Genomic DNA, 114,723 nt, shown 5'->3' with positions numbered 1-114,723 from the left:
ATCCTCGCCGCCGCGGCGGGTCAGCGTGGCGCCGATGCCGTAGAGCGCTTCGGCGGCGCCGGCCTGGGCGGAATCGACGAGCGGCGGCATTTTCTTGCCGGCTTTGGTCTCGCGCAGGCCTTCCTGGATCAGCGGATGACGCGCGAGCTTCTTGTCGAAGGCCTGATAGACGGTGGTCGCGGCGGCGGAATCCTTGTTGCGCGACAGCCAGCGCGCATAGGCCTCGCTCACGCGCAGCATGGAATCGTCGAGCTTGTAAGCGCGCTCGAAGCGGGTGCCGGCGTCCTTCTCCTTGCCGGAAAGCTCGAGGATCATGCCGGCGTGAAGGTCCTTGAACAGCGGATACCATTCGGGACCTGCCAGCTTGTCGATGGTGGCGACACCGCCCTTGGCATCGCCCGCACCGTAGGCGGCCCAACCCGACAGCAGCGTGGCGACGAGATCGGTGATCGGACCGCGGATCGACTGGTTGATATTAGTCTGCGCGGCCGCGTACTTTTTCACCTTGAGATCATGCACGCCGACGACGAGACGCGCGACGCGGTTGGTCTTGTCGATGGTGAGGACGCGCTCGGCGAGCTTGACCGCCTCCTCGATGTCGCCGTCGGCGACCGACGAGATGAAGGCGCGGTCGAGCAGCTCGTTGTTCTTGGGATCGGTGCGGAGGGCCGAGCGGTAGAACGCGGCGGCAGAGGCCGCGTCGCGCTCGACGCTGGCATGGCGGGCGGCGAGATAGCTGCCGGCTCCGGTGAGCGACTTCAGATCGTTTCGGGTCGGAAACTGCGCCGCCGTGTTCTCCGGGTGATCCGGCGTCTGCGCCAGGACCCCGCCGGGGACGGTCGCGATCGCTGTGCCCATGAGGGCGATGGCGGCAACAGTCCAGCGGTTGAAACGATTTGAAAACATCAGGGCTCGCCTTGAGTTGGTAGTGCCTGGGTTTGCAGCAGAGGGCCGTATCGCATGCGAACGCGGCCGGTGGCATCGGGACCCGGAACCGTCGGGCCGACAATGCCGCTTTTGGCGCTTCGCCGCAAGGATTCGGGCCGGACGATCCCCCTCCGCACGCCCCAAATCGGCCAAGTAACCGGTCCGGAGCAGCCCCAAGACGCCGCTACTATGGCCTTATCGTGGCCGCGACCGGTGGTCGCGGCCTCCTCCTCACGCGAACGTGCGCCGGATCACCTTCGGGATCACGCCTCTTGCTTGGCCCCGCTCTACATCGCCTCGTAGTTCGGACCGCCGCCGCCCTCCGGGGGAACCCAGGTGATGTTACCGTTGGGATCCTTCACGTCGCAGGTTTTGCAGTGAACGCAGTTCTGGGCGTTGATCTGGAAACGCGGGCTCGATCCCTCCTCGACCCACTCATAGACGCCGGCGGGGCAATAGCGATTCGAGGGACCGGCGAACACGTCATGCTCGGAGGTCTTCTGCAGGTTCATGTCCGTGACCTTGAGATGGACCGGCTGGTCCTCCTCGTGATTGGTGTTGGACAGGAACACCGAGGACAGCTTGTCGAACGAGATCTTGCCGTCCGGCTTCGGGTAGTTCTTCGGCGCGTGGCTCTTGGCCGGATCGAGCGTGGCGCGATCGGGCTTGGCATGCGACAGCGTGCCGAACAGCGAGATGCCGAACAGCTGATTGGTCCACATGTCGATTGCGCCGAGTGGCACGCCGAGGAAGGTGCCGAACTTCGACCACAGCGGCTTGACGTTGCGGATCCTGAAGAGGTCCTTGCCGACCGCGGAATCGCGCCAGGCGTTCTCGTAGGCGAGGACCTCGTCGTTGGCGCGGCCTTCGGCGAGCGCGGCGGCGAGATGTTCGGCCGCGAGCATGCCGGTGCCCATCGCGTTGTGGACGCCCTTGATGCGGGGGACGTTGACGAAGCCAGCCGCGCAGCCGACCAACGCGCCGCCCGGGAAGGTCAGCCGCGGCACCGATTGGTAGCCGCCTTCGGTGATGGCGCGCGCGCCATAGGCGAGACGCTTGCCGCCCTCGAACACGTCGCGGATCGAGGGATGGGTCTTGAAGCGCTGGAATTCATCGAACGGCGACAGATACGGATCGTCGTAGTTCAGATGCACGACGAAGCCGACCGCGACGCGGTTGTCGTCGTAGTGATAGAGGAAGGAGCCGCCGCCGGTGGAGTTGTTGAGCGGCCAGCCGAAGGAGTGCTGGATCAGGCCTTTCTTGTGCTTGGCCGGATCGATCTGCCAGACTTCCTTGAGGCCGATTCCGAACTTCGGCGGCTCGCTCTTGGCGTCCAGTGCGAACTTCGCGATCAACTGTTTCGACAGCGAGCCGCGCGCGCCTTCGGCGAACAGCGTGTACTTGCCGAGCAGCTCCATGCCGCGGGTGTAGGAATCCTTGTGGGTGCCGTCCTTGGCGATCCCCATGTCGCCGGTCGCGATGCCCCGCACCGCGCCCTTGTCGTCATAGAGCACCTCGGTCGCGGCAAAGCCCGGATAGATCTCGACGCCGAGCGCTTCCGCCTTCGGCGCCAGCCAGCGGCAGACATTGCCGAGCGAGCCGATGTAGCAGTGATGATTGTGCATCAGCGGCGGCATCGCGAAGTTCGGCAGCTTGATGCGGTTGTCGCCGAACATCCAGTAGAAGTGGTCGTCCTTGACCTGGGTCTTCAGCGGACAGTCGGCATCCTCGCGCCAATCGGGGATCAGCTTGTCGAGCGAGATCGGATCAATCACCGCGCCGGAGAGAATATGCGCGCCGACTTCGGAGCCCTTCTCGACGACGACGACGTTGAGATCGGCGTTGAGCTGCTTCAGCCGGATCGCCGCGGCCAGGCCCGAGGGGCCGGCGCCGACGATGACGACGTCGAATTCCATGGATTCGCGCGGGGGAAGTTCTTCGGTGCTCATCTGATCTCAGCCCTTGAGACGGTCCTTGGTCGATTGCGCCCTCTTGTTTCCGATTTTTCCGGATAGGACAACCTCGGAAATGCGTTTCGCTGGGATACAAGGCGGCCTAAACTGATATAAAGTCTGACTTTCCAAATGATCCCCGAACCCGCACCCACCGTCCGCGAGCTTCTCGCCTTCTATCTGGAGGCCGGGGTCGATTGCGCGCTCGCGGAGGAACCGATCGACCGCCTGGCGGAATTGGACGCTCCGCCGCCGGCCCCGCGCGCGGCACCTCCGGTCGAGGCACCGCGGCCGGTCTCCGCGCCGACGGTGATGCGTGGCGAGGCCGCCCCTGCCCCCGACGTCGCCATCGCCTCGGCGCGCGAGGCCGCGCGCACCGCGCCGACGCTGGAGGCGCTGCGCGAGCTGATGCAGAGCTTCGAGGGCTGCGCGCTGAAGCACACCGCGACGCGGCTGGTGTTCGCCGACGGCAATCCGCAGGCGCGCATCATGTTCGTCGGCGAGGCGCCGGGCCGCGACGAGGACATCGAGGGCCTGCCCTTCGTCGGGCGCAGCGGCAAGCTGCTCGATCTGATGATCGGCGCGATCGGGCTCAACCGCACCACCGCCTATATCGCCAACGTGATTCCCTGGCGGCCGCCCGGCAACCGCACACCGACGCCGCAAGAGACGCAGATCTGCCTCCCCTTCATCCAGCGCCAGATCGAGCTGGTGAATCCCGACGTGCTGGTGACGCTCGGCAACCCCTCGACGCAGACGCTGCTGGGGACGCGCGAGGGCATCATGCGCACCCGCGGGCGCTGGTTCGACTACGAAACAGGTGGGCGCACCATCCGCGCGCTGCCGACCTTTCACCCCGCGTATCTCTTGCGCTCGCCGTCCTACAAGCGACTGGCCTGGCAGGACCTGCGGGCGATCGCCAAGGTGCTGGCGGGGTAGCGAGCTCTCGTAGGGTGGGCAAAGCGACTTGTCCGCCGTAGCTCGAAGAGCGAAGGCGGAAGCGTGCCCACCACTTGATCTCGACGACGGATAGACTTGACGGTGGGCACGGCGCCTTGCGCCTTTGCCTACCCTACGATTTCTGCGTTTGTCGCTACGTCCCCTTCGGCCGCACAATGGCCCAGCCGATCCGCAGCAATTGCTGCCGACCCGTCACCAGCCATTCGAAAGCGCGTGGCACTTCCGGCACGATGCCGGGAAAGCGTTTGAGGATCTCCGGCGGCGGCGTGCCGGCGGTATCGGAGGCGCGCCAGACCACGACGCCGCCGGTCTCGCTGAATTTGGCCTGATTGATCCACGGCGTGCGCGCGGGGTCGGCGTCGATGAACAGATGCGGCCGGCCGGAATGCAGTGTGATCAGGCTCGCAAGCGGGGTCTCGCCGGCAACGGCGCGCAGGCGATGGTTGGTGCGGCGGGCAAAGCTATCGTCGAAGAAATCCGAGATCGCGCGCGCTGGCATCGAGGTCGCGATCTCGTTTGTCCCGGTCCAGGGCAGAAGCAGGACGGCGAGCACGACGCCCACGGCCGGCGCCACGACGGCGGCGGCCCACACCATGCGCAGCATCCGCGCGCGGCGCATTGCAATGAGATTCCCGGCGGCGACAACCACGGCAAGCCCGGACATGACCAACACGACGCCGGCGCCACCGACGACGGAGTCGAGCCCGAGCAGGCCGGAGATCAGCGCTGCGCCCAGCACTGGGGCGAGCGCGAAGAAATAGACGAAATTGCGCGCGAGCGCCGCGACCGGCGGCCGGAAGATGATCGGCGGCTCCTCGCCCTTGGTGGCGAACAGCCCGGTGTTGAGGAAGGTCAGCGCCGGGATCGCAGCAGCCCCGAGCACGAGGCCGCCGAGCAGCCAGGCCGCATGCAGGGCGCGAGCACCCAGCTCCGCAACTTGCGGCAGGGCCGGCATCGCAAGCGTCTCGGCCCGCGTCAGCCAGACCGCATAAGGCAGCGCCAGAACCGCCACGACGATCAGCGCAAACAGCGGATCGAGCGCGCGCAGCGTCCGGCGGCCGCCTGCGGTCGACACTGCGAACACGACGAGCAGCAACAGGAGAAAGATCGCCGCAGGCGTCGTCAGCAACAAGAGGCCGGCCTCGATGGACCAGGCGAACCAGGCATTGCCGCGGCGCTGGCCAATGATCTGCCAGGAGTGCAGCAGCAGCAGCGCCCAGAGCGGCCGGGCCAGGATGAGGGGGCCGAAGTCGAGCGCCGACGAGGAGAAGGCGAGCACCGTCATGGTCAGCAGCACGGCGAGCACCGCCTGCTGCGAGCCGACCACGGCGCGGGACAGATGATAGAGCGCGATGAAGGTCGCGATCTCGCAGAGTTCGGCGAGCACATAGACGCCGAACATGTGGCCACCTGCGGCGCGATAAGCGATGTCGGCGAGCCAAACCGGCAAGGGCGGACCGAGGTCGGTGCCGACCTGGTATTCGCGTCCGAAAGCCAGCAGCGTCGCGAGGGTGCCGGGCGGGCTGCGGTAGAACACCAGCGCCACGAACAGCCACATCGCGGCCTGGAGCAGCACGACGATCCAGACGATCAGCCGCGGCCGGGCGCGAATGAGCTCGATGACCAGGGAGGTAAACCGCATGCAACGCCTGAAAGATGCAGCCAACCCGTCCAGCCGGCCCTATTCGCTCACATCTGTTTTGATAATGGGCACCGCGCGTCGTGGCAACCGCCACAAGCCGTCATGCCCGGGCTTGTCCCGCCTGCGCGGCCGAAGCCGCTCCGGCGCGGCGAAGGCCCGGGCATCCACGTTCTTCTGAGCAAGCGGCCAAGACGTGGACGTCGGGTCAGGCCCGGCCATGACGATGCGGAAGCTACCGGGCGAGGCTTTAGAGATTTGCCGACGCGTCGACTTCCACGCTGGCTTCCACCTGCACCTCGGTGACGGAGAACAGGTCCTGCGCCGGCTCGACCGTCCAGGGCATATGCTTGGCGCGGGCGGCGGCGACGGGGGCGAAGAAGCTGCGGTGATGGACGGTGGGACCGAGGCGGTCAAGCGCGTCAAGGTGCTCGGGAACGGCGTAGCCCTTGTGCTGCTCGAAGCCATAGCCGGGGCAGTCCTGCGCCAGCGCGCACATCAGGCGGTCGCGCGTCACCTTGGCGACGATCGAGGCCGCGGCGATCGACAGGACGATGCCGTCGCCGCCGATCACGGCCTCGCAGTCGCAAGTCGTGTCGAGCCGATCGCGGCCGTCGACGAACACATGGCGCGGCGAGTCGGGCAGCGCGACCACGGCGCGCTTCAAGGCCCACAGCGAGGCACGCAGGATGTTGTCGCGGTCGATCCGGGAGCGCGAGGCGACGGCGACCGAGACCTGCGCAGTGGCGCAGATCTTGTCGAACAGCCTTTCCCGCTCCTCGGCCGTCAGTCGCTTGGAATCGTCGATGCCGCGGGGAATGCGGTCGGGATCGAGAATCACGGCGGCCGCGACCACGGGTCCGGCGAGCGGCCCGCGGCCGGCCTCGTCGCACCCCGCGACCGGCCAGACGCCGCGCTTGATCAGCGCGCGCTCGCGGCGGAAGCTCGGCGGCGCGATCGCGATGATGCCTTTCCCGCCGGCCGGAAGCTTGACGGCCGACGCCTTGGCCGCCTTCGCAGGCGCAGCCTTCCTGGCCGCGTCCTTCTTTGGCGCGTCTTTGGCCGGCGTCTTGGCGGACTTGTTCCGAATCATGGCCGGGATCGTGCGCAAGCGGCCCGGCCTGCGCAACCGGGAACCTCGGACAATTCCCGTTATTCAGGTGGCCGCCCTATTCCGCCAGATGCACCCGCCGGTCCTCGCCGACCTCGATGCCGGGCGCGACCACGACCTCCCAGGGATGGCCGTCGGGGTCGGCGAAATAGCCGGAATAACCGCCGTAGTCGGTCTCATGCGCCGCCTTCAGCAGCGCAGCGCCCTTGTCGACGGCGAAAGCCAAGACCGCGTCCACCTCCTCGCGCGCGACAGTTCCAGGCGAGCGTCATGCCCCGAAAGGTCGATGGCCTCGGATGGTCCGGCAACGCGGCGTCTGCCGCGAGCTTATCCCACGGAAACAGCGCGAGCACCGGGCCACCGGTATCGTAGAAAGCGACGGCTTCTCCGGTCGCCTTCAGCCGGCGCGAGAAGCCGAGCGCATCGTAAAAGGCGATGCTGGCACGGATGTCGCTGACGCCGAGCGTGATGACAGTGAGCCGCGGCACCGGCACGGTGAGTTCCCTGGGCATGCGAGCCTCTTCCATTCCCGGTCAGAACAGGCTGAGCTGATCGCCGTTCCGCTTCGGCCGCGCAAAGTGATCCGTCGTCAGCTTGGAGCGCCGCTTGTTGAGGCCGAGCCTGTCGCAGGCGATCTCGAAGCGGCGGCCGATGGTCCAGGCCATCGGTCCCGTACCCTTCATCCGCTCGCCCCATTTCGCATCGTAGTCGCGGCCGCCGCGCATGTCGCGGATCAGGGTGAAGACGTGACGGTAGCGGTCCGGATAGTTCGCCATCAGCCATTCGCGGAAGAGATCGCGTACCTCCAGCGGCAGCCGCAGCAGCACATAGGAGGCTTCCTTGACGCCGGCATGGGCGCCGGCATCGAGAATGCGCTCGATCTCGGAATCGTTCAGCGCGGGGATCACGGGCGCGACCATCACGGTGGTGGGAATGCCGGCGTCCGAGAGCTGCTTCAGCGCCTCCAGCCGCTTCGGCGGCGTCGAGGCCCTCGGCTCCATGGTGCGCGCGAGCTTCGGATCGAGTGAGGTGACCGAGATCGCGACCTTGGCGAGGTTGCGCTTGGCCATCCGCGCGAGAATGTCGATGTCGCGCACCACCAGCGCGGACTTGGTGACGATGCCGACGGGATGCCCGGCGCGTTCCAACACCTCGAGGATGCCGCGCATGATCTTCCGCTCGCGCTCGATGGGCTGGTAGGGATCGGTGTTGGTGCCGATCGCGATCATCCGCGGCTCATAGCCGGTCGCGGCGAGCTCTTTCTCCAGCAGCGCCGGCGCCTCAGGTTTCACAAACAGCTTCGATTCGAAATCGAGCCCCGGCGACAGGCCGAGATAGGCATGGGTCGGCCGGGCGAAACAGTAGACACAACCGTGCTCGCAGCCGCGATAGGGATTGATCGAGCGGTCGAAGCCGATATCGGGGGAATCGTTTCGGGTGATCACCTTGCGCGAGGTGTCGACCCCCACACTGGTCTTGAACGGCGGCAGCTCTTCCAGGCTCTGCCAGCCGTCGTCGAAGGCGACGCGCGCCTCGGCCTCAAAGCGGCCGCTGGCATTCGACTGTGCACCCCGCCCTCGCCGGCGCGCGCGGTCGATGGCGACGCCGAGCTCTGGAAAATCGGCGGGAAAGTCAGAGTCCGCACCCGCCGGCTCGGAGGGCGCCGTGACCGGCGGGTGCTTGAGAGCATGAGAGGATGCTGCTGGACTCATGAAGCCAAGATAGCACGCCAAAGGAACAAATCAAGAACACAAACGAAAAACTGAAAAACAACCCCATGCAAAGGTGCCGCCCAAATTTCGGGCGCGGTCCTTTGACCTCACGCAACATGCCCGTCATGCCGATTTCGTTTGATGCCGGTCAGGGATCAATCACCGCGGAACAATGTTGGTGACGATCGCCGGGTGAAGGTCAGCAGGAACATGGCAAATCAACAACAATCGGCGTCCTTGGGCAGCGACCTCGATCTCCTTGATCGCTACTGGCGCGCCGCGAACTACCTCTCCGTCGGGCAGATCTACCTGCTCGACAATCCGCTGCTGCACGAGCCCTTGCGCCCCGAGCACATCAAGCCGCGTTTGCTCGGCCATTGGGGCACGACGCCCGGCCTGAACTTCATCTACGCCCACCTCAACCGCGTCATCCGCGCGCTTGATGTCAGCGTGCTCCATGTCTGTGGCCCCGGCCATGGCGGGCCGGGCGTGGTCGCCAACACCTATCTGGAAGGCAGCTACAGCGAGATCTATCCCGACATCGCGCGCGACACGGACGGATTGCGCAAGCTGTTCAGGCAGTTCTCCTTCCCCGGCGGCATTCCGAGCCACGCGGCGCCGGAAACGCCGGGCTCGATCCACGAAGGCGGCGAGCTCGGCTACGCGCTGGTGCATGCCTATGGCGCGGCGCTGGACAATCCTGGTTTGATCGTTGCCTGCGTGGTCGGCGACGGCGAAGCCGAGACCGGTCCTCTCGCTGCGTCCTGGCACTCCAACAAATTCCTGAACCCCGCTCATGACGGCGCGGTGCTGCCGATTCTGCATCTGAACGGCTACAAGATCGCCAACCCGACCGTGCTCGGACGGATGGGAGATGCAGAAATCCGCGATCTCTTCCGCGGGTTCGGCCACGAGCCGCTATTCGTCGAAGGTGATGATCCCAAATTGATGCACCAGGCCATGGCGGACGCGCTCGACGTCGCACTCGCCAGCATCCGCTCGATCCAGCAGCACGCACGGGACGGGCGCGGAAGCGTCGAGCGGCCGCGCTGGCCGATGATCGTGCTGCGCAGCCCGAAGGGTTGGACCGGTCCGAAAGAGGTCGACGGCAAGAAGGTCGAGGGCTTTTGGCGCGCGCATCAGGTCCCCGTCGCAGGCTGCCGTGAAAATCCGGCGCATCTCAAAGTGCTCGAAGACTGGATGCGCAGCTACGAGCCGGAAAAACTGTTCGACGCGAGCGGGACCCTCATCCCCGAGCTTCAGGCGCTCGCGCCCGCAGGCCTCCGCCGCATGGGCGCCAATCCGCATGCCAATGGCGGCCTCCTGAAGAAAGAGCTGAAGCTGCCGGACTTCCGCAACTTCGCAATCGAGGTGCCGCAGCCCGGCGGCGTCATGGCCGAAGCGACGCGCGAACTCGGCAGATTCTTGCGCGATGTCATCCGCCTCAACGCGAAGGAACGCAACTTCCGCATCATGGGCCCGGACGAGACCGCGTCAAACCGCCTGGACGCGGTGTTCGAGGCGACCGAACGCGTCTGGATGGAGCCGATCGAACCCTACGACGTGCATCTCGCGCAGGACGGCCGCGTGATGGAGGTGCTGAGCGAGCATCTCTGCCAGGGCTGGCTCGAGGGCTATCTGCTCACGGGCCGGCACGGCTTCTTCTCCTGCTACGAGGCCTTCATCCACATCGTCGATTCCATGTTCAACCAGCACGCCAAATGGTTGAAGGTCACGCGCGAGCTGCCTTGGCGGCGCCCGATCGCCTCGCTCAATTACCTCTTGACCTCGCATGTCTGGCGTCAGGACCATAACGGCTTCAGCCATCAGGACCCCGGCTTCGTCGATCTCGTCGCCAACAAGAAGGCCGATATCGTCCGCATCTACTTCCCGCCTGATGCCAACACGCTGCTGTGGATCGCCGACCACTGCCTGCGCACTTACAACCGCGTCAACGTGATCGTCGCCGGCAAGCAGCCGGCGCCGCAATGGCTTTCGATCCAGGAAGCGGCCACGCATTGCGATGCCGGCATCGGCATCTGGACCTGGGCGGGGACGGAAGATGCAGGCCGGGAGCCCGACGTGGTCATGGCCTGCGCCGGCGACGTGCCGACGCTGGAGACGCTCGCCGCCGTCGACCTGCTGCGCAAGGCGCTGCCGGACCTGAAGATCCGCGTCGTCAACGTCGTCGACCTCATGACCCTGCAGCCGAAGGAGCAGCATCCGCACGGCCTGTCCGACCGCGACTTCGACAGCCTGTTCACATCGGACAAGCCTGTCATCTTCGCCTATCACGGTTATCCCTACCTGATCCACCGGCTGACCTATAGCCGCACCAACCATGCCGGCATGCATGTACGCGGCTTTGCCGAGGAAGGCACCACGACGACACCGTTCGACATGGTCGTGCTCAACGAGCTCGACCGCTACCACCTCGCGATCGAGGCGATCGAACGCGTGCCCGGGCTGGCGGCCAAGGCCGCGCAGGCGAAGCAGCAATTCCGCGACAAGCTGATCGAGCATTCGCGTTATGTGCGCGAGCACGGCGAGGACATGCCCGAGGTCCAGGATTGGGTCTGGCCCAACAGCTCTGGCGGCAACACCCCGACTGAGGCCGGCGACTAGCCATGTCGGACACGGTTCTCGTCCTCAACGCGGGATCGTCGAGCATCAAGTTCGGCCTGTTCGAGATCTCGGCGACTGACCCCAGCCTGCTTTGCAAGGGCCTGCTCGACGAGCACGAGGCAAAACCTCGGCTCGTGGTGAGGAACCCCGCGGGCGAAGACCTGTTCGAGACGCGAACAGAAGCGGCGGATGCCGACGGCGGCCATCTGTTCGCCGACGTGCTCGCCTTCATCGAAGAGCGGTTCGGCGAACGCAGCCTGCGCGCCGTCGGCCACCGCATCGTTCACGGTGGACCCGATTATTCAGGCCCGGTCGCACTGACCGACGACGTCATCGCGAAGCTGGAGGCATTGACGCCGCTGGCACCGCTGCACCAGCCGCGATGCCTCGCGCCGGTTCGCACGTTCACGGCGATCCGGCCTGCGCTGCCGCAGATCGCGTGTTTCGACACGGCCTTCCACCACGGCCTCGCGCCGCCCGTGCGCCGCTTCGCGATTCCGAGGCGTTATGAGGCGCGCGGCGTCCGGCGCTACGGATTTCACGGCCTGTCGTTCGAGTACGTCGCGGGACGGCTCGCGGAAATCGCGCCGGACGTCGTGGCCAAGCGCACCGTCATCGCGCATCTCGGCAATGGCGCCAGCCTGTGTGCGCTGCGCGACGGCCGCAGCATCGACACCACAATGGGGCTGACGCCGCTCGACGGCCTCGTGATGGGCACACGCTCAGGCACGATCGATCCCGGCGTCCTGCTCTATCTGCAACAGCACGAGAACATGTCGGTCGAGGATGTCCAGCACCTGCTCTATCACGAGTCCGGCCTCTTCGGCGTCTCCGGCCTCTCCGCGGATATGCGCACGCTGCTCGCGAGTAGCGAGGTTGCTGCGCGAGAGGCGGTCGATCTGTTCGTCTTCCGGGCGGCGCAGCAGGTCGCGATGATGGCGACCACGCTTGGCGGGCTCGACTGCCTGGTCTTCACCGGCGGCATCGGCGAGCATGCGAAGGAGATCCGCGGCGCGATCGGCGAGCGCCTGGCGTGGCTCGGCGTGCGGATCGATGCGGCTGCGAATGATGAAGCGCGCGAGCGGATCGGCGGAAGAGGCAGTGCCGTCGAAGTGTTCATCATTCCGACGAATGAGGAACAGGTGATAGCACGGCATTGCGTCGCGATGCTGCGGACGAAAACCCAGGTATCATAGGGTGGGCAAAGCGAAGCGTGCCCACCACCTCTGTCTGGTGGGCACGGCGCAAGTGCGCCTTTGCCCACCCTACGATATCAGACTCGCGGAGAGATAGCCCTCCCGCCGCCCTAATGCGTCCCCGACCAGATCTGAAAACACCCGATCGCGACCTCGATCACGATCAACACCACCACCGCGATCTCGAGGCGGAGCGAGCGCTGGGTGTCGATGATGTCGGTGAGCGCGTTGGCGGTCTCCGACACCGCGGTGAGCTTGCGTTCGAGCGTGTCGAGGCGCTCCTTCAGTTCGTATTCGTCCTCGAGGCGGGAATAGAGCCGGTCGAGCTCGGGCTTCTCCCAGAGCACGTCGGGCTTCTCGGCAATCGCGACGCGACCGGCGACGCGCTGCTGCACCAGCAGCGCGTTGCCGATCAGTTGCAGAATGCCCCTGCGCCGGCGCGGCGTGCGGCCGCGTTCGGCGAGCTCCCGCGCAAAGGGCTCGATCACATCGAAGACCGCGGCGACGCGGCGCTCGTCGCGCGCCAGCGACGTGCTCTTGGCGAGCGCATCCGCAACCAGCAGCAGCCGGTCGTCGGAGAACTTGGCGAGGCAGATCGGCCCGCCCGGCTGGATCGCCTCGGCGGCCTCATCGTTGCAGAGCTGCGCCTGCGCGATCTCCTCCTCAAAGGGGCTGAGCTCTCCGGTCACGCGTGACTTCAGGTTGTCGACGAGGACCTTCTCCTCCGAAGGGAGGAGGCCGATCAGCACCACGACGCCGTAGCGGAAGATCACGGCAAGGCCGGCATGGACGCGGAAGGCGGCCGGCGTCGAGGACACCAGCGTGCCGATCTCCAGGCCGGAGGCATTGATGCGGTCGCCCAGCATCAGCGCCCGGATCCGCAAGGTCGGCGCAGCCTCCTGCTTGGGCGACGTTGACACCGTACCAATGGCGAGTTGATCGGCGTTCATATGAAACCTCCGCCGGCACCAAAGTCACACATTTCCCGAACCTTTCTTGCAAGGCGCATCCTCCTTGCGGGAGCCAACTGCCTGCGCGATCCCGCCGCAAAACCACGGGTTAACACCCTCGGGATGGGCTTGTGCCGAAACATTCGGCAACATTGCCAGCCTGCCCATGACACATTTGGCTGCGATGGCTGTCTGCAGTTTACCATCGGACGCCGATGCACCGCGAGAAAGTTGCGCTCGGCAGCGCCACGTGTTTATGACAACATCATAACAAGCTACGCTTCTCCCGAAGTGCAGACATTGAAGCCTTAATCATGCTGAGCGTCATCATTCCGACCGAAGGCGTCGAGCAGACTGCGGTGGCGACTCTGGCCGCGCTGGTCCCCGGCGCCGCCGCCGGCATCATCAAGGAAGTGCTCCTGGTCGACGGCACCCGCAACGGCGTCATCGAGCGCGTTGCCGACGTCGCAGGCTGCCGTTTCGTCGGTTTCGAGGGATCCTCGCAAGGCGCCGCGCTCGCTGCCGGCGCACTCCAGGCCCGCTCGCCATGGCTGATGTTCCTGCCTGCGGGCGCCGTGCTGGAAACCGGCTGGATCGAGGAAACCACCCAGTTCATTCAGGCCGTCGCGGCCAGTGGACGGGACCGTGCTGCGGTATTCCGCTATGCGCGCTCGCCTTACGCCGATAGCGGATTACGCGACATCGTCCGCGCCGTGGCGCGCAAGCTTTTCGGCCCGCTTAGCGATCAGGGACTTTTGATCGCACGAGACCATTATGACCGGATCGGGGGCTACCCGCCGCAGGCCCGCCGTTCCGAGGCGCGGCTGCTGCGGCGGCTCGGCCGCTCGTCCCGGACCATGCTGCGCAGCCGGATCGTCATGACCGGCTGAAGCCACCTGATACTTGCCAAAGTCAAATAATTAATTGACAGTGGCAAGTATCGAGGTGTCCCATGCCATCCAGATCTTCGCCATCAATCCCGGCAGCCGAACCGGTCGCCGACGATCAAATCGCAGCGGTCCGCGCCTTCAACCGCTTCTACACCCGCAAGCTCGGCGTGCTCGACCAGCACCTTGGAAAGACCCCGTTTTCGCTCAGCGAGGCCCGGGTGCTCTATGAACTCGCGCATCGCGACGACCTGGCGGCAAAAGAGATCGGAATCGAGCTTGGCCTCGACCCCGGCTATCTCAGCCGCATCGTCCAAAGCTTCGACGAAAAGGGGCTGATCACGCGACGGCCCCTGCCGGCGGATCGCAGGCAATACCAGCTCAGCCTCACCGCCAAGGGCCGCCAAACCTACGCCAAGCTGAACCTGAGCTCGCAAAACGAGGTCGCCGCCATGCTGGCTCAGCTTTCGGCCGGCGATGCAACACGACTCACGCAGGCCATGGCGACCATCGAGGCCGTGCTGGAGCAACGGCGAAGCCAGCCTGCGGCTTTCATGCTGCGCAGCCATCGCGTCGGCGACATGGGCTGGGTCACCTCCCGCCAGGCCGCCGCCTATGCCGCGGACTACAACTGGGACATCAGCTACGAGGCGCTGGTCGCCGAGATCTGCGCACAGTTCATCAAGAACTACGACCCCGCCCGCGAGCACTGCTGGATCGCGGAAGTGGGTGGCGAGCCGGTCGGCTCGATCTTTCTGGTCAAGGCCACGGACGAGATCGCCAAGCTGCGCCTGTTGCAGGTGGAGAAGAAAGCGCGGGGGCTCGGCGTCGGCCGCGCGCTGGTCGAGCAATGCATCCAGGGCGCCCGCGAGAGGGGTTACAGCAAGATGACGCTGTGGACGCAGAGCATCCTGGTGGCCGCGCGCGGCATCTATCAAAGTGCCGGCTTCAAGCTCGTGAAGGAAGAGAAGCACCACAGCTTCGGTGCCGATCTGATCGGCGAGACGTGGGAGCGGGATCTGTAGCTGCACGAAGCGAGATGCGCATGAATGCGCCCTCGCCCCTTGCGGGAGAGGGCAGCGATGCTGGTAGACGCACATTCGGTTGGGTAAGGGGCCTTCTCTCCGCGAGTCCGGAATCGTAGGGTGGGCAAAGGCGCGTTAGCGCCGTGCCCACCGTTCCGGTATCGCGACAGGAGTGGTGGCACGCTTCGCTTTGCCCACCCTACGATACTGATGGTGTGGAGAGACGCCGGAGAGCTATCCGCGCTTACACCGTCGCGCCCTGCGCCTTCGGCCTTCGCAGATGCTCGTCCAGGCGTGGCATGATCTCGACGAAGTTGCAGGGCCGCGTGCGGTAGTCGAGCTGCGCTGCAAGGATGCCGTCCCAGCCGTCGCGGCAGGCGCCGGGGGAGCCTGGCAGGCAGAAGATATAGGTCGCACCCGCGACCCCCGCTGTGGCGCGACTCTGGATCGCCGACGTCCCGATCTTGGCGTGGCTCAACATGTGGAACGCGATCGAGAATCCGTCCATGCGCTTCTCGAACAGCGGCTCGATCGCCTCCGGCGTGACGTCGCGTCCCGTAAAACCGGTGCCGCCGGTGGTGATGACGACGTCGACACCGGCATCCGCGATCCAGCGGCGGATCACGGTGCGGATCGCTTCAACGTCGTCGGTGACGATCTCGCGCGCTGCGAGATGATGGCCGGCGGCCAGGAGGCGGTCGGTCAGCGTCTGGCCCGACTTGTCGTCAGCGAGGACGCGCGTGTCGGACACGGTGAGCACCGCGATGTTGAGCGGGATGAACTGTTTTGCTTCGTCGATGGAGGCCACGACTTCACTCCTGTTTCCCCAACCACCGCCGTCATCCTGAGGTGCTCGCTCTGCGGTGCGAGCGCGCCGCAGGGCGAGCCTCGAAGGATGGGCCGGGAGCTCCGCCATCCTTCGAGGCGCGCAAGGGCGCGCACCTCAGGATGACGCCACTACTCCTGGATTCCCAGATACGCAATTGCGCATCATAGTTCACGCTACGCGCATCCCGGAGCGACAGGCTACATCGCCCCGCCGCCGAACGTGTTGCAGGCCTGGACCGTACCCTGCTGGTAGCCGGTCATGAACCACTGCTTGCGTTGCGCGGCCGAGCCATGGGTGAAGGAGTCAGGCACGACGCGTCCCGTGGACTGACGCTGCAGCGTGTCGTCGCCGATCGCACTGGCCGTGGTCAGCGCGGCGTCGATGTCGCCGGGCTCAAGGAAGTTCGGACGCTTCTTCGCCTCGCGATTGACCCAGACGCCGGACAGGCAGTCGGCCTGCAACTCGACCTTCACCTGGAGCGCATTCGCTTCCGCCTTCGAGCCGGCCTGCTGCTGCAGCCGCGTCACGCGCGGAATGATGCCGAGCAGGTTCTGGATGTGATGGCCGGCTTCATGCGCGATGATGTAGGCGGTGGTGAAATTGCACGCCGACTTGCCGGAGCAGCCGCGGAAGCGCGTCTCGACCTCGCGGAAGAAGCTGGTATCGAGGAAGATGGTGCGATCCGGCGGACAATAGAACGGCCCCATCGCCGACTCCGCCCGGCCGCAGCGGCCGCCATTGGTGGCGTTGCGGAACAGCACGACCTTCGGACCGGTGTAGGACTGGCCCGAGGCCTGGAAGATTTCGCTCCAGCGATCGTCGATCTCGCCGAGGATGCCGGAGATCATGCTGCCCATCTCGTCGGTCGGCGCGCCGCGCTTGGCGGAGGTGGACTGACGATCGGTCTGGTAGCTCGGCGCCTGGCCGCCGCCGGTGAGGATCTCGGCGCCGCCGATCAGGATGCGCGGATCGATGCCGAAGGCGTAGCCGACCAGGCCCAGCACGATGATGGTGCCGATGCCGAGCCCGCCGCCGCCCATGGGCAGGCCGAACCCGCCTCCTCCTCCGCCGCCGCCACCATCATCGCGACGATCCTCGATGTCGTCGCTGCGGCGGAAGTCATCGTAACGCATGGCGGCTTTCCCTTTGGAGTCCCCAACTTCCGGGGTCCCTGATGCAGTCTCGTCGGGCGCAAGAGCGCTAAGGCTCAACGCGCCACACAGGTAAAATTTCCGTTGCCTTTATCAATATCGTGGCCGGCAAAAATTGCCTAGTGCGGCAACATGCCGATGCCAGCAATTTTTTCCGAGGGTCGAGCAATTTTTTCCGAGAGAAATTTGAGCTTTTTTGGAGCCGGAGCTTCTCCCGCGACGCAGGGAATTGCGAAACACACTGTAATTCGCGGCGAATGCGCACGACAACGCACGTGCAAACCGCGATGCGAGGCCTGCTCACGAAAGCGGCGGGTTAAGTCGATTTTTACTTTGCCGCTTCAATGTAACGGTCAGTCGGTTGTTTGGTCCCGCGTCGCCGACAGCGTCGCCTGAGTCAGAGTTCTTGAGTCATGGTAGAGTCGCGTCGCGGGGCGTCTGCAAGGGCGCCCCGCACAAATTTCGAGTCTCCTTCGCATCGCATCATTCTCGGCGATTGCGTCGCCGAGATGTCGAAGCTTCAGGCTGGTTCGGTCGACTTGGTGTTCGCCGATCCGCCCTACAATCTTCAGCTCAAGGGCGATCTCAAGCGCCCCGACGAATCCCATGTCGACGCCGTCGACGACGATTGGGACAAGTTCGATTCGTTCTCCGCCTATGACGATTTCACCCGCGCATGGCTGCTTGCGGCCCGCCGCGCGATGAAGCCGTCGGCGACGATCTGGGTGATCGGCTCCTATCACAACATCTTCCGCGTCGGCGCGATCATGCAGGACCTCGGCTTTTGGCTCCTGAACGACATCGTCTGGCGCAAGTCGAACCCGATGCCGAATTTCCGCGGCCGCCGCTTCACCAACGCGCATGAGACCATGATCTGGGCCGCGCGCGACGAAAAGGCCAAGGGCTACACGTTCAATTACGAGGCGCTGAAGGCCGCCAATGAGGACGTGCAGGCGCGTTCCGACTGGCTGATCCCGCTCTGCACCGGCGAGGAGCGCCTCAAGGGCGCCGACGGCAAAAAAGTGCATCCGACGCAGAAGCCGGAAGGCCTGCTCGCGCGCGTGCTGCTGTCGTCGTCGAAGCCCGGCGATCTCGTGATCGATCCGTTCAACGGCACCGGTACCACCGGCGCGGTCGCAAAACGTCTCGGCCGCTCGTATATCGGCTTCGAACGCGACAAGACCTACGCCAAGGCCGCCGAAGCGCGCATCGCCGCGGTCGAGCCGCTGCCGGCGGCAAGCCTCGCCCCGTTCATGACCGCGCGCGAAGCGCCGCGGGTCGCGTTCTCCGAACTGATCGAGCGCGGCATGATCATGCCCGGCACGAAGCTGTTCGACGCCAAGAAGAAGCTCGGCGCATTGGTGCGCGCCGACGGCGCCATCATGTTCGGCGACAAGGTCGGCTCGATCCACCGCATCGGCGCGGTGGCGCAAGGCGCGCAAGCCTGCAACGGCTGGACGTTCTGGCACATCGAGACCAAAAAGGGGCTCAAGCTGATCGACGAGCTGCGCGCCGAAATCCGCGCCGGCATGGCGGCGGAGTAGCCGCTTCCGACCTCGTAGGGTGGGCAAAGGCGCCCTTGCGCCGTGCCCACCGAACCTTTCCGACAAAATGCGATTGGTGGGCACGGCGCTTCACGCCTTTGCCCACCCTACGGCACCTTGAATGCCGCCGCCGTCAGGACTAGATTCGCCCATCAGCCCCGTCCTAACCGGCCGGCTCCCATGCGACGACAGTCCGAGACATTGCTGTTGGTGCCGCTGCTGCCGATCTTCCTGGTCGGCATGTTTCCGATGTTCCTGATCGCCCTGCTCGGATTCTTCGGCCTCGCGCTGTTCGGCGTGCTCGTGATCTGCGTCGGGCTCGCCAGCAGCAACGAGGCTCACGACAATTTCAATCACGACGTCATCGTTCATGGCTATTCGCGCGGATCGGAGCGCAAGGCGCGGGCCGGCGACATGCATCTCGCCGCACGGCTCGGACTGCGCCTGGAGGCGGTCGGCGCGGCGATGGTCATTACGGCGGCGATCGGCCTTTGTTACGCCGGCTGATCTGCGCAGGGCGCAGATACCGCCCGGCAAACTCGCCGGTTGCTCTCCCTAAGGAGGTTCGGGCAAGAGAAGACGACCCCGCGGCGATGACGCCGCATTCGCTCTCGGCAAGAAACACTGGGGAGATGTGTGATGCTCAAATTCTATTTCAACGGTTCGCCGAACCCGACCAAGGTCGCGCTCTATCTCGAAGAGTCCGGCCTGCCCTACGACCCGGTGAAGATCGACACCCGCAAGGGCGAGCAATTCACGCCGGACTATCTGAAGGTCAATCCAAACGCCAAGGTGCCGGCGATCGACGACAATGGAACGATCGTGTTCGACTCGAACGCCATCCTGCTCTACCTCGCCGAGAAGACCGGCAAGTTCCTGCCCTCAGCCGCTGTGCGCGGCGAGATGCTGTCATGGCTGATGTTCATCGCCACCGGCGTCGGGCCGTATTCGGGCCAGGCGGTGCACTTCAAGCATTTTGCGCCGAAGGACCAGAACCACGACTACGCCCATAACCGCTATCAGTACGAGACCGATCGCCACTACAAGATTCTCGACGGTCACCTCGAAGGCCGCCGCACCATGGTCGGCGACAGCTATTCGATCGTCGACATGGCGCTGTGGGGCTGGGCGCGGATGCTGCCGTTCAAGCTCGGCGACGACGCCTTTGCACGATACCCGAACGTGAAGCGGCTGGTGGACGAGATCTCGGCGCGCCCGGCAGGGGCGCGCGCGATTGCTTTGAAGGACAAGTTCGCCTTCAAGGCCGAGATGGACGATGAGGCGCGCGCCAACATGTTCAAGCACATGACGACCAAGGTCGCCTGATCGCGCCACGCCGCAATGAAGGGCCACGCGCCTGCGCGTGGCCCTTTGCTTTTCAGCTCAGGCGGCGTGGACCGAGTTCAGGAACTTCCTGACCTCGAGCTTGAGGCGATTGCTGTCGGCCGACAACAAGCGCGCCGCCGAGAGCACCTGCGAGGAGGCTGAACCGGTCTCGGACGCCCCGCGCTGCACGTCGCCAATATTGATCGAGACGCGCTGGGTGCCCTGAGCGGCCTGCAGCACGTTACGCGAGATTTCCTGCGTGGCCGCGCCCTGCTGCTCCACCGCGGCGGCGACCGCAGAGGAGATCTCGGACAGCCGCTCGATGGTGCCGCTGATCTCCCTGATGGCGCCGACCGACTGCTCGGTGGCGGCCTGGATGTTCGCGATCTGCTGGCCGATCTCGCCGGTCGCCTTCGCGGTCTGCTCGGCGAGCGCCTTGACCTCGGTGGCGACGACGGCAAAGCCGCGGCCGGCATCGCCCGCACGCGCCGCCTCGATGGTGGCGTTGAGCGCGAGGAGATTGGTCTGGCCTGCAATGGTGCTGATCAGCTCGACCACGTCGCCGATCCGGGCCGCCGCCTTGGAGAGCTCGCCGACGCGGTCGTTGGTCCTGCTCGCCTGGCCAACGGCCTCACCCGCGATGCGGGCGGATTCCTGCACCTGGCGGGCGATCTCGCCGACCGAGGACGACAGCTCCTCGGTCGCGGTGGCGACCGCCTGGACATTCGCGGTGGCTTCCAGCGATGCCGAGGCCACCTCGGTCGACAGGTCCTGGGCCCGCGAAGCTGTCGTGGTCAAGGTGCCGGCGGAGGCTTCGAGCTCGCTCGATGCCGACGACACGGTGTCGACGATCTCGCCGACCGCCTGCTCGAACTGGTCGGCGAGCCTGACCATGTCGTTCTTGCGGCTTTCCGCCTGCCGCGCCTCGATTTCGGTCTGCTCGGCCCGCAGGCGCTCGGTGTCGATCATATTGTCCTTGAACACCTCGATCGCCTTGGCCATGTCACCGATCTCGTCGGACTTGCCGCGGCCGGGGATCGCGACCTCGAGATTGCCGCCGGCCAGCTGCCCCATCGCGCGTGTCATCGAGGCCAGAGGGCCGACGATGTTGCGGGCGATCAGGAAGGCGACGATGCCGCCGAACAGGATGGCGAGGAGGCCTGCGATCTGCTGAACGGTCGTCGTGCTGGCAATCACGCCTTCGGCATGGCTGCGCGATTCCTGATAATCCTTCTTCAGCGTCGTTTCCGCGGCCTTGAGCCTGCCGATGCCGTCGACGATGAGGGGCGCGAGGTTCTTGTGATAGATCTCGTCGGCCTGAAGCATCGCGGCGGATGTCGTCTCAAACGCCGATTTGTAGATTCCGAGCGAGGTCTTCACCGGCGCGAGCGTGGCTCGCAACTCCGCCGCCTGCGGGCTCTTCTCGATCGCCGTGAGCCGTTGCGCTGCCCTGTCCACACTTGCCCTGAAATTCGCAGGCCCCTGCGCGTCACGCAGAGCCAGAAAACGCCAATTTGCGACGCGAACAAGAAGAATCCTGGATTCGAGGTCGGCGACCAGGGCTGCGGTGTCTTCGTCGACCGCTGCGCGCGCCGCATCGACCAGCTTGCCCATCTTGACGGCCAGCTCCTCCCCGCTCGGCAGCAGCGTCGCCTTGCCCGTTCTCGCCTCGTTGACGGCGTCTCCGAGGTTGTCACGCAGGCGTCGCATTTTGCCAATGTCGTCGACGAGGCCGTTGTAGAGCGCTCGCCGCTCCTCCGAGAGCGTCCCCTTCGCGCCGACCCGCAACAGCTCGATCGCCGCAGTTTCCCGCTCTTGCGCCTCCTTCATCGCGGGCTCGTTGGCGTCGTAGATGTAACGCAGATTGGCCCGCTGGATCGCCTGAAGATGGGTCGATATCTCCAGGACCCGCGCCGTGCTGTCCGAAAGTGCGGATTGTCTTGCGACTTGATCCTGCACCGCCCGCAAATTCCAGACGGCAACCACCGCCATCACAAGCCCAACCACGACCAAGGCCATGAAGCCTGCGTACAGGCGTCCCCTGATCCGCAAACGAAACTTCGGCATTCCCACTGTCCACCCAGATGCATTTCACTTCGAGCGGCCGAACAAGTCCGGCAAATCCGTCACGGCCACCCTGGCAGCCGCGCGTCTTCGCGACCCACGCTGCACCGCGACACAATGGGGGACACTCGTTAATTGAACCTTCAAATTCTTCGCGCGTGCGCGCCTCGCCGCACATAAGATCTGCTGATTTTATCGGCAGCTATGCGAAGTCATGTAAGAATCCACAGCGGCATGCATAGCGTGGTACGCGAACCTGTAAAGGGCGTTGGCCCGCTGCAGTTTGCCGAGTGCGTTCTCGATCACTTCGAGCGTGTACGGTTTCTGGACGGCCGGCACGGAGGCCAGCTCCGCCGGAAGCGGCGCGCGCGGCGCCGCTTCCTCCTCATCGATCTATTTTCGCCGGACAGGCTTCTTCAGTTCGTAGGCAATCTCGGCGCGGGTCATCCCGCAGTCCTGAAGCTCCCGCTCGGTCATCGCAGCGAGCTGGCATCGAACCCGGGACCGCTGTCGCCGAACCCGCACGAGGTCCACCAGCGTCCGCCACATCCGCACAAACATCGTGAGGCGTGACAGACAGGGCCGCCCGGTGGACGCGACGTCGTCCAATCCGGTCAGCTCGCAGCCCTCACGGGTGTTTGCGGAAACGGGCCCAGCGCCCTCTCGGTCAGGATCGAGTCGCAGTACTCGCGGATTTCCTTGATCTTGCCGTCCTCGAGACGAAACACCAGGCAATAGTCGTTGTCGTAGCGCACGCCCTCAGGCGTAACGTTGTCGCCCTTGGCCTCCACGACGACCACATCGCCGTCGGCGATGAAGCGGTGCGCAACCGTGCGCGTGCGGTCGCGCAGGCGGGTGCGCACGTAGCCGTGCAGATCGTTGAGGATCGCCTCCTTGCCCGCAAAGGTGCGCGACCAGGAATATTGTCCGGTCACGACCCATTTGGCATCCTCGGCAAGGCTTGTGGTGAACAGGGCGCGATCGCGCGCGGCCGGATCGGGATTAGCGGCGGCGGCGAAAATATCCTGCATCAGTTTCTTGTTGGCGCTCGCGCTCATGGCGGCATCTCCTTTTGGTGAGAACGCGGAGATCATCGCCGGCCGATCTACATTCTTCAAATCGATAGTAAATATGATATGTATTCACCTCATGAATTTGAATTCGCTTGACCTCAACCTGCTGACCGCGCTCGACGCCTTGCTGCGCGAGGCCAGCGTCAGTCGCGCCGCGCTTCGGATGGGCCTGTCCCAGCCGGCGGCGAGCCATGCGCTGCAGCGCCTGCGCGACATTCTCGGCGATCCGCTGCTGGTGCGCACCGGCGCGCGCATGGAGCTGACGCCGCGGGCGCAGGCCCTGCGCGCGCCGCTCGCTCAGGCGCTCGACCAGGTGCGCGGACTGTTCGTGCCCGACGACTTCGACGCCACACGCAGCGAGCGGCAATTTCGCCTGATGATGCCGGACCTGGCGGTCGAGCTGCTGATGCCGCCGCTGATGGCAAAGGTGACGCGTCTTGCGCCCAACGTTCGCGTCGACATCGTGCCGTGGCGGGGATCGGCGATCTTCCACGCCGAATTCGCCCGTACCATCGACCTCGTGATCTCGATTGGCAATGCCTTCAAGGACTTTCACCGCCAACTGCTCTACACCGACAGCGACGCGCTGGCGGTGCGGCGCGGCCATCCGATGGCCGCGAAGCTGAAGCGGCGCGAAACCTTCCTGGCCGCACGCCACGTCGGCGTGATCATTCGCGGCAGCAATGAGGATTTGATCGATACCTGGCTGCGAGCCAAGGGCATCGAGCGGCACATCTCGCTGGTCGTGTCAGGCTATCTCGAAGCGTTGCACGTCGCCGCCCGCACCGACCTCGTCGCCTTCGTGCCGCGCCGGCTGATCGCAGCGCTGTCGAAACAGCTCGGCCTCGTCACGGTGACGCCGCCGCTCGACCCCGGGATCGACGAGCAATTCATGTTCCATCCGACCCGGGCGCAGATGGACCCCGGCTCGATCTGGTTGCGGCGGCTGATGCTGGAAACGGGGCGGGAGCTGGAGCAAGCCAAGCGGAAGGTTTCGTAGGGTGGGCAAAGCGGAGCGTGCCCACCGTCTGTCGTCGCCGGAGAAAGTTCGTGGGCACGGCGCTTTGCGCCTTTGCCCACCCTACAAGAGCTGAGCCCTTACGCCTTCTGCGCGTCCATCACCTTGCGCACGGCGGGGCGGTCAGACATGCGCTTGAAGTGTTCTGCGATCTTCGGCGTGGCGTTGATGTCAACGCTGTCGCCTTCGAGCCAGGTCGAGAGCGTGTAGAGATAGGGATCACAGATCGTGAACTGATCGCCCATCACCCAGGGCCCCCGAAACATCTTCTGCTCGATCAGGGAAAAGCAGGCGGCCATGGTCTTCGGGACCATCGCCTTCATGTCGGCGAACGAGCTCTCCTGCGTCGCCCAGCGCGCACCGCGCATCTTGTGGGCGTGGTTGATGTGCACGGTCGAGCAGAGATAGGAGTTGAACGACTGCACCTGTGCGAAGTCGAAGGGATCGTCGAGCGGCGCGAGCTTCGCCTTGGGAAACGTCTGCGCGAGATAAGCCAGCATCGCCGGCGTCTCGGTGAGGACGCCGCGATCGGTCACCAACGCCGGCACGCGGCCCTTCGGGTTGATCGCGAGATAGTCCGGGCTGGTCTGCTGGTTGTCCTTGAAGCTCAGCCGTTCGGCCGTGTAGTCGGCGCCGGCCTCCTCCAGGGTGATGTAGGTGGCGAGCGCACAGGTGCCGGTGGCGTAGTAGAGCTTGAGCATGGCGGACCTCATGGGGGAAAACCCGAGGTTAACGGCCCCTCGCCGCGCCGTCCATAGGCGACCTCTTCGCAGTTGCCCACGGCCGCCCGGCTGTGCCAAGACGCCGTCAATCGGAGAGGGATTTTGTCATGACCGTACTCATCGCCGGTGGCGGCATCGGCGGGCTGACGCTTGCGCTCAGCCTGCATCAGATCGGCGTTCCCGTAAAAGTGTTCGAGAGCGTCGCCGAACTGAAGCCGCTCGGCGTCGGCATCAACGTGCTGCCGCATGCGGTGCGCGAGCTGATCGAGCTTGGCCTGATGGACAGACTGGACGCCAGCGGCGTGCGGACCCGCGAGCTCGCCTATTTCTCCAAGCACGGCAAGCCGATCTGGAGCGAGCCGCGCGGGCTCGAAGCCGGCTACAAATGGCCGCAATTCTCGATCCACCGCGGCACGCTGCAGCAGCTCCTGCTCGACACTGCGGTCGAGCGGCTCGGCCGCGCCAACATCCTCACCAGCCATCATCTGACCGGCTGGACCGAGACAGCCGAGGGCGTGCGCGCCGACTTCATCGACCGGGCAACCGGCAACGCCGCAGGGACTTACGACGGCGCAATCCTGATCGCCGCCGACGGCATTCATTCCGCCGCGCGCGAAAAGCTCTATCCCAATGAAGGCCCGCCGATCTGGAACGGGCGCATCCTCTGGCGCGGCGTCACGCCAGCAAAGGCCTTCCTCACCGGCCGCACCATGATCATGGCCGGGCACGAGATCCTGAAATTCGTCTGCTATCCGATCAGCAAGGCGCCGGATGCCGCTGGCAACCATCTGATCAACTGGGTCGCCGAGCGCCACATGCCGCCGACTTATCAGTGGCGGCGCGAAGATTATAACCGCACCGCGCGGCTCGAGGAGTTTCTGCCCTGGTTCGAGAGCTGGCGGTTCGACTGGCTCGACGTGCCCGGTCTGATCAAGAACTGCCCGCACGCCTATGAATATCCGCTGGTGGACCGCGATCCGGTCTCGCAATGGACCTTTGGCAAGGTCACGCTGATGGGCGATGCCGCGCACCCGATGTACCCGATCGGATCGAACGGTGCCTCGCAGGCGATCCTCGATGCCCGCACCATCACCCGCGAGATTCTCGCGCATGGACCGACGACCGCGGCGCTGCTTGCCTATGAGGCCGAGCGCCGGCCCGCGACCACCGACCTCGTCCTGCTCAACCGAAAGAACGGCCCCGAGCAGGTGATGCAGCTCGTCGAGGAACGCGCGCCCGACGGCTTCGAGGTCGTCACCGACGTGCTGTCGCAGCAGGAGTTGGAGGACATCGCAGCCAACTACAAGCGCGTGGCGGGATTCCAGGTGGAGGCGCTGAATGCGAAGCCGCCGATCGTGAGCAAGGATGCGAGGCTGGTGAGGCCGTAAATTTCTGCACAAGGCGAGGAAGCGCATGACTGTGCCCTCGCCCCTTGCGGGAGAGGGCAGCGACGCCGGTGGACACAGACTCACTTGGGTGGGGGTCTGTCTCAGCGCGTTCATTTGCAAGTGTGAGCGCGGATAGAACCCCTCATCCGGCGCTTCGCGCCACCTTCTCCCGCAAGGGGGAGAAGGGAAGTGGAGTACGCAGCCGGCTTATTTGCCCACCACCCTCGCCGCTTCCAGCAATCGCTCGGTCGCGCTTGCCGTTGCCAGCACCGTGCCATCCTCGGCCATCAGCTTGCCCTCGACGAACGCAATGGTCTTGCCGAGTTGCGTCACCTTGGCCTCGCCGACGATCGGACCGGGCTTTGCGGGGCTGAGGAAATTCACGGTCATGCTGATGGTGGTGGTGTAGAGCCGGCCCTCGCTCATCACCAGCACCGCCGGGCCCATGGTGTCGTCGAGCATGGCCGAGAGCATGCCGCCCTGGATGAAGCCGGCCGGATTGCAGAACTCCGGCTTGCCCTCGAAGGCGAGCTTGATCCAGCCCTCCTCCGGACGGGCATCGAGCAGACGCCAGCCGAGCAGTTCGGCGCAGGGCGGCCGTGGAAAATTGTCGAGTGCGGTCTTGACCATTGGCAGCCTCCGTTTCGCAATCCCCTAGCGTAGCGCTGCTGCCAGCGTGCTGTCAGGAGGATCGCCTCGGTGGAAGGTCCAGCGCGTGCGCAATGACCTTGCGCATGACGTTGGGCAGCGCTTCACCGGCAAGGGTCGCGGTCGGCACCCAGCGCATGCCCTCGGGCGCACGCGTGCGCGCTTCCGCCTTCGCCGTATAGACCACGAGCTCCAGCGGAAAATGCGTGAAGACGTGGGTGACGACGCCCACCTTGCGCTGCCAGCGTGACAACCCCTTCAGCTCCGGCGCCTGCTGCTTCGCAGTCGCATCGTCCTGGCCGGCGAGCCAGTCCGAGCCCGGCACTTCCGTCATGCCGCCGAGCAGACCCTTTTCGGGACGGCTGCGGACGAGCAGCTCGCCGCCGCGCGTGACGACGAAGGCGGCACCGCGACGCAACGTGCCACTCTTCTTCGGCGCCTTGCGCGGAAAGGTCTCCTGCATGCCTTGCGCGCGCGCGATGCAATCCTCGTTCAGCGGACACAGCGAGCAGGCCGGCTTCTTCGGCGTGCAGATCGAAGCGCCCAAATCCATCAGCGCCTGTGCGCTGTCGCCGGCGCGAGACTTCTCGTCGCCGGCGCGGGAGGCCGCCAGCAGCGTCGCGGCCAATTGCTGGATCCGCGGCTTCGCCTGCGGCAGCTCCTCCTCGACCGCGAACAGACGCGACACCACCCGCTCGATATTGCCGTCGACCGGCATGGTGCGACGATCGAAGGCGATCGCTGCGATCGCCGCCGCCGTGTAGGGCCCGATGCCCGGTAGCGCACGCAGGCCCTCCTCGGTGTCAGGAAAGGTGCCGCCATGGTCGCGCGTCACGGCAACCGCGCAGGCGTACAGATTACGCGCGCGCGAATAATAGCCGAGCCCGGCCCACATTCGCAGCACGTCGTCCTGTGAGGCCCGTCCGAGCGCCGTGACATCCGGCCAGCGCGCGATGAATTTTTCGAAATAGGGACCGACCGCCTTCACCGTGGTCTGCTGCAGCATGATCTCAGACAGCCAGACGCGGTAAGGATCCGATGCCTCTCCAGGCGCCGCGCGCCAGGGCAATCGGCGGCGGTGGCGGTCGTACCATTGCAGAAGTGCGATCGGGCGCGACGAGGTCTCCGCCTGACTGGGTTCCGATTTAGCCTTCAGTGCGGATTTGGGGCTCATGCGCCCACTGTAGCGGCCTCATGGCGATCTCTCCACGTCATGCCCGCGCTGGTCGCGGGCATCCACGTCTTTTCTTCGCGGAAGAACGTGGATGGCCGGGACAGGCCCGGCCATGACAACCCGGGACTCTGTGGCTTGCGTCCCGAAGTGCTATAAGGATCCATGTCCAAATTCCCTCCCAAACCCGGTCCGATCAGCGCCAAGCCGCTCGGGATCCTGCTCAATGACGTCTTTGCCGAGGCCTATGCCAAGCAGGGCTTTGCGGCGCGCGAGCTGGTGACGCGGTGGGCGCAGATTGCCGGGCCGGAGATCGCAGCTCATGCCGAGCCGCTGAAGATGCAATGGCCGCGGCCGGTGGAGGGCCAGCCGCAGGAGCCGGCGACGTTGGTGCTGCGGGTCGAGGGGCCGATGGCCCTGGAGATCCAGCATTCCGCCGATGTGATCCTGGAGCGGGTCAACCGCTTCTTCGGCTGGAGCGCGGTCGGCAAGCTCGCTTTCCGCCAAGCCCCCCTGTCGCGCGCCCGACGGCCGGTGCGACCCGGCCCACCCGATCCCCAATCGGTGGCCAAGGTGGCGGAGAGCCTGGGCGACATCGAAGATGAACAACTGAAGACGGCGCTGGCGCGGCTGGGGGCCGCCATCAAGCGAAATTGAGCCTCATTCCCTAGCTAATCTGGACCTGTCCTGGCCGCTCGCCATTGCCTCAATCGACGTTTCAAGCTAGCGACAGGCCGCCCGGACGGGAACTCCGGGCAAGACCTTGCCAATCCGGGAGCCGACCTTGATCATCACCCGCCGCGCCTTCACCACGATGCTGTCGCTGACCGGGCTTGCCGCGGTCGCCGGGTTCTCGCCGCTGCGGTTCGTCTCCGAAGCCATGGCGCAGTCGGCTGGCGATGTGGCCAAGCCCGTGTCACTGCCCGACATGGCGCTAGGCCCCAACGATGCCGCCGTCACCATCACCGAATACGCCTCGATGACCTGCCCGCACTGCGCCGCCTTCAACGAGCAGGTGTTCCCGAAGATCAAGAAGGAATACATCGACACCGGCAAGGTACGTTACATCTTCCGCGAGTTCCCGCTCGATATCAAAGCCGCCGCCGGGTCGATGCTGTCGCGCTGCATCGCCAAGGACGACGCGCCGAAATACTTCGCGGTCACCGACATGCTGTTCCGCCAGCAGAACGACTGGGTGATGAAGAACACCACGGAGACCCTGACACGGATCGGCAAGCAGGCCGGGCTCACCCAGCAGCAGGTCGAAGCCTGCCTGAAGGACCAGGCGCTGCTCGACAAGATCGCCGCCGACCAGAAATATGCCAGCGACGTGCTGAAGGTGGATTCGACGCCGACCTTCTTCATCAACGGCGAGAAGATCAAGGGCGAAGCCTCGTTCGAGGATTTCGCCAAGAAGATCAATCCGCTGCTGAAGAGCTGATTCGCTCGTCAAGATTCTGATTCGCATCTCGAAAGCCGTATCTTTCCCGGCATAAATCCCTTGGGAAAAGCGGCTTTGGCCGGTTGCCCTCGCGGCACACCGCGGCCATTGTCCAGCCGCATGAGGCGCCTCGCGCGACTCACCCAGAGAGCGACATTGCCTTCCATGGTATTGTCCCGGCAGGGGGATTCGCGCCTGCCAACAGAGATGCGTGCTTATGAAAATCACCCGCCTGCGCCTTCACGGCTTCAAGTCCTTCGTTGAGGCCACGGACTTCGTCATCGAGCCCGGCCTGACCGGCGTGGTCGGACCCAACGGTTGCGGCAAGTCGAATCTCGTCGAAGCGCTGCGCTGGGCGATGGGCGAAACCTCGTACAAGTCGCTGCGTGCCGCCGACATGGACGCGGTGATCTTTGCCGGCTCCGGCAACCGTCCGGCGCGCAACCACGCCGAAGTGACGATGACGATCGACAATTCCGATCGCACCGCGCCGGCGGCGATGAACGACAGCCAGCTGCTCGAAATCTCCCGCCGCATCGAGCGCGAGGCAGGCTCGGTCTATCGCATCAACGGCCGCGACGTGCGCGCCCGCGACGTGCAGATCCTGTTCGCTGACGCTGCCACCGGCGCGCGTTCGCCCGCTCTCGTCCACCAGGGCAAGATCGGCGAGATCATCCAGGCCAAGCCCGAGCAGCGCCGCCGCGTGCTGGAAGACGCCGCCGGCGTTGCCGGCCTGCACGCCCGCCGCCATGAAGCCGAGCTGCGGCTGAAGGCGGCCGAAACCAACCTCACCCGCGTCGAGGACGTGATCGGCCAGCTCGCAGGGCAGATGGAAGGCCTGAAGAAGCAGGCCCGCCAGGCCGTGCGCTATCGCGAGGTCGCCGCCAAGGTGCGCAAGGCCGAAGCAACCCTGTTCCACCTGCGCTGGATCGGCGCCCATGCCGACGTCAACGAATCCGGCCAGACCCACGATCTCGCCGTGCGAGAGATGGCCGAGCGCACCCAGCACCAGGCTGAAGCTGCCCGCATCCAGGCGATCCGCGCTGCCGAAATGCCGGCGCTACGCGATGCCGAAGCACGCGCCGCTGCAGGCTTGCAGCGCCTGACCAATGCCCGCGAGCTGCTCGACCGCGAGGAAGAGCGCGCCAAGGAACGCGTCGCCGAGCTCGAGCGTCGCCTCGCCCAGTTCGAAGGCGACATTTCCCGTGCTCAGCAACAAACTATGGACGCCGACGTCGCGCTGCAGCGGCTCGACACCGAAGATTCCGAGCTGAAGGAAGAGATCAAGTCGCGCGTCGAGAAGCGCTCCGGCGTCGACGAGCGCGTCGGCGAAGCCGAGGCGGTGCTGACCGAAACCGAGCAGCAATTCGCCGAGCTCACCACCGCGCTCGCCGACCTCACCGCCAAGCGCAATCAACTCGAAGCCAACGTCCGCACCCACCGCGACAAGCTCGCCCGGCTCGACCAGGAGATCGCGAACGTCGCCGCGGAAGAGCAGAAGCTCGCCGCCGAAACCGGCGGTTTCGGCGATCTCGACGAGCTGACGGCGACGGTCGAGACCGCGGAGCAGACGCTGGCAGCTTCCGAAGCCGCGGCGCAGGCGAGCGAAGCCGCGCACGTCGCCGCCCGCCAGACGCTGGAATCCTCGCGCTCGCCGCTGGTCGAGGCCGACAAGCGCGCACAACGGCTCGAAACCGAGGCGCGCACGATCTCCAAGATCCTCAACGGCGAGACCAAGAATCTGTGGCCGCCGATCATCGACGGCATCACCGTCGACAAGGGCTTTGAAAAAGCCATCGGCGCCGCGCTCGGCGACGATCTCGACGCGCCGGTCGATCCGTCGGCGCCGATGCGCTGGACCAATGCGGGCGTCACCGATGGCGATCCCGAGCTGCCCGAGGGCGTCGTGCCGCTCGCGAACCACGTGCAGGCGCCGGCCGAACTGGCGCGCCGCCTGGCCCAGATCGGCGTGGTGCCGCGCGAGCGCGGCGCCGAGCTGGTCTCGCAGCTCAAGACCGGCCAGCGGCTGGTCTCGCCCGAGGGCGACGTCTGGCGCTGGGACGGCTTTGTCGCGGCGGCTCATGCTCCGACCGGTGCCGCGCGGCGCCTTGCCGAGCGCGCCCGCCTCGTCGACATCGAGAACGAGCTGGAGCAGGCCCGCATCGACGCGCAGATCAAGCGCCAGGCGCTGGAGAACGCCGAATCCGAGCTGCAGATGGCCGCCAGCACCGAAGGCGCCAGCCGCGAAGCCTGGCGCGCCGCGCAGCGCGAGCTCAACGTCGCGCGCGAGCGCCATGCCACCGCCGAGCGCGAGATCAGCCGCCACGCCGCGCGCAAGGCGACGTTGTCGGAAGCCCACAGCCGTCTCGCCGCCGACCGCGCCGAGGCCGAAGCTGCCTATGAATATGCCGAAGCCGGCATCTCCGAGCTGCCGTCGAGCGAGGACACCGAGACCCGTCTCGCCGCCGTCCGCAGCGACATTGAAGGCCATCGCCGCATGGCCGCCCAGGTCCGCGCCGAGGCCCAGGCCCTGGCCCGCGAAGCCGAGCTCGCCGACCGCCGCGTGCAGGCGATCCTCGCCGAGCGCACCGAGTGGCAGAACCGCAAGGAGAGCGCGGCCTCTCACATCGACACCATCCAGGCCCGTATCGCCGAACTCACGATCGAGCGCAGCGAGCTCGAAAACGCGCCGGCCGTCTTCGCCGAGAAGCGCAGCGCGCTGATCACCGAGATCGAATATGCCGAGAACGACCGCCGCATGGCCGCCGACGCACTCGCCACCGCGGAAACCGCGATGGCTGAGACCGATCGCGTCGCAAAGCTGACCCTCGAAGCGCTCTCCAGCTCGCGCGAGGCAACCGCCCGCGCCGAGGAGCGCATGGAAGGCGCGCGGCGCCGGCTCGAAGACATCGAGCGCGAGATCCGCGACATGCTGGAAGTCGAGCCGCAGGCCGTCGCCGGCCTTGCCGAGATCGAGCCCGGTGCGGAGCTACCGGCGCTGCACGACATCGAGGAAGACCTCGAAAAGATGCGCCGCGACCGCGAGCGCCTCGGCGCAGTCAATTTGCGCGCCGAGGAAGAGCTGCGCGAGGTCGAGACCCAGCACACCGGCCTCGTCACCGAGCGCGACGACCTCGTCGAAGCCATCAAGCGGCTGCGCCAGGGCATCCAGAGCCTCAACAAGGAAGCGCGCGAGCGGCTCCTGACCTCGTTCGAGGTGGTCAACAGCCACTTCAAGCGCCTGTTCGTCGAGCTGTTCGGCGGCGGCGAAGCCGCACTGCACCTGATCGAGAGCGACGACCCGCTGGAAGCCGGCCTCGAAATCATCGCAAAACCGCCGGGCAAGAAGCCGCAGACGCTGTCGCTGCTCTCCGGCGGCGAGCAGGCGTTGACTGCGATGGCGCTGATCTTCGCCGTGTTCTTGACCAACCCTTCGCCGATCTGCGTGCTGGACGAAGTCGACGCGCCGCTCGACGACCACAACGTCGAACGCTACTGCAACCTGCTGCACGAGATGACGGGCTCGACCGACACGCGCTTCATCATCATCACGCACAACCCGATCACGATGGCGCGGATGAACCGCCTGTTCGGCGTGACCATGGCCGAGCGCGGCGTGTCGCAACTGGTGTCGGTGAGCCTGTCAGAGGCCGTGGACATCCTCGACCAGAACGTGGCGTGATATCTCTGGCGTCATTCCGGGGCTCGCGAAGCGAGAACCCGGAATCTCGCGCGATAACTTCTAGATTCCGGGTTCGCGACTTCGTCGCGCCCCGGAATGACGGTGGGCAAACATGATCTCCCCCACCCTCCCCGCCGAACTCAAAGCAGCCCTCGACGGCAAGCTCCAGGGCTTTTCGCGCACCGACGCCGCACAGCGGTCGCAGAAGATCTCGACCGCCTATCGCGCCGGTGGCGGCTCCGGCATGATCAAGTCGGAAGCCGATGCGCTCGCTTATGCGCTCGCGCGCATGCCGGCGACCTATGCGGCGGTGGCGGCCAGCCTCAATGCGCTCACCGAGATCGCGCCTGATCTAACCCCGGAAACCTTGCTCGACGTTGGCGCAGGCCCGGGCACCGCGAGCTGGGCGGCCGCGGAAGCCTTTCCGTCGCTGCAGGATTTCACGCTGCTCGACGCCAACGCCACGCTAAGCCGGCTCGCGCTCGAATTGGCACGCGACAGCACGCGTCTGGCGGAGTGCCGCTATCTGCCGGGCGATGCCGGCGGCAACCTGGCCGAGGCCTCGCAAGCCGACCTCGTCATTGCGAGCTACATCATCGGCGAGCTCAGTGAGGCTGACCAACGCAAGCTCACCGAGGCGATGTGGGCCAAAGCGCGCCACGCGCTGCTCGTGATCGAGCCCGGCACGCCCGCCGGCTATAGGCGCATCCTCGCGCTGCGCCAGCAACTGATCGCACAAGGTGCCTATGTCGCTGCGCCCTGCCCGCACGAAAGGCCCTGCCCGCTCATCGCGCCCGACTGGTGCCATTTCTCCCAGCGCCTGCCGCGCTCGCAGGCGCACCGCCAGATCAAGGGTGCCGAGGTGCCGTTCGAGGACGAGCGTTTCATCTACGTCGCCCTGACCCGCACGGCGCCAGAGAGCCGCGCCGCGCGCGTGCTGGCGCCGCCGGATGTCGGCAAGGCCGAGATCACGGCAAAACTCTGCACCGGGGCTGGGATCGCGCTGACGAAAGTCCCGCGACGCGACAGGGCGGCCTATGCCGACGCCCGGCGCTGGCGCTGGGGCGATGCGATCATGTCCGAAAGTTAATTTCGCTGGCCGTTCTTGCCTTGAACTCGAGCGGCTTCCCATTCGACCAAGTCTTACCTTCCCTCTGCGCCGGGCTCTCGCTTCGCGCCAATTTGGTCTACCCTAGCGCCCGCCTTCTTCCCCCTTCAGGAGTTCTCCATGTCGACCGGCTGGATCGTTCTCGGCGTCATCGTCGTCCTCGCATTCCTGGCGTTCAGCGCCTACAACCGCCTGGTGGCGCTGAGCCAGCGTGTCGGCCAGGCCTTTGCCGATATCGACGTGCAGCTCAAGCAGCGCCACGATCTGATCCCGAACCTGGTCGAGACGGTGAAGGGCTATGCCTCGCATGAGCGTGGCACGCTCGACGACGTCATCAAGGCGCGCAACTCGGCGATGTCGGCGCAGGGTCCGGCGCAGGTGTCCGCGGCCGAGAACCAGCTCTCGGGTGCGCTCGGCCGGCTGATCGCGCTGTCGGAGGCCTATCCGGACCTCAAGGCTAATGCCAACTTCCAGCAGCTCGCATCCGAGCTCTCCGACCTCGAGAACAAGATCGCGGCGAGCCGCCGCTTCTTCAACAACGCGGTCCAGGAATACAACACCGGCATCCAGCAGCTGCCTGCGGCCCTGTTCGCCGGCATGTTCGGCTTCACCAGGAAGGACTTCTTCGATCTCGGCGCCAGCCGCACCGAGGTCGAGGCGACGCCGCAGGTGAAGTTCTGAGTTGAGCCGATAGGCCGGCAGGGCAGCGCGTCATGGCCGCGTATGGTCTCTACACGCATATCGCCTCGAACAAGTTTCGTTCGATGCTATTGCTCGCCGGCCTGTTCATGCTGGTCTACGTGCTGGTCTATGCCGGCGCGCTGGTCGCCGAAGTTCTCATCGACAGCAACCGGACTGTCGCCTTCTACCTGAGCCACGCCTTCCAGGATCTGAAGGTCGCAGCCCCCGTTGCGACGGTCGTGGCGGCGGTCTGGATCGTGATCGCCTATTTTTTCCACCAGTCGATGATCGACGCGGTCACCGGCGGCCACGACGTCACCCGGCAAGAGGAGCCGCGGCTCTACAATCTGCTCGAAAACCTCTGCATCTCGCGCGGCATCACCATGCCGAAGCTGAAGATCATGGAGAGCCCGGCGCTGAACGCGTTCGCAACCGGCCTCAATCCGCGGCAATATTCCATCACCGTGACCACGGGTCTCCTCGATGCGCTTGATGACAAGGAGATCGAGGCCGTGCTGGGCCACGAGCTGACCCATATCAAGAACGGCGACGTGCAGCTGATGGTAGTCGCTGTCATCATCGCCGGCGTGGTCGGCTTCTTCGGCGAAATGTTCTTCCGCCTGTTCACGAATTTCAATTGGAGCTCCGGCTCCGGCGGCTCATGGTCGTCGGGCTCCTCCTCCTCGTCGCGGTCGTCCTCCTCGTCGAGCGACAGCAAGAGTTCCGGCGGCGGCGCGGTGATCGTGATCATCATCGCGATCGTGCTGATCGTGGTGGCCTGGCTGCTGTCCCAGGTCGTCAAGCTCGCGCTGTCGCGCTCGCGCGAATATCTGGCCGACGCAGGCTCCGTGGAGCTGACGAAAGATCCCGATGCGATGATCTCGGCGTTGCGCAAGATCGAGAATCGCGGCGAGCTGCCCGGTGCGACCTCGGCCGTCATGGAGCTCTGCGTCGACAATCCCCGCGAGGGCTTTGCCGATCTGTTCGCCACCCATCCCTCGGTGCAGTCCCGGGTCGACGCGCTAGTCAAGTTCGCCGGCGGCCATGATTCCGGTCCGTTGCCGCCGCCCGGCTATGAGGGGGAAGAACCAGAAGCGCAAGCCGACCAGCAGGATGCGCCGCCGCCGTTGCGGCAGGGGCCCTGGAACGATGCAGGCGGCTCGACCAACCCGCCTCCGGTGACAGCACCCAGCCCCGCCGGAACCGCAAGCAGCAACCCGATAGGCAATCCCATCGGCAATCCCATGGGACCTTGGGGCCGCCATTGAGTACGTCATTCGACGCCACGCGCGGCAGGTTTGATCGCGATTGGGAAAAACCTCGGGAATTGCCGTAACCGGGGCCTGCGGAATTGAATTCTCCCTTGTTTCTGCCATGTTCGCGCCCAACAGCAGACTTGGGACATCCTTCGGACATCGATTTGGGGCCCGGCCGATTGCGACCTCGCGATCGGGGGCGCGCGTTAGGGGACAGCAATGGCAAAGCCGGCAGTGGTTGTGGTGGGCGCGGACAAGGGCGGGGTCGGCAAGACCACGGTATCGCGCACCCTGCTCGATTATTTCTCAGCCAACAACGTGCCGACGCGCGCCTTCGACACGGAGTCGCCGCGCGGAACCCTGAAGCGCTTCCACCCTGACATTACCCAGATCGTCGACATGACGACGACGTCGGATCAGATGAAGATTTTTGACACGCTCAACGCTGTCAGCCCTTCAGTCACCGTCATCGACGTCCGCGCCGGCCTGCTCTCGCCTGCACTGGCCTCGCTCCGCGACATCGGCTTTCTGGACGCCGCCAAGGCCGGCCAGATCACGTTCGCCGTGTTCCACATCCTGGGACCCTCGATCGCCTCGCTGGAGGAGATCGCGGAGACCGCGGGCTTCATGACGGGCGCGAAATATTTCCTGGTGAAGAACTTCATCAACGACACCCAGTTCTTCCAGTGGGACCAGGCGACCTATAATTCCTACTTCCACCGCATCAAGGATGCGACCGAGCTGACCATCCCCAAGCTCAACGAAATGGCCTATGAGCAGGTAGAGGTCTCCTCCGTTCCGTTCCTGAAATTCGTCGCCAACAAGGGCATCAACGACGATGCCGCGAACTATTCCTTCGTGCTGCGCGGCTATGTCCGGCACTGGCTGGCCAATGTCTGGAGCGAGTTCGACCGCATCCGCCTGACCGACATCGTCGGTTCGAAACCCGCGACCCGCACCAGCGAAAAATAGTTGCGGACCCCGGGCGGATACGGCTGGATTGGGCGGTGTGTTCGCTCAGATAATAGTTCGTGATGCCCGTGACGCCCGTCTACATCATCTGTTCGCCCCGCCCGCAGGTCGGCAAGACCCTGCTGGCGCGGCTGCTTGCCGAATTCCTGCTGCTCAAGAACGGCAATGTCGCGGCCTTCGACGTCAATCTGAAGGAGCCGTCGCTGCTCGACTATCTGCCCGGGATCACCGAGACCGCCGACGTGATCGACACCTACGGCAAGATGCAGCTGATGGATCGCGTCATCGTCGACGACGGCCTTGCCAAGGTGATCGACCTCGGCTTCCACGCCTTCGACGAGTTCTTCAAGATGACCGACGAGATCGGCCTGTTGAAGGAGGCAGCGCGCCGCCATGTCGCGCCTCAGATCCTGTTCGTCGCCGACACCGACCGCGTCTCTATTCGCGCCCACGAGATGCTGCGCGGGCGGATCCCGCGCATGAACCTGATCACGGTAGACAACGAACATGTCATACGCGGCGAGCTTCCGGCCGCGATGGCCGGCGGCCGGCTGTTCCGCCTGCCCGCGCTGCCGGGCTTCCTCAAGACCTATATCGACCGGCTGAACTTCTCCTTCACCGGCTACCTCCGCCAGGAGAAGGACGCCTCGACCGAGCTGCACCAATGGACCCGGCGCAATTACCTCGCCTTCCGCGAGCTCGAACTCAGCCTGATCCTGCAGCGGTCTTGAATATTTTACCCGGGTAATATTGACAGAAGGCGAGGCCACCGCTACTGGGATGGTGCAAACGTCCTCAACAAGGCCCCGTCACCGTGAGCATCGACCGGAAAGCAGCGATCGCCGCTTATAAGGAGCGAAAGACCGTCGCGGGCATCTTCGTCGTGCGCTGCGCGGTCTCGGGCGAGGCCTGGGTCGGCCAGGCGCCGAATCTGGAGACGATCCAGAACCGCATTTGGTTCTCGCTACGCCACGGCAGCCACACGTGCCGCAGCCTCCAGGCCGCTTGGAACACGCATGGCGAGGCGGGGCTGACGTTTGGCGAATGCGAACGCCTGGACGACGAGGAGAGCGCCTATGTCAGGAACGCGCTCCTGAAGGAGCGCGTGCTGCATTGGCGGGCGGAGTTGAAGGCCGAGATGATCTGACCGCAGCGGCGGTCAGTGCCCCTCGAACGTCATCAGCGTGCGCACCGGCACGTCCATGGCGCGCAGCTTGGCGGCGCCGCCGAGCTCGGGGAGGTCGATGATGAAGCAGGCGGCGACGACGTTGGCGCCGATCTGGCGCAGCAGCTTCACCGCGCCTTCGGCGGTGCCGCCGGTGGCGATGAGATCGTCGACCAGGATGACGCGCTCGCCGGGCTGGATCGCGTCGACATGCATCTCCATCTCATCGATGCCGTATTCGAGAGAATAAGCGATGCGCACGGTGGTGTGCGGCAGCTTGCCCTTCTTGCGGATCGGCACGAAGCCGGCCGAGAGCTGGTGCGCGACCGCGCCGCCGATGATGAAGCCCCGCGCCTCCATGCCGGCGACCTTGTCGATCTTGTTGCCGGCCCAGGGATGGACGAGTTCGTCGACCGCACGGCGGAATGCGCGCGCATCCGCGAGCAAGGTCGTGATGTCGCGGAACATGATCCCCGGCTTGGGATAGTCGGGAATGGTGCGGACGCTCGCCTTGATATCATGGTCGAAGGTCATTGGTGCCTCTCAATCAACGCGCGCATCCAGCCGGAACGCATTCTCGACAATACGTAGTCCCACCTCATTGCCGAGCGACATCAGCGATTCCGGGTGGAATTGTACGCCGGCGATCGGCAGGGTCTTGTGCTCCAGCGCCATGGCGACGCCGTCCTCGGTGCTGGCGGTCACGCTCAGAACTTCAGGCATGCTGTCGCGCTCGACAAAGAGCGAGTGATAACGGCCGATGACGATCTCGTTCGGCAGATTGCGCATCAGCCGCCCGCCGCGCACCTGCACCCGCGAGGGCCGGCCGTGGGCGGGATGCGTGAGCTGCCCAAGCTCGCCGCCGAAATATTCACCGATGGCCTGCACGCCGAGGCAGACGCCGAACACCGGCAGCTTCTTCTCCAACGCCGCATCGATGGTCTTCTTGATCGCGAAATCCTCGGGGCGTCCAGGACCCGGCGACAGCACCAGCAAATCCCACCTCTTCCGCTTGAGCATGTCGAGCGCATGCACATGCCGGACCACGGTGACGTCGGCGCCGACCTGGCGGAAATAATCGGCGAGCATGTGCACGAAACTGTCGTCGTGATCGATCAGCAGCACTTGCTTGCCCGAACCGGTCGCATCCGGCGCGAAGGTCGACAGCGGCTTCGGCGGATCGCCGCGCAGCGCCTGGAACAGGGCTGCGGCCTTGACCTGGCATTCGCGGTCTTCGGCGGCGGGATCCGAGTCAAACAGGCAAGTCGCACCGACGCGCACTTCGGCGAGGCCATCCTTCATGCGGATGGTGCGGATGGTGAGGCCGGTGTTGATGCTGCCGTCGAAATTCACCGCGCCGATCGCGCCGGCATACCAGCGCCGCGGCGAGCGCTCGTGATCCTCGACGAACTGCATCGCCCACAGCTTCGGCGCACCGGTGACAGTGACCGCCCAGGCGTGGGTGAGGAAGGCATCGAGCGCGTCGAAGCCGGGGCGCAGCATGCCCTCGACGTGGTCGACGGTGTGAAACAGCTTTGAGTAGGTCTCGATCTGCCGGCGCGCGAGCACCTTGATGGTGCCGGGAACGCAGACGCGCGCCTTGTCGTTGCGGTCGACGTCGGTGCACATGTTGAGCTCGAACTCGTCCTTCTCCGAATTCAGGAGCTGGCGGATCTGCTCGGCATCGCCGATCGCATCAAGGCCGCGCGCGATCGTGCCCGAGATCGGGCAGGTCTCGACCCGGCGTCCGTCCGAGCGAACGAACATCTCCGGCGAGGCGGAGACGAGAAACTCTCCCTCGCCCAGATTCATCAGCGCGCCGTAGGGCGACGGATTGATGACGCAGAGGCGCTGGAAGACCTCGGCCGGCGAGCGATCGCAAGGCTCGGCGAACAATTGTCCGGGCACCGCCTCGAACAGATCGCCGCGGGCGAAGGCCGCGCGCGCGGTCTCCACCGTGGCCTGATATTCGCCGGGCGCGTGATCGGCAAAACCCTGGCGCGGCGTCTTCAGGTACGGGCTCTCGGCGGTCTCGCGCGGCAGGCCCTCGGTGGACTTGCCCTTCCAGGCGAAGTCGTAGCTCAGCACGACGCCGCGGCCGGTGGCGCGGTCATAGGCAAGAAGGCGATCGGGCACGTACAGCACGATGTCGCGCTGGTCGCTCTCGCGTGCGCGCTTCTGCACGAGGTCCTCGATCTGGAACACGAGGTCGTAGGCGAAAGCGCCGAAAAGGCCGAGCAGCCCATCATCATTGGCGGAGAAAGCGGCGACGAGATCGCGCACCAGCGACATCACGCTGGCACGGCGCGTGCGCTGGTCCTCCTCGACCGGGGCGTCGCCGCGGATGATGTGGCCGGCCAGGCGCGAAGCGGTCTTCTCGGAGATCACCACACAGGGCTCGCGCAGGACGTCAGTGAGGAAGGCGATCAGCACCTGCCCGCGCGCGTTCAACGCTTCCAGCTTGAAATTGACGCCAGTGGTCTCGAGCTTGAGCGGCGGATCGGAGAAGCCGAGGTCAAAACTCTCGTAGCGGCCGGGCACGGTCGTGCCCGAGGACAGCACCACGCCGCGGCGGCGGTCGAGCAGGTTGATGAGATCGTCGAGCCGGTTGGCGCCGCCGGTAAACTGCTCGGCCACGCGCGTGATCGCGAGTCCTGCGCGGGTCACATAGTCGCTTCGGGCCGGGAGGGCAAAGACTGTCCTGTTCATGTCGTCCTCTTACGAAACTTGCCGAAGGAACGCCACACAGGACAAACGATCAGGCCGCCGCACTGCGTTGGCGACCTCAGACGATTTGGGAAAGGAAAATCGCACCGGCCACCTCGTTAGGAGGTGCGCCACCAAAGACGGGCTGGGCGGACGGCGGTGCTCATGGGGCGGATACTCACCATGGCCGGGGGGCGGCGTCAAGGAGGTAGCCCGGATGGAGCGCAGCGCAATCCGGGGTTCGTGCCACGATGGGAAGGTCCCCGGATTACGCTACGCTCCATCCGGGCTACGGGCTAGAGGCCGCACCGCTTCCAAAGCGCGGCCATCTCTGCATCGGTAGCGAACTCGCCTCGATCCGCCTCGCGGAGCCCCTCAAGAACGGCTGCTCGATGGCCCTCCGGGACCTTGAAGACCTCACGCTCCGACCGCGCATCGGCTTCAGATTTGTCCGTCACGGACCTACCCCAGATGCTTCCGGAAAAACTCCGTCGCCCTGCCCCAGGCGAGCTCGGCGGCTTCGCGGTCGTGCACAGCCTGGCGCTGCTCGTTGACGAAGGCGTGCTCGGCGTCATAGCGGAACAGCTCGAGCGACTTGCCGGCGGCCTTCATGGCCTTTTCGAAGCCATTGACCAGCTCCGGCGTGCACCAATCGTCCTTGTTGGCGAAATGGGCCTGGAGCGGGATCTTGACGTCGGCGGGCGTGGCCGCCTGCTCGGGTGGGATGCCGTAGAACACGACGCCGGCCGCAAGCTCCGGGATCTTGGTCGCGCCGATGATGGTGACGGCGCCGCCGAGGCAGAAGCCCGTCAGGCCGACCTTGGCGCCGTTGCGCGAGAGGTATTGCGTGGCGCCGCGCACGGTCTGCGTGGTGGCGTCCATGAAGTCGAGCGAGTTCATTTCCTTGTTGGCGGAATCCGTGTCGTGATACGGCACCACCTTGCCCTTGTAGAGATCGGGCGCCAGCGCATCGAAACCGGCCAGCGCAAAGCGGTCGCACAGGCCCTTGATCTGGTCCGACAGCCCCCACCATTCCTGAATCACGACCACGCCCGGCGCGTTGCCGCGCGCGGCATTGGCGAGATAGCCCGAGGCGTCCTTGCCGTCCGGGCGCTTGAAGGTGATGGCGGTTCCCATGGTGTCCTCCGATGAGTTTTGGGGGGAGCGGTTGGCGGCATTTTGGCGGGTGAGCGGCAGATAGGCAATCGCGCCAAACAACACACTCTCGTGCCCCGGATGCAATGAAGCGCGCCGCCCTTCGCGGCGTGGTGCGTTGCTGATCCGGGCCCAGCCACGAGCACGCTGGGTCCCGGCTCTGCGCAGCAGCGTTGCACGCTGCAGCGCGTCCGGGACACCGGCGACGCCAACAAAAAAGCCCCCTTGCGGGGGCTTCTTCAGTTTCTCGTCTCGCGCCGCCTCAGTGGGAGCTGGCCCAGACCTTCTTCTTGGTGAAGTACATCAGACCTGCAAAGAGGATCAGGAACACGAAGACCTGGAATCCGAGGCGCTTGCGCGCTTCCATGTGCGGCTCGGCGGTCCACATCAAGAACGTGGTGACGTCCTTGGCATATTGCGCCACTGTGGCGGGCGAGCCGTCGTCGAAGGTGACCTGGCCATCGCTCAGCGGCTTCGGCATCTTGATGGCGTGGCCGGGGAAGTATTTGTTGTAGTAGGAGCCCTCCGGGATGGTCACGCCTTCCGGCGCCTTGTCTTCGTAGCCCTGAAGCACCGCCGCGACGTAGTCCGGGCCCTGCTCCTGATACTGGCTGAAGAAGTCGATGATGAACCAGGGGAAGCCGCGCTTATACGAGCGCGCCTTGGTGATCAGGGAGAGGTCGGGCGGCGCGGCGCCGCCGTTCGCCGCACGCGCGGCCTGCTCGTTCGGGAACGGCGACGGGAAATAATCCGCTGGGCGCCCCGCACGCTCGAACATGTCACCCGCATCGTTCGGGCCGTCCTTGACCTTGTACTCCGAAGCGAAGGCTGCCGCCTGCGCCACTGAATAGCTTGGTCCGCCTGCTTCGGCGAGGTTGCGGAAGGCGATGTAGGACAGGCCGTGGCAGCTCGCACAGACCTCCTTGTAGACCTTCAGGCCGCGCTGCAACGCACCGCGGTCGAACTTACCGAAAGGGCCTGAGAACGACCATTTGTTGCCCGGAGGCGTGTCGCTGCCTTCGGACGCCTTCGCACTGTCGATCGAGCCCGCGAACAACGAGCCGGCGAGCGCCAGCATGATCGCGGTCGAGACCATCGGCGTCGACCTGCTGCCAGTCTTGGCCAGCACCGCATCCGAGATCGAGTTCGGCACCGGCCGCGGCTTCTCGATGCGCGAGAGCAGCGGCAGCACGATCAGGAAGTAGGCGAAGTAGCAGACGGTCAGGACCCGGCCGGCGATCACGTAGATGCCCTCCGGCGGCTGCGCGCCGAGATAGCCGAGCAGGATGCAGACCACGACGAAGATCCAGAAGAACTGCTTGGCGAGCGGGCGATACTTCGACGACTTCGTCTTGGCGGCGTCCAGCCAAGGCAGGAAGCAGAGGATGATGATCGCTCCGAACATCCCGATCACGCCCGCCAGCTTGTTCGGGATCGAGCGCAGGATCGCGTAGAACGGCAGGTAATACCATTCCGGCACGATGTGCGGCGGCGTCACGCCCGGGTTCGCCGGAATGTAGTTGTCGGCGTCGCCGAGATAGTTCGGCATGTAGAAGATGAACCAGGCGTAGAGCAGCATGAAGCAGGCCACGCCGAACATGTCCTTGATGGTGGCATGCGGCGTGAACGGCACCGTGTCCTTTTCCGTCTTCGGCTCGACGCCGTCAGGATTGTTCTGGCCGGCCACGTGCAGCGCCCAGACGTGGAGCACGACGACGCCCGCGATCAGGAACGGCAACAGGTAATGCAGCGAGAAGAAGCGGTTCAGCGTCGGGTTGCCGACCGAATAGCCGCCCCACAAGAGCGTCACGACGCTTTCGCCTACGTAGGGAATGGCGGAGAACAGGTTGGTGATGACGGTGGCGCCCCAGAAGCTCATCTGGCCCCACGGCAGCACGTAACCCATGAAGCCGGTCGCCATCATCAGGAGGTAGATGATGACGCCGAGGATCCACAGCACCTCGCGCGGCTCCTTGTACGACCCGTAGTAAAGGCCGCGGAACATATGGACGTAGACCGCGACGAAGAACATCGAGGCGCCGACCGCGTGCATGTTGCGCAGCAGCCAGCCGTAGTTCACGTCACGGACGATCAGCTCGACCGACTTGAAGGCGAGATCGGCATGCGGCGTGTAGTGCATCGCCAGGATCACGCCGGTCAGGATCTGCATCCCCAGCATGAAGGAGAGGATGGCGCCGAAGGTCCACCAATAGTTCAGGTTGCGCGGGGTGGGATAGGCGACGAACGACGAGTGCATGAGGCCGAAGATCGGCAGGCGCCGCTCGATCCATTGCAGGGCCGGATTGCTCGGCTGGTAGTCGGATGGTCCGCTCATGATGCGATCCTGAGGAAATAGTACGACGAGACGGCGCGAAGCTTCAGACGAGGGTCCGAGGCTCAGCCGATCTGGATTTTGGTGTCGGAAACGAACTGGTACGGCGGCACCGGCAGGTTCGCGGGCGCGGGCCCCTGGCGGATGCGGCCGGACGAATCGTACTGCGAACCATGGCAGGGGCAGAAGAAGCCGTCGTAGCTGCCTTCATGAGCGATCGGGATGCAGCCGAGATGGGTGCAGATGCCGATCACGACCAGCCACTGCTCGTGGCCCGACTTGACCCGGGCCTCGTCGGTCTGCGGATCGGGCAGGCTCGCCACGTTGACGGCGCGCGCCTCGTCGATCTGCTTCTTGGTGCGGTGGCTGATGTAGATCGGCTTGCCGCGCCAGAACACCTTGATGTCCTGGCCTTCGGCGACCGGGCTGAGATCGACCTCGATCGGCGCACCGGCGGCGATGGTCGAAGCATCAGGATTCATTTGGGAGATGAAGGGCCAGAGCGCGGCTGCGCCCCCTACTGCTGCAGCTGCCCCGGTTGCAACGAATAAGAAATCACGGCGTGTCGGATGGTCCGCCGAAGACGCTGTCGTCACGATTCCAACCCTTTCTTCTTATGCGACCGGTGGAACCGCTCCAGGGGGCGCCCATGAGGTCCCCGGAAAGGCTGCCGGCGCCCGCGGCCCCCCGCGGCGGCAGAACTTCGCTTATCCACCTCTAAACAGGCGAAACAGCAGTCCAGAATCGTTCTATTGGCACCCTTGCCCGGCGAGCGCAAGCCCGCTATCGGCGCGGGAGCGTGCAATGCACGAATTCCCGGGCAGGCGATGTTTTATTGAGACATTTCCCCCCGCAACCAACCCGCCGCCCATGATGCAGATAGCGCTTTTCCAGCCCGACATCCCTCAGAACACCGGCACGATTCTCAGGCTCTGCGCCTGCCTGGGACTGGCCGCCCACATCATCGAACCCGCCGGGTTCCCCGTCTCCGATCGCGCGTTCCGCCGGGCGGGAATGGACTACCTCGGCCATGTCAGCATCGTCAGGCACGACTCCTGGCAAAAATTCGAGGACTGGCGCGCCTTGCATGGCTACCGCCTGCTGCTGTTCACCACCAAGGGCGCCACCGACTATCGCGATTTCCGTTACCAGACGTCGGACATCCTGCTATTCGGGCGCGAGAGCGCCGGCGTCACCGACGCGGTGGTCGAGGCCGCGGATGCGCGGCTGGTGATTCCGATCAAGGCGGGGCTGCGGTCGCTCAATGTGGCCATGACCGCGGCGATGGCCGCCGGCGAGGCGCTGCGGCAGATCCGGGCCCTGCAAGTCTGACAGTTGAGGAGAGACAATTGAGTTACGCGGTCAAGGAAATCTTCCTGACCCTGCAAGGCGAAGGCGCCCATGCCGGGCGCGCGTCCGTGTTCTGCCGTTTTGCCGGCTGCAATCTCTGGAGCGGCCGCGAGGCGGACCGCATGGATGCGACCTGCAAGTTCTGCGACACGGATTTCGTCGGCACCGACGGCACCCTCGGCGGCCGCTATGCCTCGGCCGCGGAGCTCGCCGACACCATCGCCGGCCAATGGATGGCATCCAATGCGAACCGCTACGTGGTGCTGACCGGCGGCGAGCCGCTGCTCCAGGTCGATGCCGCGCTGATCGAGGCGCTCCATGCGCGCGGCTTCGAGATCGGCGTCGAGACCAACGGCACGATCGAAGCGCCGGAGGGGCTCGACTGGATCTGCGTCAGCCCCAAGGGCGGCAGCGAGCTGGTGCTGCGCCAGGGCCACGAGCTGAAGCTGGTCTATCCGCAGGCCCTCGCCGCGCCTGAAGCCTTCGAGGACCTCGCCTTCGAGCGCTTCTCGCTGCAGCCGATGGACGGACCCGAGGTGATCCAGAACACCGCGCGCGCGATCGATTATTGCCTGCGCCATCCGCAATGGCGGCTCAGCGTGCAGACGCATAAGTCGCTCGGCATCAGATAGGACGCGACTGGGAATGCAGATGGACCTATCGACGATCGAAGACCGCAAGGCCCGTGCCCGCGCCTGGTTCGAAGCCTTGCGCGACGACATCTGCGCGAGCTTCGAGCGGCTCGAGGACGACGCCCCGCAAAGCCTCTATCCGGGCGAAGCCGGCCGCTTCAAGCGCACGCCTTGGCAGCGCACCGACCATACCGGCGCGGCCGGAGGTGGCGGCGTGATGTCGATGATGCATGGCCGGCTATTCGAGAAGGTCGGCGTGCACTGCTCGACCGTGCATGGCGAGTTCGCGCCCGAATTTCGGGCTCAGATCCCCGGCGCCGCAGAGGATCCAAAATTCTGGGCCTCCGGCATCTCGCTGATCGCGCATATGCGCAATCCGAACGTGCCTGCGGTGCACATGAACACCCGCTTCGTCGTCACCAGCAAGGCCTGGTTCGGCGGCGGCGCCGACCTCACGCCGGTGCTGGATCGCCGGCGAACGCAGGACGACGCCGACACGATCGCCTTCCACGCCGCGATGAAAGAAGCCTGTGCGCAGCCGAGCGGCGTTTCCGATTACGACAAGTACAAGACATGGTGCGACGAATATTTCTACCTGCCGCACCGCAAAGAGGCGCGCGGCATCGGCGGCATCTTCTACGACTGGCATGACAGCGGCGACTGGGACGCCGACCTCGCCTTCACGCAGGATGTCGGCCGCGCCTTCCTGAAGATCTACCCTGACATCGTCAGGCGCAATTTCGCGAGCGCCTGGACCGCTGCGGACCGCGAGGAGCAATTGATCCGGCGGGGCCGCTATGTCGAGTTCAACCTGCTCTATGATCGCGGCACCATCTTCGGGCTCAAGACCGGCGGCAATGTGGACTCGATTCTGTCGTCGATGCCGCCGGAGGTGAAATGGCCATGACGACGATGCGGCCCGCCGCCAAGCTGCTCCCCCGCGCCATGCTGATCGACATGGACGACACCATCCTGTCGGCCTATGGCCGGCCGGAGATCGCCTGGAACACGATTGCGAACGAATTTGCCGAGGAGCTTGCGCCGCTGCCGCCAGCGTTGGTCGCAACCGCCGTGCTCGCCTTCGCGCGAAACTTCTGGGCCAATGCCGAAGCCGCATGGCGGATGAAGCTCGCCGAGGCGCGGCACCTGACCGTCAAGGGTGGTTTTGCCGCGCTCGCGGCCGCCGGCCATCGCGCACTATCAGATGATCTCGCCGTTCGCCTCGCCGACCGCTTCACCGCCTATCGCGAGGAGGAGATGTTCGTCTTCCCCGGCGCGCATGAAGCGATCGACGAATTGAAGGCGCTCGGCATCAAGCTGGCGCTGGTGACCAACGGTGCCGCCAACACCCAGCGCGCCAAGGTCGAGCGCTTCGAGCTGGCGCACCGTTTCCACCACATCCAGATTGAAGGCGAGCACGGCTTCGGCAAGCCCGAGGAGCGCGCCTATCTGCACGCGATGGAGGCGCTCGGCGTCACCGCCGAGGACACCTGGATGATCGGCGACAATCTGGAATGGGAAGTCGTGACCCCGCAGCGCCTCGGCATCTATTCGATCTGGATCGACGTGCATGGCGACGGCCTGCCCGAAGGCTCGACGGTCAAGCCCGACCGCATTATCCGCTCGCTGACCGAACTGGTGCCGGGCCGGCCCTGACCAGGGTCGCCAAAACAAAAACTGAAGAACAACCCCATGCAAAGTAGCCGTGGGCTGCAAAATCAAGAACTTGCGGATTTTACGAAATCCGTTTGACGCGTCGGGCAAAACAGGGGCATAATGCCATCGTCGGAATTTGCGATGGACAGGCTTCCGTGTGACCTGCATCCGCCTGCTCAGCGCACCGTGATGCAATTGGGATGAGGCGCCTGCTGCTGACCAGCAGCTAGTCACCATGACCGATTGGCGACTGCGGGCTTCGCGGCCTGATAGCGTTGATCACGGTCTCTTCTGATTTGAACAGACTTCATAGCCCCTCCGCTCCGCCAACCCGTCGGCGGAATTTCCCGTCGTGCCCGGCCTGCGTGATCGGCCTGTCATGACCGCTTGCTAGGTTCCCTTCCGAGTCGATCACTCGAAAGGAACAATCCATGGAATTGAAAGCCGGCGATGTCGTGATGCTGAAATCCGGCGGCCAGCCGCTGACGGTTGCGGAGGTGAAGGAGAACGACGTGCTCTGCCTCTGGATGGGCATGGAAGGCGACCTGTTCCGCGAAACGCTGCCGCTGGCCACGCTCGTGCAGGTGGAAGAAGAAGAGGACGAGGATGAAGACGAAGAAGAGGACGAAGAGTAGCCACCCCTAAGACCCATCCTAGACAGGCCGGAGTGCTCCGGCGCCCTGATGGCCGCTTCTGCCAACAATGGCACAACGGCGGACATCGCTCGATGTGGTGGAAGGGCTAACAGGTGCCACTCAGGTGAACGTATCCGCTAATGGAGGGGCGGCCTCGGCGCAGTTTGATGCGAGGTCAGTTCTTCAAGCCGATGCTTGAACAATACCACTAGATATCGTTGCCTCGCCAACCCAACTTCGTCGCGTCCGTATGGCAGTCGCCATAGGTCTGGTAGTTGCATACGTTTTTACAAGCTGCAAAAGCTGACCAGACTCCGTTGGTGTAGCCAAGACCGGAACCCACCCTGCCCACTCTTTTGTATTTTTGACGCATCGACGGCTCGACCATGTCGGCACGAGCTAGTCTCGACCGTCCTTGGATGGATACTTCTCGGAAGCGCCGTGGATGGACCCTGCAAACGTCAGGTGATGTCGTCACCTCGAGCTGTCGAAATCGAACTGGAGCAATGCCCATGAGGATCACCGTCGAAACCAGCGTAGCAGCCCCTATCGATCAGGTCTGGCACGCCTATACGACGCCTGCCGATATCGTGACGTGGAATACCGCGTCGGAGGACTGGCATACGACGAAGGCTACCGTCGAGCTGCGAGACGGCGGAGCCTTCTCGTCCCGAATGGAGGCCAAGGACGGCAGCATGGGCTTTGACTTCGCCGGCACCTACACGAAGATCGTCGAACACGAGCGGATCGAATACGCATTCGGCGATCGAAAAGCCGAGATCGAGTTCGTGCCCGGCCCGAAGGGCATCGTCGTCCGCGTCGTCTTCGATAGCGAACCGACGCATTCGGTCGAGCAGCAGCAAGGCGGTTGGCAGGCGATCCTCGACAATTTCGCACGACATGTCGAGGCGAAGCAGAAAAAGTCGTGAGGGCGGGTGGAGCGCGCCGCTCTACTTTTTCAGGATACCAGGGTTAGTGTTTCCAAGCTGCCGGACGGCGGCGTCTGCAGCTGGCGTGTTGTACGTCGGTCGAGACCCACCGCTGTCCTGATCAGGAGCCGCCGCGCCGAGTTTCTCACCCGTGGTGCGGTGGCTTTTGGCATTGGACGTGTTAGGGCCTGGCGAACCGCCTGTTCCGTTGAGCGTGGTACCGTTCGAAAGCGTCGAACCTCCTGTGCCTCCTGTGCCGCTTGTCCCGGTTGCACCGCCAGCAGATGACGAACCACCCGAACCGCCTCCTGAACTCTGCGCAATCGCGAACGAGATGCCGCCTAGCAGGATGGCCACCGTGATCACAAAGAGCTTCATCCTTCCCCTCCATCCATCACCAGCAAGTTTCGAGATCCGTCGATCGTCTCGCCTTGAAGGCTCGCAACCTAGTGCCGGCGCACGAACCAGGCTCCAAGAAGAAATGCGACAAGGAGCGAGCGCAAAGGCGCCTTCACAGTTGTCTCGCGCAACTGGTCGGCCCATTTCATCGCGAAGTCCGACGAAGTCGGCCGACGGCCCGTTCTTTCCGGCGGCGAGGCCGACGGTCGGCCGGACGACTGCTTGACAGCACTGGGCTCGTTCGTCAGCCCGGACGCTTCCGTCATTGCCGAGGCTTCCTTCATATCCATGCGCGTCCTCCTGTGTCGTTGACGAAGCAACCTGCTCCGTTCTCCCTGGTTCCTCTCTGCAACACCTTTGCGCGGTGAAAGGCTCCGTTTGGAACAGAGCCCCCTTCGCCTTGATTGCACTTCCAATAATGGACGGCCTACCGGTTCCTCGAACCTCTGACATGGCGGGGAGGCAACCTTGTAGGGCCATTCTGCATTTACATCGCATGCAGCGCATAGCGATCATCGCGTTCATGTTTGCCCTGGCCATCATGCTTGCACGCTGGGTCGGTGACAGCGACGTGCATACCGCGAGTCACGGCGAACCCGACAAGACCGCGACCGTCGGACAGGCGCATTGATCACCATGTGGATGAACGACGATCGGCCTGTTCTTCGATTACCGTCACAGTGCACTACCCGTCCCGCTTCAGGCCGGTTGGCGGGGCCTAGGCCCACGCGAATGACACCGTAATGACCGCAATCGAAAGAGCGGACGTAAGCGGCGGCTCTTGCGACGTTCGGCTTAGGGCTCGGGCACTGTGGGAGCTGGCTACTCGATGACCTCGTCGGCGCTCGCGAGCAAGGTCGGGGGTACGACAACAGCAATTTCTCGCGCTGCCTTGGCGTTAATCGACAACTTGAACGAAGTAGGCTGACGGAATGGCATCTCCGCAGGATTTCCGCCGTCAAGTATTTGGGCCACCTGATCGGCAGCTTGCCGGAGCGCATCGAGCAAATCGCGGTAGTAGGCCATCAGGCCGCCTGCGACGACCATTTCCCGAAATGGGTACATGGCCGGGATTTGCGCTTTCCCTGCTACATGAACCAAAGTCCTGCTGTTCGGAAGATGCTGAGGCTCATCTGAGAGCAGCAAGAGCTCAGCCCCCTCCCTCGCAACGGTGTCTGACGCAGCCTTGTAGGCTTCCTCGTTCAAGCTATTTCCGAGGTCTATGTGCAGCACGAACAAATTGAGTGATTCCGCGGCTTGTTTAGCCATCGCCGCCTGAGGCTGCTTGATCGCTATGGACGAGGACAAGTAGGCGAGCCGGGTCGCACTCGGTCGGGTTTCCTTCAACAGGGATAGCCGCTTTCCGTGCAGCTCGATGCCAGCATCGACGGTAACACCAGTGACGTTTCCACCGGGGCGCGCCAAACTGGACACCAGCCCCAATGCTACGGGATCGCCGATGATGGCAACGATTGGAATCCTCTGGGTCGCAGTTTTCAGGGCCAAGGTTATTGGGGGCGCCCCTGTCAGAATTACGTCGGGGTGATTGCCGACGACTCTCGCCGCCAGACTCGGAAAAAGGGTCATGTCACCCATGGCGGGATAGCGGTCTACCATCAGGTTGCGCCCTTCGACGTAACCGTGGCGTGCGAGCACCTGCAAAAATTCAGCCTGGACCGGATTGATGTTCGTGTCGTCCCAACCGGGGAGAACGATTGCAATGCGTCCCTGCCGTTTGGGTCGTTGCGCCTGCGCAGCGCATGCCAAGGCACCTGCCGCAGCTAGTGTGATGAAATCACGTCGCCTCATCTGGTGACACGACCGGCGCTCGAGGGGCAGGCATACCGTGGATATTAGAGGCCACAAAGCGACCGGAGACAAGACGCTCAAGTGGGCTTTAGGTCATCGCGTCGGTTCGGCCGGGTCAAGGTTGTCCAAGCCGACCATTACGAAAACGAGGCCCGGTTGACGGTCCAGGCGCAAACGCCAACTGGAGCGGATCATCTACGCGACGAGTTGCCTCGCCGCCGCCGAGATCATCACCATCCCGCCTGTGATCACCGCAACATCGAGGATCGCGGAGTGGATGTGCACCGGCATCCGCTCGACAAAGGCTTTTGCCAGGAACGCACCGGGGATCGCGATCGCGCCGATCAGCAGCGCGAAGGCGAGCACCTGCGCGGTCACGGCGCCGGCGAGGCCGAACACGGAGATCTTGATGAGGCCGGTGCCGAGCGAGATCATCGCATCGGTCGCGATCACCGCGGCGCCTTCGAGCCCTGCGGCCATCAGGAGCGAGAGCAGGATCACGCCGGAGCCGGAGGTGCCGCCGACCAGCACGCCGTAGCCGACCGAGCCGGCGGCAAGGCCAGAGTCGCCGATCCGCACGCTTCGCCGGCGGAGCACGCGGCGCAGCGGCACGCTCAGGATCAGCATGGCGCCGATCACGAGCGCCGCGCCCGCGTTGGTCAGCCGCGTATAGCCGTAGGCGCCGAGCGCCGTCGTCAAGCCTGCGCAGGCGAGCACGATCAGCGCGCGGCGGCGGTCGGCGTAGCGGATATAGGCGAGTGCGCGGCTCGAATTGGTGAGCATCGCCGAGATCGCGATGATCGGTACCACGGGCTCGGCGCCGACCAGCGGCACCAGCACCAGCGGCATCAAGGCGCCGGTGCCGTAGCCAGCGAGACCACCGATGATCGATGCAAACAACGCCATCAAGGCGACCAGCAGGAGCTGAAAAATCGATGTCGGCGAAGGCTGAGACGATGGTCACGTTCTCTCGTCGCGGCCGATGCGGGCCACAGCTTGATCGGCGATGGAAGCGAGCGCGGCTTCATCTAGGGGAAAATCTGCCGCAAGCCAAGCGTCCTCGGCGAGCGTCAACACATGTCCGAGCGCAGGTCCTTCGGCCAGGCCGCGCGTGATGAAGTCGGCGGCCTTCAACGGAAATTTCGGCGCAGTCCAGCGCTGCGGCAGCTCGGCGAGCGCGCGCCAGTGCATTGAGGTGACATCGCCGCCGGCCCGCGCCCATCCCAGCAACACACGATCGTGATAGCGCTCGGCCCCGAGCCGGTAGAGCAGCCGCCGTGCATTGGCCTCGTCCTTGGTGACCAGGCGCCACCAGCGGTGGCCCATCGAATCCAGCGCCTTGGTCTCGGCATTGGACAGCCGCAAGCGCGCGGCGACGCGCTTGGCATCTTCGGTCACGGCGACGGTCAGCGCAGCGAGGCGCCGCGTGGTGCTCGCAGTGAGGCCGAGCTCGCGCTCGATCGCGATCATCGTCGTCAGCGGCCCGGTATAGACGACGCCGCCGGTCAGCGCCTGCAGCAATCCGCCCTCGGCCATGGCCAGCGCGGCCGCGGATGCGCCTGATGTCACCAGCAGCTTCAGCATCTCCATCCGCACCCGCTCGGCCGAGAGGCTCGCAAGACCCGCATGCCCCCGGATGCAGGCGAGATAGCCGTCGCGGTCGGGCTCGCCCGCGCCGAAGGCGGCGTGGATGCGGAAGAAGCGCAGGATGCGCAAGTAGTCCTCGGCGATGCGCTGGTCGGGATTGCCGATGAAGCGCACGCGGCGCGCTTTCGCATCCGCGATGCCGCCAACATGGTCGTAGACGACGCCTGCCGCATCGACCGACAGGCCGTTCATGGTGAAGTCGCGCCGCTCGGCGTCCTTCACCCAGTCGCGGCCGAACGCGACCTTGGCCTTGCGGCCGAAGGTCTCGGTGTCCTCACGCAGCGTCGTGACTTCATAGGGGTGACTGTCGATCACCAGCGTGATGGTGCCGTGATCGATGCCGGTCGGCACGCTCTTGATGCCGGCAACCTTGGCGCGCCGCATCACCTCCTCCGGCCGCGCCGTGGTCGCGATGTCGATGTCGCCGGGCTTGAGACCGAGCAGCGCGTTGCGCACGGCGCCGCCGACCACCCGCGCCTCCTCGCCGTCAGCGTTGAGCAATCGCAGGACGCGCGCGGTCCCGCCAGAGATCAGCCAGGGCGCATCGGCAAGAATTGGCGCAAGTAGCGGCTCCGCGCTCATCGTGCTGCCCCTATTTTTCCACGCCCGGCACCAGCCGGCCGTTCTCGATATGGGCGGGAACGTAGGTCGAATCTGGGGCGGCGCCGGAGAAATGCGCAAAGCCGATCAGCCCGGCAATCACCAGCACGAGCGCCGCCAGGACAAGGCGCGCGACGATGGTGACCGGCCAGGACGATCGTGCGAACAGGCCGGACCGCGTCGCGGCCAGGAACAGCGCATAGACGACAAAGGGAATGAGGAAGATTCCGATCTCGGTCAGAACCGGCCGGATCATGATGAATAGATCCGCTCATACAGCACACGCAGCATGCCGGCCGTCGCACCCCAGATGTAGCGTTCCGCGAACGGCATCGCGTAGTAGGAGCGCTCCATGCCGCGGAATTCCTTGCTGTGCACCTGATGGTTCACCGGATTCATCAGGAAGGATAGCGGCACCTCGAACGCGTCATCAACCTCGGAATGGTTGATGGTGAGCTGAAAGCCCGGTCGCACTTTGGCGACCGTCGGCAGGATGCGGAAGCCGAACCCCGTGCCGTAGAGATCGAGATAGCCGAGCGGCTCGACAAAGTCTCTGGACAGCCCGACTTCCTCCTCGGCCTCGCGCAGCGCGGCGTCCAGCGGTGACGAGTCGATCGCGTCGATCTTGCCGCCGGGAAAGGCGATCTGGCCGGCATGGTCGTTCAGATGCGCCGAGCGCTGCGTCAACAGGATGGTCGGCTCCGGATGGTCGACCACCGCGATCAGGACCGCCGCCGGCCGCACCGGTTGCTCGCGCGCGATGATCTCGAGCATCTTGTCGGTGCCGGGGTCGCCCGAGGCCGGGATGATATTGGGATCGTAGAGACCGGGCGGCACGTCGAAAGCAAGCTTGGCCCGGGAGCGCGCAAAGAAATCCGCCGCGCCGATCGCAACAGGACCGTTCTTCAGGATAGGCTTGTTCAAAGCGCGGCCCTCACCTGCTCCGCATCGGCCATGGCGAAGAATTCGCCTGATGATTCGACGCCGAACATCGGCTGGCCATCGACCATCCGCTCCTCACCCATGTCAACCAGATCGTAATAGAGCGCCCGCGTGACCTTGGCCCAGAGCTCGGCGCGGACATGCAAATACGGCGTCAGCCCGCCGTCCCTGGCCTGCTCGAAGCGCAGCCGGTGCGCGGCATCGCAGGCGACCCAGTCGTCGACATTGGTGCGGAAGCGCAGCACGCGATCCTTGCCCTCGCCATCCTTGACCATCTCGACCGCCATGAACGGCGCATCATCGACGCGGATGCCGACCTTCTCGACCGGCGTGACCAGGAAGTGCTTGTCGCCCTCGCGCTTCAGGATGGTCGAAAACAGCCGGACCAGAGCGGGGCGCCCGATTGGCGTCCCCATGTAGAACCAAGTACCATCGGAGGCGATTCGGATGTCGAGATCGCCGCAAAACGGCGGATTCCACAGATGCACCGGAGGCAGGCCCTTTTTGGCGCCTTCGGCAGCGGCAGCACTTTTGGCCGCGGCAGTCAGCCCCTCGAGACCACGATCGGCGCACTGCCCTTGGTTCGCCATGGTTTGCCCTGACTTTGTCCTTGGCACGATTGGTGCAGGTCTACGTTGTACATCGGCGCTCGGTTCCACCGCGGATTGGTCCGGTGTGGGAGGTCGCCACTTCGTGATGCCGTACATAACCCGAAGCCGATAAGGTGGGGATAGGTTAATTCAACGAATACATGGCCTTCCTGCAAGTCTAGCATAGGGCCCATGATCTAGCATGATGACGTGGCGGTGATCACGTGGCGTGATGAATTGGCGTGATGCGATGACATCATGACGCAAGCCGCATGGCGGGCTGAAGGAGCGAACGGATGGCGGAGAGTGTCGAGAAACTCGAGGACGGGATCGTCCGTTCGGCCGAGCAGGTGTCGGGCCAGATTCGCGCAGCGAAAGAGGCGATCGCATCCGTCATCTTCGGCCAGGATCGCGTGATCGAGAACACGCTGGTCACCATCCTCTCCGGCGGCCATGCGCTGCTGATCGGCGTGCCCGGTCTCGCCAAGACCAAGCTGGTCGAGACGCTCGGCGTCACGCTCGGTCTCGATGCCAAGCGCATTCAGTTCACGCCCGACCTGATGCCGTCGGACATTCTCGGCGCCGAGGTGCTGGATGAGAGCACCGCCGGCAAGCGCGCCTTCCGCTTCATTTCGGGTCCGGTGTTCGCGCAGCTGCTGATGGCGGACGAGATCAACCGCGCCAGCCCGCGCACGCAGTCGGCGCTGCTGCAGGCGATGCAGGAGCAGCACATCACCGTCGCCGGCGCGCGCCACGATCTGCCAAAGCCGTTCCACGTGCTCGCGACGCAGAACCCGCTGGAGCAGGAAGGCACCTATCCGCTGCCCGAAGCTCAGCTCGACCGCTTCCTGATGGAGATCGACGTCGACTATCCCGATCGCGACGCCGAGCGCCGCATCCTGTTCGAGACCACCGGCGCCGAGGAAACGCTGGCGAGGGGAGCGATGACCGCGGATGCGCTGATCACCGCGCAGCGGCTGATCCGGCGCCTGCCGGTCGGCGATTCCGTGGTGGAGGCGATCCTGTCGCTGGTGCGCTCGGCCCGTCCCGGTCCGGACGCCGGCGAAGCCGGCAAGTTCATCGCCTGGGGCCCCGGCCCGCGCGCCAGCCAATCGCTGATGCTGGCCGTGCGCGCGCGTGCGCTGATCGACGGACGCCTGGCGCCCTCGGTCGACGACGTCCTCGACCTCGCCGAGCCCGTGCTGAAGCACCGCATGGCGCTGACCTTCCAGGCGCGCGCCGAAGGCCGCACGATTCCGGACGTGATCCGGCAATTGAAGACACGGATCGGTTGATGGCAGCGGAGAACGGGCACGCGGCGAAGGAGATCATTGCGATCCGACGTGCCGATGGCGAAAGCCGCACGCTCGCAGCTTCCTTGCCGCGCCTGGTGCTCGAGGCCCGCCGTATCGCCGCCAACGTCATCCACGGCCTGCATGGACGGCGCCGCGCCGGCTCCGGCGAGAATTTCTGGCAATATCGCCGTTTCGTCTCCGGCGAGCCGGCGCAGAACGTCGACTGGCGGCGCTCGGCGCGCGACGACCATCTCTATGTCCGCGAGCTCGAATGGGAAGCCTCGCACACGGTCTGGATCTGGCCCGACCGCTCGCCCTCGATGGCGTTCGCCTCGAAATCCGCGCGCGAGTCCAAGCTCGAACGGACCCTGATCGTCGCGTTCGCACTGGCCGAACTGCTGGTCTCCGGCGGCGAACGCGTCGGCATTCCCGGGCTGATGGCGCCGACGGCGAGCCGCAGCGTCATCGACAAGATGGCGCAGGCGATGCTGCATGACGACGCCGATCGTCTCAGCCTGCCGCCGTCCTTCGTGCCTGCGGCGCTCGCAGAGACGATCGTGCTGTCGGATTTCTGGTCGCCGATATCAGAGATCAGGGCCACCCTCGCAGGGCTCTCCGGTTCCGGCGCGCACGGCACGCTGGTGCAGATCGTCGATCCCGCCGAAGAGTCGTTCCCCTATTCCGGCCGCGTCGAGTTCGTCGAGCCCGAAGGGTTCGGCGTGATCACCGCCGGCCGCGCGGAGAGTTGGGCGCAGGATTACACCGCGCGGCTCGCGCTGCACCGCGACCAGATCCGCGCGGAAACCAACAAGCTGGACTGGCTGTTCACGACGCACGCCACCGATCGCTCCGCCGCCGAGCTGCTGCTGTTCCTGCATGCCGGCATGCAGGTGAGCAAGTCGGGCGCCCGCACCACGACGATCAAGGTGGGGCCGGCCGCATGATGGGACTGCCGCTCGCCTTCACCCAACCGCTGCTCCTGATCGGGCTCGTCAGCCTTCCGGTGCTGTGGTGGCTGCTGCGCGTGATGCCGCCGCGGCCGCGCCGCATCGAGTTTCCGCCGACGCGCCTGTTGTTCGACATTGCGCCAAGGGAAGAGACGCCCTCGCGGACGCCATGGTGGCTGACCGCATTGCGGCTCCTGGCTGCAGCGCTCGTCATTTTCGCCGCCGCCGGCCCGATCTGGAATCCGCAAACGGGCCTCGCCGGCAGCAAGGCGCCGCTGATGATCATGTTCGACGACGGCTGGAGCGCGGCCTCGCATTGGGACATCAGGATCAGGGCCGCCGACGAGCTGATCGCCAACGCCGACAACGACCGCCGCGCCATCGCGCTGGTGCCGCTGTCCGAGCCGAACCGCGACATCACCCTGATGCCGGCGGGCGCGGCGCGCGTCGCGCTGCGCCAGCTCGCGCCAAAACCCTATTCGATCGACCGCGTCGAGACGCTGGCTGCAATCGACCGCTTCCTGAAAGCCACTGGCGATTGCGAGATCGCATGGCTGTCCGATGGCGTCGATACCGGCCGCGGCGAGGACTTCGTGCAGGGCCTCGGCAAGACCATCGGCGATCGCAGCCTGACCGTGTTCGAAGGCGGCACCTCCTCGCCGCTGGCGCTGGTTGCGGCCGAGAACGCCGCCGCCAGGATGACGGTGAAGGTGCTGCGCACCGACAGCGGCATCGCTGTCGGCACCGTGCGCGCGCTGGACCAGAAGGCCTCGCCGATCGGAGAAGCGCGCTATACGTTCGGTCCGCAGGACAAGGAGACCGACGCCGCGTTCGATCTGCCGGTCGAGCTGCGCAACGACATCACCCGGCTCGAGATCTCGGGCGAGCGCTCCGCCGGCGCGGTTCAGCTGCTCGACAAGCGCTGGCGCCGCCGCGCCATCGGCATCGTCTCGAGCTCGACCAGCGAGACCGCGCAGCCGCTGCTGGCGCCGACCTTCTACCTCACCCGCGCGCTGGCGCCGTTCGCCGACGTGCGGCTCGCCGACAAGGGCTCGCCGCAGCAGGGCATCACCCAATTTTTGGACCAGAAGCTGCCGATGATCATCCTCGCCGATGTCGGCACCATCGCCCCTGAGCTGCGCGAGCGCCTCAATGCTTGGATCGACCAGGGCGGCGTGCTGGTGCGGTTCGCAGGGCCCCGGCTGGCGCAGGCCGAAGACGATCTCGTCCCGGTCAAGCTGCGCAAGGGCGGCCGCACGCTCGGCGGCAGTCTCACCTGGGAGAAGCCGCAACATCTGGCCTCCTTCGCCGCCGACGGTCCGTTTGCTGGCGTCGCGGTCCCCAGGGACGTCACCGTGAGCCGCCAGGTGCTGGCCGAGCCCGACGCGGTGCTCGCCACCAAGAGCTGGGCCTCGCTGGAAGACGGCACGCCGCTGGTGACCGGCGAGCATCGCGGCAAGGGGCTGGTCAGCCTGTTCCACGTCAGCGCCGACATGCGCTGGTCGGATCTGCCGATGTCCGGCACCTTCGTGGAAATGCTGCGGCGGGTGGTCGATATGTCCGGCTACACGTCCAAGCCCGGCGCCGGCGTTGCCAGCGAAGCGACCACTGAAACGGTGGCGCCGCTGCACATGCTCGACGGTTTCGGCGCCTTCGGCCCGCCGCCGGCGACCGCAAAGCCCCTGCCCGCGGATTACCGCGACCGGGCCACTCCCGATCATCCGCCGGGCTTCTATGGTCCGGCCGAAGGACCGCTCGCCGTGAACACGCTTGCCGCCGCCGACCGCATCGCGGCTCTCAATACCGCGAGCCTGCGCGCCCGGCACGCCACCTACACCAATGCCGAGCCGCGGGACTTGCGCGGCTGGTTGCTGTCGACGGCGCTCGCGCTGTTCCTGATCGACGCCATCATCGTCGCGGTGCTCGGCGGCGGGATCGCCGCGCTGCTGCGCCGCCGCGCCGCGCCCGCGATGATCGTCCTTGGCCTGCTGCTCACCTCGCTCTCGCCGGCGCCGTCGCGCGCCGACGGCGCCGCGGACGATTTCGCGATGAAGGCGACGTCGCAGACCCGCCTCGCCTATGTGGTAACGGGCAATGCCGACGTCGATTCCATCGTCAAGGCCGGCATGAACGGGCTGACGCTGTTCCTGGCCCAGCGCACCGCGCTCGAGGCCGGCGATCCCGTCGGGGTCGATCCCGCGCGCGACGAGCTCGCCTTCTTCCCGCTGATCTACTGGCCGATCGTGCCGGGCGCGCCCAAGCCGCCGCAGGACGCCATCAACAAGATCGACGCCTACATGAAGCAGGGCGGCACCGTGCTGTTCGACACGCGCGACGCGATCGAAGCACCGCCCGGCGCGAACGGCGCGGCGCAGACCCCGGGCATGCAGACGCTGCGCGGGATCCTGTCGTCGCTCGACGTGCCCGAGCTCGAGCCGGTGCCGCGCGAGCACGTGCTGACCAAGACCTTCTATCTGCTGCGCGACTTCCCCGGCCGCTTCGTCACCGGCCAGACCTGGGTCGAGACCCTGCCGCGCGACGAGGATGAGGACAGCGCGCAGCGGCCGGCGCGCGGCGGCGACGGCGTCTCGCCGATCATCATCACCTCGAACGATCTTGCCGGCGCCTGGGCGGTGCGGCCCGACGGCCAGGCCATGCTGCCGGTGACCGGCGGCGACACCCGCCAGCGCGAATTCGCCTACCGCGCCGGCGCCAACATCGTGATGTACACCCTGACCGGCAATTACAAGGCCGACCAGGTGCACGCACCGGCGCTGATCGAACGGCTGGGGCAATGAGCATGATCCGGAAAAGTGGAAGCCGGTTTTCCGGCGAGATCATGCTCACAACGAATAGAAGTCCGCCATGAATTACGGCATCGCGTTCACGCCGCTTGTCCCCTCGATCGTCCTCTGGCTCGCGCTCGCCGCGATCGTCGTCGTCGCGCTCGTGCTGCTGCTCGCGCGCGCACGCGGCGCCGCCGTGCGCGTCGCCGCGCTGGCGCTGTTCCTGCTGGCGCTCTCCAATCCCTCCTTCACCCGCGAGGACCGCGATCCCCTCACCTCGGTTGCCGCCGTCGTCGTCGACAAGAGCCCGAGCCAGAATTTCGGCAACCGCAATCGTGAGGCCGCGCAGGCGCAGGAGGCGCTGGTCGACAGCCTGAAGAAGATCAAGGGTCTCGAAGTTCGCGTCGTCGACGCCGGACAGGCCGACGGCGAGACCGACGGCACAAAGCTGTTCGGCGCCCTCGCCTCGACCTTGTCGGACGTGCCGGTCGACCGCGTCGCCGGCGCGTTCCTGATCACCGACGGCCGCGTCCACGACATTCCGGCGAACGCCGCCGCGCTCGGCTTCCAGGCGCCGGTGCACGCGTTGGTTACCGGGCAGAAGGACGAGCGCGACCGCCGCATCGCGATCACGGCCGCGCCGCGCTTCGGCATCGTCGGCCAGACCCAGACCATCAGCTACCGCCTCGACGACCAGGGGGTCACCGGCGAGCGCGCCAAGGTCACGGTCCGCAGGGACGGCGAGGTCATCAACGAGCGCACGCTGTCGAGCGGTCAGGCCGCGAGTGTGGACGTCGACATCAAGCATGCCGGGCCGAACATCGTCGAGATCGAGGCCTCGCCGCTCGAACGCGAATTGACGCCGGTGAACAACCGTGCCGTCGTCGCCATCGATGGCGTTCGCGACAAGCTGCGCGTGCTGCTGGTCTCGGGCGAGCCGCATTCCGGCGAGCGCACCTGGCGCAACCTCTTGAAGTCCGACGCCAGCGTCGACCTCGTGCATTTCACCATTCTGCGTCCGCCGGAGAAGCAGGACGGCACGCCGATCAACGAATTGTCGCTGATCGCGTTTCCGACCCGCGAATTGTTCCAGCAGAAGATCAACGAATTCCAGCTGATCATCTTCGATCGCTACGCCCGTCAGGGCGTGCTGCCGATCGCCTATTTCGACAACATCGCGCGCTATGTCCGCTCGGGCGGCGCGGTGCTGGTCTCGGCCGGACCCGACTACGCCTCCAACACCAGCATCTGGCGCACGCCGCTGGATACGGTGCTGCCGGCCGAACCCGTCGGCGTGACGGAAAAGCCGTTCTATGCGCATCTGTCCGACATCGGCAAACGCCACCCCGTCACGCGCGCCCTGGAGGGCTCCGGAAGCGAGCCGCCGCGCTGGAGCCGCTTCTTCAGGACGGTCGACACCCGCAATTCCGTCAACCCGCCGGTGATGACGGGGGCCGACGGCAAACCGCTCCTCTTCCTGTCGCGCTTCGGCGAGGGCCGCGTCGCGCTCTTGCTCTCCGACCACATCTGGCTGTGGGCCCGCGGCTATGAGGGCGGCGGCCCGCATCTCGATCTGCTCAGGCGGATGTCGCACTGGCTGATGAAGCAGCCGGACCTCGATGAAGAGGCGCTGCGTCTGCAGGTGCAGGGCAAGGACCTCGTCGTGGTGCGTCAGACGATGGCCGACAGCGTCCAGCCGGTGAGCGTGACCTCGCCGTCAGGCGTGTCGAACGATTTGACGCTGAGCCCCGGCGATCCCGGCGAATGGCGCGCCAGCCTTCCCGCGAGCGAGCTCGGCCTGTGGCAGGCGACCGACGGCACGCTGAAGGCGCTGATCAATGTCGGCCCGACCAATCCGAAAGAATTTTCGGAAGTCACCTCCACCACCGACACGTTGAAGCCGCTGACCCAGGCGACCGGCGGCGACGCCGTCCGCGTGGCCAGTGGCTCAAGCGTCGAGCTGCCGCGCATCCTGCCGGTGCGCTCGGTGGGCATGTTCCATGGCGACGGCTGGATGGGCGTGCGGATGCGGGATGCCAGCGTGGTGAAAGGTGTCGGCGTGCTGCCGATCTTCGCCGGCGTGATCGGCCTGTTGCTGCTGCTCGGCGCCTTCGCGGCGACGTGGGTGCGCGAGGGGCGCTGATCCCCAAGCGCGATGGGATGACCACAGCGATGGCGGTGCGTTCTCCCTCCCTTGCGGGAATGGAGAGCGCATCGCCGCCAATCGGTCTCCGTTCGACGTCTAACCCGTCGCACCTTGGTCTGAGCTTGAACGACCAAAGCGCGATGAGATTTGGATGAATCGTCATCCCGCTTTAGTCGTTGTTTGAGCATGATCTTTTCGGAGAACCGCTTCACACGTTTCCGGATCTTGCTTTAGCCTTCCGTCATCTCCTGCAGACATTTTACTTGACAGGGGATGAATTCACGCGTCCGTTTGATGGCGCGTTTTATTGCGAACGAATTTTTTTCGAATTGTATTTTGGAATGACGACTGAATCCGTTTTTGCATTTGTCGATGCCTGCGCCGGCGACGCTCCCATTGAGGAGTTGATCGAGCAGTTCAAGCGCGTGATCCTCGGCTATGGCTTCGATGCCTCCGCCTGCGGTGCGTGGCATGGCGTCGGCGAACAACGATCGACCCGCTTCTTCTTCGTCGATTGGCCGGAGAACGTCATTCAGCTCTATGCCGAGCAAAATCTCGAACGCCGCGACCCGCTCGTATTTGCCGCCCGGCGGCGGATGACGCCATTCGTTTGGGACGAGGTCTATTCCGATCCGCATCTGCCTGCAGAGTCGAAGGCGCTCTATCAATTCGCGTACGATCACGGCTGGGTCGATGGACTGTGTGTACCGGTCCACGGTCCGGCCGGGTATCAGGGACTCGTCAGCATGTTGGCGCGCTCGAAACTCGCGTTGTCACCGGGCGAGCGGGGGCGGTTGGAACTGGCTGCGCGATCGATCCACGAAGCCTGCCGTCACACCCTCGGATTCGGCGTTTCGCCGGAGCCCGTACCTGTCATGACCGCGCGCGAACTCGAATGCATGAAGTGGGTCGCTGTCGGCAAGTCCGACTGGGAAATCGCCCAAGTGCTCGACATCTCCGAATCCACGGTTCACTTCCATGTCGAGAATGCCAAGAAGAAGCTGAAGAAATCGACGCGCACGGAAGCCGTTGCGCTGCTCGTGATGCACGGCTTGATGTAACGCAGCCAAGCGGCGATCCCTGAGGGGGATTGCTCAGGTTTTGGGCATTTCAGCTCGGCGCTGCGCGTCCTTCGTGGAAACCAGGAAAACTCGAACCGAGTTCAGCATCGAAGCTGTGGCGCGATTGACACTGCTCGGGCCTTTATAGAGCCAAACATCCGCAACCTGTCTGATCAGATAGGTGCAGCCGGCGGCCCTCCACCGTTAGATCTTCTTCGAAATTCGGGATTCTGGGGGTGTTATGGCGGGTATACAGAAGCTGCGCCGGGACATGTCCCGACCGCAGCCGGAGGGCTTGTTTGCGCGTCGATTCCATTGGCTGCTAGCCAGCACGTGCTTGGCGGGCACTTGTTCGTCGTTTCGCCGGCCGTTGCGGCCGACTGGCTCGGCACGGTTTCGGCAGACTGGTTCACGGCAGGAAACTGGAATCCCACGGCTGTCCCCGGTTCGGCCACGGCTGTGACGATCAACAACGCGGGCACGCCGAATCCTGCGACGATCAACGCCCCCGGCGCGGTCGCGGGACGCGTCGACCTCGGCAGCGCCGGCGGCCAGAGCGGCACGTTGAACGTTGCGGGCGGCACCCTTGCAGCGACATCGCTGTTTGCCGGAATTCTCGGCACGGGCACGGTCAACATCACGAACGGCGGCCTGCTGTCGACCACCGGCACCGCCACGGCCGCCGACAGCCCCAATTCGGCGGGTACGATCACCGCGACCGGCGCCAACTCGCGATTCAATCCAGGCTCGCTGTTCATCGCTGCGGACGCGAACACCAACGGTCAGGTCAACATCACGAATGGCGCATCGCTCACGACGGGCGGGACAACCATCGGCTACTTCACGTCCACCGCCACCGGCACCCTCACCGTCTCCAATGCCACCATGACCACCGGGGCGATGACCATCGGCGAACGGGGCAACGGAACGCTCAATCTCAACAACGGATCGACCGGTTCTAGCAGCGGTTTGACCTTCATCGGATCCAGCAATGCCACTGGTGTCGGCACGGCGAATATCGCCGGCGCAGGAACGACCTGGACCACCGGCACGCTGAACATCGGCACGATTGGCACCGGCGCGGTGAACGTTTCCAGCGGCGCGAAAGTCACGTCAACCAGCAGCAACACTCTCATTCCCACCGTATCCCTCGGCGGCAATGCCACGGTGACCGGCGCAGGATCGCAATGGGAGATTGTTGGTAACTCCGCTGGCTCGTCCCAGGGCGTGGTCGGCATCGGCAGCAAGATCAACGGCACCGGCACGCTCACCGTCTCCAACGGCGGCAAAGTCACGGTCAGGGATAGCGCCGCCGTCACCAACGGCCAATTCATGCAGCTTCGCATGGGCATCGCGTCGGGCTCGACCGGCTCGCTGGTCGTGACCGGCGCGAGCTCATCGTTCACCACGCCTTACGACGTCTATGTTGCATACAATGCGGGCACGACCGGCAACATCACCGTCAGCAATGGCGGTGCGCTGACGACCGGTTATACCCAGGTCGGCGAGCGCGGTACCGGCACCGCGCTTGTCACCGGAGCCGGGTCGGTCTGGACAGTCCTCGACGTCCCCTCTGTTCCTGGTAGTCAACCGCAAGGCTTGGCAATCGGAAGCGCGTCGACCAGCAACGCCACACTCACTATCGCCGACGGCGGTACGGTGAACATCAATTCAACCGGTCCGATTTCCGTTGTTCTCGGCGGCGCCGCTGGCAGCCAGGCGACGCTCAATATCGGCGCTGCCGCAGCCAGTCCGGCGGCAGCAGCCGGTACGCTCAACGCGACAAACGTCGTGTTCGCAACGGGCGCGACCGGCACGATCAACTTCAATCATACCTCGAACAATTATCTGTTCGCTCCAAGCATCCAGGGCGGCGCCGGCACCGTCAACTTTCTGTCCGGCACGACGATCCTCCCTGGCAACAACACGTACACGGGGACGACAAACATCGCGGCCGGCGCGACGGCGCAATTCGGCAATGGCGGCACAACGGGTCTCATCTCCGGCAACGTCACCAACAACGGTGCGATGGCCGTCAATCTCTCGTCGATCACAACCTACGCCGGGGCCATCTCCGGCAACGGAACATTCGAAAAGCTCGGCAACAACCTGCTCACCCTGTCCGGCGCCAACACGTACACCGGCACCACGACCATTTCGGCCGGTACCTTGCAAATCGGCACGGGCGGCACCACGGGGTCGATCAGCGGCAACATCGTCAACAACGCGTTTCTTACCTTCTACCGCTCCAACTCTTTCACGTTCGGGAATGTGATTTCCGGCACAGGCAGCGTCACCAAGACCGGCGCGGGAACCCTCACGCTGTCGGCGGCAAACACCTACACGGGCGGTACGTCGGTTGCGCAAGGCACGCTGACGCTGGGCACCAGCAATCGCCTGGCCTCGACAGGGAGCCTGTTCATCTTTGGCGGGGCCACATTCAATCTCGCGGGATTCAGCCAGACCGTCGGTGCATTTGGCGGACCCGGCACGGCGGCCATCGGCGCAGGATCGTTGACCGTCGGCAACAATCTGGACCGCACGTTCCAGGGCAATCTGACCGGCAACGGCGCGTTCATCAAGCAAGGTACGGGCTCGCTGATCATGAGCGGCAACAGCTCGGCGTATACCGGCACGACGACCGTGAATGACGGCCTTCTCACGGTCAACGGCGATCTGTCGAACAGCGTCGCGACAGTCAATTCCAACGGCACACTCGGCGGCACGGGCACGGTCGGGCAGACGACGGTTGGCGGCACCATCGCGCCCGGCAATTCGATCGGCACACTCAACGTCAACGGCCCGTACGTACAGAACGTAGGCTCGTTCTACAATGTCGAGGTCAATACGGCGGGACAGTCCGACCTCATTCTGGTGAACGGCACGGCGACCATCAACGGCGGCACCGTTCGCGTGCTCGCCGGTTCTGGCGCCTACAACCCGACGACCGTCTACACCATTCTGACATCGACCGGCGCACGCACCGGCACCTATGATGCGGTGACATCGAACTTCGCGTTCCTCGCTCCGGCGCTGACCTACGATCCCAGCAACGTCTATCTGACGTTGACGCGCAACAGCGTCGACTTTGCCGCGATCGGCAACACGCCGAACCAGCGAGCCGCCGGCAGCGGCATCGCACTGCTCGGCCTGACCAATCCGCTGGTTCTCGCGGCGCTATTCCTGACGCCGGATCAGGCGCGCAACGCGTTCGATCTGGCATCCGGCGAAATTCACCCGAGCCTGCGCACCGCAATGATCGAGGATAGTCGCTTCATCCGCGATGCGATCCTCGGCCGACTCTCGCAGATTGCCTCGACGCCTTCGCTGCTGCCCTCGACGACCGCGAATTTGGTTGCGGAGGAGGCCGATGCGGCGCTCGGCTATACCAAGGACCAGCGACGCAACCTGAAGGCCGAACCACGATGGCCGATCCGCGCCGAGCCGGCGCAGCCGGTCTACTCCGCATGGGCCCAGGGTTACGGCAATTGGGCGCAGCGGGACGGCGACGGCAACGCGGCCACGATTCGTTACAACACCGGCGGAGGTTTCGGCGGCGTCGATGTGACGTTGAACAACAGATGGCGGTTTGGCTTCGCCGCAGGCGGCGGCAGCACGAGCACGTCGGTTGCGGCCCGCGCGTCCAACGGCACCATCGACACTGCTCACTTGGCCGTCTATGGCGGCACGCAGGTTGGCGCCTTCGCGTTCAAGGGCGGCCTTGCCTACGCACGGCACGACATCACGACCACCCGCACCATCGCCTTTGGTACGTTCGGCGATTTCGCACGCGCAAGCTATCACGGGTCGACCGGTCAAGCGTTCGCTGAAGCCGCCTGGCGCGTGCCGGTGACGCAGCTGGCGCTCGAAGCCTTCGTGAACGCCGCATACGTTCGCGCCTCGACCGGTTCGTTCACCGAGGCCGGTGGCCCAGCTGCCCTGCGCGTTGGCGGAGCCTCCAACGACACCGCCTACACCACGCTCGGCGCCCGCGGCAGCAAGGTCCTTGCCGCAGCTCCGTGGCCGATCGTCGTCGCGGCATCGCTGGGCTGGCAGCGCGCATGGACCCATTCCGCCCCGCTGTCCGCCATGGCGTTTGCCGATAGCCCCGGCCCCTTCGGCATATCCGGCGTCCCGATTGCCGCCGACGCGCTCGCAGCCGAAGCCAGCGCCGATGCGCTGATCACGACGAATGCCATGCTCGGCGTGAGCTATTCCGGCCGCGTTTCCGGACCTGCAAGCTCCCACGCCGCAAAGGCCCGCTTCGTCTACCAGTTCTGACCCGCCGCGCGACCGTCCTGCTGGATCATGTTTTAGTTGCCCCAACGACACATCAGATCGACGGCCCGCGCCGACAGGTCCGCTCACGGTTGACATCCGTTCCTCGTTCCTGCGATGTTACATTATAACATCGCAGGATCAGGGGATGATGCCTCGCGATGCGGGGTGGCGTTTTCAGATGAAGTGGTTCCGGTCGAATACCAGGCACGGCGCCCGGCTCGCGTTGTTCGCGATGCTGGTGCAGTTCGCGCTGACGTTCGGCCACAGCCATTGGTTCGCCCAGGCGGCTCCCCTTGCTCAATCCTCGCTGCAGCAGACCGACGGCGCCAAGGACAGCGCCAAGGGCGTGGCTGCCACTGACCGGGCCGCGGTCCAGAAGCAATCGCCCTCAAGCCCCGACCGCGAGCACCCGGGCGAGGACAATTGTGCCATCTGCGCCGTCGTCGCGATGGCGGCCACCGTCGTATCGGCAACGCCGCCCGTGCTGTTGCTGCCGCAGGCGATCGACCTGCTCCACCGCACCACGGATGCCGAATTCATCCATCTGAAATCGGCCGGCACGGCATTCCAGCCCCGCGCCCCTCCCGCGTCCTGATCTCCAACGTTTGATCACGCCCAGCCTCGCCGCGCATCGGCGAATGCCTGGGAGAAGTTGAAGTCGAATTCCGTCGCCATGCGACGGCGGGCCGCCTCCCATCAACAAACAACATGCGGGCGGCCTGGCTGGAATCAGGATCATGTCATTTCAATTGCGACGCGCGCAGCGTCTTGGCGGAGCAAGCCTGCTCCTGCTCGGCGCCGCCGCCACGCCCGCTTTCGCCCAAACGCCTGCGCAAGACAAATCGTCGACGGAGATCCCCGCCGTCACCGTGACGGCGCCGAGCCCGATCGTGCGCAGAGCGGTGGTGCCGTCCCGCAACGCGGGCCGCGGCACGCGGACCGCGCGGGTGCGCAACCGCGAGCAAACGGCGGAAGCAACGCCGGCAGCCCAAGCACCCGCCGCGCCCCAGCAGGGCGTGCTGCCTGTCGTGACCAACCAGTTCGCGACCGTCACCGTGGTGCCGAACGACGAGATCCGCCGCGAGGGCGGCGGTCAGCTCGGCGATCTCCTGTTCTCCAAGCCCGGCATCACCGGCTCGAGCTTCGCGCCCGGCGCCTCCAGCCGGCCCATCATCCGCGGGCTCGATGTCAACCGCGTCGGGATCGTCGAGAACGGCACCAATGCCAGCGGCGCCTCCGACCTCGGCGAGGATCATTTCGTTCCGATCGATCCGCTCGCCACCAACCAGATCGAAGTGGTGCGCGGACCGGCCGCGCTGCGCTATGGCTCGACCTCGATCGGCGGCGTCGTCAGCGCCACCAACAACCGGATTCCGGATGCGGTGCCTTCCTGCGCGCCGTCGTTCCAGACCTACGGCCTGCCGACCAAGGCCCCGCTCGCGAGCGCCGCGACCTCACCTTGCGTCACCGCGGAGACCCGCACCGCGTTCAGCTCGGTCGATCGCGGCGTCGAAAGCGGCGTGCTGCTCGACACCGGCGGCGGCAATTTCGCGTTCCATGCCGACGCCTATGGCCGCACGACCTCCGACTATTCCATTCCGAGCTATCCGTATCTGAACGATCAGTCGCGCCCCGTGAACGGCCGCCAGCCGAACTCGGCGACGCGTTCGGACGGCGCCTCGATCGGCGGCTCCTACTTCTTCCAAGGCGGCTATATCGGCGCGTCGATCACGCAGAACGACTCGCTTTACCACATCCCCGGCATCGACGGCGCCGACCACCACACGCGGATCGACGGCCACCAGACCAAGATCAACGTCAAGGGCGAGTACCATCCTGATGCTGCGGCGATCGACGCCGTCCGCTTCTGGGCCGGCGCGACCGACTACCGCCACAACGAGATCGGCCTTGCCGACCCCGCCGACCTCAACAGCGACGGCATACGCCAGACCTTCACCAACAAGGAGCAGGAGATCCGCACCGAGGTGCAGCTGATGCCGTTCAACGCGCGCTTCGCCGAGGTGACGACAGCGCTGGGATTCCAGGTCGGCCATCAGGAATTGAGCGCGCCGAGCCCGGACAATCCCGGCACGTTGTTCAACGGCCTGTGGGACCCCAACAACAGCACGCGCGTTGCCGGTTACGCCTTCAACGAGTTCAAGTTCACCGAGGCAACGCGGGCGCAGATCGCCGGCCGCATCGAGCACGTCGAGCTGCACGGCACGACGCCGGACTTCCCGGCCGATTATTTGCCCGACGGCACGCCGCAGGTGGCGACGTCGCGCAATCCGTCGTTCACGCCGAAGAGCGGCAGCATCGGCCTGTTGCAGGATCTGCCGGGCGGCATGGTCGGCAGCATCACCGCGCAATATGTTGAGCGCGCACCGAAGGCGGCGGAGCTGTTTTCGCGTGGTGGACATGATGCGACTGCGACGTTCGACATCGGCAATCCGAACCTCACCATCGAGACCGCGAAGTCGGTCGAACTCGGCGTGCGCAGGGCGACGGGGCCGTTCCGCTTCGAAGCGACGGTCTACTACACGCATTTCGACAATTTCATCTATCGCCGCCTCACCGGCGTGTCCTGCGACGACGACTTTGCATCCTGCGGCACGCCTGGCGCCGAGCTCAACCAGGCGGTCTACTCGCAACGCAATGCCAACTTCCGCGGCGGCGAATTCCAGTCGCAGCTCGACGTCGGCGCCTTCCAGGGCGGCATCTGGGGCATCGAGAACCAGTTCGACTTCGTCCGCGCCACCTTCAGCGACGGCACCAACGTGCCCCGGATTCCGCCCATGCGGATGGGCGGCGGCGTGTTCTGGCGCGACGACAACTGGCTGATGCGCGTCAACCTGCTGCACGCCTTCGCCCAGAACAACGTCGCCGTCATCGCGGAGACGCCGACGGCGGGTTACAATCTGTTGAAGGCCGAGGTCAGCTACAAGACCAAGCTCGACCGCAACTGGTTCGGCGCGCGCGAGATGATGGCCGGCATCGTCGGCAACAATCTCCTCAACGAGAACATCCGCAACTCGGTGTCCTACACCAAGGACGAGGTGTTGATGCCCGGCATCGGCGTCAGGGCGTTCGCGAACTTCAAGTTCTGAGCGGGAGCCAGTCGGGGCCTGCGGGCCCCGACGCACACCGCCCCCACATCGTCATTGCGAGCGCAGCGAAGCAATCCAGACTGCCCCTGCGGAAAAGATTCTGGATTGCTTCGCTGCGCTCGCAATGACGGCGAGGACGCCCCTGCTGTGCGTCCAACTCACGAAATCGTAGCCCGGATGAGCGCAGCAATATCCGAGGCAGTGCATCTGCGAGGACAAGCTTCCCGGATGTCGCTACGCTCATCCGGGCTACGTCTCCGCCCGCGCGGCAGCTACTTTCGCGCCTTGCTCCAGTCGGGGCCGACCGGGCCCGACACGCCCTCGAAGGCGCCGTCGACGAGCTCGAACACCAGGATGCGCGCGGCGTCGACAGGGCCCGGCATGGTGACGCGGCCCTTGGGGACCGGCTTGAAGCCGACACGGCTGTAATAGGGCTCGTCGCCGACCAGCAGGACGAGGCGGTGGCCTTTCGCCTTTGCGTCCTTGAGCGCACGCTCCATCAGGAGACGGCCGACACCGCGGCCGCGGAACGGCGGCTCGACCGTGAGCGGTCCGAGCAGCAGCGCCGGCGTCTCGCCGACCAGCACCGGCAATTGCCTGACGGAGCCGACCAGCAGCGTGCCGATGCGGGCGGTGAAGGACAATTCGAGCAGATGGTCGACGTGCTCGCGAATGCGGTAGGCGCTGAGCACGAAGCGGCCGGGACCGAAGGTGCGTTCATGCAGCCGCTCGATCGACTGGGCGTCGCCCGCGGCCTCGGGAAGGATGGTCAGTGAGAGATCGGTCATGTCAATTCGCGGGATAGCACCTGAACGCAGCGCGGTCCATCGGGCAGCGACGGCGTTCAGCTCCTTTTCAAGGTCGGTTGGGACAGATAGGCCAGCAACTTCATTTCCCGCCGCCCTCGCGTCACCGTGTCGAGCACGAGCCCCGACGACACCGAGAGCAGGGCCATGATCATCAAGCCCATCGACAGCACCGCGGTGGGCAGGCGCGGCACGAGGCCGGTCTCGATGAAGGTGATGACGATCGGGATCGCGAGGATCACCGAGGCCAGCGCCAGCAGGATTCCGATCACCGTGAAGAAGCGCAACGGCCGTTCCGAACGGTAGAGCTTCAGCATGGTGCCGAGGATGCGAAACCCGTCGCGCCAGGTGTTGAGCTTCGAGAACGAGCCTTCGGGGCGCGCGTAATAGGGGGTCTCGATCTCGGCGACCGGCAGCGATAGTTCCAACGCATAGACCGCGAGCTCCGTCTCGATCTCGAAGCCGTCCGAGAGGACCGGAAAGGATTTGACGAAGCGGCGTGAGAACACGCGGTAGCCGGACAGGATGTCCTTGAACGTGTGACCGAAGTTCGACGCCAGGAAGCCCGTCAGCATACGGTTGCCGGTGCGATGGCCGAGCCGGTAGGCGGCCTGGACCTGATCGACGCGAAGGCCGACCACCATGTCGAGATGATCATCGAGCAGCCTGTCGATCATACGCTGCGCGCTCGGCGCATCGTAGGTGGCATCGCCATCGACCAGCACATAGACGTCGGCCTCGACGTCGGCGAACATGCGACGCACGACGTGGCCCTTGCCCTGCCGCCGCTCGCTGCGCACGATCGCGCCCGCTTCGCGCGCGACCGCCGCGGTACGGTCGCGCGAATTGTTGTCGTAGACGTAGATCTCGGCCGAGGGGAGCGCCTTGCGGAAATCGGCAACGACGGTCGCGACCGCCGCTTCCTCATTGTAGCAGGGCACCAGCACCGCGATGCGAAGTTGCGTTGAGGTCATCGCGACGGCGCTCCGAGGCTTGTCGGCTCGCGCCCGAGTGGCGCGGCTTGCGGCGGCAGCATGCGCGCCTCTGTCCAGCGCGACATCGTGGCGATGTTGCTGGCGAGGATCGCAAGGCAGATCAGACCGAAGGCGAATTTGGCAATCTTCTCCGGTGTCCGTGGCGGCCTCTTCGGGCTGCTTACTAGCACAGGCCGCCCTCAGCGCCACGTCGCAATCAAGGGCCGGCCCTCGAGCACTTCCGCGATCCGCAGCCGCGTGCCAGGCGTGGTGCCCTCTGGCAGCGCCGTGATCGGAAAGAACCGGCATTCGACGATCTCGCGGTTGGGCTCGGGCAGGCGCTCCTGCCTGAACTGCCTGACTACATAGACCGCGACGTGGTCGCGGCGGGAGACGTGGCTGTTGAGGAATATGCCGTGCAGGCTGGCTGCTCCGGTCAGGTCGATGTCACCCTCCTCCTTGAGCTCGCGCCGCATCGCCTGCTCCATGGTCTCGCCGTGGTCGACGCCGCCGCCGGGCAGGTGCCAGCCGCTGACGTAGCTGTGCCGGACCAGGAATACCCGGTTCTCGGCATCCAGCACCACGGCGCGGACGCCGAGCGTCATGCCGCGGACGACGAGGAAATAGGCGTGGAAGAGTCGCCGCAGCAGCGGTTCGAATTTCCTGCGAACGCTGTTCAGACGATCTTCCATCAGGCTTCCTTGAGGCCGCTGTCCCGGCCCCGCTTGCACGTTGCCCGCGACCTTGCCATTACAGTGGAGCAATAGCGAGGCAATCGCGCGCCATGACTCCCAACACGCTGGCCCCCTTCACGCTCGCCCATCTGTCCGATCCGCATCTGCCGCCTTTGCCGAAGCCGCGGCTGATCGAGCTCGCCGGCAAGCGCGTGCTCGGCTATGTCAACTGGACGCGCAATCGCCACAAGTACCAGCGCCGCGAGGTGCTCGACGCGCTGGTCGCCGACATGAAGGCGCAGGCGCCCGACCACGTCGCGGTGACGGGCGATCTCGTCAACCTGGCGCTGGAAGCCGAGTTCGCGCCTGCCCGCGCCTGGCTCGACGGCGTCGGCCCGCCTGACCGCGTCACCGCGATTCCCGGCAATCACGACGCCTATGTTCGCGCCACCTCTCAGCGCTTCGGCGAGACGTTTGGTCCCTATCTTGCGGGCGATGACGGCGGCATCGGTTTTCCGTCCGTACGCCGCCGCGGGCCGCTCGCGCTGATCAGCCTGTCGACGGCGGTGCCGACCCTGCCGCTGATGGCGACGGGCACGCTCGGGCGCGATCAGCTCAGCTCTCTCGCACAGATGCTCGAAGGGCTCGCGACTGAAGACGTCTTCCGCGTGCTGCTGGTGCACCATCCCCTAAAGTCCGACGCGCGGCAGAAACGGATGACAGATTCGGCCGCGCTGCTGGCGCTGCTCAAGCGCCATGGCGTCGAGCTGATCCTGCACGGGCACGACCACATTCATTCGACGATGTGGTTCGAGGGGCCGAACGGCAACATTCCCGCGCTCGGCGTGCCCTCGGCCTCCGCGCTCGCGCACGGGCGCTACCCGGCGGCGGCGTATAATCTGTTCACGATCGAGAAGGACAATGCCGGCTGGCGCTGCGAGCAGACGGTACGGAGCCTGGGAGCGGGATTTCAGATCGGGCAGATCAAGCATGTAAAGTTGATCTGAAGTCACGCCGTCATTGCGAGCGCAGCGAAGCAATCCAGAATCTTTCCACGGAGACACTCTGGGTTGCTTCGCTGCGCTCGCAATGACGGAGGAAAGGCGTTCACCAGCTCCGCAACGCCGCGAGCACGGCAACCCCGAACAGCGCGGCGGCACCGAGGACGAAGCCGAACACGAACGGCCACACCCGCGAGCGTCGCCGTGGCGGCGCGACCTCGGGCTTCGGTTCGGGCGGGACCACCATCGCGTGCTCGCGCTCGACCATGCGGCGCGCGACATAGTCGGTGACGGCCTCGACGATCACGGCGGTGTCGTGCGATTCGGCGAGCACGATGCGGCCGAAGCGAGTGTCCTGGACGAAGCGGTACATGCGCTTGTCGCGGCCCATCAGGATGTGGGCGACGACGTCGATCCACAGTCTCGGCGTATCGCCCTGGCTGATGCCGCGGTCGAACAGGTCGATCTTATCAGGCACCTGCGCGAACAAGGGATCGAGCGCGTCGTTGAGGATCTCGAGCCGCGCCACCTCGGCATCCCTGAGATCGACGACGACGCCGGTCCGGTCGGCGGCCTCGATCCGCGCGCGCAGCAGCGCATCGCGCAGCCGCACCGGGCGCGGCTGGCCGGGATGGGTCCCGCTGGTCTCGGGCTCTGACATTGTCGGCCTCGTCCTCGACTATCCGCCATTAACCTATCAGCAACCACATCCTCCGCAAAGGCCTACAATTCCAGATACTTACGGTGCCCACAGCCGTTTCGCCTGTGCCAAAAACAGACGATCCCACCCAGGCAGAGCCTGGATGGGACCATCCGTCCTTGGACGTCTTCTTAATTCAGGGCCTCAGGCCGAGACGCGCGACGGCTCTTCCACGATCGAGAAGCGGACGCCGGCCTTGTGGCGGTTCTCTTCCGAGACCGTGCGCCAGGCATCCTCGGCCTCCTTGCGGGTCTTGAACGGACCCTGCACCTGGGCCGAGCCTTCCACGAGCTTGTGGAAGTTCATCGAACCGAACTCGCCGCCGATCACCCAGAAATTGCTGCCTTTGGTCATTGTCAGTCTCCTGTTTCGGTGCGTGCTGCGCTAGCCGAACTGGTTCATCGTGTTGTGGGCGCCGCCCGCCTTCAGGGCGGCTTCGCCCGCGAAGTACTCCTTGTGGTCGTCACCGATGTCCGAGCCGGCCATGTTCTGATGCTTGGCGCAGGCGATACCCTGACGGATCTCGGCGCGCTGCACGTTCTTGACGTAACCGAGCATGCCCTGCTCGCCGAAATATTCCTTCGCCAGGTTGTCGGTCGAGAGCGCCGCCGTGTGATAGGTCGGCAACGTGATCAGGTGGTGGAAGATGCCGGCACGCTTGGCTGAATCGGCCTGGAAGGTGCGGATGCGCTCGTCGGCTTCCTGCGCCAGCGGCGTATCGTCGTATTCCGGCTTCATCAGTTCGGCACGGTTGTACTGGCTGACGTCCTTGCCGGCTTCCTTCATCGCGTCGTAGACCTGCCAACGGAAGTTCAGCGTCCAGTTGAACGAGGGCGAGTTGTTGTAGGCCAGCTTGGCGTTCGGGACGACCTTGCGGATCCGATCGACCATCTTGGCGATCTGCTCGATATGCGGCTTCTCGGTTTCGATCCAGAGCAGGTCTGCGCCGTTCTGCAGCGAGGTGATGCTGTCGAGCACGCAGCGGTCCTCGCCCGTGCCAGGACGGAACTGGTAGAGGTTCGAGGGCAGCCGCTTCGGACGCATCATCTTGCCGTTGCGATTGATGATGACGTCGCCGTTGCGGGCGTTCTCCGCGGTGATTTCCTCGCAATCGAGGAAGCTGTTGTACTGGTCGCCGATGTCACCGGGCTTGTGGCTGACGGCGATCTGCTGCGTCAGGCCGGCGCCGAGCGAGTCGGTGCGGGTCACGATAACGCCGTCTTCGACGCCGAGCTCGAGGAAGGCGTGGCGGCAGGCGCGGATCTTCGCGATGAACACCTCGTGCGGCACGGTGACCTTGCCATCCTGGTGACCGCACTGCTTCTCGTCGGAGACCTGGTTCTCGATCTGGAGCGCGCAGGCGCCCGCTTCGATCATCTTCTTGGCAAGCAGATAGGTCGCCTCGGCGTTGCCGAAGCCGGCGTCGATGTCGGCGATGACAGGCACGACGTGGGTCTGGAAGTTGTCGATCTTCGCGATCAGCTCCTTCTCACGGGTCTTGTCGCCTTCCTTGCGCGCCTTGTCGAGCAGACGGAAGATGTCGTTGAGCTCACGCGAGTCCGCCTGACGCAGGAAGGTGTAGAGCTCCTCGATCAGCGCCGGCACCGAGGTCTTCTCGTGCATCGACTGGTCGGGCAGCGGGCCGAACTCGGAGCGCAGCGCCGCGATCATCCAGCCCGAGAGGTACAGATAGGTGCGATCGGTCCTGCCACCGAAGTGCTTCTTGACCGAGATCAGCTTCTGCTGGGCGATGAAGCCGTGCCAGCAGCCCAGCGACTGGGTGTACTTGGTCGGGTCGTTGTCATAGGCGGCCATGTCGGCCCGCATCAGCGCCGCGGTGTAGCGGGCGACGTCGAGACCGGTCCTGAAGCGGTTCTGGAGGCGCATGCGTGCGACGGCCTCGGCCGTCACCCCGTTCCAGGTCGGCTGGGTCTCGAGGAGCGCCTGTGCCGCCTTGACCTCATCCTGATACGAACCCGGGCCCTGAAGGGTGTTGATGCCGCGCGGCTGGTAGTTCATGTGCCTGATCCTTTCGCTGACGATGGCGATGGTAGCCATCGACATTCTTGACAGTGCATTGCGAGATGCGTGTCAGGAGATAAACGCGAAAACAGAAACTTCGTACAGATGGCTTGTTTCTTATTGGTGATGTCATGTAACATCAGAACATGTACTAGATGTTATTTTGTAAAGTTTGTAAATTATAGGTCAGTGAGCCTGTCCTTAATGCTCCTGGAGATGTGAGAAAATGCCCGCCAATTCCGGCAAGAAACTCTTCGTTGGCCCGCGGTTCCGGAGAATCCGGCAGCAATTGGGACTGTCGCAGACCCAGATCGCCGAGGGGCTCGGGATCTCGCCGAGCTATGTCAACCTGATCGAGCGCAACCAGCGTCCGGTGACGGCGCAGATCCTGCTGCGGCTGGCCGAGACTTACGACCTCGATTTGCGCGACCTCGCCACCGCCGACGAGGACCGCTTCTTCGCCGAGCTCAACGAGATCTTCTCCGATCCGCTGTTCCGCCAGATCGATGTTCCCAAGCAGGAGCTGCGCGACCTCGCCGAGCTCTGCCCCGGCGTCACCCATGCGCTGCAGCGGCTCTACGCCGCCTACACCGAGGCCCGCCAGGGTGAGACGCTGGCCGCAGCCCAGATGGCCGACCGCGACGTCGGCACGCGCTATGAGGCCAATCCGGTCGAGCGCGTGCGCGAGCTGATCGAGGCCAACCGCAACTACTTCCCGGAACTCGAACAGGCCGCGGAGACTCTTCGCGACGAGTTGAACGTCCCGGCCGAGGGACTCTATGCAGCGCTCGCGGCGCGGCTGCGCGAAAAGCATTCGATCCAGACCCGCATCATGCCTGTCGACGTGATGCGTGAGACGCTCCGGCGGTTCGATCGTCATCGCCGCCAGTTGCTGATCTCCGAGCTGGTCGATCCGCCCGGCCGCGCCTTCCAGCTTGCCTTCCAGCTTGGCTTAGGTGAATGCGCGCAAGCCCTGGAAACCATCATCGGCCGCGCCGGACCGCTCGACGACACGCCGCGCCGCCTGTTCCGCATCACGCTCGGCAACTACTTCGCTGCTGCCGTGATGATGCCCTATCCAGCGTTCCTGGCCGCGGCCGAAGCGCTCAGTTACGATATCCACGTGCTGGCGCAGCGCTTCAATTCCGGCTTCGAGCAGGTCTGCCACCGCCTCACCACCCTGCAGCGGCCGAATGCGCGCGGCATTCCGTTCTTCCTCTTGCGCGTCGACAATGCCGGCAACGTCTCCAAGCGCTTCTCCTCCGGCACCTTCCCGTTCTCGAAGTTCGGCGGCACCTGTCCGCTGTGGAACGTGCACTCGACCTTCGACACGCCGGATCGCCTGCTCAAGCAGGTGATCGAGCTGTCCGACGGCACACGTTATTTCTCGATCGCGCAGATGGTGCGCCGCCCCGTCGCGCCGCACCCGCTGCCGCAACCGCGCTTCGCCATCGGTCTCGGCTGCGAGATCCGTCACGCCGCGCGCCTGACCTATGCCGTCGGCATGGACCTCGAGAAGACCGAGGGCACGCCGATCGGCGTCAATTGCCGCCTATGCGAGCGCGAAAACTGCGCCCAGCGCGCCGAGCCGCCGATCACGCGCACGCTGATCCTGGACGAGACGACGCGGCGGGTGTCGAGCTTCGCATTCTCGAATGCGCGGGAGCTGTGAGGGCACTCTCTCCTTCGTCATGGCCGGGCTTGACCCGGCCATCCACGCGCTCCGGCGTACAAGGAAAGGCGTGGATGCCCGGGACAAGCCCGGGCATGACGACCGGCATATGCGGTCGCTGCTCGCCACTATCACCAGTAAGGCCCTACGCCAGCGTATGCACGATCACCGGGCCCGCGGCGGCGCTCGCGTGTCCGGCGAGCAGCGGGCTCAGATCCTTCTCGATCCAGGCGATCGCACGCCGGTTGGCCTCCTCCGCCTGCTCGAACTTGTCGAAGATGGAGATCGCGGTCACCGTGTCGTCGCCGGCATAGACGACGTAATAGGCCCGAAAGCCGTCGACGTCGCTGATGATCGGAACGGCGCCGTCCTTGATGCGGCGCGCCAGCTCTTCCGCGCTCCCGCTTTTCGCCTTGGCCTGACGGATGGCGGCATACATGGCATCCTCCTTCCAGCTACGTGTTGGGGACATAGTGCCCAAGGTGATCTTACGCCTTGGCAGGCAAACGATCCACGCCCTCGCATCAATCGCCCGCCATTACCCGACGGATCGCATCTCGACCGACGGTGCGGCCAGCGTGATGGCCGGCACAGTTGTTCCGCGCGCGTTCCGGCATGGTTGCGTCCACACCGGCTGCATCGGGCAGCCGCAACAGGACACCGACCATGAGAACCATCGCGCTTTCGGCTATCGCCGCCCTCGTCGCCATCACGACGTTGGCCGGCTCCGCCCGGCTCACCCCCGCTGCTGCCGGCAGCCTGGACTGGCTCGGCAACGACAATTACGTGCGCTGCCTGAAATATGTCAGCGCGCTCGCCCATGGCAATGCGGCCGCTTACGACCGCGGCCGCAGGGCCTGCAATCGGCAGTATTATCCTGGCCGTCCCGGCTATGATTACTGAGCAGGCCGGCGCCTCAAACGAAGGCCGCGCAGAGTAGCGCGGCCTTTTCGCAATCGAACCCTGTCTGCAAGTGGAGAAAGCGCCTCGCCGGCCGGGGCGGCCATCCACCTATCCTTGGTTAACCGGCGGCTAACCCAACCCGCGCGCTCTGCAACCAACGATTAAGCACGCCTCAACATCGGTGCCTTAGTCTTGCCCCACTCACTTTTCGCAAACAACGACGGTCTATGTTGGCGCGCGAAGTGACACCAGGGGGTTCATCATGCGCGTTGCGCTGCTGCTGACCGCGACCATTATCGGCGCGCTCTTCGCCAATCCATCAAATGCCGGGCCGCTCGAAGCTGACACAGCGCAGCAATTGCCGCCCGGCTTCCAGAGCTACCGCGGCTACATGTTCGACCTGTCGGAGAATTCCGACCGCAAGGACGTCGACAAGCTCACCGACAATCTGAAGCAGCAGATTGATCTCGTCGAAGGCGCTGGCCTCTCGCCGCGCGTGTTGCGCTTCTTCCATACCGTGCCGATCGTCGCGAGCGAGCTGGCCTGCCTCGACGAAGGCGCCGCGACCGCCTGCTACGGCCGGGTCACGCCGGAGATCCACCGCACCGCGCCGCGGACGCTCACGGTGTGGGACCCGAACAAGCAGCGCTGGACGAATCCGAACGCCGTCGACCTCGCGGTCGATTCCGGGCTCGGCGTGATCATGCTGCGTCCGGACATGATGCGGTACGAGAAGGAGGCCGTGCTGCTGCACGAGTTGCTGCACGCCTATCACGCGCGGCTGTTGCCGGACGGCTATGCCAACAAGGGCGTGATCGCCTACTATGCGCTTGCCAAGTCCAAGGACCTTCTCCCCAAGGACTCCTATGCGATGAAGAATCCCATGGAGTTCTTTGCGGTGACCACCAGCATCTTCCTGTCCGGAAAGAGCGAATTCCACGACCCGAAGTCGCGCGAGGCGCTCAAGGAGAAGATGCCGGACTATTACAAATATCTGGTCGGCGTGTTCGGCTTCGACCCCGAGCCCGCGGCGGCAAACGGCCCGGTGGCCTCGCTGAAGTGAGGCGCCCCGCTGAAACGTTCAAAAGCCGCGCGACATGCGCGGCTTTTTTAGTTTTGGCCAGCCGGAAGCTGCGGATGACTCCCCGGCGGGAATTGCCAAGGCAGGGCCCGATCTGCATAGTCCCGCCCGCATCGATACCGTTTTTCGAAGAGGATAGAACAACATGGCGGACGCCGACCTGGATGTCGTGATCCGGCAACTGGCCAGACAGCTGCATACGGGCCTCATGACCCGCGCCAAGGAGCGGCGGGATCGCTTCAACGGCCTTGCGGCCAAGGCCAAGGGCAAGGAGACCGCCGACCGCTTCAAGATGATGGCCAAGGCCACCATCGAGCAGGCCGCCGCCGCCGCCAAGCGCCTCCAGATGTCCGCCGACAACGTCGCCGATAGCTACGCGCGGTCGATGCGGATTGCCGCCAGCACGCCCGTTGCGGTGAAGGTGGAGAAGAAGGCGAAGGAAGAGCCGGAGAAGAAGGCGGCGAAGGCGAAGAAAGCCAAAGCCAAAAAGGCGAAGTAGTCACTGCTTTCTTCCTTCTCCCCTTGTTGTGGGAGAAGGTGGCGCGAAGCGCCGGATGAGGGGTCTCTTTCCTCGACGACAGTATCGTAGGGTGGGCAAAGCGAAGCGTGCCCACGCGTCTGTCGTCGTATTGCAGAGATCGTGGGCACGGCGCAAATGCGCCTTTGCCCACTCTACGATTCCGGGATTCGTGGCGAGATACCCTCACCTTCGCGGTACTGACACCTGTGTCGGCTCGGCGCTCGCGAGCTCGGCGAGCTTTGCGCGCGCAGCCTCGCGCGCGCGGCCGTCCTTGCCGACGGGCAGCGCCAGCGCCGCCTCGAAATCGGCGCGCGCATCGTCGGCCTGGCCGCGGGCGAGGAACGCCAGGGCGGGCCTCGGCATTCGAGGGATCGAGGCGGACCGCCGTGTTGTAGCTCAGGATGGCGCGATCGAGATCGCCGCTGGCGGCGAGCGCGAGACCGCGCTGGTGATAGGGCGCGGCAAGCTTGGGATCATGCGCGATCGCCTCGTCATAGTCGGCGATGGCGAGCTCGAGGTGGCCGTTCTGACGACGCGCGAGCGCGCGCTCGCGATAGAGCGAGGCGCGGTTGGGATTGAGGTGAATGGCCTCGTCGAAATCGGCCATCGCCCGCCTGAAATCGCCATGTCGCAGCGCGATCCGTCCGCGCCCCTCATAGGCAAAGGCGATCAGCGAGCCTCGCAGCGGCGAGAATCCAATCACGGCCGAGCAGATGTCGGGATCGTCCTCGTCACCGCAATTGACGACCATGTGCGTGGACAGGCCGACAAGTACGCACATGACGATCAGCAATGGTACGGCAGTTCTGGTCATCTTCGACGATGGCCGGCATTGGGCCGGCCACGCATCCCCTTTCGAAGAATTGGTCTCGCCGGGGTGTTAACACCGGCTCCGGCGATCCTGTGTGCGCCAGGTCACAAAGCGGGATGCAAAAATTCCAGCCGGTTTCATTTCAGCCCCAAGGACCACGTGAAGGACCACGTGAAGAACCGCGTGAAGACGAGCGGCCCCACGGGCCCCGAGGCGGATAATTCTCGTTGGCGCCGACCGACGGCGCCACCTGCGTGCCGAGCTCGGCAGCGAGCTCGCGCAGCGCGGCGATGCGGTTCTGTGTCGAGGGATGGGTGGCGAACAGATTGTCCACACCGTGGCCCGACAACGGATTGATGATGAACATGTGCGCGGTCGCGGGATTTCGCTCGGCCTCATAGTTCGGCACCTGATGCGCGGCGCCCTCGATCTTCACCAGCGCGGAGGCCAGCCACATCGGTTGTCCCGCGATGCGCGCACCGAGATTGTCCGCGGCATATTCGCGGGTACGGCTGATCGCCATCTGCACCAGCATGGCGCCCAGCGGGGCGAGGATCATCATCAGGATCGAGCCGACGATGCCCGGACCGTTGTTGTTGTCGCGATTGCCGCCGAAGAACATGCCGAACTGGGCAAGCATTGAGATCGCGCCCGCAATGGTCGCGGTGATGGTCATCAGCAGCGTGTCGTGATTCTTGATATGAGCGAGCTCGTGCGCGATCACGCCGGCGAGCTCCTCGCGGCTGAGCTGGTTCATCAGGCCGGTGGTAACGGCGACGGCCGCGTTTTCCGGATTGCGGCCGGTCGCGAACGCGTTGGGCTGCATCTCGTCCATCAGGAACACGCGCGGCATCGGCAGGCCCGCACGGCCCGCAAGTTCCGCGACCAGCCCGACCAGTTCCGGCGCGGTCGAACGATCGACCTCATGGGCGCCGTACATGGAGAGCACCATACGGTCGGAGTTCCAGTAGGTGAAAAGATTGGTCGCAGCGGCAATGACCAGCGCGATCACGGCACCGGAGGCACCACCGATCAGATAGCCGACGCCCATGAACAGGGCGGTGAGGCCTGCGAGCAGCATTGCGGTACGAAGATAGTTCATGGCCGTCTCCTGGGGCGGCCGCGGGCGAACCTTCGGCCGGCTCCCCCGAAGTATGAATGCGGTCGGCGACCGCAAGGGTTCGTGCGTCGCCGGGCCGCAGATCCACAGCAGTGCGGCCAGCCTTTCCCCCGCCGCTAAACCTTGACCGGGATTTGCGCAAAAACGCGCATGAACGCTTAGCAACCTGGAAAGCGCAGCTTCGGCTTTAATACACGGTAACCGGGCACGCCGCACAGTTCTCGCGCATTGACCGGTTCCGTTGGCATCTCGTCAGCAAGGTGACCGTCATGATGGACCGCTCGCGCGCCGCCTCAGTCGATCCCGCATCCACCCCCTCCTCCGACCAGAGCAAGACTGACGCGAAAGGCTTGCAGGAGGCGCTGCATGAGCAGCTGTTCGCCAATGACGAGCCCAGCCACGCGCCCGACGGGCAGACGGCGCCGGAATCTGGACGTCGCTGGTCGCGTCTGCGGCGCGGCGCCAAGATCGCCATCGGGCTCGCCATCATCGCCGTGTTCGGCTGGTTGCCGCTGCGCGCGATCTGGGAAAATTCGAGCGTCGAGGCCGTGCTGAATTCCCGCCTCGTCACGTTGCGCACGCCCATCGGTGGCCGCGTCTCGGCCGCCCAGCGCGTGACCGATCAGGCCAGGTTAGACGCCGGAACCGTCGTCCTGCGCGTCGTCAACTCGCGCGGGGATCGCACCCGGCTTGACGATCTGCGGCGGCAGAAGTCGCGCCTGGAGAACGAGCGGCCAAGCCTTGCCGTCAAGCTCGCCTCGGCGCAAGCCGCGCAAAAGGACCTGGCGCGGCAGGCAGCCCAATTCCGCGACGGACGCGTGCTCCAACTCGAGGCCCGCATCGCCGAGATCCAGACCTCGATCGAGGCGGCGGCGGCGCGGCGAGACGAAGCCAGTGCCGCCGTCGACCGCGCATCTTCGCTGGCGAAATCCGGCAATGTCTCGACCGTCGAACTGGCGCGGCTGACGCGCGAGCTCTCCGTGTCACAGCAGACCGAGCTCGGCGCGCGCAAGCGGCTGGATGCCGCCAAAGTCGAGCTCACCGCGGCGCAGAACGGCTCGTTCCTCGGCGACAGCTACAACGACCGGCCAAGCTCGGTGCAGCGCGAGGAGGAGATGCGCCAGCGTGCCGGCGACCTCGAAGCCGATCTGGCGCGCACCGACACCGAGATCGCCTGGCTCGCCAACGAAATCATCATCGAGGAGGTCCGCTTCGCCGATCTGTCCGAAGCCAACATCACGACACCCGTCGCGGGGCGCGTCTGGGAGATGATGACCTCACCCGGTGAGGACGTGCAGGCCGGCCAGCCCCTGCTCAAGGTGCTCGATTGCAGCGGCGCCGTCATCACCGCCAACGTCACCGAGAGCGTCTATAACCGCTTGCAGCTCGGCGATCGCGCGACGTTCGAGCCGAATGACGGCGGCGAGCCGATCTCCGGCACCGTGGTCAACCTGACCGGCGCGGCCAGTGCGCCCGCCAATCTCGCCATCAATCCGGATGCGCTGAGCAAGGAGCCCTATCGCGTGACCGTGGCCTCGCGCGATGCGGCGGCCCGCGCCTGCACTGTCGGACGCACCGGCCGCGTCGTGTTTGCCCGGCACGAGACCGCGCCGTGATGATGGCGCTGACGCCCGGCCTGATCACGCTCGGCGCCTTCATGGCGATCGTACCACTGCTCAGGCGCGACAGCACGATGGCCCGCTCGTTCCTCGCCATCGTGTCGGTGGCATTGCTGCTGCGTTACCTCTATTGGCGCATCACGTCGACGCTTCCGCCCCCGCATCTGACTGTCGATGCCGTGATCGGCTACCCCTTCGTGCTGCTGGAAGCGGCCTCGCTGGTCGCGGTCGCGTTGTCGCTGCTGTTCCTGAGCCGGACGCGCAACCGCACCGGCGCAGCGAGGATCGACGGCCGCGCCACCGATCCGGACGCGCCGCTGATCGACGTCTTCATCTGCACCTACAACGAGGAACGATCGATCCTCGAGCGCACGATCATCGGCGCGACCGGCATGGCGTACGGCCATTATCGCGTCTGGGTGCTCGACGACGGAAGGCGACCCTGGCTGCGGCGCCTTTCGGGCGAGCTCGGCTGCCATTATCTCACACGGCCCGACAACCACCACGCCAAGGCCGGCAACATCAATCACGCACTCAAGCATGTCGGCGCCCTGCCGGAGCGGCCGGAATTCGTTGCGATTCTCGATGCCGACTTCGTGCCGCGGCCCGACTTCCTCGCGCGCACCGTCTCGCTCATGGACGATGTTTCGGTCGGCGTAGTGCAGACCCCGCAGCACTTCATCAATCCAGACCCGATCCAGACCAACCTCGCCGCGACCGACGTCTGGCCCGACGAGCAGCGGTTTTTCTTCGACATCCTGCTGCCGGCCAAAGACGCCTGGGGTGTCGCATTTTGCTGCGGCACCTCGTCCCTCATTCGCTATTCCGGGCTGGTGCAGATCGGCGGATTTCCGACCGATTCGGTGACGGAAGACTACCTCGTCACCCTTCGCCTTAGGGAACACGGGTTCAATACGATCTATCTCAACGAGCGGCTGACGATCGGGCTCGCGCCGGAGGGGCTGAAGGAGTACATCACGCAGCGCGCCCGCTGGTGCCTCGGCCTGATGCAAATCGTGCGCGGCCGCAGCGGACCGCTGTCGCGGGATTCGAAGCTGTCCTTCATCCACCGCCTCTCGCTGGTCGACGCCTTCATGAGCTGGTCCGCGGTCTACGTCTCGAAGGTGGCGGGGCTGGTGGTGCCCTGGCTGTTCCTGCTATTCGGCATCAAGGCGGTCCGGGCCGACCTCACCGAGCTGTTGCGCGTCTTTCTGCCGTTCTATGTCTGGAATGGCCTCAGCATGGCCTGGCTGTCGCGCGGCCGCTCGCTCGCGATGATGAGCGACGTGTCGCAGCTCATCGCGGCGCCCGCCGTGCTCAAGGCGGTGGCGGCCGGCCTATTGAAGCCGAAAGGACACAAGTTCAAGGTCACCGCGAAAGGCGGCGACCGTAACCGGCGATTTGTCGAATGGCCGCTACTGCGGCTCTATGGCAGCGCGCTTGTCATCACGCTGGCAGCCATCGCCTATGCCTTCATCCTGCGTCTGCGCGGCGAGAACATCGCCTATGGAGGACTTGCGCTGGCCTGGAGCTTCTACAACGCGCTCATCCTCACCGTGGTCTGCTTCGTTTGCATCGAGCAGCCGCGCAAGCGCAAGGCGGAGCGGTTCAGCCGCAATGAGACGGTCCTGCTGCGACAGGACGGCAAGTCGCATCTCGCGCGGCTCGCCGACATATCCATCACCGGCGCCCGCCTGATCGATCCCGATCCGCCGGCGCTGGGCAGCACGATCGAATGCCGGATCTATGGCCGCCCGATCGCGGCCATCGTGGTGCGGCGGACCACGGACGGCTTCGCCGTGCGGTTCGAAGAAGGCATGGATACGCGCGTGCACGCGATCAGGGCGTTCTATGCCGGCGAGTATGTTCGCGCCTTTCGGGGCGTCAGGGCGCTCCCAGTCGGGAAAGCGCTGCTGATGCGGCTGTTCGGCTAGGGTCCTGGACGACATCCGCTCGCGTTCCCTGCGCTGACAGAGCATGAAGGGATGGCCTGAGGCTATTACTTCACCTAAACTTCGGGCGAGTCCACGCCTGCCCTCCCCGCCGGAACCCCTATGGTCCAGACCCGATTTCTGATCGCGGCCGTCGCGCTTCTCGCATGCGCCGCCACCGCCTCCGCCCAAATGCTTCCACCGCCCACCAAGCCCGCAGCGCCCAAGGCGCCCTCGCCGCGCTCGGCCTCATGCCATAATGGCGCGAGCTTCGATCGCTTCCTGGCCGACGTGAAGAGCCAAGCGGTGGCTGCCGGCGTGTCGCAGCGGACGATCGCGGAGACCTCGCCCTATCTCGTCTACGACCAGGGCATCGTCAACCGCGACCGCGGCCAGCGCGTGTTCGGCCAGCTCTTCACCGAATTCGCCGGCCGCATGGCCGCGCCCTATCGGATGCAGAACGGCCAGCAGCACATCAAGCAATACGCTGCCGCATTCGCGCGCGCCGAGAAGGAATATGGCGTGCCGCCGGCGGTGATCGCCGCGTTCTGGGGGCTCGAGAGCGACTTCGGCGCCAACATGGGCAATCTGCCGACGCTGCGGTCGCTGGTGTCGCTCGCCTATGACTGCCGCCGCTCCGAGATGTTCGTGGGCGAGACCATCGCCGCGCTGAAGATCATCGACCGCGGCGATTTGCATCCCGACGAGATGATCGGCTCCTGGGCCGGCGAGCTCGGGCAGACGCAATTCCTGCCCGTGCATTACGTCAATTACGCCGTCGACTATGACGGCGACGGACGACGCGACCTGTTGCGCTCGCCGGCCGACGTGATCGGCTCGACCGCGAACTACATCGCCAACGGCTTGAAGTGGCGGCGCGGCGAGCCGTGGCTGGAAGAGATCAAGGTGCCGCCGAACCTGCCCTGGGATAAGACCGATCTCACGGTGCGAGAGCCACGCTCGACATGGGCGCAGCTAGGGATCACCTATCCCGACGGCCGTTCCTTGCCAAACGACAATCTCGCGGCGTCCGTGCTGCTGCCGATGGGGCGCTTTGGGCCGGCCTTCATGGCCTATGCGAATTTCGCGGCCTACACCGAGTGGAATAACTCGCTGATCTATTCGACCACCGCGGGCTATCTCGCCTCGCGCATTGCGGGCGCAGCGCCGATGCGCAAGCCGGCGGCGCCGGTGGCGCAATTGCCATTCAACGAGCTCAAGGAATTGCAGCAGCTGCTGGTGCGCGCCGGCTTCAATGTCGGCAAGGTCGACGGCGTGCTGGGCCAGCAGAGCCGCGCCGCCGTGAAGGCGATGCAGATCAAATACGGCCTGCCCGCCGATTCCTGGCCGACCGCCGAGCTGCTGGCGCGCATGCGCGGCGGCACGGCGCAGGTGCAGCCGGCGGGGGTGGTTCGTTAAAGCTGTCCGTAGTCATTCCCCGCGAAAGCGGGGAATCCAGTACGCCGCGGCCTCTCAAGTGAACCACGAGCATCTCGGAGGACTGGATCGCCCCGATCAGGCGGGCGATGACAGCGGAGGGTGACGAAATAGAATTTTCGCATCGCACAAGCGCTCCCCGCGATTGTATTTTTCCATGAGGCTCCCATGTGAGTGGCTCAGGTTTTCTCCTGAGATTTCCCATTCACAAGCGAGCATCACATGTCCTTCTACGACGCCGTCGTCCCCGCCTATTTGCAAATGCTGAACAGCGTGACCGGCCTGCTCACCAAAGCCGAGGCGCATTGCGCGGCCAAGAAGATCGACCCCAGCGTCCTGCTCGGCTCGCGCCTCTTCCCGGACATGCTGCCGCTGTCGAAGCAGGTCCAGATCGTCAGCGACTTCGCCGCCAAGGGCTGTGCCCGGCTGACCCACAGCGAGGTGCCCTCCCCGCCCGACACCGAGACGAGCTTCGCGGAGTTGAAGCAGCGGCTGGCAAAGACGATCGATTACGTGAAGTCGTTCAAGCCGGAGCAGTTCGAGGGTGCCGATACCAAAGACGTCACCTTCCCGGCCGGACCGGACAAATCCATCACGATGAAGGGCCAGCAGTTCCTGAGCGCGTTCTCGCTGCCGAACTTCTATTTCCACGCCGCGACCGCCCATGGCATTTTGCGTCACAACGGCGTCGAGATCGGCAAGCGCGATTTCATGGGCCTGACCTGATTTGCCAAACCGCACGCGGCAGACGAAATCCGCTGCCGCGACCGGAATTGCACATGAATCATGCTACGCGGGACTTGCCGCGTAGCTCGCCTGCACTTTCCGTATGGCTCGTCTCTTGCGCATGATGCCGCGATGCACAAGTGTTCCTGACCTTTCACTGTCTGGAACATCCCAAATGAGCCGTCCGACCAAATTGTTTGAGACCTATAAGCTCGGTCCGATCACGCTTGCGAACCGTTTCGTGATGGCGCCGCTGACGCGCAATCGAGCCGCGCCCGGCACATTCGTGCCCAGCCCGCTCGCCGCCGACTATTACGGCCAGCGCGCTTCCGCAGGGCTTCTGATCACCGAAGCGAGCCAGGTCTCGCAGCAAGGGCAGGGCTACCAGGACACCCCCGGCATCTACAGCAACGAGCAGGTCGCCGGCTGGCGCAAGGTCACCGACCGCGTGCATGAGCGTGACGGCAAGATCTTCATCCAGCTCTGGCATGTCGGCCGCATCTCGCATGTCGACCTCCAGGCGAATGGCGCCGCCCCGGTGGCGCCGAGCGCGATCCGCGCCAAGGGCAAGACTTTCGTGAATGGCGGCTTTGCCGATGTCTCCGAGCCACGCGCGCTCGAGCTTTCCGAGATTCCAGGAATCATCGACGACTTCAAGCGCGCGACGAAGAATGCGCTCGAGGCCGGCTTCGACGGCGTCGAGATCCACGGCGCCAACGGCTACCTGCTCGAGCAGTTCGCCAAGGACGGCGCCAACAAGCGCACGGACGCCTATGGCGGCCCGATCGAGAACCGCGCGCGGCTGATGCTGGAAGTCTCCAAAGCCGTCGTGGCCGAGGCCGGAGCGAATCGTACCGGCATCCGCATCTCGCCGGTGACGCCGGCCAACGACATCTCGGATTCCAATCCGCAGGCCCTGTACGACCACATCGTCGACGGCCTCAGCGGGCTCAAGCTGGTCTATCTCCACGTCGTCGAAGGCGCCACCGGCGGTCCCCGCGACATCGCGCCGTTCGACTATGCGTCCTTGCGCAAGCGCTTCACCGGCGCCTACATCGCCAACAACGGCTACGATTTCGATCTCGCAACCAAGGTGCTGGACGCCAACGCGGCCGATCTGATCGCCTTCGGCAAGCCCTTCATCTCCAACCCCGACCTCGTCGAGCGGCTGAAGCAGGGCGCCGCGCTGAACGACTGGGACAAGAACACGTTCTACGGCGGCGGCGTGAAGGGGTACACGGATTACCCGACGCTGGCGCCCGAGCCGGCGGAGTAATCTCCGCTCTCTCCTCCGTCATTGCGAGGAGCTCGCGACAAAATTGCGAAGCAATTTTGCGCTGGCGATGAAGCAATCCAGACTGCCACTTGTGGAAATATTTCTGGATTGCTCGCAATGACGGTGTGGAGACAGCGCAGCGACCTCACCAATAGAAAAAGGCCGGGATCGCTCCCGGCCTTTCGCATTTGATGACGTTACGCGCCGCTTACTTCGCTTCCGCGCGCTTGGGCGGGGTGGCCGGCCACGACTTGATCAGGGTGTCGTAGTCGACCGTCTCGCCCTTCGGCTTCTCGTTGGCGAGCTTGCGCTGGGGCGCGATGGTGCCGTCCTTCTCGGCCTTCGCGAACCAGTACTCCGGCTTCTCCTTCTTGTGGAGCTTCGGACCGCAGGCGCCCTGCACGCCGGACTTCTCCAGGCGCTCCATGACGGAGTCCTGAGCCGCCGCAAGGGCATCCATCGCGGCTTGCGGCGTCTTCGCACCGGACGACGCATCGCCGATGTTCTGCCACCACAGCTGCGCGAGCTTCGGATAGTCAGGCACGTTGTTGCCGGTCGGGGTCCACTGCACGCGCGCGGGCGAGCGGTAGAACTCGATCAGGCCGCCGAGCTTCGGCGCGCGCTCGGTGAACGACTTGTCCCAGATGTCGGATTCACGGACGAAGGTGAGACCGACGTGGCTCTTCTTCAGCGACACCGACTTGGAAACGATGAACTGGAGATAGAGCCAGGCGGCCTTGCGGCGATCCGGCGGAGTGGACTTCAGGAGCGTGAGCGAGCCCGCGTCCTGATAGCCGAGCTTCATGCCTTCCTTCCAGTACGAACCGTGCGGCGAAGGAGCCATGCGCCATTTCGGCGTACCGTCGGCGTTCATCACGGCGATGCCGGGCTTCACCATGTCGGCGGTGAAGGCGGTGTACCAGAACATCTGCTGGGCGATGTTCCCCTGCGCCGGCACGGGACCGGACTCGGAGAAGGTCATGCCCTGAGCCTGCGGCGGGGCATACTTCTTCATCCACTCGAGATATTTCGTGATCGAGTAGACCGCGGCCGGACCGTTGGTGTCGCCACCGCGCTCGACCGAAGAGCCGACCGGACGGCAGCCTTCCATGCGGATACCCCATTCGTCGACGGGCAGACCGTTCGGAATGCCCTTGTCGCCGTTGCCGGCCATCGACAGCCAGGCGTCGGTGAAGCGCCATCCGAGCGAGGGGTCCTTCTTGCCATAGTCCATATGGCCGTAGACCTTGACGCCGTTGATCTCCTTGACGTCGTTGGTGAAGAACTCGGCGATGTCCTCATAGGCGGACCAGTTCACGGGAACGCCGAGCTCGTAGCCATACTTGGCCTTGAATTTGGCTTTGTAGTCGGCGTTGGTGAACCAGTCGTAGCGGAACCAATAGAGGTTAGCGAACTGCTGGTCGGGCAGCTGATAGAGCTTTCCGTCCGGCCCAGTGCCGAACGACTTGCCGATGAAGTCGTTGACGTCGAGCATGGGGTCGGTGACGTCCTTGCCCTCGCCGGTCATGTAGTCCGACAGCGCGATGGTCTGGCCATAGCGGAAGTGAGTGCCGATCAGGTCGGAATCGTTGATCCAGCCGTCATAGACGTTCTTGCCCGACTGCATCTGGGTCTGCAGTTTCTCGACGACGTCACCTTCCTGGATGAGGTCGTGCTTGAGCTTGATGCCGGTGAGCTCGGAGAACGCCTTGGCCAGCGTCTGCGATTCATATTCGTGGGTCGTGATGGTCTCGGAGACGACGTTGATCTCCATGCCCTTGAACGGCTCGGCCGCCTTGGCGAACCACTCCAGCTCCTTCTTCTGGTCTTCCTTCGACAGCGTCGAGGGCGTGAATTCCGCGATCCACTTCTGGATCACGGCCTCGTCGGCGGCGCGGACCGGCGCCGAGACGGCGAACGACGCCGCAACAATGGCGGCGACGCTGGACATGGTCAGAAAACTGCTCTTGGCCAATGGACCTTTCCTTCTCCTAAACTGTCGCATGTTGTTCCTCCGTTGCAGCGACAAACTTTTATACAGACCCGGATTGCCCCCGGATCTGGCCGTCCCTTCGCGAGCTTCAGACCGTGCGGAATATGAGCACGACCGTCACCAGCGAAATTCCACTTGCGAGCCACAGGCGCGAAATTTCGACGCCCTCCTCGCCGATCGGCAGCGTTGCGATCGCATCGGTGCCGAAGAAGCCGATCCAGAGAAGGTGGATGACGGCCGCTAAGATCAGAGAGATGAACAGGCGGTCACCACGCGTGGTCGGGATGCGCAGCACACCGACGCGCTCGGCCTCGGGATAGACCGCCGCGAGCCACGTCATCACGGCGAGCGTGCAGGCGAGCGCGGCGAAGAAGATCGCCGTCGGCAGCGTCCAGGCCATCCATGCAATGGATTCCATGCTCTACTCCTTTCGCATGATCTGGTCCGAAAACCGGTTTCCACTTTTCGGGATCATGCTCTACTCCTTACACGCGGCCGAGCGCAAAACCGCTGGCGATGTAATTGCGGACGAACCAGATCACGAGTGCCCCAGGGATGATGGTGAGCACGCCGGCGGCGGCAAGCAAGCCCCAATCCATGCCGGCGGCCGACACCGTGCGTGTCATGATCGCCGCGATGGGCTTGGCCGATACCGAGGTCAGCGTGCGCGCGAGCAGAAGCTCGACCCAGGAGAACATGAAGCAGAAGAAGGCTGCGACGCCGATGCCGCTCGCGATCAACGGCACCAGAATCTTGATGAAGAAGCGCGGAAAGGAATAGCCGTCGAGGAAGGCGGTCTCGTCGATCTCGCGCGGCACGCCGGAGACGAAGCCTTCAAGTATCCACACTGCCAGCGGCACGTTGAAGATGCAGTGCGCGAGCGCAACCGCCCAGGGCGTATCGAACAGGCCGATCGCCGAATAGAGGTTGAAGAACGGCAGCGCATAGACCGCGGCCGGCGCCATGCGGTTCGACAAGAGCCAGAAGAACAGATGCTTGTCGCCGAGGAAGCGGTAGCGCGAGAATGCGTAGGCCGCGGGCAGCGCCACCGAGATCGAGATGATGGTGTTGAGAACGACGTATTCCAGCGAGTTGATATAGCCTGAGTACCAGCTCTCGTCGGTGAAGATGCGCTTGTAGTGCTGGAGCGTCGGCGTATGCGGCCACAGCGTCATCGTCGAGACGATTTCGGCATTGGTCTTGAAGCTCATGTTGACGAGCCAGTAGATCGGCAGCAGCAGGAAGACCAGGAACAGCCCCATGATGAGGCGACGGCCGGGGATCGAATGCATCAGGCCACTCCTTCCTTGGGCTTGAGCGCCGGCACCGGCTTGAGCGCGGCCGAAGGCTTGGGCTCCGCCACCGGCTCGCTCTCCGCCTGGACTTTGCGTTCGACGCCCGCATTGGTCATGACGGTGTAGAAGATCCAGCAGACGATCAGGATGATGAGGTTGTAGACCAGCGACAGCGCCGCCGCCTTGCCGAGGTCGAACTGGCCTAGCGCGATCTTGACGAGCTCGATCGACACGAAGGTCGTGGAGTTGCCGGGTCCGCCGCCGGTGACGACGAAAGGCTCTGTGTAGATCATGAAGCTGTCCATGAAGCGCAGCAGCACCGCGATCAAGAGCACGCGATTCATCTTCGGCAGCTGGATCGCCTTGAACACGGCCCAGCGCGAGGCGCCGTCGATCTGGGCAGCCTGGTAATAGGCTTCGGGAATCGACTTCAGGCCGGCATAGCAGAGCAGCGCGACGAGGCTGGTCCAGTGCCAGACGTCCATCACGATGACGGTGACCCAGGCATCGATCTCGTTGGAGACGTAATTGTAGTCGATGCCCATGGCGTTCAGGACATAGCCGAGCAGGCCGATATCGGGCCGCCCGAAGATCTGCCAGATCGTGCCGACCACGTTCCACGGAATCAGCAACGGCAGCGCCAGGATGACGAGGCAGGCCGCCACCGTCCAGCCCTGGCGCGGCATCGACAAAGCGACGACGATGCCGAGCGGCACCTCGATCGCGAGGATCACCATCGAGAAGAACAGATTACGGCCGAGCGAGGCGAGGAAGCGGCCGCCGAGATCGGTCGAGGGATCGAGCAATTCCTTGAACCAGCCGACCCCGTTCCAGAAGAACTGGTTGTTGCCGAAGGTGTCCTGCATCGAATAGTTCACCACCGTCATCAACGGCAGCACCGCCGAGAAGGCGACGACCAGAAACACCGGCAGCACCAGGAACCAGGCTTTTTGGTTGACGGTCTTGTCCATCAGACGGCTCCCTCCACGAGAAGGCTGTCGGCGTAGACGTGGACATGCGACGGGTCGAATTTCAGTCCGGCCATGCCGTCCGAGCTGGTGAACCCGCTAGGCGCCCGCGCCGCGAGCTTGGCGTCGCCGAGACGCGCCCGCGCGAAACGGATGCGGCCGAGATCGTCGATGCGCTCGATCCTTGCGGTGAGCAGGCCGGGCGCAGGCGCAACGGCCTCGACGAATTCTGGCCGGACGCCGATCTCGATCTTGGCGCCCGCAGGCAGATTGTCGTAGGCGCGGTTGAGCGCGATGACGTGACCGTCGATACGCGCCTCGCGTCCCCTCACCTCCGCCGGCAGGATGTTCATGCCCGGCGAGCCGATGAAATAGCCGACGAAGGTGTGGGCCGGCTTGTCGAACAGCTCGGCCGGCGTGCCGCTCTGCACGACGCGGCCGTCATGCATCACGACCACGGTGTCGGCGAAGGTCAGCGCTTCGGTCTGGTCGTGGGTGACGTAGATCATCGTGAGGTCGAGCTCGCGATGCAACGCCTTCAACTTGGAGCGGAGCTGCCATTTCAGCTCGGGATCGATCACCGTCAGCGGCTCGTCGAACAGCACGGCGGCGACGTCGGAACGGACGAGGCCGCGGCCGAGCGAGATCTTCTGCTTGGCATCGGCCGTGAGCCGCGTCGCCTTGCGGTTGAGATAGGATTCGAGATCGAGCAGGCGGCCGATCTCGGCAACGCGCTTATCGATCTCGGCCTTGGGCACACCGCGGTTCTTCAGCGGAAACGCCAAATTCTGCCCCACGGTCATGGTGTCGTAGATCACCGGAAACTGGAACACCTGGGCGATGTTGCGCTTCTGGGTTGACAGCGGTGTGATGTCCTTGCCATCGAACAGGATTTTTCCCCGCGACGGCGTGATGATGCCGGAGATGACGTTGAGCAGCGTAGTCTTGCCGCAGCCGGACGGGCCGAGCAGCGCATAGGCGCCGCCTTGCCGCCAGGTCATGGTAACAGGCTTCAGCGCAAAGCTGTCCTGCGGCGCATCATTGCCGCCGTAGGAATGGGCGAGATCGACGAGGTCAATGCGGGCCATGGCGCACCTCCCTCAGGAGCTCGGCGCCGCGACCAACCGGTCGGCGGCATCGAAGACAAAAACGTCGTTGGGATCGAGCACGGCGTCGAGGGTCTGGCCCGGCTCGAACTCGTGCACGCCGTGCAGCACTGCCACCCAGTTCGATCCGTCGCGGGTTAGATGCACGAAACTCTCCGAACCGGTGATCTCGGTCACCGTCACCGTGGCGTGGAAGCCGTGACGGCCGGTCTGGCCGTTGGCGAGGCCAAGTTGGTGGGCACGGAAGCCGACGCGATAGAATCCGTCGGCAAGTCCAGCATAGAGCCCGGACGCCGGCGCAGCGCTGCCGCCGGCATATTGAACCATGCCATTCCCCTTCTCGAGGCTCACCAGGTTGAGCGGCGGATCCGAGAAGACCTGGGCGACGCGCAGTGTCTGCGGGCGGCGATAGACGTTCGACGTCACGCCCATCTGGAGCGCCTGCCCCTCCCACATGCACACCGTGTTGCCGCCGAGCAGCAGCGCCTCGGTGGGCTCGGTGGTGGCATAGACGAAGATCGCGCCCGAAGCCTCGAAGATGCGCGGCAGCTCGGCGCGCAGCTCCTCGCGCAGCTTGTAATCGAGATTCGCGAGCGGCTCGTCGAGCAGCACGAGATCGGCGCCCTTGACCAGCGCGCGTGCGATCGCGGTGCGCTGCTGCTGGCCGCCGGAGAGCTGGAGCGGCGTGCGCTTCAGGAACGGCTCGAGCCGCAGCAGCTTTGCTGCCTCCGCGACACGCGCCTCGATCTCGGCGCGCGGCTTGCCCTGCACGCGCAAGGGCGAGGCGATGTTCTCGTAGACAGTGAACGAGGGGTAGTTGATGAACTGCTGGTAGACCATGGCGACCGAACGCTGGCGCACGTCGGCGCCTGTGACGTCCTTGCCGTTCACCACCACCTTGCCCGTGGTCGGCTTGTCGAGCCCGGCGAGCAGTCGCATGATCGAGGTCTTGCCCGACAGCGTCGGGCCGAGCAGCACGTTGAGGGTCCCGCTCTCGAGCGTCAGTGAGACGTCGCGGATATGTGGGACGCCCTCGACAGTCCGGGTCACGTGATCGAGCGTCACGGTCATGAGCGTCCTCCCGCTTCCAGCAGGGGAGTTTGCTGCACAGTGTGGGTCCTGATCCAGTCGTCAAGCACGCCGATCTCATCGGCAGATAGTCGCAGGCCGAGCTTGGAACGGCGCCAGACGACGTCCTCGGCGGTGACGGCCCATTCGTTGGCCATGAGGTAGCGGACCTCGCGCTCGGTCAACGTCGCACCAAAGGACTGGCCGAGATCGGCCGCCGATTTCGCGTCGCCGAGCAGCTTGACGGCCTTTGTGCCATAGGCGCGGGCGAGACGTCGCGCATGCTCGTGACTGAGGAAGGGATAGCCGCGCTGAAGCTCGGCGATCAGCCCGTCGATGTCGGACACATTCATGTCGCCGCCGGGCAGCGGCCATTTGCCGGTCCAGCCCTCCCGCGCTTTTGCGCTGCGGAGATAGGGGGCGAGCCGCTCCAGCGCTTCTTCGGCGAGGCGGCGATAGGTCGTGATCTTGCCGCCATAGATCGAGAGCAGCGGCACCCCGCCGGGCGTGTCGAGCTCGAACACGTAATCGCGCGTCGCGGCCTTGGCTTCGCTGGCGCCGTCGTCATAGAGCGGGCGCACGCCGGAATAGGTCCAGACCACGTCGTCCGGCGTCACCGGCTTTGCCAGATATTCGCTCGCCGCCGTGCAGAGATACTGGATCTCCTCGGCCGTCGCCTTCACCTTGGCGGGATCGCCGTCGTAGTCGCGATCGGTGGTGCCGATCAGCGTGAAATCGTCCTGGTACGGGATCACGAAGATGATGCGGCCGTCCGCGTTCTGGAACATGTAGGCGCGGTCGTGGTCGTAGAGCTTCCTGACCACGATGTGCGAGCCCTGCACCAGGCGCACCTTGGCTTTCGCATTGACGCCAGCGCCGCGGCCGAGCACGTCCTCGACCCAGGGGCCGCCGGCATTGACCAGCGCGCGGGCCTGGATCTGCGAGCGCTCGCCGGTCAGCGTGTTGACCATGCCGACGGTCCAGAGGCCGTCGGACTGGCGAATCTCGGTGGCGCGGGTGCGGGTGCGGATCTCGGCGCCCTTGTCGGCGGCATCGCGTGCGTTGAGCACGACCAGGCGCGCGTCGTCGACGAAGCAGTCGGAATATTCGAATGCGCGACTGTAGCGATTCGGGATCAGCGGCTTGCCGACCTCGTCACGTCCAAGATCGACCGAGCGCGTAGCGGGCAGCAGATGGCGGCCGCCGATGTGGTCATAGAGGAAGAGGCCGAGACGCAGCAGCCAGGCCGGCCGAAGACCGGCATGATGCGGCAAAACGAAACGCAGGGGACGGATGATGTGGGGCGCGATGCCCCAGAGGATCTCGCGCTCGATCAGCGCCTCGCGAACGAGGCGAAACTCGTAATATTCGAGATAGCGCAGGCCGCCATGCACCAGCTTGGTCGACCAGGACGACGTCCCGCTCGCCAGATCGTTCATTTCGCACAGGAAAACCGTGTTGCCGCGGCCCACCGCGTCACGCGCGATGCCGCAGCCGTTAACACCGCCTCCGATGATGGCGAGGTCGAAAATACGCTCCAACAGACGCATCCCCCGACGACCGCCCGTTCCTTCGAGCGGTTACTTTCGTTTTTGATTAGATCACACCGAAAAACGAAAGCAAGATGAAAGAGAGGCGAAAGGAAGTGAAAGCGGAACTATTTTCACGTCAATGCGGCCGAGAAATTGCAGGGGCAAGGACACGTTTTGGGGCAGTCAGCTCGATTGATCAGCAGCGGTAGTCATTCCGGCGGACCAAAACTTGAATGTAGCAACATGGCTACATATAATTGCAGGTAGGCATTGCCAGCGAGGAGCGCGGACGATGGTCACGACCCTGACCAGCCGAGAGTTCAATCAGGATACGAGCGGCGCCAAGAAGGCAGCATCGAAGGGACCCGTCTTCATCACGGACCGCGGCCGTCCGGCCCATGTCCTGCTGAGCATCGAAGACTATCTGCGCCTGAGCGGCGGGCACATGAGCCTTGCCGAAGCCCTGGCACAGGCGAACGCGGATTTCGATTTCGATCCGCCTCGCATCACCGGCGGAATCTCACGGCCCGCTGATCTCGACTGATGTTTCTACTGGACACCAATGTCATCTCCGAACTGAGGCGGCCAGATAAAGCTGATCGCAATGTCGTCGCCTGGGCCAATGCAATTCCCGCGGCGAACTTCTTCATATCCGCAGTTTCCATACTCGAAATTGAACTTGGCGCACGCCTGATCGAGAAGGACGTCAAGCAAGGTGCCGTCCTGCGCGCCTGGATCGACGATCACATTCTGGCTCGCTTTGAAGACCGCATCCTGCCCATCGACACGGCCGTGGCGCAGCGCTGCGCCCAACTTCACGTTCCCAATCCGAGGGCTGAGCGCGACGCTCTGATCGCCGCAACCGCGCTTGTTCACGGCTTGACGATCGCCACGCGCAACGTAGGAGATTTTGAACCTACAGGCGTCCCACTGCTCAATCCGTGGGGCGATGTCTAAGACTATCTCAGCCTGACCACGGGCGCCGCCTCGGGCACCGCGTCGTGCGCTTCGGCCTGCGCATCATCGATTTCCCCCGGCTCCTTCGGCATTGCCGCCATCACCTCGATGCCCTTGCTGTGGCAGATGGTGGCCAGGCGCTCGGGCAGCTCCTGGTCGGTGACGAAGGTCTGGATCTGCGTGATATGCGCAATGCGCACCGGCGCGCTGCGGCGCAGCTTGGTGGAATCGGCGACCAGCATCACGCTGCGGGCATTGGCGATGATGGCCTGCGCCACCTGGACCTCGCGATAATCGAAGTCGAGCAGTGCGCCCTCCTCGTCGATCGCGGAGGCGCCGATGATGGCGTAGTCGACCTTGAACTGGCCGATCAGCTGCGTCGCCGTCGAGCCGACCACGGCGCCGTCGGCGCGCCGCACCGTGCCGCCGGCGACCACCACCTCGATGCGTGGATGGCGGTACAGCAGCATCGCGACATTGAGGTTGTTGGTGATGACGAGCAGATCCTCATGCGAGGTCAGCGCGCTGGCGACCTCCTCCGTCGTGGTGCCGATATTGATGAAGAGCGAGCAGCCGTTCGGGATCAGCGAGGCCGCCGCGGCCCCGATCGCCTTCTTCTCGTCGGCGGCGACGAAGCGGCGCGCCTCATAGGCGAGGTTTTCCACGCCGGAGGCGATGATGGCGCCGCCGTGGATGCGGGTCAGCGATCTCCGCTCGCAGAGATCGTTGAGATCCTTGCGGATGGTCTGCGCCGAGACCTCGAACCGGCGCGCGAGCTCCTCGACCATGACGCGGCCTGAAGCGCGCGCGATGTTGAGGATTTCGGCTTGGCGATGGGTCAATCCGGTCACGGCAACGGCCTCAAATCAGAATGATGCATGGTGCGGCGGTTCGTAGCTGCGGTCAATGCGCGCGCCGATCACGGTTAACGGATGCGGCCCCTCACCAAGCCATGGCGCTCGCGAGGCGCGCCAGCAGCGCCGGATCGTCGAAGGCGCTGGCGGAAGTGACCGCGCCGGCGCCAATCAGGTCGGCATGGCTGAGGCTGGTCCGGATGCCGACGGTCGGAATTCCGGCCGCGGTGGCGGATTGCACGCCGGTGCGGGAGTCCTCGAATGCGATCGAGGCCTCTGCCTTCGCGCCGACGAAACCCAGCCCTTCCTGATAGGGCAGCGGATGCGGCTTGCCGTGCGGCAGCTCGGCGCCGATCACGAGCGCCTTGAAGCGATGCGTGATGCCGAGGCCGGAGAGCAGCAGCTCGGCGTTGAGACGCGGCGCGTTGGTCACCGCCACCATGGGAATGCCGGCGCTGTCGGCCCGGTCGAGCAGCGCCATCAGGCCCGGGAGCGGTGCGATCTGCCCGGCCACGAGCGTACGGAAGACCTCCTCCTTCTCATCGAGGATCAGGGCGCGCCGCTCCGGCGCCTCGTCGGGCAGAAAGCGCTCGCCGATCGCGACATTGGCGAAACCTTGCAGCTCCCTGGAGAAGCGCGCGTGATCGAAGACATGGCCGTGAGGGCCGAGCACCTGGTTGAAGGCCTTCAAGTGCAGCGGGTCGGTGTCCGCCAGCGTGCCGTCGATGTCGAACAGCAATGCCCTGCCCATCGCTTCCGTTTTGGCTTCGATCATTTCCGTACTTTCCCAAATCCGCGGCGCATTGATGCGCGAGACGTATCAATATGGCCTCAGCCGCGCAATGACGCATGAACATGACGACGACGCGCCACTCGACAAAGCCGCGCGCGGCTGCAACACTCGCCGCAAGATCAAAAAGGAGGAAACGATGACGATCAACCGACGCGATCTGGCTCTCTCGACTCTCGCCGTCTCGGCACTCGCGCTCACAACACCGGTGCTGGCGGCCTCGGCCGACGATGAGGCCGTGGCGAAGAAGGTCGAGGCCTTCCGCCTCGCCCAGATCGCGGCCGATCCGAAGGCGCTCGGCGCGCTGTGCTGGGACGATCTCAGCTACAGCCATTCCAGCGGCAAGGTGGAGGACAAGGCGACCTTCATCGCCAACGCCACCGACGGCAAGTCGAAATTCCTGTCGATCGAGTACAAGGACCCGACCATCAAGGTCGTCGGTCCCACCGCGATCGTCCGCTTCCACTGGCTGGGCGAGCAGGAGATGGCGGCCGATGGGAAAAAAGTATCGACCAACCTTCACATCCTGATGAACTGGCAGAAGCAGGGCGACGAGTGGAAGCTCTTGTCGCGCGCCGCAACGAAGTTGTGATGACGACGCTGCCCTCTCCCCTTCTTGTGGGAGAGGGTGGCTCGCCGCAGAGCGGCGCGAGACGGGTGAGGGGTCTCTCTCCGCGAGCGACCTCTCAGAGTAGAACCCGCTGAAACAACCCCTCATCCGGCGCTACGCGCCACCTTCTCCCGCAAGGGGAGAAGGGACGACAGCATTCTGGGCGGCAAAAAATTCCGAGCACGTCTTGGCGCCCCGGAATGACGAGTACGGCGCTTACGCCGCCTCCTTCACATCACCGTTCACCAGCTTGCGTGCGGCGCGCTCGGCTTCGCGGGCGTTGCGGAAAAGCTGGCCTTCGAGACGGTTGAAGCGGTGGGACGAGGCGAAAAAGCAATAGCCTCCGGAAGAACGAACAACGATACCTGCGGTCTGCGAGTCGACTTCGATGATGTAGCTGTCCGGCATAGTCGGTGGATTCCTCAGTGCGGGCAAATAACGGTGCTCCTGCCCAAAGGTTCCCCAGGCATTTGAGGCCGTTTCCACCCCGAATCGACACGCAACTGAGTACGCCGGGACCTCATCCGTTTTATGACTGGTTCTTGGCGAAGCCGCGACGAGGATGACTCAGTCGCGCCGCGTTTGGCGGCGCTTGCCACGCATTCATGAGATGAGGCAGAGCGTCGCGCGCGATTACGTCGCGATCGTCGTGTCAGTCGCGCGAACCGCTTGTGGGCGACCGTGTTCGTCGATCGAGACGTAGGTGAAATTGCCGTCGGTGACGAGAAACGGATGCTCCTCCCCACGACGCAGTGCCCACGCTTCCAGGTGCACGGTGAGCGAGGTACGGCCGACGCGGACAAGATTGGCGTAGACCGACACGAGATCGCCGACATAGACCGCTTTGCGAAAATTCATCGCCTCGATCGCAACCGTCACGGTACGCGACTTCGCGGCCTTTGACGCAAACACGCCGCCGCCGACGTCCATCTGGCTCAGCAGCCAACCGCCGAAGATGTCGCCATTCGCGTTGGTGTCGGCTGGCATTGCCAGCGTGCGAATGCAGAGATCGCCGCTCGGCCCGGTGTTCGCCTGTTCGTTCATGCCGGTTTCACCTAAAATTGTCCCAGCCCGGATCGGGCGCAAAGCGCGCTCCGAATCGCTCGGCCAGCCCGCGCAGGGTGGATACAATGTTTTCCACGCCGCGTGTGCGGGCATAATTCAGCGGACCGCCGCGGAACGGCGCATAACCGGTGCCGAAGATCATGGCGCCGTCGACGGCGTCGGCATCGTCGACGATGCCCTCGCGCAGCGCCGCGACGCAGACGTTGGACATCGGCAGCACCAGGCGGTCGATCATCTGGTCGGTGACGCGCGGGCCGGTCTCCGCTAGCTGCGCCTTCTCCGCCTTGCCGTCCTTCCAGGTGTAAAAACCCTTGCCGGACTTGCGGCCGAGCTCACCCTTGGCGACCTTGTCGCGCAGCCAGGCCGGCGTCGGCGGCAGGAGATCGCCGAATTTCGTGCGCAGCATGTCGCCGACGTCGAGGCAGATGTCGAGCCCGACCTGATCGGCAAGCTCGATCGGTCCCATCGGCATGCCGAACTGCTCGGCCGCGGCGTCGATGAGGCGCTGGTCGATCTTCTCGTCCAGCATCACCATGGCCTCGAGCATGTACGGCGTCAGCGCGCGGTTGACGAGGAAGCCGGGCGAGCTCTTCACAGGCAACGGCAGGCGATCGATTGCACCGACGAAGGCGAGCGCCTGCTTCAGCACCTGCGGGTCATTGCCGTCATGGCTGACGACCTCGACCAGTTGCAGCCGCGACACCGGATTGAAGAAATGCAGGCCCACCAGCCGCTCCGGCCGAGCCAGGCCGTTGCGCAGATCCTGAAGCGGGATGCTCGACGTGTTGGTGGCGAGGATCGCGCCCGGCTTTATCCGCGGCTCGAGCCCGGCATAGACCTTCTGCTTCAGCTCGAGCTTCTCCGGCACCGCCTCGATGATGAGATCGGCGTTGCGCACGCCCTCCCCGTCCATGTCGGGGATGAGGCGATCGAGTGCGTCACGCACTTCGGTCGGCTTGCGGATGATCTTGCGGTAGAGCTCGGCGGCGCGCTTTACCGCGCCCGCGATCGGCTCGGCTTTCATATCGGCGAGCGAGACACGCAGCCCCTGCCCGGCTACCCAAGCCGCAATGTCGCCACCCATGGCGCCGGCGCCAATGACGTGGACATGTTTGATGGTGTTGCCACTGCCTGCGGCCTTCTTCATCTGCTCGCGCAGGAAGAAGACGCGGATCAGGTTCTGGGCGGTCGGCGTCACCATCAACTTGGCGAAGGAAGCCTGCTCGGCTTTCAGCATCGCGGCCTTGCTGCCGCCATGGGTCTCCCAGAGCTCGATCAGCGCATAAGGCGCCGGATAATGCTCGCGGGATGCGGCCTTCGCCGCCTCCGAGCGCATGCGCTTCGCAAGCAGCCCGCGCACGAGGCCGACATTCGCCGCGCGCGTCAGCAAGCCTGGCCGCGCCCGCTTGAGGCGGCCGAACAGCGCGTCCTTCACCGCGCCCCGGACATGCCGCTCCTGCGTCACGGTATCGACGAGGCCGAGCGATCTAGCACGGCGTGCATCGATGGTGCGCCCGGTCAGCATCAGGGACATCGACTGAACCGGATTGACCAGCGCGGTGAAGCGCGCGGTGCCGCCGAGGCCGGGATGCAGGCCGAGCATCACCTCCGGGAAGCCGAAGCGCGCGCCGTCGATGGCGATCCGCGATTGGCAGGCCAGCGCAACCTCGAGCCCGCCGCCGAGACAGAAGCCGTGGATAACCGCGACCGTCGGCAATTTCAACGCTTCCAGATGGTCGATCACCGCATGCGCGGCGCGAATACGCGTCTCCACCATGTCGGGATCGCCAGCGCCACGGAATTCGTTGACGTCGGCACCGGCGATGAAACCGGAGGGTTTGGCCGAGCGGATCACGAGACCGGCGGGACGCTCAGTCTCGATCGCCGCGAGCACGGCGTCGAATTCCTCCATCACCTCGGAGGACAGCGTGTTGGCGCTTGCATCAGCGCGATCGAACAAGAGCCAGGCGACGCCGTCGGCATCGCGCGTCAGCTTGAAGTGCCTGTATGGACTGTCAGTCGTGGGGCTGGGTCCCAGCTCCAGCACGCGGTCGCCAAGCGCGGTCATGATCCTGGAATCCATGGTCACACCGCCTCGATCAGCATGGCGCCGCCGAGCCCGCCACCGATGCATTCGGTGGCAATTCCGCGCCGCGTGCCGAGCCGCTTCATCACGTTGACGAGATGCAGCACGATGCGGTTGCCGGAGGTGCCGACGGGATGGCCGAGCGAGATCGCGCCGCCATCGACGTTGAGCTTGTCACGGTCGATCTCACCGGCCGCGCCGTCGAGTCCGAGGATCTCCCGGCAGAATTTGTCGTCGTTCCAGGCGGCGAGACAACCGAGCACCTGGGTGGCAAAGGCCTCGTTCAGCTCCCAGGTCTCGACGTCCTTGAGGGTGAGGCCGTTGCGCTGGAGCAGCGGCGTTGCCGACATCACCGGGCCGAGGCCCATGATAGCAGGATCGAGCGCGGCCCAGTTGCTGTCGATGATCGCGGCTTTCGGCGCCAGTCCGTGCTTGGCGACCGCGGCGTCGGAGGCCAGGATCACCCAGGAGGCGCCGTCGGTGATCTGCGAGGAATTGCCGGCGGTGACCTGGCCCCAGGGGCGCTCGAACACCGGTCGGAGTTTTGCGAGAGTCTCTGCCGTGGAGTCCGGACGTACGCCATCGTCATGGTCGAAGAACTTGCCGTCGCGGGAGAACGCAGTCTCGACCTCGCCCTTCAGGAAGCCTGCGCCTTGCGCATGCGTGAGCCGGCGATGGCTTTCGGCAGCATAGGCATCGGACTGTGCGCGGGTGATGCCGAAGAGATGGCCGACCACCTCGGCGGTCTGGCCCATGTTCAGATCGGTGATCGGATCGGTCAGCCCGCGCTCGAGGCCGATGATCGGCTTGAGGTCGCTCGGCCGCAATTTGAACGCCGCGGCCAGCTTGGCGGCGACGCCCTTGGCGGTGGCAAGTCCGGCGAACCAGCGCACGCCGGAATTCGGCCAGACCAGCGGCGCGTGGCTCAGCGCCTCGGTGCCGCCGGCGAGGATCATGTCGGCATGGCCTTCGCGGATGTAGCGATAGGCACTATCGATCGACTGCATGCCGGAGCCGCAATTGATCTGCACGGTGAACGCGACCATGTCCTCCCCCATGCCGAGCCGGAGCGCGGCGACACGGGCCGGGTTCATCTCGTCGGCGATCACGTTGACGCAGCCGAGGATGACCTGATCGAAGCTATCAGGCGCAAACGGTTGGCGCGCCAAGAGCGGCCGTCCGCATTGCACGGCGAGATCGACTGGAGTGAACGGCCCCGGCCCCGAACGCGCCTTCAGGAACGGCGTGCGACTGCCGTCGACGATGAATACCGGTCGTGCCATCAGCTCGCCGCCCTCTGTTCACCGAGTTCCTGGAAGAACTGATGCACGTCGCCGGATTTCCTGTAAATCGGCGACAGCGCCTCCGGCGCAAAATCGTCGACCTCGATGACTTCAGTGACGGCTTGATGGGCGGCGGCGAGCTGCTCGCCCTCGGCTTGCGTGATCACGCCTTTGCTGACCGCTTCCTTCCAGTCGCGAACATGCGCAGCGCGCATGCGCTTGGCGATGGCGTCCGTGGCTGCGACCAGCTTGAACGCGCGCTCCAGCCGCGCAAAGCCCCCGTCGTCATCGACATGGGCCAGATCCGGCGTCAGGCGCTCGCGCGCCGCCGACGGCTCCAGCACCAGGCTTGCGCACTGGTGCACGACGCGGTCGGAGGGGCCGAGCACGCGAGCGCCGAACGGCTGGACCACGAGCTTGAGGAAGGCTGCGACGAAGCGGTTCGGCAGATTGGCGAGGATTTCGGCGAGCCGGTTCTCGATGGTCCGAAAGCCCGCCGCCATGCACCATTCCAGCGCGGCAAAGTCTTCCTTCTGCCGGCCCTCATCCTGCCAGCGTTTTAGCGCGGCAGAGAGCAAGTACAGCTCGGAGAGAATGTCGCCGAAGCGCGCCGACAGCATCTCCTTGCGCTTGAGCGCGCCGCCGAGCGTCAGCAGCGCCATGTCGGCGCAGAGCGCAAACGCGGCGGAGTAGCGCGAGAGCTGGCGATAGAATGGCGTGGCGTCGCCCGCATCGGGCGCCAGCGCGAACGCGCCGAAGGTCCAGCTCCGGCCGAACGCGCGGAACAGTGTCCGGAAGCTGTGACCGACGTGTTTCCAGAATGCTTTGTCGAATGCGGTGAGCCCACGCTCGCGGTCGGAATCGGCGAGCGCGTTCATCTCGTCGAGCAGATGGGGATGCGCACGGATCGCGCCCTGGCCGAACACGATGAGGTTGCGGGTCAGGATGTTGGCGCCTTCCACCGTGATCCCGACCGGCACGGCGCGGTGCAGATTGCCGAGATAGCTTTGCGGGCCGTCGATCACGGCCTTGCCGCCATGGATGTCCATGGCATCGTCGATCGCGGTGCGCATCCGCTCGGTCGCGTGCAGCTTCATGATGCCGGAGATGACGGCGGGATGAACGCCGGCATTGAGCGCCGCGCAGGTCAACCGCCGCGCCGCATCCAGCTGATAGGCAGTCGCGACGATGCGTGCGAGCGGCTCCTCGACGCCCTCGAACTTGGAGATGGAGATGCCGAACTGCTCGCGGATGCGGGCATAGGCGCCGGTGGTGCGCGCCGCATAGGCGGCACCCGCAGCAGAGAGCGACGGCAGCGAGATGCCGCGGCCGGCGGCAAGCGCGGTCATCAGCATCTTCCAGCCCTGTCCCAGCCGCTCCTGGCCGCCGATGACATAGTCGAGCGGGATGAAGACATCGCGGCCCCGGTTCGGGCCGTTCTGGAACACCTGCATCGACGGCAGATGGCGCTGGCCGATCTCGACGCCGGGCAAATTGGTCGGGATCAGGGCCACGGTGATGCCGAGCTCTTCCTGGCTGCCCACAAGGTGATCGGGATCATAGGCCTTGAAGGCGAGGCCCAGGAGCGTCGCGACCGGGCCGAGCGTGATGTAGCGCTTGTGCCAGTTGAGCCTGAGGCCAACGACCTCTCGGCCCTCGAACTCGCCCTTGCAGATGATGCCGGTGTCGACCATCGAGGCGGCGTCGGAGCCGGCTTCGGGGCTGGTGAGGCCGAAGCAGGGAATCTCGCGGCCGTCAGCGAGCCGCGGCAGCCAGCGCGCCTGCTGCTCTTTCGTGCCGAAGCGCATCAGCAGCTCGCCGGGCCCGAGCGAGTTCGGCACCATCACCGTGACCGCCGCCGCGATCGAACGCGTCGAGATCTTGCGCACGACCTCCGAATGCGCATAGGGCGAGAAGCCGAGACCGCCGAATTCCTTCGGGATGATCATGCCGAAGAATTTCTCGCGCTTGACGAAGTGCCAGACATCCGGCGGCAGGTCGCGCCATTCCCAGAAGATCTTCCACTCGTCGAGCATGGCGCACAGCTCGTCGACGGGGCCGCTCAGGAAGGCCTGCTCCTCGCTGGTCAGCGTCGCCTGCGGGATCTTCAGAAGCTTGGACCAATCAGGGTTGCCGGTGAAGAGGTCGGCGTCCCACCAGACGTCGCCCGCCTCCAGCGCCTCGCGCTCGGTGTCGGACATCGCCGGCAGCACGCCGCGCGCCCAGGAGAAGATCGGCTTTGTCAGGGTGTCGCGGCGGAAGCTCATGGCTGACCTCATGCATCGGCGCGGTTGTCGGGCATTTTAGCGGAAACTGGCTGGCGGAGGCGAACACTTCGCCTGCAAAATTGACGCGGCCGGGCGGCCCCGGACCATAACGGCCAGGGTGCGCGGGCAGTTCCGGGAGGGAAGGAGCGGTAGCCCGGATGGAGCGGAGCGCAATCCGGGGAAATCTATCCGTGAGGTGAGAATCCCGGATTTCGCTGCGCTCCATCCGGGCTACGAAGCTGGATGGCCTAATCCGGCCGCACCATCTCGAACATATTTTCCGGCTTGATCTCGAAATAGTCGCCGCGGCGGCCCGCGCGGACGATGGGACGGGCGGCGGCGGTCTGGTAGACGCCGTCCTTGATCATGGCCTTGTCGATGTGAACGGCGACCACCTCGCCGAGTGTCAGCCAGGCGTCGGCCTCCTTGCCGTCGGCGCCCTTGAGCCGGACGACGTCGGACACCTTGCATTCAAAGGCGACGGGACTCTCGCCGACGCGCGGCACGTTGACGAGCTTGCCGGGCACGGCGGTGAGTCCGGCAAGCTTGAACTCGTCGACCTCGGGCGCGACATGCGCGGCGGTCGCATTCATGTGCTTGGCAAGGTCCATCGTGGCGAGATTCCAGACGAACTCGCCGGTCTGCTGGATGTTCTCCACCGTGTCTTTCCAGTTGGTGGAGGAGAAGCCGATGATCGGCGGCACGTAGCAGAACGCGTTGAAGAAGCTGTAAGGCGCGAGATTGACGTGGCCCTTGGTATCGCGAGAGGAGATCCAGCCGATCGGACGCGGCGCGATGATGGCGTTGAAGGGATCGTGCTTGAGGCCGTGGCCCTTGGAAGGCTCGTAGAAGTACAGGTCTTTGTCGGTCACGCTGGCTTTCCCCTGCTCGTCATTGCGAGCGCTGCGAAGCAATCCAGGCTGTTTCCGCGGAGGGATTCTGGATTGCTTCGCTGCGCTCGCAATGACGGAGTGTGTTGATCCGTCCTGGGCCGCTACCCGCCGCTCAGTCCGGCCGGTACGACCTGCTTATAGGAGAAATTCCCCCGCCCCGTCAGTGGCGCGGCGACAGACCCGCGATGACGAAATCGATCATCTGGTCGATGTTCGGGCCCGGCTTGGTGGCACACTGGGCGATCATCTGGGGGTGGAAGAACCGCATCATCGCGGTGCACGAGCAGAGCGCAGCAAGTTCCAGGTCGGGCGCCTCGAACTCCCCGGAGGCCACGCCTTGCGCGATCACCTGACCGATCATTCCGGCGACACATTCCATGTGGGTGACGCAGACGTCCCAGTCCTCCTGCATCGCGATCTCGACCATCTCGTGCAACTTGTTGTCGCCGACATAGCGCTCGGTGTTCATGCGATGGATGGTGGTGAGCAGCTCGCGGAAGCGCTCCCGCACGGGACCCGGCCGCGCCACGATTCGCTGCGCTTCGAGCTCGACCTCGCCCATCAGGCCCCGCGCCACGGACTGATGGATCGCCTTTTTCGATTCGAAGAAGCGATACACGTTGGCGGGGCTCATCCTGAGCTCCTTGGCGATGTCCCCGACCGTGGTCTTCTGATAGCCGATCTGGCGGAACAGCCGCTCGGCCACCTCGAGGATACGGTCCCGGGTGTCGCCTTCGATATGTTCCGAAATAAGGGCCATCAATCAGGACTCGTTCGTCAGCAGTCTTCTCATTTATTCAGCCGCCTCAGCAAGCGGAATTGCATGCGGGTCATTGCTCCCATGCTGCGGCGCGGCAGGCTGCTCGGGGGTGCCCGCCTCATCCAGGCTCTTCCTGAACCAAAGTGCATAGAGGCCCGGCAGGTACAGCAGCGTCAGGAACGTCGCGACGAACAGGCCACCCATGATGGTAATCGCCATCGGGCCCCAGAAGGCCGAGCGCGACAGCGGGATCATGGCGAGGATGGCGGCGAGCGCCGTCAGCACCACCGGACGGGCGCGGCGGACGGTGGCCTCCACGATCGCCTCCCGCCGGGTCATGCCGTGAGAGACGTCCGTCTCGATCTGGTCGACCAGGATGACCGTGTTGCGCATGATCATGCCGGCGAGCGCGATCAGGCCGAGCAGCGCCACGAAGCCGAACGGGGCATTGGCGACGTTGAGGCCGAAGGAGGCGCCGACGATGCCGAGCGGTGCGGTCAGGAATACCAGGATCAGGCGCGAGAAGCTCTGAAGCTGGATCATCAGCAGCGTCAGCATCACCATGACCATCAGCGGGAAGAGGATGAAGATCGAGGCGTTGCCCTTGGCGGATTCCTCGAACGCGCCGCCCGCCTCGATGCGGTAGGCCGGCTCGAGGTGATCGGTGATCGCCTTCAGCTTCGGTGTGATCTGGCCCGTGACGTCAGGCGCCTGCACGCCGTCGACGACGTCGGAGCGCACGGTGATGGCCATGTCGCGGTTACGCCGCCACATGATCGGCTCTTCGTGAGAGTATTCGATCTTGGCGATCTGCTGCAGCGGCACGGCAACGCCATTGCGCGAGGTGATGGTGAGATCACCGACGCCGCCGAGATCGAGCCTCTCGGACGGGATCGCACGGGCGACCACGGCCACCTTCTCGATGCCGTCGCGGATGGTCGTAACCTGCGCGCCCGAGATCAGCATCGCGAGCGCCTGTGAGACGTCCTGCGGGGTCAGGCCCATGGCGCGGGCGCGGTCCTGGTCGACGACGAGCTTGAGGTAGGGCGATTGCTCGTTCCAGTCGAGCTGGACGTCCTTGACGCTCTTGTTCTGCCGCATGACGTCGCGCACCTGGTAGGCGATATCGCGCACCTTGTTGGCATCGGGGCCGATCACGCGGAACTGGACGGGGAAACCGACGGGCGGACCGAAATTGAAGCGGTCGACGCGCACGCGCGCCTCGGACAGGAAGCCCTCGGCAGCCGCGTTCTCGATCTTGGCCTTGATGCGCTCGCGCGCCTCGACGCCCTTGGCGACGACGACGATCTCGGCAAAGGCCTCGTTCGGCAGCTGCGGATTGAGGCCGAGCCAGAAGCGCGGCGAGCCCTGGCCGACATAGGACGTATAGGTCTCGATGTCCTTGTCGTCCTTCAGCAGCGTCTCGGCCTGCTTCACCGCCTTTTCGGTGACGTTGAACGCGGTGCCCTCGGGCAGGCGCAGCTGGAGGAACAGTTCGGGCCGCTCCGACAGCGGGAAGAACTGCTGCTGGACGTGACCGAAGCCGACGACCGAGGCGATGAAGACGCCGACGGTCGCGACCACCACGGTGATGCGGTGGTTGACGCACCATTGCACGATGGCGCGCAGGCCGCGGTACATCCGGGTCTCGTAGACCGCGTGCGGATCGTGATTGTGGTGCGCCTTCATCTCCGGCAGCAGCTTGACGCCGATATAGGGCGTGAAGATCACCGCCACGAACCAGGAGGCGACCAGCGCGATCGCCACGATCCAGAAGATGCTGCCGGCATATTCGCCGACCGCGGAATTGGCAAAGCCGATGGGGAGGAAGCCAGCGGCCGTGACCAGCGTTCCCGTGAGCATCGGAAACGCAGTAGATTCCCAGGCAAACGACGCCGCGCGCATGCGGTCCCAGCCCTGCTCCATCTTCACCACCATCATCTCGACCGCGATGATGGCGTCGTCGACGAGCAGGCCGAGCGCGATGATCAGCGCACCCAGCGTGATGCGGTGCAGGTCGAGCGACATCATGTTCATGACGATGAAGACGATGCCGAGCACCAGCGGCACCGAGAGCGCGACCACGATGCCGGTGCGCCAGCCCAGTGCCAGGAACGAGACGAACAGCACGATGACGAGCGCTTCCATGAAGGAATGCACGAACTCGCCGACGGCGTGCTCGACCACCTTGGGCTGGTCCGCGATCAGCTTGACATCGACGCCCTGCGGGACCGCCTTCATGAAGTCAGCCGTCGCCTTTTCGACCTCCTTGCCGAGGTCGAGGATGTTGGCGCCCTTGGCGGTGACGACGCCGATGCCGATCGCCGCCTTGCCTTCCTGTCGGACGACGAAGCTCGGCGGATCGACATAACCGTGGGTGACGGTGGCGATGTCGCCGAGGCGGAACACGCGGCCGTTGCTCTCGACCGGCGTTTCGGCGACGGCCTTGGCGCCGTCGAGCGCGCCGGTGACGCGCAGCGGCACGCGCTGCGACGAGGTTTCGACCGTGCCGGCGGGCGTCACGTTGTTCTGCTTGGCGAGCGAATCGAACAGCGCCTGCGGCGTGATGCCGAGCGTGGCGAGCTTGGCGTGGCTGAATTCGACGAAGATGCGCTCGTCCTGATTGCCGTAGACGTCGACCTTGGTCACGCCCGGCACCTTGAGGAGGCGCTGACGGAAACCTTCGGAGACCTTCTTGAGCTGGGCATAGTCGGCGCCGTCGCCGGTCATCATGTAGAGGATGGAATCGACGTCGGAGAACTCGTCGTTGACGACGGGTCCCAGAATGCCCGAGGGCAGCTGGCCCTGCACGTCGACCAGCTTCTTGCGCAGCAGATAGAAGAGATAAGGCACGTCCTTCGGCGGCGTGCTGTCGCGGAACGTCACCTGGAGCGCGGTGAAGGCCGGCTTGGAATAGGTCTGCACCTTCTCGAAATAGGGCAGCTCCTGGATCTTCTTCTCGATGGGGTCGGCGACCTGCGTCTGCATTTCCTGCGCGGTCGCGCCCGGCCAGATCACGGAGACGTTGACCACCTTCACCGTGAAGAACGGATCCTCGGCGCGGCCGAGCTTCTCATAGGAGAAGTAGCCGGCGACGCCGAGCATGATCATCAGGAAGAGAACCAGCGTCGGATGGCTGACGGCCCAGGCCGAAAGGTTGAAGCGCTTCATCGCTCTCTCCGAAAAGACGATCCAATTGCCAAAAAACGACAGCCACTCTGTTCAAACCATCATCGCGAGGCAGCGAAGCAATCCAGGGGGCTGGGCAGATTCTGGATCGCTTCGCCGCTTCAGCCTTTGCTTAGGGACAACGGCCGAAACTCGCCTCGCAACGATGGAACTCGTAAAAAACTCAGAACGACAGTGACGACACGATCCGCACCCGCTGGCCCGGATCGAGCTTCTGCACGCCGAGGGCAACGATCTTGGCGCCCTCTTCCACACCGCTGGTGATGACGACGTCGCCGCTCTCGTAGGACTTCACCGTCACCGGTTTCAACGTGAGCGCGCCGTTGTCGTCGACGACGTAGAAGGACGGCTTGCCGCCTTCGTTGAACAGCGCCGACAGCGGCAGCCGCGCGACGCGCTCGGTCGCGGCGTCCGACAGCGTCAGCGTCGCGGTCATGCCGAGCGCGACCTTGTCGTCGGCCTCGGGCAGCGAGAACTTTGCCAGATAGGTGCGCGTGGCCGGATCGGCCGCAGGCGCGATCTCGCGCAGCTTGGCCGTGTACTTCTTGCCCGGCTCGGACCACAGAGTGACGCTGGCGACGCCCGACTTGGCGCGTCCGACCAGCGTCTCAGGGATCGCGACGACCGCTTCCTTTTCAGCAAAGCGGGCGACGCGGATCGAAGCCTGGCCCGCGGCGACCACCTGGCCGGGCTCGATCAGCGTTGCGGTGACGACGCCACGGGCGTCGGCGTTGAGCGTCGCGTAGGAAAGGGAATTCTTGCTCAGCTCGAGCGCGCGCTCGGCGCGGTTCAGGCGCGCGCGGGCTTCGTCCGCGGCGGCGCGGCTCGAATCCATCTGCGCGTCCGTGGTCCAGCCCTTGGCCTTCAAATCCTTGGCGCGCTGCTCGGCGGCGGCAGCCTGGGCCAGCACGCCGGTTGCCGCGGTCTGTTCGGCCAGCGCCTGCTCAGCCTGGAGCTTCAGATCGACCTCGTCGAGGGTGGCGAGCGGCTGGCCGATCTCGACGGTCTGACCGACTTCCACGAGGCGTTTTGCAACTTTACCGGCGACGCGGAAGCCGAGGTCGCTCTCGATCCGGGGCCTGACGGTGCCGACGAAGCTGCGCTCCGGGGTCTCGCCATCATAATGCGCGGTTGCGACCAGAACCGGCCTCGGGGGCTCGGCTTTCTCGGCGACGGTGTCATTGCACCCGGCCAGCGAAGCTGCCATCAGGGCCAGCGACACACCTGCCAACAGCCTGGAATAGCTCGATAAAACCGACCGGACGAACATCGAAGGACACTCCTGCATCTCGAATGAGAGGAATGTCGACTAATCACTGATAAAAGTCAATAATCGTCAGTCATCAGGAATGCGTGATCGTTAAGGGGTGGTAAGGAGCGCATAGGCGGTTGCTATGGGGGGCTATTGTAGCAACCATTAAATGGCGGCGGTGTTTTGAGCCGACGGATCGCCTGCGCCTGCCATGATGACGCCGTGCTCGCGTCCGTCAAGGCGTGGCCTGGCGG

The 114,723-nt window shown here is 65.0% G+C and carries 98 protein-coding genes and 3 pseudogenes (1 of these 101 only partly in view); 47 read left to right on the top strand and 54 right to left on the bottom strand.

All coding sequences use genetic code 11. The annotated features are described in order from the left end of the window. Together IVA81_RS16080 and IVA81_RS16075 are read right to left on the bottom strand one after the other, a co-directional pair. Positions 1 to 906, bottom strand: the 5' portion of a protein-coding gene (locus IVA81_RS16080) for a tetratricopeptide repeat protein (protein ID WP_247319773.1). Its footprint begins 891 nt before the window's first position; the window shows 906 of its 1,797 coding nt (coding positions 1–906); it begins with the start codon at positions 904 to 906; the stop codon falls past the left edge of the window. Between the two features lie 308 nt (positions 907 to 1,214). Then, on the bottom strand, positions 1,215 to 2,876 hold the full coding sequence (locus IVA81_RS16075; RefSeq protein ID WP_247319771.1) for an electron transfer flavoprotein-ubiquinone oxidoreductase: 1,662 nt from the start codon (positions 2,874 to 2,876) through the stop codon (positions 1,215 to 1,217). Between the two features lie 135 nt (positions 2,877 to 3,011). On the opposite strand from IVA81_RS16075, the gene IVA81_RS16070 reads away from it, so the two are divergent. Beyond that, a complete protein-coding gene (locus tag IVA81_RS16070) occupies positions 3,012 to 3,818 on the top strand; it encodes a uracil-DNA glycosylase (protein ID WP_247319769.1) in 807 nt (268 codons plus the stop codon). 154 nt (positions 3,819 to 3,972) lie between these two features. Here IVA81_RS16070 and IVA81_RS16065 read toward each other — a convergent pair whose 3' ends face one another. The 4 genes and pseudogenes from IVA81_RS16065 to IVA81_RS16050 form a co-directional block, all read right to left on the bottom strand. Then, positions 3,973 to 5,481 carry a glycosyltransferase family 39 protein gene (locus IVA81_RS16065; protein WP_247319766.1) on the bottom strand — a complete coding sequence of 503 codons (1,509 nt, stop codon included), beginning with the start codon at positions 5,479 to 5,481 and terminating at the stop codon, positions 3,973 to 3,975. Between the two features lie 247 nt (positions 5,482 to 5,728). Beyond that, entirely contained in the window at positions 5,729 to 6,571 is an 843-nt protein-coding gene (locus tag IVA81_RS16060) for a ribonuclease HII (protein WP_247319765.1), read from the bottom strand. A 76-nt stretch (positions 6,572 to 6,647) separates the two neighbouring features. Then, positions 6,648 to 7,101 (bottom strand): annotated as a pseudogene (locus IVA81_RS16055) (VOC family protein). 21 nt (positions 7,102 to 7,122) lie between these two features. Continuing rightward, positions 7,123 to 8,301: a PA0069 family radical SAM protein gene (locus tag IVA81_RS16050; RefSeq protein WP_247319764.1), complete on the bottom strand. Its 1,179-nt coding sequence runs from the start codon at positions 8,299 to 8,301 to the stop codon at positions 7,123 to 7,125. Between the two features lie 210 nt (positions 8,302 to 8,511). Here IVA81_RS16050 and IVA81_RS16045 point away from each other — a divergent pair, with 210 nt between their 5' ends. Then, on the top strand, positions 8,512 to 10,926 hold the full coding sequence (locus IVA81_RS16045; RefSeq protein ID WP_247319762.1) for a phosphoketolase family protein: 2,415 nt from the start codon (positions 8,512 to 8,514) through the stop codon (positions 10,924 to 10,926). A gap of 2 nt (positions 10,927 to 10,928) precedes the next feature. Next, positions 10,929 to 12,122 (top strand): acetate/propionate family kinase, encoded by a 1,194-nt coding sequence (locus IVA81_RS16040; protein ID WP_247319760.1) that lies wholly within the window; start codon positions 10,929 to 10,931, stop codon positions 12,120 to 12,122. A 110-nt stretch (positions 12,123 to 12,232) separates the two neighbouring features. On the opposite strand, the gene IVA81_RS16035 is transcribed toward IVA81_RS16040, so the two are convergent. Continuing rightward, entirely contained in the window at positions 12,233 to 13,072 is an 840-nt protein-coding gene (locus IVA81_RS16035) for an RMD1 family protein (protein WP_247319758.1), read from the bottom strand. 314 nt (positions 13,073 to 13,386) lie between these two features. On the opposite strand from IVA81_RS16035, the gene IVA81_RS16030 reads away from it, so the two are divergent. Further along, positions 13,387 to 13,962 (top strand): glycosyl transferase, encoded by a 576-nt coding sequence (locus IVA81_RS16030; protein ID WP_247319746.1) that lies wholly within the window; start codon positions 13,387 to 13,389, stop codon positions 13,960 to 13,962. 62 nt (positions 13,963 to 14,024) lie between these two features. Beyond that, the gene (locus IVA81_RS16025) at positions 14,025 to 14,984 is read left to right on the top strand and encodes a helix-turn-helix domain-containing GNAT family N-acetyltransferase (protein ID WP_247319744.1); all 960 of its coding nucleotides are present in this window, start codon (positions 14,025 to 14,027) and stop codon (positions 14,982 to 14,984) included. 244 nt (positions 14,985 to 15,228) lie between these two features. Here the strand turns inward: IVA81_RS16025 and moaB are convergent, their stop codons facing one another. Both moaB and IVA81_RS16015 read right to left on the bottom strand, forming a co-directional pair. Continuing rightward, on the bottom strand, positions 15,229 to 15,792 hold the full coding sequence (gene moaB, locus IVA81_RS16020; protein ID WP_247319742.1) for a molybdenum cofactor biosynthesis protein B: 564 nt from the start codon (positions 15,790 to 15,792) through the stop codon (positions 15,229 to 15,231). Positions 15,793 to 16,010: 218 nt separating this feature from the next. Beyond that, positions 16,011 to 16,946, bottom strand: coding sequence for a neutral zinc metallopeptidase (locus IVA81_RS16015; RefSeq protein ID WP_247319740.1), 936 nt, complete (start codon positions 16,944 to 16,946; stop codon positions 16,011 to 16,013). A 431-nt stretch (positions 16,947 to 17,377) separates the two neighbouring features. Between IVA81_RS16015 and IVA81_RS16010 the strand changes: the two genes are divergently transcribed. The 3 genes from IVA81_RS16010 (at position 17,378) to IVA81_RS16000 (ending at position 19,834) form a co-directional block, all read left to right on the top strand. Further along, positions 17,378 to 18,508, top strand: coding sequence for a site-specific DNA-methyltransferase (locus IVA81_RS16010; protein ID WP_276578186.1), 1,131 nt, complete (start codon positions 17,378 to 17,380; stop codon positions 18,506 to 18,508). A 180-nt stretch (positions 18,509 to 18,688) separates the two neighbouring features. Then, complete coding sequence (locus tag IVA81_RS16005; protein WP_247319735.1) at positions 18,689 to 19,015, top strand: hypothetical protein; 327 nt, start codon at positions 18,689 to 18,691, stop codon at positions 19,013 to 19,015. A gap of 132 nt (positions 19,016 to 19,147) precedes the next feature. Next, complete coding sequence (locus IVA81_RS16000; protein ID WP_247319733.1) at positions 19,148 to 19,834, top strand: glutathione S-transferase N-terminal domain-containing protein; 687 nt, start codon at positions 19,148 to 19,150, stop codon at positions 19,832 to 19,834. Positions 19,835 to 19,891: 57 nt separating this feature from the next. Here IVA81_RS16000 and IVA81_RS15995 read toward each other — a convergent pair whose 3' ends face one another. From IVA81_RS15995 to IVA81_RS15985, 3 genes are all read right to left on the bottom strand, one after another. Beyond that, complete coding sequence (locus IVA81_RS15995) at positions 19,892 to 21,901, bottom strand: HAMP domain-containing methyl-accepting chemotaxis protein (RefSeq protein ID WP_247319731.1); 2,010 nt, start codon at positions 21,899 to 21,901, stop codon at positions 19,892 to 19,894. A 390-nt stretch (positions 21,902 to 22,291) separates the two neighbouring features. Then, positions 22,292 to 22,447, bottom strand: a complete 156-nt coding sequence (locus IVA81_RS15990) for a DUF1127 domain-containing protein (protein ID WP_247319854.1) — start codon at positions 22,445 to 22,447, stop codon at positions 22,292 to 22,294. A 65-nt stretch (positions 22,448 to 22,512) separates the two neighbouring features. Then, positions 22,513 to 22,956 (bottom strand): nuclear transport factor 2 family protein, encoded by a 444-nt coding sequence (locus IVA81_RS15985; RefSeq protein WP_247319729.1) that lies wholly within the window; start codon positions 22,954 to 22,956, stop codon positions 22,513 to 22,515. 91 nt (positions 22,957 to 23,047) lie between these two features. Between IVA81_RS15985 and IVA81_RS15980 the strand changes: the two genes are divergently transcribed. Then, complete coding sequence (locus tag IVA81_RS15980) at positions 23,048 to 23,971, top strand: LysR family transcriptional regulator (protein WP_247319727.1); 924 nt, start codon at positions 23,048 to 23,050, stop codon at positions 23,969 to 23,971. A 98-nt stretch (positions 23,972 to 24,069) separates the two neighbouring features. Here IVA81_RS15980 and IVA81_RS15975 read toward each other — a convergent pair whose 3' ends face one another. Next, a complete protein-coding gene (locus IVA81_RS15975; protein WP_247319725.1) occupies positions 24,070 to 24,690 on the bottom strand; it encodes a glutathione S-transferase family protein in 621 nt (206 codons plus the stop codon). A gap of 128 nt (positions 24,691 to 24,818) precedes the next feature. Here IVA81_RS15975 and IVA81_RS15970 point away from each other — a divergent pair, with 128 nt between their 5' ends. Next, positions 24,819 to 26,099, top strand: coding sequence for a flavin-dependent oxidoreductase (locus IVA81_RS15970; RefSeq protein WP_247319723.1), 1,281 nt, complete (start codon positions 24,819 to 24,821; stop codon positions 26,097 to 26,099). Between the two features lie 207 nt (positions 26,100 to 26,306). On the opposite strand, the gene IVA81_RS15965 is transcribed toward IVA81_RS15970, so the two are convergent. Beyond that, entirely contained in the window at positions 26,307 to 26,729 is a 423-nt protein-coding gene (locus tag IVA81_RS15965; RefSeq protein ID WP_247319721.1) for a PaaI family thioesterase, read from the bottom strand. A 52-nt stretch (positions 26,730 to 26,781) separates the two neighbouring features. Continuing rightward, positions 26,782 to 27,921 (bottom strand): A/G-specific adenine glycosylase, encoded by a 1,140-nt coding sequence (mutY, locus tag IVA81_RS15960; RefSeq protein WP_247319720.1) that lies wholly within the window; start codon positions 27,919 to 27,921, stop codon positions 26,782 to 26,784. Positions 27,922 to 28,083: 162 nt separating this feature from the next. Here mutY and IVA81_RS15955 point away from each other — a divergent pair, with 162 nt between their 5' ends. The 9 genes from IVA81_RS15955 (at position 28,084) to IVA81_RS15915 (ending at position 38,205) form a co-directional block, all read left to right on the top strand. Beyond that, the gene (locus IVA81_RS15955; RefSeq protein ID WP_247319718.1) at positions 28,084 to 28,575 is read left to right on the top strand and encodes a DciA family protein; all 492 of its coding nucleotides are present in this window, start codon (positions 28,084 to 28,086) and stop codon (positions 28,573 to 28,575) included. Between the two features lie 127 nt (positions 28,576 to 28,702). After that, positions 28,703 to 29,359 (top strand): DsbA family protein, encoded by a 657-nt coding sequence (locus IVA81_RS15950; protein ID WP_247319716.1) that lies wholly within the window; start codon positions 28,703 to 28,705, stop codon positions 29,357 to 29,359. Positions 29,360 to 29,576: 217 nt separating this feature from the next. After that, complete coding sequence (gene smc / locus IVA81_RS15945; RefSeq protein WP_247319714.1) at positions 29,577 to 33,041, top strand: chromosome segregation protein SMC; 3,465 nt, start codon at positions 29,577 to 29,579, stop codon at positions 33,039 to 33,041. 112 nt (positions 33,042 to 33,153) lie between these two features. Next, positions 33,154 to 34,131: a small ribosomal subunit Rsm22 family protein gene (locus IVA81_RS15940; RefSeq protein ID WP_247319711.1), complete on the top strand. Its 978-nt coding sequence runs from the start codon at positions 33,154 to 33,156 to the stop codon at positions 34,129 to 34,131. Positions 34,132 to 34,269: 138 nt separating this feature from the next. Next, complete coding sequence (locus tag IVA81_RS15935) at positions 34,270 to 34,830, top strand: LemA family protein (RefSeq protein WP_247319710.1); 561 nt, start codon at positions 34,270 to 34,272, stop codon at positions 34,828 to 34,830. Positions 34,831 to 34,862: 32 nt separating this feature from the next. After that, positions 34,863 to 36,098, top strand: coding sequence for a M48 family metalloprotease (locus IVA81_RS15930; RefSeq protein ID WP_247319709.1), 1,236 nt, complete (start codon positions 34,863 to 34,865; stop codon positions 36,096 to 36,098). Positions 36,099 to 36,305: 207 nt separating this feature from the next. Continuing rightward, positions 36,306 to 37,058, top strand: coding sequence for a hypothetical protein (locus tag IVA81_RS15925; RefSeq protein ID WP_247319708.1), 753 nt, complete (start codon positions 36,306 to 36,308; stop codon positions 37,056 to 37,058). A gap of 62 nt (positions 37,059 to 37,120) precedes the next feature. Beyond that, positions 37,121 to 37,789, top strand: coding sequence for a hypothetical protein (locus tag IVA81_RS15920; protein ID WP_247319707.1), 669 nt, complete (start codon positions 37,121 to 37,123; stop codon positions 37,787 to 37,789). An 83-nt stretch (positions 37,790 to 37,872) separates the two neighbouring features. Then, on the top strand, positions 37,873 to 38,205 hold the full coding sequence (locus IVA81_RS15915) for a GIY-YIG nuclease family protein (protein WP_247319706.1): 333 nt from the start codon (positions 37,873 to 37,875) through the stop codon (positions 38,203 to 38,205). A gap of 12 nt (positions 38,206 to 38,217) precedes the next feature. On the opposite strand, the gene IVA81_RS15910 is transcribed toward IVA81_RS15915, so the two are convergent. The 5 genes from IVA81_RS15910 to petA form a co-directional block, all read right to left on the bottom strand. After that, on the bottom strand, positions 38,218 to 38,757 hold the full coding sequence (locus tag IVA81_RS15910) for an adenine phosphoribosyltransferase (RefSeq protein ID WP_247319704.1): 540 nt from the start codon (positions 38,755 to 38,757) through the stop codon (positions 38,218 to 38,220). Positions 38,758 to 38,766: 9 nt separating this feature from the next. After that, positions 38,767 to 40,932: an anthranilate synthase component I gene (locus IVA81_RS15905; protein WP_247319702.1), complete on the bottom strand. Its 2,166-nt coding sequence runs from the start codon at positions 40,930 to 40,932 to the stop codon at positions 38,767 to 38,769. 459 nt (positions 40,933 to 41,391) lie between these two features. Next, the gene (locus IVA81_RS15900) at positions 41,392 to 42,066 is read right to left on the bottom strand and encodes a dienelactone hydrolase family protein (RefSeq protein ID WP_247319700.1); all 675 of its coding nucleotides are present in this window, start codon (positions 42,064 to 42,066) and stop codon (positions 41,392 to 41,394) included. 280 nt (positions 42,067 to 42,346) lie between these two features. Further along, on the bottom strand, positions 42,347 to 44,419 hold the full coding sequence (fbcH, locus tag IVA81_RS15895) for a cytochrome b/c1 (protein ID WP_247319699.1): 2,073 nt from the start codon (positions 44,417 to 44,419) through the stop codon (positions 42,347 to 42,349). Between the two features lie 62 nt (positions 44,420 to 44,481). Continuing rightward, positions 44,482 to 45,012: a ubiquinol-cytochrome c reductase iron-sulfur subunit gene (gene petA, locus IVA81_RS15890; protein WP_246921823.1), complete on the bottom strand. Its 531-nt coding sequence runs from the start codon at positions 45,010 to 45,012 to the stop codon at positions 44,482 to 44,484. A gap of 277 nt (positions 45,013 to 45,289) precedes the next feature. On the opposite strand from petA, the gene IVA81_RS15885 reads away from it, so the two are divergent. The 6 genes from IVA81_RS15885 to IVA81_RS15860 all read left to right on the top strand — a co-directional run bounded on the left by IVA81_RS15885 (position 45,290) and on the right by IVA81_RS15860 (position 49,618). After that, positions 45,290 to 45,748 (top strand): tRNA (cytidine(34)-2'-O)-methyltransferase, encoded by a 459-nt coding sequence (locus IVA81_RS15885; protein WP_247319852.1) that lies wholly within the window; start codon positions 45,290 to 45,292, stop codon positions 45,746 to 45,748. Positions 45,749 to 45,765: 17 nt separating this feature from the next. Beyond that, positions 45,766 to 46,398: a 7-carboxy-7-deazaguanine synthase gene (gene queE / locus IVA81_RS15880; protein WP_247319698.1), complete on the top strand. Its 633-nt coding sequence runs from the start codon at positions 45,766 to 45,768 to the stop codon at positions 46,396 to 46,398. A gap of 19 nt (positions 46,399 to 46,417) precedes the next feature. Then, the gene (gene hemF, locus IVA81_RS15875) at positions 46,418 to 47,305 is read left to right on the top strand and encodes an oxygen-dependent coproporphyrinogen oxidase (protein ID WP_247319697.1); all 888 of its coding nucleotides are present in this window, start codon (positions 46,418 to 46,420) and stop codon (positions 47,303 to 47,305) included. Beyond that, on the top strand, positions 47,296 to 48,054 hold the full coding sequence (locus tag IVA81_RS15870) for an HAD family hydrolase (RefSeq protein WP_247319696.1): 759 nt from the start codon (positions 47,296 to 47,298) through the stop codon (positions 48,052 to 48,054). Before hemF ends, IVA81_RS15870 begins: the two co-directional genes overlap by 10 nt. Before the next feature lie 431 nt (positions 48,055 to 48,485). Beyond that, a complete protein-coding gene (locus IVA81_RS15865; RefSeq protein WP_247319695.1) occupies positions 48,486 to 48,689 on the top strand; it encodes a DUF2158 domain-containing protein in 204 nt (67 codons plus the stop codon). Positions 48,690 to 49,201: 512 nt separating this feature from the next. Next, a complete protein-coding gene (locus tag IVA81_RS15860; protein ID WP_247319694.1) occupies positions 49,202 to 49,618 on the top strand; it encodes an SRPBCC family protein in 417 nt (138 codons plus the stop codon). Positions 49,619 to 49,639: 21 nt separating this feature from the next. On the opposite strand, the gene IVA81_RS15855 is transcribed toward IVA81_RS15860, so the two are convergent. Further along, positions 49,640 to 49,996 (bottom strand): hypothetical protein, encoded by a 357-nt coding sequence (locus IVA81_RS15855; RefSeq protein ID WP_247319687.1) that lies wholly within the window; start codon positions 49,994 to 49,996, stop codon positions 49,640 to 49,642. 517 nt (positions 49,997 to 50,513) lie between these two features. Between IVA81_RS15855 and IVA81_RS40475 the strand changes: the two genes are divergently transcribed. Beyond that, positions 50,514 to 50,648: a hypothetical protein gene (locus IVA81_RS40475; protein WP_256469338.1), complete on the top strand. Its 135-nt coding sequence runs from the start codon at positions 50,514 to 50,516 to the stop codon at positions 50,646 to 50,648. A gap of 191 nt (positions 50,649 to 50,839) precedes the next feature. Here the strand turns inward: IVA81_RS40475 and IVA81_RS15850 are convergent, their stop codons facing one another. From IVA81_RS15850 to IVA81_RS15825, 6 genes and pseudogenes are all read right to left on the bottom strand, one after another. After that, the gene (locus IVA81_RS15850) at positions 50,840 to 51,826 is read right to left on the bottom strand and encodes an ABC transporter substrate-binding protein (protein WP_247319686.1); all 987 of its coding nucleotides are present in this window, start codon (positions 51,824 to 51,826) and stop codon (positions 50,840 to 50,842) included. 195 nt (positions 51,827 to 52,021) lie between these two features. Then, positions 52,022 to 52,790: pseudogene (locus IVA81_RS15845) on the bottom strand (sulfite exporter TauE/SafE family protein). Continuing rightward, a complete protein-coding gene (locus tag IVA81_RS15840) occupies positions 52,787 to 54,055 on the bottom strand; it encodes a CCA tRNA nucleotidyltransferase (RefSeq protein ID WP_247319685.1) in 1,269 nt (422 codons plus the stop codon). The pseudogene IVA81_RS15845 and the gene IVA81_RS15840 overlap by 4 nt, the downstream one beginning before the upstream one ends. Before the next feature lie 10 nt (positions 54,056 to 54,065). Further along, positions 54,066 to 54,329 (bottom strand): DUF6111 family protein, encoded by a 264-nt coding sequence (locus IVA81_RS15835; protein ID WP_247319684.1) that lies wholly within the window; start codon positions 54,327 to 54,329, stop codon positions 54,066 to 54,068. Next, entirely contained in the window at positions 54,326 to 54,997 is a 672-nt protein-coding gene (locus tag IVA81_RS15830) for a CoA pyrophosphatase (RefSeq protein WP_247319683.1), read from the bottom strand. Before IVA81_RS15830 ends, IVA81_RS15835 begins: the two co-directional genes overlap by 4 nt. Next, positions 54,994 to 55,605, bottom strand: coding sequence for a DUF1285 domain-containing protein (locus IVA81_RS15825; RefSeq protein WP_247319682.1), 612 nt, complete (start codon positions 55,603 to 55,605; stop codon positions 54,994 to 54,996). Before IVA81_RS15825 ends, IVA81_RS15830 begins: the two co-directional genes overlap by 4 nt. Positions 55,606 to 55,901: 296 nt before the next feature. On the opposite strand from IVA81_RS15825, the gene IVA81_RS15820 reads away from it, so the two are divergent. From IVA81_RS15820 to IVA81_RS15785, 8 genes are all read left to right on the top strand, one after another. Next, positions 55,902 to 56,900: a MoxR family ATPase gene (locus IVA81_RS15820; RefSeq protein WP_247319681.1), complete on the top strand. Its 999-nt coding sequence runs from the start codon at positions 55,902 to 55,904 to the stop codon at positions 56,898 to 56,900. After that, positions 56,900 to 57,844: a DUF58 domain-containing protein gene (locus tag IVA81_RS15815; RefSeq protein ID WP_247319671.1), complete on the top strand. Its 945-nt coding sequence runs from the start codon at positions 56,900 to 56,902 to the stop codon at positions 57,842 to 57,844. The genes IVA81_RS15820 and IVA81_RS15815 overlap by 1 nt, the downstream gene beginning before the upstream one ends. After that, on the top strand, positions 57,841 to 60,645 hold the full coding sequence (locus tag IVA81_RS15810) for a DUF4159 domain-containing protein (protein WP_247319669.1): 2,805 nt from the start codon (positions 57,841 to 57,843) through the stop codon (positions 60,643 to 60,645). The genes IVA81_RS15815 and IVA81_RS15810 overlap by 4 nt, the downstream gene beginning before the upstream one ends. Before the next feature lie 67 nt (positions 60,646 to 60,712). Beyond that, positions 60,713 to 62,776 carry a hypothetical protein gene (locus tag IVA81_RS15805; protein WP_247319667.1) on the top strand — a complete coding sequence of 688 codons (2,064 nt, stop codon included), beginning with the start codon at positions 60,713 to 60,715 and terminating at the stop codon, positions 62,774 to 62,776. 179 nt (positions 62,777 to 62,955) lie between these two features. Further along, on the top strand, positions 62,956 to 63,840 hold the full coding sequence (locus tag IVA81_RS15800) for a LuxR family transcriptional regulator (RefSeq protein WP_247319665.1): 885 nt from the start codon (positions 62,956 to 62,958) through the stop codon (positions 63,838 to 63,840). Between the two features lie 348 nt (positions 63,841 to 64,188). After that, positions 64,189 to 68,121 (top strand): autotransporter domain-containing protein, encoded by a 3,933-nt coding sequence (locus IVA81_RS15795; RefSeq protein ID WP_247319663.1) that lies wholly within the window; start codon positions 64,189 to 64,191, stop codon positions 68,119 to 68,121. 178 nt (positions 68,122 to 68,299) lie between these two features. Next, entirely contained in the window at positions 68,300 to 68,716 is a 417-nt protein-coding gene (locus tag IVA81_RS15790; protein ID WP_247319661.1) for a DUF2946 family protein, read from the top strand. 142 nt (positions 68,717 to 68,858) lie between these two features. Continuing rightward, positions 68,859 to 71,228 (top strand): TonB-dependent receptor, encoded by a 2,370-nt coding sequence (locus IVA81_RS15785; RefSeq protein ID WP_247319660.1) that lies wholly within the window; start codon positions 68,859 to 68,861, stop codon positions 71,226 to 71,228. Between the two features lie 272 nt (positions 71,229 to 71,500). On the opposite strand, the gene IVA81_RS15780 is transcribed toward IVA81_RS15785, so the two are convergent. The 3 genes from IVA81_RS15780 to IVA81_RS15770 form a co-directional block, all read right to left on the bottom strand. Continuing rightward, positions 71,501 to 72,016, bottom strand: coding sequence for an N-acetyltransferase (locus IVA81_RS15780; protein WP_095426926.1), 516 nt, complete (start codon positions 72,014 to 72,016; stop codon positions 71,501 to 71,503). A gap of 56 nt (positions 72,017 to 72,072) precedes the next feature. Continuing rightward, entirely contained in the window at positions 72,073 to 73,008 is a 936-nt protein-coding gene (locus tag IVA81_RS15775; protein WP_247319648.1) for a glycosyltransferase family 2 protein, read from the bottom strand. Between the two features lie 200 nt (positions 73,009 to 73,208). Next, positions 73,209 to 73,700: an NUDIX domain-containing protein gene (locus tag IVA81_RS15770; protein ID WP_247319646.1), complete on the bottom strand. Its 492-nt coding sequence runs from the start codon at positions 73,698 to 73,700 to the stop codon at positions 73,209 to 73,211. Positions 73,701 to 73,807: 107 nt separating this feature from the next. Between IVA81_RS15770 and IVA81_RS15765 the strand changes: the two genes are divergently transcribed. Next, positions 73,808 to 74,689 (top strand): metallophosphoesterase, encoded by an 882-nt coding sequence (locus IVA81_RS15765; protein WP_247319850.1) that lies wholly within the window; start codon positions 73,808 to 73,810, stop codon positions 74,687 to 74,689. Positions 74,690 to 74,789: 100 nt separating this feature from the next. Here the strand turns inward: IVA81_RS15765 and IVA81_RS15760 are convergent, their stop codons facing one another. The 3 genes from IVA81_RS15760 to IVA81_RS15750 form a co-directional block, all read right to left on the bottom strand. Next, entirely contained in the window at positions 74,790 to 75,344 is a 555-nt protein-coding gene (locus IVA81_RS15760; protein ID WP_247319645.1) for a hypothetical protein, read from the bottom strand. A 183-nt stretch (positions 75,345 to 75,527) separates the two neighbouring features. Beyond that, entirely contained in the window at positions 75,528 to 75,737 is a 210-nt protein-coding gene (locus tag IVA81_RS15755; protein ID WP_018323282.1) for a hypothetical protein, read from the bottom strand. A 30-nt stretch (positions 75,738 to 75,767) separates the two neighbouring features. After that, positions 75,768 to 77,402: an isocitrate lyase gene (locus IVA81_RS15750; protein WP_247319848.1), complete on the bottom strand. Its 1,635-nt coding sequence runs from the start codon at positions 77,400 to 77,402 to the stop codon at positions 75,768 to 75,770. 229 nt (positions 77,403 to 77,631) lie between these two features. On the opposite strand from IVA81_RS15750, the gene IVA81_RS15745 reads away from it, so the two are divergent. Next, positions 77,632 to 79,077 (top strand): short-chain fatty acyl-CoA regulator family protein, encoded by a 1,446-nt coding sequence (locus IVA81_RS15745; RefSeq protein ID WP_247319643.1) that lies wholly within the window; start codon positions 77,632 to 77,634, stop codon positions 79,075 to 79,077. Between the two features lie 145 nt (positions 79,078 to 79,222). On the opposite strand, the gene IVA81_RS15740 is transcribed toward IVA81_RS15745, so the two are convergent. Then, a complete protein-coding gene (locus IVA81_RS15740) occupies positions 79,223 to 79,516 on the bottom strand; it encodes an antibiotic biosynthesis monooxygenase (RefSeq protein ID WP_247319641.1) in 294 nt (97 codons plus the stop codon). Positions 79,517 to 79,743: 227 nt separating this feature from the next. Between IVA81_RS15740 and IVA81_RS15735 the strand changes: the two genes are divergently transcribed. From IVA81_RS15735 to IVA81_RS15725, 3 genes are all read left to right on the top strand, one after another. Then, complete coding sequence (locus IVA81_RS15735) at positions 79,744 to 79,980, top strand: hypothetical protein (protein WP_247007486.1); 237 nt, start codon at positions 79,744 to 79,746, stop codon at positions 79,978 to 79,980. A 262-nt stretch (positions 79,981 to 80,242) separates the two neighbouring features. After that, positions 80,243 to 81,043 carry a hypothetical protein gene (locus IVA81_RS15730; protein WP_247319639.1) on the top strand — a complete coding sequence of 267 codons (801 nt, stop codon included), beginning with the start codon at positions 80,243 to 80,245 and terminating at the stop codon, positions 81,041 to 81,043. A gap of 163 nt (positions 81,044 to 81,206) precedes the next feature. Continuing rightward, entirely contained in the window at positions 81,207 to 81,560 is a 354-nt protein-coding gene (locus IVA81_RS15725) for a hypothetical protein (RefSeq protein WP_247319637.1), read from the top strand. 204 nt (positions 81,561 to 81,764) lie between these two features. On the opposite strand, the pseudogene IVA81_RS15720 reads toward IVA81_RS15725, so the two are convergent. Continuing rightward, positions 81,765 to 82,395, bottom strand: a pseudogene (locus tag IVA81_RS15720) (tetratricopeptide repeat protein). A 139-nt stretch (positions 82,396 to 82,534) separates the two neighbouring features. Next, entirely contained in the window at positions 82,535 to 83,494 is a 960-nt protein-coding gene (gene htpX / locus IVA81_RS15715; protein WP_247319636.1) for a zinc metalloprotease HtpX, read from the bottom strand. Between the two features lie 287 nt (positions 83,495 to 83,781). On the opposite strand from htpX, the gene IVA81_RS15710 reads away from it, so the two are divergent. The 5 genes from IVA81_RS15710 (at position 83,782) to IVA81_RS15690 (ending at position 90,501) form a co-directional block, all read left to right on the top strand. Beyond that, positions 83,782 to 85,128 carry an HlyD family secretion protein gene (locus IVA81_RS15710; protein ID WP_247319635.1) on the top strand — a complete coding sequence of 449 codons (1,347 nt, stop codon included), beginning with the start codon at positions 83,782 to 83,784 and terminating at the stop codon, positions 85,126 to 85,128. Further along, positions 85,128 to 87,065 carry a glycosyltransferase gene (locus IVA81_RS15705; RefSeq protein ID WP_247319846.1) on the top strand — a complete coding sequence of 646 codons (1,938 nt, stop codon included), beginning with the start codon at positions 85,128 to 85,130 and terminating at the stop codon, positions 87,063 to 87,065. The genes IVA81_RS15710 and IVA81_RS15705 overlap by 1 nt, the downstream gene beginning before the upstream one ends. 120 nt (positions 87,066 to 87,185) lie before the next feature. Further along, positions 87,186 to 88,481 (top strand): lytic murein transglycosylase, encoded by a 1,296-nt coding sequence (locus tag IVA81_RS15700; protein ID WP_247319634.1) that lies wholly within the window; start codon positions 87,186 to 87,188, stop codon positions 88,479 to 88,481. A 240-nt stretch (positions 88,482 to 88,721) separates the two neighbouring features. Then, positions 88,722 to 89,225: a DUF1993 domain-containing protein gene (locus tag IVA81_RS15695; RefSeq protein WP_247319633.1), complete on the top strand. Its 504-nt coding sequence runs from the start codon at positions 88,722 to 88,724 to the stop codon at positions 89,223 to 89,225. 175 nt (positions 89,226 to 89,400) lie between these two features. After that, positions 89,401 to 90,501 (top strand): alkene reductase, encoded by a 1,101-nt coding sequence (locus IVA81_RS15690; protein WP_247319632.1) that lies wholly within the window; start codon positions 89,401 to 89,403, stop codon positions 90,499 to 90,501. 208 nt (positions 90,502 to 90,709) lie between these two features. On the opposite strand, the gene IVA81_RS15685 is transcribed toward IVA81_RS15690, so the two are convergent. The 7 genes from IVA81_RS15685 to glpD form a co-directional block, all read right to left on the bottom strand. After that, positions 90,710 to 92,452, bottom strand: a complete 1,743-nt coding sequence (locus tag IVA81_RS15685; RefSeq protein ID WP_247319844.1) for an ABC transporter substrate-binding protein — start codon at positions 92,450 to 92,452, stop codon at positions 90,710 to 90,712. A gap of 130 nt (positions 92,453 to 92,582) precedes the next feature. Further along, positions 92,583 to 92,912, bottom strand: a complete 330-nt coding sequence (locus IVA81_RS15680) for a DUF2160 domain-containing protein (protein WP_247319631.1) — start codon at positions 92,910 to 92,912, stop codon at positions 92,583 to 92,585. Positions 92,913 to 92,979: 67 nt separating this feature from the next. After that, positions 92,980 to 93,786 carry a carbohydrate ABC transporter permease gene (locus IVA81_RS15675; protein ID WP_008561018.1) on the bottom strand — a complete coding sequence of 269 codons (807 nt, stop codon included), beginning with the start codon at positions 93,784 to 93,786 and terminating at the stop codon, positions 92,980 to 92,982. Beyond that, positions 93,786 to 94,760 carry a sugar ABC transporter permease gene (locus IVA81_RS15670; protein ID WP_247319630.1) on the bottom strand — a complete coding sequence of 325 codons (975 nt, stop codon included), beginning with the start codon at positions 94,758 to 94,760 and terminating at the stop codon, positions 93,786 to 93,788. Before IVA81_RS15670 ends, IVA81_RS15675 begins: the two co-directional genes overlap by 1 nt. After that, entirely contained in the window at positions 94,760 to 95,845 is a 1,086-nt protein-coding gene (locus tag IVA81_RS15665) for an ABC transporter ATP-binding protein (RefSeq protein WP_247319629.1), read from the bottom strand. The genes IVA81_RS15670 and IVA81_RS15665 overlap by 1 nt, the downstream gene beginning before the upstream one ends. A 12-nt stretch (positions 95,846 to 95,857) precedes the next feature. Next, the gene (locus IVA81_RS15660; protein ID WP_247319628.1) at positions 95,858 to 96,934 is read right to left on the bottom strand and encodes an ABC transporter ATP-binding protein; all 1,077 of its coding nucleotides are present in this window, start codon (positions 96,932 to 96,934) and stop codon (positions 95,858 to 95,860) included. Further along, entirely contained in the window at positions 96,931 to 98,481 is a 1,551-nt protein-coding gene (glpD, locus tag IVA81_RS15655) for a glycerol-3-phosphate dehydrogenase (RefSeq protein ID WP_247319626.1), read from the bottom strand. Before glpD ends, IVA81_RS15660 begins: the two co-directional genes overlap by 4 nt. A 274-nt stretch (positions 98,482 to 98,755) precedes the next feature. Between glpD and IVA81_RS15650 the strand changes: the two genes are divergently transcribed. Continuing rightward, positions 98,756 to 99,007: a type II toxin-antitoxin system Phd/YefM family antitoxin gene (locus tag IVA81_RS15650; protein ID WP_028141741.1), complete on the top strand. Its 252-nt coding sequence runs from the start codon at positions 98,756 to 98,758 to the stop codon at positions 99,005 to 99,007. Then, entirely contained in the window at positions 99,007 to 99,420 is a 414-nt protein-coding gene (locus IVA81_RS15645) for a type II toxin-antitoxin system VapC family toxin (protein ID WP_247319623.1), read from the top strand. Before IVA81_RS15650 ends, IVA81_RS15645 begins: the two co-directional genes overlap by 1 nt. Before the next feature lie 2 nt (positions 99,421 to 99,422). Here the strand turns inward: IVA81_RS15645 and IVA81_RS15640 are convergent, their stop codons facing one another. Together IVA81_RS15640 and IVA81_RS15635 are read right to left on the bottom strand one after the other, a co-directional pair. Then, entirely contained in the window at positions 99,423 to 100,271 is an 849-nt protein-coding gene (locus tag IVA81_RS15640; protein WP_247319621.1) for a DeoR/GlpR family DNA-binding transcription regulator, read from the bottom strand. A 91-nt stretch (positions 100,272 to 100,362) separates the two neighbouring features. After that, complete coding sequence (locus IVA81_RS15635) at positions 100,363 to 101,049, bottom strand: HAD-IA family hydrolase (RefSeq protein WP_247319619.1); 687 nt, start codon at positions 101,047 to 101,049, stop codon at positions 100,363 to 100,365. A gap of 154 nt (positions 101,050 to 101,203) precedes the next feature. On the opposite strand from IVA81_RS15635, the gene IVA81_RS15630 reads away from it, so the two are divergent. Further along, positions 101,204 to 101,656: a nuclear transport factor 2 family protein gene (locus IVA81_RS15630; RefSeq protein ID WP_247319618.1), complete on the top strand. Its 453-nt coding sequence runs from the start codon at positions 101,204 to 101,206 to the stop codon at positions 101,654 to 101,656. 234 nt (positions 101,657 to 101,890) lie between these two features. On the opposite strand, the gene IVA81_RS15625 is transcribed toward IVA81_RS15630, so the two are convergent. The 9 genes from IVA81_RS15625 to IVA81_RS15585 form a co-directional block, all read right to left on the bottom strand. Beyond that, positions 101,891 to 102,082 (bottom strand): hypothetical protein, encoded by a 192-nt coding sequence (locus tag IVA81_RS15625; RefSeq protein WP_018645288.1) that lies wholly within the window; start codon positions 102,080 to 102,082, stop codon positions 101,891 to 101,893. A 225-nt stretch (positions 102,083 to 102,307) separates the two neighbouring features. Then, complete coding sequence (locus IVA81_RS15620) at positions 102,308 to 102,718, bottom strand: acyl-CoA thioesterase (RefSeq protein WP_247319617.1); 411 nt, start codon at positions 102,716 to 102,718, stop codon at positions 102,308 to 102,310. A gap of 7 nt (positions 102,719 to 102,725) precedes the next feature. After that, entirely contained in the window at positions 102,726 to 104,822 is a 2,097-nt protein-coding gene (locus tag IVA81_RS15615) for a 3-hydroxyacyl-CoA dehydrogenase NAD-binding domain-containing protein (protein ID WP_247319616.1), read from the bottom strand. Between the two features lie 2 nt (positions 104,823 to 104,824). Beyond that, on the bottom strand, positions 104,825 to 106,108 hold the full coding sequence (locus IVA81_RS15610; protein ID WP_247319615.1) for an acetyl-CoA C-acetyltransferase: 1,284 nt from the start codon (positions 106,106 to 106,108) through the stop codon (positions 104,825 to 104,827). Then, positions 106,108 to 108,375 carry an acyl-CoA dehydrogenase gene (locus IVA81_RS15605; protein WP_247319614.1) on the bottom strand — a complete coding sequence of 756 codons (2,268 nt, stop codon included), beginning with the start codon at positions 108,373 to 108,375 and terminating at the stop codon, positions 106,108 to 106,110. The genes IVA81_RS15610 and IVA81_RS15605 overlap by 1 nt, the downstream gene beginning before the upstream one ends. 248 nt (positions 108,376 to 108,623) lie before the next feature. Then, on the bottom strand, positions 108,624 to 109,247 hold the full coding sequence (locus IVA81_RS15600) for a flavin reductase family protein (RefSeq protein ID WP_247319613.1): 624 nt from the start codon (positions 109,245 to 109,247) through the stop codon (positions 108,624 to 108,626). A 181-nt stretch (positions 109,248 to 109,428) separates the two neighbouring features. Then, positions 109,429 to 110,028, bottom strand: coding sequence for a TetR/AcrR family transcriptional regulator (locus IVA81_RS15595; RefSeq protein ID WP_247319612.1), 600 nt, complete (start codon positions 110,026 to 110,028; stop codon positions 109,429 to 109,431). 33 nt (positions 110,029 to 110,061) lie between these two features. Next, positions 110,062 to 113,199, bottom strand: coding sequence for an efflux RND transporter permease subunit (locus tag IVA81_RS15590; protein WP_247319611.1), 3,138 nt, complete (start codon positions 113,197 to 113,199; stop codon positions 110,062 to 110,064). Between the two features lie 181 nt (positions 113,200 to 113,380). Further along, positions 113,381 to 114,487 (bottom strand): efflux RND transporter periplasmic adaptor subunit, encoded by a 1,107-nt coding sequence (locus tag IVA81_RS15585; RefSeq protein ID WP_247319610.1) that lies wholly within the window; start codon positions 114,485 to 114,487, stop codon positions 113,381 to 113,383. Between the last annotated feature and the right edge of the window lie 236 nt (positions 114,488 to 114,723).

The organism is Bradyrhizobium sp. 141 (assembly GCF_023074055.1).
GTDB lineage: Bacteria > Pseudomonadota > Alphaproteobacteria > Rhizobiales > Xanthobacteraceae > Bradyrhizobium.
This window is presented reverse-complemented; position numbering and strand designations above follow the sequence as displayed.

Excerpts from the sequence above, each read along its gene's own strand:
- IVA81_RS16075 (WP_247319771.1), bottom strand. The coding sequence starts at position 2,876 with ATGAGCACCGAAGAACTTCCCCCGCGCGAATCCATGGAATTCGACGTC.
- IVA81_RS16070 (WP_247319769.1), top strand. The coding sequence starts at position 3,012 with ATGATCCCCGAACCCGCACCCACCGTCCGCGAGCTTCTCGCCTTCTAT.
- IVA81_RS16065 (WP_247319766.1), bottom strand. The coding sequence starts at position 5,481 with ATGCGGTTTACCTCCCTGGTCATCGAGCTCATTCGCGCCCGGCCGCGG.
- IVA81_RS16060 (WP_247319765.1), bottom strand. The coding sequence starts at position 6,571 with ATGATTCGGAACAAGTCCGCCAAGACGCCGGCCAAAGACGCGCCAAAG.
- IVA81_RS16050 (WP_247319764.1), bottom strand. The coding sequence starts at position 8,301 with ATGAGTCCAGCAGCATCCTCTCATGCTCTCAAGCACCCGCCGGTCACG.
- IVA81_RS16045 (WP_247319762.1), top strand. The coding sequence starts at position 8,512 with ATGGCAAATCAACAACAATCGGCGTCCTTGGGCAGCGACCTCGATCTC.
- IVA81_RS16040 (WP_247319760.1), top strand. The coding sequence starts at position 10,929 with ATGTCGGACACGGTTCTCGTCCTCAACGCGGGATCGTCGAGCATCAAG.
- IVA81_RS16035 (WP_247319758.1), bottom strand. The coding sequence starts at position 13,072 with ATGAACGCCGATCAACTCGCCATTGGTACGGTGTCAACGTCGCCCAAG.
- IVA81_RS16030 (WP_247319746.1), top strand. The coding sequence starts at position 13,387 with ATGCTGAGCGTCATCATTCCGACCGAAGGCGTCGAGCAGACTGCGGTG.
- IVA81_RS16025 (WP_247319744.1), top strand. The coding sequence starts at position 14,025 with ATGCCATCCAGATCTTCGCCATCAATCCCGGCAGCCGAACCGGTCGCC.
- IVA81_RS16015 (WP_247319740.1), bottom strand. The coding sequence starts at position 16,946 with ATGCGTTACGATGACTTCCGCCGCAGCGACGACATCGAGGATCGTCGC.
- IVA81_RS16010 (WP_276578186.1), top strand. The coding sequence starts at position 17,378 with ATGGTAGAGTCGCGTCGCGGGGCGTCTGCAAGGGCGCCCCGCACAAAT.
- IVA81_RS16005 (WP_247319735.1), top strand. The coding sequence starts at position 18,689 with ATGCGACGACAGTCCGAGACATTGCTGTTGGTGCCGCTGCTGCCGATC.
- IVA81_RS16000 (WP_247319733.1), top strand. The coding sequence starts at position 19,148 with ATGCTCAAATTCTATTTCAACGGTTCGCCGAACCCGACCAAGGTCGCG.
- IVA81_RS15995 (WP_247319731.1), bottom strand. The coding sequence starts at position 21,901 with ATGCCGAAGTTTCGTTTGCGGATCAGGGGACGCCTGTACGCAGGCTTC.
- IVA81_RS15990 (WP_247319854.1), bottom strand. The coding sequence starts at position 22,447 with ATGTGGCGGACGCTGGTGGACCTCGTGCGGGTTCGGCGACAGCGGTCC.
- IVA81_RS15985 (WP_247319729.1), bottom strand. The coding sequence starts at position 22,956 with ATGAGCGCGAGCGCCAACAAGAAACTGATGCAGGATATTTTCGCCGCC.
- IVA81_RS15980 (WP_247319727.1), top strand. The coding sequence starts at position 23,048 with ATGAATTTGAATTCGCTTGACCTCAACCTGCTGACCGCGCTCGACGCC.
- IVA81_RS15975 (WP_247319725.1), bottom strand. The coding sequence starts at position 24,690 with ATGCTCAAGCTCTACTACGCCACCGGCACCTGTGCGCTCGCCACCTAC.
- IVA81_RS15970 (WP_247319723.1), top strand. The coding sequence starts at position 24,819 with ATGACCGTACTCATCGCCGGTGGCGGCATCGGCGGGCTGACGCTTGCG.
- IVA81_RS15965 (WP_247319721.1), bottom strand. The coding sequence starts at position 26,729 with ATGGTCAAGACCGCACTCGACAATTTTCCACGGCCGCCCTGCGCCGAA.
- mutY (WP_247319720.1), bottom strand. The coding sequence starts at position 27,921 with ATGAGCCCCAAATCCGCACTGAAGGCTAAATCGGAACCCAGTCAGGCG.
- IVA81_RS15955 (WP_247319718.1), top strand. The coding sequence starts at position 28,084 with ATGTCCAAATTCCCTCCCAAACCCGGTCCGATCAGCGCCAAGCCGCTC.
- smc (WP_247319714.1), top strand. The coding sequence starts at position 29,577 with ATGAAAATCACCCGCCTGCGCCTTCACGGCTTCAAGTCCTTCGTTGAG.
- IVA81_RS15940 (WP_247319711.1), top strand. The coding sequence starts at position 33,154 with ATGATCTCCCCCACCCTCCCCGCCGAACTCAAAGCAGCCCTCGACGGC.
- IVA81_RS15935 (WP_247319710.1), top strand. The coding sequence starts at position 34,270 with ATGTCGACCGGCTGGATCGTTCTCGGCGTCATCGTCGTCCTCGCATTC.
- IVA81_RS15930 (WP_247319709.1), top strand. The coding sequence starts at position 34,863 with ATGGCCGCGTATGGTCTCTACACGCATATCGCCTCGAACAAGTTTCGT.
- IVA81_RS15925 (WP_247319708.1), top strand. The coding sequence starts at position 36,306 with ATGGCAAAGCCGGCAGTGGTTGTGGTGGGCGCGGACAAGGGCGGGGTC.
- IVA81_RS15920 (WP_247319707.1), top strand. The coding sequence starts at position 37,121 with ATGCCCGTGACGCCCGTCTACATCATCTGTTCGCCCCGCCCGCAGGTC.
- IVA81_RS15910 (WP_247319704.1), bottom strand. The coding sequence starts at position 38,757 with ATGACCTTCGACCATGATATCAAGGCGAGCGTCCGCACCATTCCCGAC.
- IVA81_RS15905 (WP_247319702.1), bottom strand. The coding sequence starts at position 40,932 with ATGAACAGGACAGTCTTTGCCCTCCCGGCCCGAAGCGACTATGTGACC.
- IVA81_RS15900 (WP_247319700.1), bottom strand. The coding sequence starts at position 42,066 with ATGGGAACCGCCATCACCTTCAAGCGCCCGGACGGCAAGGACGCCTCG.
- fbcH (WP_247319699.1), bottom strand. The coding sequence starts at position 44,419 with ATGAGCGGACCATCCGACTACCAGCCGAGCAATCCGGCCCTGCAATGG.
- IVA81_RS15885 (WP_247319852.1), top strand. The coding sequence starts at position 45,290 with ATGCAGATAGCGCTTTTCCAGCCCGACATCCCTCAGAACACCGGCACG.
- hemF (WP_247319697.1), top strand. The coding sequence starts at position 46,418 with ATGGACCTATCGACGATCGAAGACCGCAAGGCCCGTGCCCGCGCCTGG.
- IVA81_RS15870 (WP_247319696.1), top strand. The coding sequence starts at position 47,296 with ATGGCCATGACGACGATGCGGCCCGCCGCCAAGCTGCTCCCCCGCGCC.
- IVA81_RS15865 (WP_247319695.1), top strand. The coding sequence starts at position 48,486 with ATGGAATTGAAAGCCGGCGATGTCGTGATGCTGAAATCCGGCGGCCAG.
- IVA81_RS15860 (WP_247319694.1), top strand. The coding sequence starts at position 49,202 with ATGAGGATCACCGTCGAAACCAGCGTAGCAGCCCCTATCGATCAGGTC.
- IVA81_RS15855 (WP_247319687.1), bottom strand. The coding sequence starts at position 49,996 with ATGAAGCTCTTTGTGATCACGGTGGCCATCCTGCTAGGCGGCATCTCG.
- IVA81_RS40475 (WP_256469338.1), top strand. The coding sequence starts at position 50,514 with ATGCAGCGCATAGCGATCATCGCGTTCATGTTTGCCCTGGCCATCATG.
- IVA81_RS15850 (WP_247319686.1), bottom strand. The coding sequence starts at position 51,826 with ATGAGGCGACGTGATTTCATCACACTAGCTGCGGCAGGTGCCTTGGCA.
- IVA81_RS15840 (WP_247319685.1), bottom strand. The coding sequence starts at position 54,055 with ATGAGCGCGGAGCCGCTACTTGCGCCAATTCTTGCCGATGCGCCCTGG.
- IVA81_RS15835 (WP_247319684.1), bottom strand. The coding sequence starts at position 54,329 with ATGATCCGGCCGGTTCTGACCGAGATCGGAATCTTCCTCATTCCCTTT.
- IVA81_RS15825 (WP_247319682.1), bottom strand. The coding sequence starts at position 55,605 with ATGGCGAACCAAGGGCAGTGCGCCGATCGTGGTCTCGAGGGGCTGACT.
- IVA81_RS15820 (WP_247319681.1), top strand. The coding sequence starts at position 55,902 with ATGGCGGAGAGTGTCGAGAAACTCGAGGACGGGATCGTCCGTTCGGCC.
- IVA81_RS15815 (WP_247319671.1), top strand. The coding sequence starts at position 56,900 with ATGGCAGCGGAGAACGGGCACGCGGCGAAGGAGATCATTGCGATCCGA.
- IVA81_RS15810 (WP_247319669.1), top strand. The coding sequence starts at position 57,841 with ATGATGGGACTGCCGCTCGCCTTCACCCAACCGCTGCTCCTGATCGGG.
- IVA81_RS15805 (WP_247319667.1), top strand. The coding sequence starts at position 60,713 with ATGAATTACGGCATCGCGTTCACGCCGCTTGTCCCCTCGATCGTCCTC.
- IVA81_RS15790 (WP_247319661.1), top strand. The coding sequence starts at position 68,300 with ATGAAGTGGTTCCGGTCGAATACCAGGCACGGCGCCCGGCTCGCGTTG.
- IVA81_RS15785 (WP_247319660.1), top strand. The coding sequence starts at position 68,859 with ATGTCATTTCAATTGCGACGCGCGCAGCGTCTTGGCGGAGCAAGCCTG.
- IVA81_RS15780 (WP_095426926.1), bottom strand. The coding sequence starts at position 72,016 with ATGACCGATCTCTCACTGACCATCCTTCCCGAGGCCGCGGGCGACGCC.
- IVA81_RS15775 (WP_247319648.1), bottom strand. The coding sequence starts at position 73,008 with ATGACCTCAACGCAACTTCGCATCGCGGTGCTGGTGCCCTGCTACAAT.
- IVA81_RS15770 (WP_247319646.1), bottom strand. The coding sequence starts at position 73,700 with ATGGAAGATCGTCTGAACAGCGTTCGCAGGAAATTCGAACCGCTGCTG.
- IVA81_RS15760 (WP_247319645.1), bottom strand. The coding sequence starts at position 75,344 with ATGTCAGAGCCCGAGACCAGCGGGACCCATCCCGGCCAGCCGCGCCCG.
- IVA81_RS15755 (WP_018323282.1), bottom strand. The coding sequence starts at position 75,737 with ATGACCAAAGGCAGCAATTTCTGGGTGATCGGCGGCGAGTTCGGTTCG.
- IVA81_RS15750 (WP_247319848.1), bottom strand. The coding sequence starts at position 77,402 with ATGAACTACCAGCCGCGCGGCATCAACACCCTTCAGGGCCCGGGTTCG.
- IVA81_RS15745 (WP_247319643.1), top strand. The coding sequence starts at position 77,632 with ATGCCCGCCAATTCCGGCAAGAAACTCTTCGTTGGCCCGCGGTTCCGG.
- IVA81_RS15740 (WP_247319641.1), bottom strand. The coding sequence starts at position 79,516 with ATGTATGCCGCCATCCGTCAGGCCAAGGCGAAAAGCGGGAGCGCGGAA.
- IVA81_RS15735 (WP_247007486.1), top strand. The coding sequence starts at position 79,744 with ATGAGAACCATCGCGCTTTCGGCTATCGCCGCCCTCGTCGCCATCACG.
- IVA81_RS15730 (WP_247319639.1), top strand. The coding sequence starts at position 80,243 with ATGCGCGTTGCGCTGCTGCTGACCGCGACCATTATCGGCGCGCTCTTC.
- IVA81_RS15725 (WP_247319637.1), top strand. The coding sequence starts at position 81,207 with ATGGCGGACGCCGACCTGGATGTCGTGATCCGGCAACTGGCCAGACAG.
- htpX (WP_247319636.1), bottom strand. The coding sequence starts at position 83,494 with ATGAACTATCTTCGTACCGCAATGCTGCTCGCAGGCCTCACCGCCCTG.
- IVA81_RS15710 (WP_247319635.1), top strand. The coding sequence starts at position 83,782 with ATGATGGACCGCTCGCGCGCCGCCTCAGTCGATCCCGCATCCACCCCC.
- IVA81_RS15705 (WP_247319846.1), top strand. The coding sequence starts at position 85,128 with ATGATGGCGCTGACGCCCGGCCTGATCACGCTCGGCGCCTTCATGGCG.
- IVA81_RS15700 (WP_247319634.1), top strand. The coding sequence starts at position 87,186 with ATGGTCCAGACCCGATTTCTGATCGCGGCCGTCGCGCTTCTCGCATGC.
- IVA81_RS15695 (WP_247319633.1), top strand. The coding sequence starts at position 88,722 with ATGTCCTTCTACGACGCCGTCGTCCCCGCCTATTTGCAAATGCTGAAC.
- IVA81_RS15690 (WP_247319632.1), top strand. The coding sequence starts at position 89,401 with ATGAGCCGTCCGACCAAATTGTTTGAGACCTATAAGCTCGGTCCGATC.
- IVA81_RS15685 (WP_247319844.1), bottom strand. The coding sequence starts at position 92,452 with ATGTCCAGCGTCGCCGCCATTGTTGCGGCGTCGTTCGCCGTCTCGGCG.
- IVA81_RS15680 (WP_247319631.1), bottom strand. The coding sequence starts at position 92,912 with ATGGAATCCATTGCATGGATGGCCTGGACGCTGCCGACGGCGATCTTC.
- IVA81_RS15675 (WP_008561018.1), bottom strand. The coding sequence starts at position 93,786 with ATGCATTCGATCCCCGGCCGTCGCCTCATCATGGGGCTGTTCCTGGTC.
- IVA81_RS15670 (WP_247319630.1), bottom strand. The coding sequence starts at position 94,760 with ATGGACAAGACCGTCAACCAAAAAGCCTGGTTCCTGGTGCTGCCGGTG.
- IVA81_RS15665 (WP_247319629.1), bottom strand. The coding sequence starts at position 95,845 with ATGGCCCGCATTGACCTCGTCGATCTCGCCCATTCCTACGGCGGCAAT.
- IVA81_RS15660 (WP_247319628.1), bottom strand. The coding sequence starts at position 96,934 with ATGACCGTGACGCTCGATCACGTGACCCGGACTGTCGAGGGCGTCCCA.
- glpD (WP_247319626.1), bottom strand. The coding sequence starts at position 98,481 with ATGCGTCTGTTGGAGCGTATTTTCGACCTCGCCATCATCGGAGGCGGT.
- IVA81_RS15650 (WP_028141741.1), top strand. The coding sequence starts at position 98,756 with ATGGTCACGACCCTGACCAGCCGAGAGTTCAATCAGGATACGAGCGGC.
- IVA81_RS15645 (WP_247319623.1), top strand. The coding sequence starts at position 99,007 with ATGTTTCTACTGGACACCAATGTCATCTCCGAACTGAGGCGGCCAGAT.
- IVA81_RS15635 (WP_247319619.1), bottom strand. The coding sequence starts at position 101,049 with ATGATCGAAGCCAAAACGGAAGCGATGGGCAGGGCATTGCTGTTCGAC.
- IVA81_RS15630 (WP_247319618.1), top strand. The coding sequence starts at position 101,204 with ATGACGATCAACCGACGCGATCTGGCTCTCTCGACTCTCGCCGTCTCG.
- IVA81_RS15625 (WP_018645288.1), bottom strand. The coding sequence starts at position 102,082 with ATGCCGGACAGCTACATCATCGAAGTCGACTCGCAGACCGCAGGTATC.
- IVA81_RS15620 (WP_247319617.1), bottom strand. The coding sequence starts at position 102,718 with ATGAACGAACAGGCGAACACCGGGCCGAGCGGCGATCTCTGCATTCGC.
- IVA81_RS15615 (WP_247319616.1), bottom strand. The coding sequence starts at position 104,822 with ATGGATTCCAGGATCATGACCGCGCTTGGCGACCGCGTGCTGGAGCTG.
- IVA81_RS15610 (WP_247319615.1), bottom strand. The coding sequence starts at position 106,108 with ATGGCACGACCGGTATTCATCGTCGACGGCAGTCGCACGCCGTTCCTG.
- IVA81_RS15605 (WP_247319614.1), bottom strand. The coding sequence starts at position 108,375 with ATGAGCTTCCGCCGCGACACCCTGACAAAGCCGATCTTCTCCTGGGCG.
- IVA81_RS15595 (WP_247319612.1), bottom strand. The coding sequence starts at position 110,028 with ATGGCCCTTATTTCGGAACATATCGAAGGCGACACCCGGGACCGTATC.
- IVA81_RS15590 (WP_247319611.1), bottom strand. The coding sequence starts at position 113,199 with ATGAAGCGCTTCAACCTTTCGGCCTGGGCCGTCAGCCATCCGACGCTG.
- IVA81_RS15585 (WP_247319610.1), bottom strand. The coding sequence starts at position 114,487 with ATGTTCGTCCGGTCGGTTTTATCGAGCTATTCCAGGCTGTTGGCAGGT.